The sequence below is a fragment of the Thioalkalivibrio sp. ARh3 genome, assembly GCF_000377265.1.
GTDB lineage: Bacteria > Pseudomonadota > Gammaproteobacteria > Ectothiorhodospirales > Ectothiorhodospiraceae > Thioalkalivibrio > Thioalkalivibrio thiocyanoxidans.
Window position 1 is genome coordinate 230,686 of the sequence record NZ_KB897948.1, and the last position, 112,819, is coordinate 343,504.

Here is a 112,819-nt window from a genome sequence, read left to right on the forward strand (position 1 = left end):
TCGCTCGCCAACCGCGCGGAGTTCGAACGGCGGCTCAGCCAGCTGGTGGCCACGGCACAGCAGGAAGACCGCGAACATGCCCTGCTCTACATGGACCTGGACCAGTTCAAGCTGGTCAACGACACCTGCGGACACGGTGCTGGCGACGACCTGCTGTGTCAGCTGACCGCTCAGCTGCACAGCCAGTTGCGCGAGAGCGACACACTGGCACGCCTGGGGGGCGACGAATTTGGCGTACTACTGCCGAACTGCCCCCTCTCGCAGGCGGAACGCATCGCGGAGACCCTGCGTGCCACGGTCGACAACTACCGCTTCGAGTGGCAGGGACGGATCTTCCGCGTGGGCCTCAGTATCGGCGTGGTCCCGGTCTTCGGCCGCGTGAAGGATACGGTGCAATACATGAGCGAGGCCGACGCCGCCTGCTACCTGGCCAAGGAACAGGGTCGCAACCGGATCCACGTCTCGCGGGCCGGTGACGCCGAACTGTCGCAGTGCCAGGGAGAGATGAACTGTGTCCAGCGCATTACCCATGCCCTGCAGCACAACCGCTTCTGGCTGCACGGGCAACGAATTGTCCCGGTTTCCAGCGATGGGGCCACCCATATCGAGGTCCTCCTGCGCATGGTCGAAGACGACGGCACAGTGGTCCTGCCTGCCACGTTCATCCCCCCCGCGGAGCGCTACGGGCAGATGCCCGCGATCGATCGCTGGGTGGTCAAACGGGTGTTGCAGCACGCGGCCACGGACACCGATACCGAGGGCCATTTCGCCGTCAATCTTTCCGGCCAGTCCCTTTGCGACCGAGGCATGCTGGACTACATCGTGGACCAGCTTCAGCAAAGCGGTGTCGAGCCCAGCCGGATCTGCTTCGAGATCACCGAGACGGCCGCCATCGCCAACCTGAGCCAGGCCAGCCGCTTTATCCGTGTACTGCGCGGCATGGGCTGCCGCTTCTCGCTGGACGACTTCGGGACAGGAATGGCCTCATTCGGCTACCTGAAGACACTGAAGGTCGACTACCTGAAGATCGACGGCAGCTTCGTCCGGGACATGGGGGATGACCGCGTCAGCCGTGCCATGGTCGAGAGCATCCACCACATTGGACGTGTGATCGGGGTCGAGACCATCGCGGAATGCGTCTCGCACGAGAGCCTGCTGGATTCCCTGCGACTGGTGGGCGTGGACTACGCCCAGGGGTTCGGCCTGCATCTTCCGGAACCCCTCGAACCATGCCCCGCAAAGCCCGAGGCGCCCGAGGAAAACCGCCGGCGTTCCGAATCGGTCGCGAGCCAGGAACTGTGACAGCCCCATTCCGCCGGGGCCGAACCCCCGGCGGAATGGCCGGCTTGCCTCAGTAGCCCATGTTCGGGTGGACGTCCGGCGGGGCCTCCTGGGTCAGCAGCGACCAGGTCAGGTGGGCCATGACCTCGGGTGCCACGACCGTATGACGATTACCCCCGTGCTGCATCCCCTCGCGCAGCCGCTGGCGCACCTCGCTCCGCCCGGTCAGGTCATAGACGACATCCACCTGGTCACCACGGGCCAGGATCTCCTCGACCGATTCCAGCGGAATTCCCCGCTCCTGCGCCAATTTGCGGCCATCGGTCTCGCCGCGCTCCGATACCGCGCAGATATTCATCCCCGGTGTCTGGCTATCCAGCAACAGCTCGAGGAAACGCCCCCCCACGCGGCCCAGACCGACAATCGCGATTTGAATCGCCATCACTCCCTCCTTGGTTTTCGTTATGTCCAGCATGCATCGTCGTGCACGCCCACCGGAGTATAGGGGATATTCCGCCATGCGCATGCTCGGGAGACATGGCGAAGGTCGGGCCTTTTGGGCCCATGTGCCAAGCCCCCTACACTCGGCGCATTCACCGCAATGGAGGCCCCCATGAGCCAGCTGCACCTTCCGATCCGCGTCGACCGCCGCGAACAGGGCAAGATCATTCAGCGCCTGGAGCGTCTGGAGGGCGTGGAGCTGGAATTCACGGATCTCGACGTCGGCGACTATGAACTACCCAACGGGGTCGTCGTGGAGCGCAAATCCGCGACCGATATGGTCCTGAGTGTCGTGGACCAGACGCTCTGGGAGAACGCAGCCAAACTGAAGGCCCAGCATGACAAGGTGATCTACGTGGTCGAGGGGGACCTGTACGAGCCACGCTTTCATCAGCAGGCACTGGATATCCACCGCGCCCTGACGCACCTGACGATTGCACTGGGGATCAGCGTACTGCCCTCCAATGACGAGGACACCAGTGGCATGCTGATCTACCTGCTGGGCCTGAATGCCCAGGTGGACCCCGACCCGGCCGCCCGGGCAGCCAAGCCAGACAAGCGCCGGGCGGCGGCGGAGTTTATTGTCAGTGGCCTGCCGGGTGTGGAGCCCGACCAGGCCCGCGATCTGCTGCGCCAGTTCGGCAGCGTGCGCGACGTGATCAATGCGGATGCACAGGCTCTGGCCGAGGTTGAAGGCATGGATGCGGAGCGCGCACAGCGGATCGAGTCGGTAGTGGCCTACGGCAGCCGCAAGACCTGAGGCGACACTGCCTAATGTGTCCCGGCCCTCGCCTGACGTTACAATGCCCGCATAAAGCCCATGCGCGAGCCACGGGGCCGCGCGGCGGTGCCCGCCAGATCACGGGAACGCGGGGCCGCAATTTACTGATTTCAGGGAGAAACCCATGACGTTTGTCGTTCTCGAGAACTGCATCAAGTGCAAGTACACCGATTGCGTCGAGGTCTGCCCGGTCGACTGCTTCCACGAAGGCCCCAACTTCCTTGCGATCGACCCTGACGAGTGCATCGACTGCACGCTGTGCGAACCGGAGTGCCCGGCCGAGGCCATTGTGCCGGAGGACGATGTCCCGGAAGACCAGCTCCAGTTCATCGAGCTGAATGCCGAGCTCTCGCGCACCTGGCCGGTGATCACCGCGCGCAAGGACCCGCCCGACGACGCCGAGGAGTGGGACGGCGTCGACGGCAAACTGCAGTATCTGGAACGCTAGTCACCCGCCGGGGCCGCCAGGCGGCCCCGCATTCCCCTGCCAGGCCCTCCGTGCCGGCGCCCCCTCCCCGCTTCCGCTTCCTTCGCTCATCACCCCGACGACGCCCAACACGTCTCGCTGACAACAACCGTGCGTGACAGCACGTTGTGCACTGGTTGTCTCCGTGATGATTCACCAAGCCCACGCGTTATTCTCTCGTTATTTCATCGCCTTAGGGCCAACCCCAACCATCGGAGGCGGACGCGCTGTATCACGGTTGACACAGTTGCGGCCCCACGGCCAGGCGCAACCTATCGTAAGTTGCTGATCCATCGATGAAACGGGTTTATGGCCCGACTCCTGCTAGTGGATTGCTCGTAGCGCGGCGCCTCGTGCACCTGGGCTACGACAACCGTTCATTGCTAGCTAGCCACAATGGAGACGTGACCATGAACTTCAAAAAGACCCTGATTGCTTCCGCTATCGCCCTGGCCTTCGGCCTGAGCTCGGGCCTGGCCCTGGCCAACCCGACCAATACCGCCGATGGCGAAGTCGGTGATCAAACCGCCACCGCCACCTCCTCGGCCGACGGTGGTGGAGCCTCGGCGAACGAATATTCCCAGGCGTCCGCGATCAATGACTCCGACCTGTCGAACAGCTCGGACAACAGCACCGCGATCTCGGACTCGGGCAATGACAGCTCCGACAACAGCACCGCGATCTCCGACTCCGGCAACACCACGGTCTCGGATTCGGGCAACGACAATTCGGACAACAGCCTGAATGTCTCGGATTCGGGCAATGACAGCTCCGATAACAGCACGAATGTCTCCGACTCCGGGAATGACAGCTCCGACAACAGCCTGAACATCTCCGACTCGGGCAACGACAACTCCGACAACAGCATGGCCCACGCGGACGACAACAGTGCAGCCGCCAACAACGGTTCCACTGCCTCGGTAACCCGCGATCAAAGTGACAACTCCGACAACAGCACGGCTGTCATGGATTCCGGCAACAGCACCGCAACGGACAGCTTCAACACGACGCTGCAGGTGAACGCCGTGGTCAGCCAGAACGAGCTGTCGGGGACCGTGACCGGGAACTACGTAGACATCGCGCACCATGCCTCGCAGACGAGTTCCAACTCGATTGGCTCGGATTCCTTCGTGGCTCCGGCGGGGATTACCCAGGTGTCGCAGAACAGCGGCGCGAACAGCCTGACCCAGCAGCAGGTCTCGGTGCAGGCGCACCTGAACCTGGGCAACTAACCGACACGCGCTGTCGGAACGACATGCGGCGGGGACCATCCCCGCCGCATTCTCCCTGCCATGCTAGAGGGTCCGGTCATGTGTAATCCGTCAGTCCATTGGGGCGGCATCGGTTCGGCTGCCTTGTTGTCCGTCGGCATGCTGCTGGTTACGGCCATCGCCCAGGCCGACGCCCAGCCTGCCAGTGATGCAGTGATATTCGGCGCGGGCGCCGAGGCGTACGAAGTGGTCGACATGGCCACCCTGGACGCACAGCGGGCGCGCCAGGGCGTAACCAGCATCCAGCTCGGTCAGATCCACTCGCGCATCGACCTTGCGAACAACCACGTCGTCAATTCCACCACCGGCAAGAACCAGGTGGCCGCCGGGGCCTTCGACAACGCCCGCGGGATTTCCTCGGTCATCCAGAACAGCGGCAACAATGTCGCCATCCAGGAATCCATGGTCGTGAACATCACGATCAATCCCTGAGGGAGCATCGATGACGATCCGCCATTGTCTTCTTGCACCAGTCGTCGCTACCGCGCTGGTGCTGGCCCCGGCCTTGTCCGCGTGGGGCAGCGGTGCACAGTTTCCCGGCGTGATCGGCTCAATGAACGTACCGGTCGAAAGCCTCAAGGATCTGCGCTTTCGCTCGATCGTGCAGCAGCAATACGACTTCAGCTGCGGCTCGGCCGCCCTGGCCACCCTGCTGACCTACCACTACGACCGCCCCACCACCGAGGTCGAGACCTTCGACAGCATGTTCCGTCGTGGTGATCAGGAGCTGATCCGCGAACAGGGCTTCTCCATGCTCGACATGAAACACTACCTGGAGGCCGAACAGGGCCTGCCCGCCGACGGCTTTCGCATCGGACTCGATGACCTCGAAAACCTGGGGGTACCGGCGATCGCGATGATCGAAACCCGCGGCTATCGCCACTTCGTAGTGATCAAGGGAATGGAAGACGGCCAAGTGCTGGTGGGGGACCCCGCGCTCGGGGTCAATAGCTACAGCCGAAACGAATTCCAGCGGGTCTGGATCAACGACATCCTGTTCATCGTCCGCGAGGACGTGGACCTCGCCCGGCATCGCTTCAATGCCTCGGAGACCTGGGCCGCTGTTACCCGCGCGCCTATCGAGGCGGGCGTCGTGGGCAGCGACCTGGCCAGTTTCACCTTGCACCTGCCCCGCGCCGGCCAGTGGTGAGCAATACGATGAATCGATTTCGATACAGCGCCCTGCTCGCGATCCTGTCGAGCGCCCTGTCGCCTGCCGCCAGCTACGCCCTCGACCCCCTGCCCCAGCCCGGCGATTATCGCGTAGTACCCGATGAAGTACTGGAAGCCCAGCGCGGTGGCTTCTTCGGGCGCGACGGGCTGGAGATCGCGATCGGCCTGGAACAGATCACCTCGCTCAATGGCGAGGTCATCCACCACTCAACCCTGCGCCCCCTGAGCGACCTCGCCATCACAACCGGATGGTCCGCCGGCGACCTGCGCTCGGTCGTGATCCAGACGGGCGGTGCCATGCCTGCAGAGCACTGGACCTCCGGGATGGGCTGGGTCACCACGATCCAGAACGAGCTCGACAATCAGGACATTCAACACCAGACCATCCTGCAACTGGAGTTGGGCCACCTGGAGATGCCGCGCGGCGACCTCAGCCGGGCGCTGGAACAGCACCTGCTCGAACGGGGCGGGGCCTTCTAGAAAGGCCCCACCCCTGGTGACCTCAGAAGCGGATGGGCACGCGCACGGTGGCCTGGACATCCGGGGCCGCCTCGGTCGCACCCACACCGAGCGAGAAGTTCACGCTGGTGCGATCCGTCAGGCGATGCGAAATGCCCCACAGCACCGTCCCCACCTGGCGCCGCCCAAACACGGGCTCGAGCCCGCTGTCGTTTTCCACGCGGGTCCGGAACACCGTGCTGTGATCGTAGCCAAAGCTCATCGAGGTGCGGTCATTTAGGCTGATGGCCATCCCCAGACTCGCCCCGATTGCATCCCCGGGATTGACCTTGCCAAACCCGTCGCCGACATCGCGCTCGATGTTCCAGAGATAGCTCACATTGGCAAAGATGACCGCCGGGTCCGTCGGATAGATCATCGTGATACTCGGCTGGATACTCCAGAACCCGGAGCCCGTCGGCTGCTCCAGAAAGATCTCGCCCAGACGATTGCCCTCGTCGTCCACGATCTCGCGGCGGTCCACATCGAACGGGCCTTTTCCGGTCCGGCTCTTGGCCTTGAGGTTGCCGATAAAGAAAGGCCTTCCCCGATCCGCCATGTTGAATTGGTAGGACAGTCCGAATTCGATGTCGCCCAGGCCGTCGCCGGTAGAGCCCGTCACCCGTTCCAGCGCGGTCGCCTCGAGGATGTCCCGCCGGCGTACCTGCTGCTCGCGGTAGACATACGGGATCTTCATCCCCACCTCCAGCCGCTCGGTCAGGCCGTAGCGAAAGCTCACGGCCGCGGTCAGCGTATCGCGTTCGGTCTCGCTGACATCAATCAACCCGATGGCCAGGGCCGGGACGATGGTGAAACCCTCGATCGACACGTCCAGCGAACTGCTGTGGACATACGACAAGGAGGGTTCCACCACCCACTGCCCCTGCGGCGTGAGCACGCCACGCTCCTCGAACACTGTGACTTCGGGACCCGTGTCGACCGGGGCATCTCCGACCTGTTCCCTCTCCTCCTGGGCCAGGGCGACCCCGGCCAAACCACAGCAAAGCGGCACAATCCCCAACACGCCCCATCTGATCCGTCGCTTGTCCACCATCATTCTCCATGGCCCCCAGGGGCCGACCCGTTACTCAAGGGCCAAACACTGCGCCGCTGCAACCTTCAGGGCTCGTCGGAACGCAACCCGTGTTTGTTCAGCAGGCGGTAGAGCGTCATCCGGCCCACCCCTAACTGGCGCGCGGCCCGCGAGACGTTGTTGTCGCACTGGCTGAGCGCCTTGATGACCAATTCGCGCTCGGCGTTCCAGCGCGCTTCGGCCAGCGTTTGTGGCTTCTCGGCACTGGCCGGCACGATCAGTCCAAGGTCCTCCGGTCGAATCAGTCGCCCTTCGGCCATCGTGACCGCGCGTTGCACACGATTGACCAGTTCGCGCACATTGCCGGGCCATTTGTAGTCGTACATGGCCCGCCATGCGGCCTGCGTAAAACCGCGCAAGCGCGGGTTCTGGCTGCGAAACTGTTCGAAGTAGAAGCGTGCGAGTTCTTTCAGATCCGTACCCCGCTCGCGCAATGGCGGCACATCGATCTGGATCACGTTCAGGCGGTAATAGAGGTCCTCGCGAAAGCGCCCGCTCTCGACTGCCTCGTCCAGCGCGATGTGGGTCGCGGCGAGTACACGCACATCCAGTTTGATGGGTTGCAACCCACCCAGCCGCACCAGTGTTCCTTCCTGCAGGAAGCGCAGCAGGTTGACCTGAAGGTCCAGTCCCAAATCCCCGATTTCGTCCAGCAGCAGGGTCCCGCCGTGGGCCAGCTCGAACTGCCCGATCTTGCGCCGGCCCGCCCCGGTGAACGCCCCCGCTTCGTGGCCGAACAGTTCCGACTGGATCAGTTGCGCGGGCAAGGCCCCGCAGTTCACGGCGACGAACGGCCCATTGGCGCGACGCGAGTGGCGGTGTACCGCCAGTGCCGCAAGCTCCTTGCCCGTGCCGCTTTCGCCCTGAAAGAGCACCGGCGCCTCGGAGCCTGCCACCCGCTGGATCTGACGCCCCAGCGCCTGCATCACTGGGCTGTGCCCGATAATCGGAATGGCGTCATCCAGGCTGGCGCCGGGCTCCTGCCACGCGGGCCGCGCCTCCAGCGCCGCCATACCGCACGCCCGACCCAGGGTAATCTCCAGACGTGCCCGGTCCAGCGGCAGGCTATGAAAGTCATAACAGCACTCGCGGACCAGTTCGCGCACGTCGCCGCGCGGCAACGCCTCCGGGGCGATCAGCGCAATCCACTTAACGTGCTGGTGGTTGTGGACAAATTCGACAACCCAGGACGGCACCGGAAAGCCCAGGTCCAGCAGGCCGACCCCGATCCCCCTCGGCACCTTTTCGCCCGGACCGACGGGTCCGCGTATCTGCCTGAACGTCCAGGCGTCAGAGAGCTGCGGCAGCGACTCTCGCGCACGCCCGCCTGCATCCAGCCATGCAACCTCGCGCACCATTGCGGTCGCACAAGCGCGTTGCACTGCATAACGCGATCCGTCTGAATCCCCCTGGGGCGAGAAACCTCCGCCATCCACCGAACGCAAAAAGGATCCGTTCAACCTTCGCGATCCGGCCATGCTCATCCCTATTGTTTAACGCTACCGATACGCCAATCACGATCTCTCGTTACACGACGAAGGCAACCCGCACCGTGTACGCCAAATATTAGGGCAAAAGCACGACAACAACCTTAAAACAAGAGAGGGAGATTACCCACCCAATGGAATTACAATTTTATTTCATGCATAGCATTAAAACTCCCAAAAGCAAAAGCTCCTAAAGAAAAAGAAAAGGCCGCTTGAAGCGGCCTTTTCTGTGATGCATGTAACAATATCCTCGGACCTCTCAAGCCGCCTCCGGGCTTCGCCCCAGAACCGGGCAGGCGCTTCTGAAGGTGATCATCACCACAGCCACGTCTCGGGATGCTCGATCGCCCGGTCTTCATTATTCGCCAGCAACCCCTTGATGCAACGAACCAAAAGCCAGACGATCATGAAGAGCAGGACCAGGAAGCCAATTCCGATCGGGGTCAGAATCGCGCCAACGATGACCCCGAGAAGCCCGATCCAGAACGTACGAATCTGGTAGGTAAAATGGGTATCGCTGACCGCATCGCCATCGTTCCGCTTGATGTACGCAATGATCAAACCAGCAATCGCGGTGAGCGCAGTAAGAAAACTGACGAGATAAAGAACGTACACCACGGTCACCATGGTGCGCTCCTTGCGCGGACCCGGCACCGGACGACTCACTTCGCTGGGTTCCATTTCCGGTCTGCTTGTCTCGGTCACCTCGCACCTCCTGTCGGCATGGTTCGGCTCATCACGGGCCTGCTTAGCGAGACTAGCACTTTTGATACTTTCCGAGGCAGAGATGCTGTGGCCTCAGACGGGACCCGCCCAGACGATCAGCGCAATGCCGAGCAGGGCAAACGCAAAGCCGGCCAGCTGCACACGTGACATGCGCTCGGCCTGAAAAAGGCGGGCCATCAACGCGGTCGGCGCGGGCGACAACGCTCCGGCCACCGCGATGATCGACAACAGGCCCATGCGTACGGCGACGACAAAGGCCAGTGTCGCAGCCGCCTGAAACAGTCCCGCCAGCGCCAGGAGCACGAAGGTGGATCGGCTCATGCCGCGCTCGGGCCGCAGCACCAGCATGACCAGCGCCAGGGTCAGCGCCCCAACCGCGGACGTAGCGACAACAGGCCACAACGGCGAGCCAGCCTGGGCCTGGCCGAGAAACACAAACACCAGGCCAAAACAGACCCCCGCGGTCACGGCGTTGAGCAGACCCTTGACCGGGTGCTCCCCCCGCGCGAGTGCAATCAACCCGCGCACGGGCTGATCCAGCCGCCGCGGGCTCGCCTTGCGCGCCCCGCCCGAGATCAGGCCGATGGCCACAACGATGGCCGCAATACCGACCAGGGCCAGCACCCCCGGCCGCTCACCGAGCGCCAGACCCACCCCCAGCGGCACGAGGGCGGAGATCACCCCGGTAATCGCCGCCACCAGGCCCATCGAGCCATCGGCCAGCCCGCGATAATAGGCAAGGAGCCCCAGCGCCAGTGCCAGTCCGGAGGCACCACCCCAGATCAGCGCCTGCGGGCCCGGGAGCCCGGCGAACGGAACGGCAATCAGCAGCAGCGCGCCCGTGGCCAGGAACTGCGAATAGCAGGCGACCACGAGCGCGGGGATCCGGCGCGAGGCCAGACCACCAAAAAAATCTCCGGCGCCAAATCCAAGCGCCGTCAGGAGCCCGAGAAAAAAGGCCATCAGCGGCGCCGCCGCAAACCCGGCGCCCGCCGCTTCAGGGGCTTATTCACCTGCCTGTTCGAGCAGCTCCTTCAGCCGATCCTCGCTCGCGGCGGCGTGGATACCCGTGACGGTTCCCTCGCCGTCCAGCAGGATCACGGTGACCTCTTCCGGAGTGTGCGGCATGAAGCCCGCGTCCTGTTCGGACTGGGTCACCGCCGTCGGGTATTCACGCGCCTGCATGCGCGGCAGCACGACGTTCTCCATCACGTGCGGCGGCATCTGGTGGATATCCGCGATGTAGATCACGCCGATCGCGTTGCGCTCTTCCTCGGTCATCTCGCCCAGCACGGCGTTGGCGATATCCGCCGGGGCCATCTCCACGGTCTTGAGGATGACGCGCGCATCGCCCGGGATCTGCAGCGGATTGCCATGCTGGTCGTTCAGCGTGCGCTCGGGAAAGGCCTCGCCCTCGACGACTTCGTCGGCCGGGGCGTCGGCGCCCCCGTCGCAGGCCGCAAGGAACAGGGTGGAGATGGCAAATAGAGCGGCAAGCAGGAGTACGGGCAGTCGAGTCATGGGGATTCCTCCGGGGCTGTGAATCAGGGCGCGCCGTGAACGGCCAGGCGCTCACGGCAGACGCCGCCGATGGTAACGCATCCATTGCCCCAGTAGACTGCGGGACGAATTTCCCGGGTCCTCTCGATGCTTCAGCCACTGATCAAACTGCTGCGTCCGCACCAGTACATCAAGAACGGGTTCGTCCTGCTGGGCGTCGTGTTCGCCCACGAGTGGGAACCGGCGATGCTGCTGGCAGCCGGGGTCGCCTTTGTCGCCTTCTGTGCGATCGCGAGTGCCGTGTATGTGCTGAACGACATCGTCGATGTCGGGGCCGACCGCCAGCACCCGGTCAAGCGCCACCGCCCCATCGCCAGCGGGGCGATCCCGGTCACGACTGCCTGGGCGATCTTCGCCACGCTGGTGGTGATCGCCCTCGTGCTGGCGGCCATGGTCAGTACCGGCGTGACCGCCCTGGTGCTCGCCTACCTGGTGCTCAACGTCGCCTACTCCTGGTCGCTGAAGCACATCGTGATCCTGGATGTGTTCAGCATCTCGGCGGGCTTCATGCTGCGCATCCTGGCCGGCACACTCGGCCTCGGGATCGAACCCTCGCAGTGGCTGTTGCTGTGTGGCCTGATGCTCACGCTGTTTCTCGGCTTCGCCAAGCGTCGCGCCGAACTGGCGGATACCGCCATCGAGCGCTCCCCGGAGCGCGAGGGCCCGCGCCGCGTACTGAATGACTACAGTGTCGGCCTGCTGGACCAGTTCATCGCGATCAGTGCGGCCTGCACGGTCCTGGCGTACGGGCTCTACACGGTCAGTGCACAGACGATCGACCTGCACGGCACGGATGGACTGATCTACACCCTGCCGTTCGTGATCTACGGCATCTTCCGCTACCTGTTTCTGCTGCACGCCCGTGGTGGCGGCAACGACACCTCGCGCGACCTGGTCACCGACCCGCACCTGCTCGCAACGGTTGCGGTCTGGCTGGGCGTCACCATCGCCGTACTCGCATGAGTGCGGTCCTGCTGTCCGGCTGGCGCATGCGGGCCGTGATGCTATCCGTCATCGCGGCCGTTGTGCTGTATCTCGGGGTTGCGCTGTGGGCGGGGGCCGCCGAGGTCTGGCATGCCCTCGCGCTGGTGGGGATTGGGGGCCTGCTGCTGGCGCTGTCGCTGTCATTGGTGAACTACTCGCTGCGTTTCACACGCTGGCAGCTCTATCTGCGCCGGCTGGGTCACCACGTGCCCCTGCGCAGGAGCGCCCACATCTACCTGGCGGGCTTTGCCCTGACCACCACACCCGGAAAGGCCGGCGAGGCCCTGCGCGGCGTACTGCTGAAGCGACGCCATGTTCCCTATCCCGACAGCTTCGCGGCCTTCGTCAGCGAGCGCCTGTCCGATCTGATCGCGGTCGTGCTGCTGTCGATGCTGGGCTTCACCCTGGTCGCCCAGGGTGGCTGGCTGATCCTCGCCGGGGCCAGTGCCGTGGCGCTCGCGCTGGTCATCCTGTCGTGGCGCCGACCACTCGCACGACTGCAGACGTGGACGGACCGGCCCGGCCAGCGCCTGTGGCGGACCTTTCATCACCTGGCGACCATCCTGCTGCAGGCCCGGCGCTGCCACCGCCCCACCCTGCTGGCCGGGGCGACCATTCTGAGCGTGGTCGCCTGGAGCGCGGAGGCGCTCGCCTTCTGGTGGATCCTCAACGCGATGGGTTTCGAGGCCAGCTTTGCCTTCGCCGCATTCGTGTTCGCGCTGGCGATGCTGGCTGGCGCGCTGAGCTTCCTGCCCGGCGGGCTCGGCGGCACCGAGGCCGTGATGGTCGGCCTGTTGCTGCTGCATGACATGCCTGCGGCCGATGCGGTCGCCGCCACCATGCTGATCCGCTTCACCACCCTGTGGTTCGCGGTCATCCTGGGCCTGATCGCCCTCGGCACCAACCCCGAGGCCCGCGGCCGCGAACACCCGGCAGAGCATCATGCGTAACCGATCTCCTGTAGGAGGCCAGCCCTCTGGCCGATCACCCATGACGAATCGGCCAGAGGGCTGGCCTCCTACAGTGCCGCGCAATCACGGGTATCTTGAGGACGCGCCATGACCACGAGCTGGAACCGCATCCCGCGTGTCGCGCACGCCGCCGAGGTCTCCCTGACCCGGCGCGGCCAGCCCCTGCCCGAGGCTTCGCACCCGCTGCTGGCCCACGGCCTCGGCCGCAGCTACGGCGACGTCTGCCTGAATCCCGGCGGGAGCCTGCTGCATACCCGCGACCTCGACCGCTTCATCGCCTTCGATCCCGATACGGGCCGCATCACCGCCGAGGCCGGCCTGACCCTGGACGACTTGCTACGCTTCGCGGTCCCGCGCGGCTGGTTCGTGCCGGTGGTGCCCGGCACGCGCTTTGTCACGCTCGGGGGCGCTGTGGCCAACGACGTGCACGGCAAGAACCACCACCATGCCGGCAGCTTTGGCGAGCATGTCCGCGCGCTGACCCTGCGCCGCTCGGACGGCGAATGCCTCGAAGTGACCCCCGACGGCACTGCCGACTGGTTCGCCGCGACCGTCGGCGGGCTCGGGCTGACCGGGCTGATCGAGACGGTCACGCTGCAGCTGATGCCCGTGCGCAGCGCCTGGATGCGCGCCTGGTCGCAGCGCTTCGACAGCCTGGACGAGTTCTGGGAGCTGGACGCCCGGGCCGAGCGCGAATGGCCTTACACCGTCGCCTGGATCGACTGCCTGAACCCGGGCCCGCGCGGCGAGATCGGGCGCGGCATCTACAGCGGGGCGCGCCACGCCACCACCGCACCACCACGCGACCGATACCGGGAGCCCCGCCGTGCGATCCCCGTCGATCCGCCGGTGTCGGTGGTGAACCGGGTGACCCTGCGGCTGTTCAACCAGCTTTACTACCGCCAGCCCGTGCACCCGACCGCACGCGTCGTCCATCACCTGCCCTGGCTCTTCCCGCTGGACGCGATCCGCCACTGGAACCGTATCTACGGGTACAAGGGCTTTTACCAGTACCAGTGCGTGCTGCCCCCGCATGCGCAAAAGGACGGCATGCAGGCGTTGCTCGATGCCGTGGCCGCCAGCGGCCAGGGCTCGTTCCTCGCCGTGCTCAAGCGCTTCGGGGACCGCGCGGGGCCGGGGATGCTGTCGTTCCCCCGACCCGGCGCGACCCTGGCGCTGGATTTCCCCGATCGCGGCAACGAGACCGAGCACCTGTTCCGGCGCCTGGACCGCATCGTGCAGGAGGCCGGCGGCGCGCTGTACCCGGCCAAGGACGCGCGCATGCCACCCGAGTTGTTCCGCGGCGGCTTTCCCCGCTGGGAGGAGTTCGCTAGCTTTGTCGACCCCGAATTCTCCTCCGGCTTCTGGCGCAGGGTAACCAAATGAACCGTTTGCAATCCGTCGTGATCCTCGGCGCCACCTCGGCGATCGCCACCGCCGTCGCGCGCGAACTCGCCGAACACGGGGCCCGACTGTTTCTGGTCGCGCGCGACGGCGAGCGCCTGGAGCCCCTGCTGCAGGATCTGCGGGTACGCGGCGACGATGCCTCCGCCACACGCATCCTCGGCACGACGGCCGACCTGGCGGACATCGACACCCACGCGGATGTGTGGGCGCAGGCCCAGGAGGCGCTGGGCAGCAACATCGACGCCGTGCTGCTGGCCTGGGGCACGCTGCCGGATCAGGACGCCTGCAACGCGTCGGTCGCCACCACGCTGGAGGCGATCCATGTGAACGGCACCAGCGCCATCGCCTTCCTGGCCCGCATAGCACCCGACTTCGAGCAGCGCGGCCGTGGCGTGATCGCCGCCATCGGCTCGGTCGCCGGCGACCGTGGGCGCCAGAGCAACTACGTCTACGGGACCGCCAAGGGCATGCTGGCTACCTATCTCCAGGGGCTGCGCAACCAGCTGTTCTTCAGCGGCGTGGATGTGGTCACGATCAAGCCGGGTTTCGTGCGCACCCCGATGACCGAGGGCTTCAACCGCGCCGGTGCGCTGTGGGCGGAGCCCGAGACCGTCGCCCGCGGGATCGTCAAGGCCATGCGCCGCGGCCGCGATGTCGCCTACCTGCCGTGGATCTGGTGGGGCATCATGACCGTGATCCGCCTGATCCCCGAATACCTGTTCAAGCGCCTGAAGCTGTAATGACGGCGCCGCAACGCATCGTGCTGTTCGACTTCGACGGGACCCTGACCCGACGCGACAGCCTGTTCCCGTTCTTGCGCTTCGCTCTGGGTACGCCGCGCTTTCTCGCGACCCTGCCCGGGTGCCTGCCGACACTGGCGGGCTTCGCACGCGGGCGTATCGCCAACCAGGTCGCCAAGGAGGCCGTGCTCCAGCGGATGATCGGCGGCGCGTCGCTCGAAGATCTGCAGGCCCGGGGCCGTGCCTTCGCCGATCGCGTGCTGGACCGCCTGCAGCGGCCGGCCGGCATGGAACGCCTGCGCCACCACCAGGCGGCCGGCGACACCTGCGTGCTGGTCTCGGCCTCGCTGGATCTGTGGCTGCGCCCCTGGGCCGAGCGCCACGGCCTGGCTGACGTGATCTGCTCGCGCCTGGCGGTCGACGATCACGGCCGCGTCAGCGGGCACCTCGACGGCACCAACTGCCAGGGCCCGGCCAAACCCGCCGCGATCGCCAGCTGGCTGGGCCGCTTCGACCCGGACACGCCCCTTGACCTCTACGCCGCCTACGGCGACAGCGCAGGGGACGAACCCATGCTGCAGATGGTCACCACGGGTTATCGGCTGCGCGGCGGCCGCTTCGAGCCGGTCCAGGCGGGCACGGCCTCGGCATGAGTGCCGATCGCCTGCCTCCCGGCGCGCCCTGGCTCGTGCGCCACTACGGCGCGGTGCTGCTAACCGCCCTGGCCGCCAAGATCCTGATCGCCTGGACCCTGCCGATCACGGGCGACGAGGCGTACTTCCTGATCTGGGGACAGAACCCCGATCTCGGCTACTACGACCACCCCCCGATGGTCGGCTGGTGGCTGAGCCTGGTGCTCGCGATCTCGGACCACCCGCTCGCGATCCGGGCACTGGGGATCGCCGTATCCATGGCCCCGGCCCTGCTGATCCTTGCACTGTGGCACCGGCAGGACCCGGTCCGGGCGCGGCTGGTCTCGCTGATCGCCCTGTTCATGCCGCTGCTGTTCATCGCGGTGCTGACCGCCACGGACACCCCGCTGCTCCTGTTCGGCCTGCTGGCCACCGGTCTGACCTGGCACGCGCTGCGCACCGGGCGTCCCGGCTGGTTCCTGCTGGCCGGGATCGCGCTGGGGCTGGCCTTCCTGTCGAAGTACTTCGCGGTGCTTCTCGGGATCGCGCTGGGGCTGCACATCCTGCTGTTCGCGCCGCGCCACTGGCGCGGACTGCTGCTGATCATCCTCGGCGTCGTGCCGGCGGTGGCCCTGCACCTGTACTGGAACTGGGACAACTGCTGGTACAACGTGATGTTCAACATCGTGAACCGGCATGGCGGCGACGGGATCGACCCCGCCAACCTGCTCGCCTACGCGGTGATGCTGGTCTATGTGTTCACCCCCTGGCTGCTGTGGTTCATCGCCCGCGAGTTCCGCGAACTGGGTCCCGGCATCCGTGAACATCGCTTCGGGGTTTTCCTGAGCGCCGGGCTGATCCCGCTCGCGGTGTTCGCCCTGCTGGCCCCGTTCAAGAGCATCGGCCTGCACTGGCTGGCGGTGTTCGTGCCCTTCCTGCTGCTGCCCGCCCTGTTCCTGAGCACCCGCGCGCTGAACATCAGCGCCTGGCTCTCGGCCATCCTGGCCGGCCTGCACGCGGCCGTACTCCTGACCATCGCACTGATGCCCGTGGAATGGCTGAAGGATCACGAACACTACCCCGATGCAGTGTTCTATCTGGCACCGCACTCGGTGGCCGACGCCGTGGGGGACTACGGTCCGGAATGGCACTTGTTCACACGCAGCTACTCCCGCTCGGCGGTGCTCGCCTACTACACAGGGCGCGACGTCGGTGTGTTCGGCCAGGGTTCCCACTACGGCCGCCAGGACGACTTGCTCACCGATTTCCGTGATCTGGACGGCGCCGACCTGCTCTACATCCCGAGCCGCGGCGATCTCGACCCGGAACAGATGGAGCCCTTCTTCGACGCGGTCCATGTGCAGGAGGTGACCATCCGTGGCGTCGACTGGTCTCTCGCGGAAGGCCGCGGATTTGACTACCGCGCATATCGCGACGAAGTCCTCGATCCGGTGCTCGAGCGCTACTACGACTTCCCGGACTGGCTGCCCGAGGGCCGCTGCGCGTTCACCGAGCGCTACTCAAGGCGGTAGCAAACCCACACGTTGACCATGGGTTCGGCAGCCCGGATACTGTCCATTGTCACCGATCCAGGGCACCCAGGGAGGGGGAAGCGATGATCATCTCCGAGGCTGCGATCGCCACCCGCCGGCCCCCGCCGAACGCGAGCCCTCGCTGGCGCGGGTTGCTCGCCGCCATCGCCGTACTGTTGCCATTGCTGCTGGCGGGCTGCGCCGGTTCGGAGGAGCCGCCCCTGCGAGTGGCCACCATCCCGTGGATCGGCTACCAGCCCCTCCACCTGGCAGCCGACCGGGGTGAATTTCGCACCGAGGACATCCGCCTGGCCCGGTTCGCCTCCAATGTCGAATCCCTGCGTGCGATCCGCAACGGCAATGTCGATGTCGCCGCCCTGACCCTGGACGAGGCCCTGCTGCTGCGGGCCGACGGCCACGACATCCGGGTCATCCTGCTGCTCGATTACTCCCACGGGGGCGACACCATCCTGGCCCAGCCGGGCATCACCCGCATCACCGATCTGAAAGACCGGCGGGTCGGGGTGGAGAACGACGCCGCCACCGCCTACCTGCTCGCGCGTGGACTGGAATACGGCGGCCTGGATCGAGAGGCGATCCAAATCGTCCGTGTCGATGCGGGACGTCATGCAGAAGCCTTCCGGGACCAGGAGATCGATGCCCTGGCCACCTTCGAACCCATCCGCACCCGACTGCTGAAGGACGGTGCGGAGGAGCTGTTCGACAGCACCAAAATCCCGGGCGAGATCGTCGATGTACTGGTGGCCCGTCGCGCGGCGCTGGACGAGCACCCCGGGCACCTCCGAAAACTGGTCAACGGGTGGTTCAGTGCCTTGAACCATCTCGATGCCGAGCCGGGCCCGGCACGCACACGCATGGCCGCGAACAGCGACCTGAGCGAGGACGAACTCGAAACCGCGCTGTCCGGGGTTCGTTTCCCTTCGCGGACAGAGAACTGCGAGGCCCTCGCCCGCAGCGGCGAATCCCTGCGCAGCACGACCCAGCGTCTGGCCGACCTGATGCTGGGACAGGGGTTGCTGGAGCGGCAGGTCGATCTGGACCGGCTGTTCGATGACCGGGTCCTGCAGGCGTCGGGTTGCCCGGAAACGGCAGGCGGCTGATGCGGCAGGGGATTTATCGCTTTCCGATCAACACGACGCTGCCGGTCTTCCTGCTTGTGGCGGCGCTCATCCTGGGCACGGTTTACACCGTCACTCTGATCCAGAATCAGCAGCAAACCATCCTGGAAAACGCCGAACGCGAGCTGGGCACCGAGGTCAGCCGCCTGCAGCGCATCGTCCAGCACCATCTGGCAGACAACGGCACAACCTCGCTCCAGGAAGAAATCGCGGCACTCAATGTCGATATCCGAGTGCGCATGGCCGGCGTGATCGATGAACACGAACGCCACGTCGCCGCACTGGATCGCGCAGAACGCGGGCGATCCCTCGACAGCACCCTGGCCGGCGAGCCACTGGTGGCGCTGGCCGGTCCTCTGCGCGACACACTGGACGATGCCCGCCACCGGCGCGCAGCACAGGTGCGCTATGTCGAGACCGAGAACACACTGATCGCCGCTGCTCCGCTGCAATTCAGCGGCCCGGCGGTCGAACTGGGCCGGAGCCCGGCCGGGGCGGTCATCCTCGCCTGGGATCTGTCCTATCCATTCCGGCAAGCCCGCGCCGCGGCCCTGAACTCGGCGCTGGCGCTGGCGCCGTTGATCGCTGCGGCCTTCGCGGGACTGTGGTGGCTGCTTTATCGGATGCTGGGGCAACGTCTGAGCCGGCTGACCCGGACAGCCGAGCAGATCGCCGGGGGCGAACACCACCAGCGTACAGGACTGACCGGGCGCGACGAGATCGGTCGCCTGGCGCGGGCCTTCAACCGCATGGCGGACAGCCTTGTGGAGGAGCAGGAACACCTGCGGGACAGCGAACAACGCCTCTCCCTGGCCCAGGAGTTTTCCGGGATCGGCACCTGGGAGTGGCACATCGACAGCGGTGCAGTGATCTGGACCCGCCCGACGTTCCGGCTGTTCGATCTGCCGGAGGACGATACGGAGGTCACTTTCGAGCGCTACCTGGAACGGGTCCATCCCGATGACCGTCCACGGGTACAGGCCGCGGTAGAGCAGACGCTCGAGTACGGCACGGCCTACAGTATCGAGCACCGGGTGGTAACCGGGAATGGCGACCAGCGCTGGCTGCTCGGCCGTGGTGACGTGCTCCGCGATGACATGGGCAACCCCCGTCGCATGTACGGGATCGTGCAGGACATCACCAGCACCAAGCGGGCCGAGGAGGCGCTGTTCCGCGAGAAGGAGTACGCCCAGGTCACCCTGGCCTCCATCGGTGACGGCGTCATCACTACCGATACCCGGGGCCGAGTGACCTTCCTCAACCCGGTGGCGGAGTATCTCACCGGCTGGAGCACTCGGGACGCCACAGGCGAGCCCCTGACCCGCGTGTTCGACATCCTCAACGAGATCACCCGCAAGCCGGCGATCAATCCGGTCGAGCGCTGCCTGCAAGAGGGCCGGATCGTCGGGCTGGCCAACCACACCGTGCTACTGCGAACGGACGGGCAGGAATTCGCGATCGAGGACTCGGCCGCCCCAATCCGGGACCGCGACGGCCAGATCGTGGGCGTGGTGCTGGTATTCCACGACGTCACCCAGGCGCGCGAACTGGCTAACCAGCTGAGCTGGCAAGCCACCCATGACGCCCTCACCGGGCTCCCCAACCGTCACGCCTTCGAACAGCGCCTGGAACAACTCGCCCGGTATCCAGAGAGCCAGAAGGGGCACGAGCAGCACACCCTGCTGTACATCGACCTGGACCAGTTCAAGGTCGTGAACGATATCGCCGGCCATCTGGCGGGGGACCAGATGATTCGCCAGGTCGGCGAGCTCATGCTGGACCAGATTCGCGAGTCCGACCTGCTGGCCCGTCTCGGGGGAGACGAGTTCGGCATCATCCTGACCTACTGCGACATCGCCCACGCCGAACGGGTGGCCAACGCCATCCACACGGTACTGGACGAGCTTCGCTTTGCCTGGGAAGACCGCGTGTTCCGCATCAGCGCCTCGATCGGCATCATCGAATTCCACCCCGGCCGACACAGCCTGGACCAGCTGCTGGCGGATGCCGACATCGCCGTATACGCGGCCAAGAACGCCGGCCGGCGGCGCTCGCACATCTTTCGCCCGGAAGACCAGGAACTGCAACAGCACCGTCGCGAAATGGACTGGGCCACACAGATCTCGGATGCGGTCGAACAGGGACGCCTGGTGCTGTTTGCCCAGAAGATTCATCCACTGGCGGAGCCCGACTCCGCCGAGCGACCACCCGGCCTCGCCTTCGAGGTCCTGGTGCGGCTGCGCCACGAGGATGGACAACTGATCCCGCCCGGGGTCTTCCTGCCGGCAGCGGAACGCTTCGACCTGATCACCATCGTCGATCGCTGGATTATCACCCGAACATTCTCCATGGTCGCCGACTACCTCCGCGAACACGGCCCCCACACCATCAGTCACTGCGCGGTCAATTTGTCCGGCGCGACGCTGAGCGACGAGAGCCTGCTCCCGTTCATCAAGAACCAACTCAGCCTGAACCAGTTGCCCGGCGAGATCTTTTGCTTCGAGGTCACCGAGACCGCGGCGATCTCGAACCTGCAGGCGGCGATGCGGTTCATCCGCGACCTGCGCACCATGGGCTGCCGCTTCGCGCTGGATGACTTCGGCTCGGGGCTGTCATCGTTCGCCTATCTCAAGACGCTCCCGGTGGACTATCTGAAGATCGACGGCAGCTTTGTGCGCAATATCAGCACCGATCCTGTGAACCATGCGCTGGTCAGCAATATCAACGACATCGGCCACCTGCTGGAGAAGCAGACCATCGCCGAGTTCGCCGAGGATGAACTGACCATCGCCCGCCTGCGGGAACTGCGGGTGGACTTCGCACAGGGATATGGCCTGCACCGTCCGCAGCCACTAGACGAACTGCTTTCCCAGACGCCACCCCCGTGACTCCATCCGAGTGACGCGGTTTTCGGACCAGCCTGCCCGCAAAATTTGTTCGCCTCAGGGAACGCCGGACGGGCGGCGCGGTCTCGAGAGGTCACAACGATGGTTGCCCGCGGGGGTGCCATTGGCCATTCTGTACGATTGACCACACGTTCCGGAGCACACTGAATGTATATCCGCCCCCTCCTCTCGGCCCTGGTCCCGGCCCTGCTTTTCGCCCTGCCCGGCCTGGCGCTGGCCCAGCAGGCCGACCCCCAAATGGAAGAGCAGATGCAGCAGCAGGAGCCGGAGACCACGACCTACCAGGACTGGGAGGTCGCCTGCATCGAGACCCAGGGCGGCGAGCGCTGCCGCATGCAGCAGACGCTGCAGATCCAGGACGAGCAGGCGCAGGGCGCCTACCTGCAGGCCTCGCTGTTCCGCGATGGCGACAGCTACATCATCGAGATCCTGCTGCCGCTGGGTGTGGACCTGCGCCCCGGCATTCTGATGCAGGTCGACGAGGACGGCGAGGAGATCGAGGCCCCCTACATCGCCTGCGTGGAGCAGGGTTGCGTGGCCGGGCACGAACTGACCGACAGCCAGTTCAACGCGATGCAGGGTGGTCGGGCACTGACGGTCGGCTTCTGGCCGCTGCATGGCGAGCAGCCGCTGGCCTTCGATGTCTCGTTGATGGGCTTCACCGACGCCAGCGAACACCTCTGAGCCGGCCCTTGGCTGAACCATGCGGGCCGTTACAATGGTCCGTGTGGCAACGCACAGGGACGCATCCGGTCGGGCCGGCTTGAGCCGGGCCCGCACACGCTGGCGGCGGGCAGCCTGGACTGCCCTGGCCGCCGCTGTGCTGTGGTGGATACTGGCCGGCCTGGATGCCCTGCTGGAACCCCTGGCGCTCCTCGCGGTTCTCCTGGCAGGCGCCGCCAGCCTCGTTCTTCCGACCAGCCGTCCGCTCTCGGTGCGGCCCCTGGCCATCCCGGGCCTGATCACCTACTTCCTGCGGGCCTCGTTTCTGGGCGGTATCGACATCGCCCGGCGTGCCCTCGATCCGAAACTGCCGATCGCTCCCGACTTCATCGAATATCGCGCGGATCTCCCGCACGGCCCGCCGCTGACGCTGTTCATGGCGGTGCTCAGTCTACTGCCGGGGACCCTCAGCGTACGCCTCGAGGGCCGATTGCTGACCGTGCATGTCCTGGATCGCCACAGCCACCCCGAAATAGCCCTGCGCGAGCTCGAGAAACGCATCCACGCCGCCTTCGAAGACCCGCGCCGGCAATCATCAGAGGAGACGCCATGACCACCTTCTACCTGGTTGCCGCGATCTTTCTGCTGGCAACGATCCTGCTCGGCCTGATCCGTGTGCTGCGTGGCCCCGGCTCTGGCGATCGCATGCTGGCCGCGCAGTTGTTCGGCACCACCGGTGTCACCATTTTGCTGCTCCTTTCGATGACACTCGAGACCCCGGCGCTGGTCGACGTGGCCCTGGTATTTGCGTTGCTGGCGGTCGTAGCCGCAGTCGCATTCGTCCGCCAGCATGGTCTCCCGGAACCCTCGGGGACGCCCATCCACCAGCGTCACGGTCAGAAAAAGGACCCGGACGATGATCGCTAACACCCTGACCGTGATCCTGATCCTCGCCGGGCTGGTGTTCTTCGCGGCCGGGACGGCCGGGCTGCTGCGCTTCCCGGATGTCTACTCCCGCCTGCACGCCCTGACCAAGGCGGACAACGTCGGCCTGGGTCTGGTGATCCTCGGCCTGATGCTCCAGGCGGGGGGTCCGGCGGACATCCTCAAGCTGTTCCTGATCTGGGTGCTGGTCCTGGCGGCCGGCACCACCGCTGCGCACATGGTCGCGCAGCGCACCTGGACCCACGGGGAATTCGAGTCCGATCGATGAGCGACCTGCTCCTCGTCGTCTTCGACCTGGTCCTCCTGGTCGGGCTCCTCGGGGTGGCCTGGCGCTGCCTGGCAAGTACCGACCTGTTCCGCGCGGTGGTGCTGTTCATCACCTTCGGGCTTTTACTGGCGCTGGCCTGGGTCCGCCTGGAGGCTCCCGACATCGCCCTGGCCGAGGCTGCGATTGGTGCCGGTATCACCGGTGCCCTGCTGCTGGTCACGCTGGAGCGGCTGCGCAGCATCGTGGTCGAGCGTCGCCGCGGGCAACCCGACGAGCCACCCGATCCCGCCGGCGCCGATGCCCTGCTCCATGCCCTGCATGATCCCCCGCCCGCCCGACGGACCTTTATCCCGGCGCTGACCTTTGCCCTGGTGGTGGGCGGGCTCATGGTCACCGCGCTGTGGCACCAGCCGGACGCCGTGGGGCTTGAACCGGTGGTGGATGAACACATGGATGTCTCGGGAGTCGATCACCCGATCACCGCCGTACTGCTGAACTTCCGCGCCTACGACACCTTCCTGGAGCTGGTGATCGTGCTGATCGCGCTGCTCGGGGCCTGGTCACTGGGACGCTACGACCGCCTGCCGGCGCGCCCGGCACCCGGCCCGATCCTGCCCGGGACCCTCCGGCTCCTGGTGCCGGTCGCGATTGTCACGGGCGTGTATATCCTCTGGGCGGGCAGCCATGCGCCGGGCGGTGCATTTCAGGCCGGGGCGATCCTCGGTGCTGCCGGCATACTTCTGGTCCTTGCGCGCCCGCGTGACCTCCCCATGGCCCCCAGCTCACCGCTACGACTGGGGCTGGCCGCAGGCGTCACCTTGTTCCTCGCGATCGGTATCGTCGGGCTGTTGATCGGGCCGGGGCTGCTTGGCTATCCGCCCGCATGGGCCTATCCCCTGATCATCGTGATCGAGGTTGCGGCCACGCTGTCCATCGCACTCACCCTGGTGGCACTGTTCATCGCCGGACGCCCTGCTGGAGACGATCGCTGATGGAGTGGCTCGCCCAGCAACTGGCGCCGGGGCTGATCTATCCCACAGCCGGCGCAATCCTCTTTGCGCTGGGGTTGTACGGGCTGATCCGCCGCCACCACCTGGTACTGCGCATCCTTGCGCTGAACATCATGGGCTCCGGGGTCTTCATGGTGCTGCTCGGCATTGCCGCGCGTGGCGAGGGTCCACCGGATCCGGTGGCGCAGGCCCTGACGCTGACCGGCATCGTGGTCGCGGTCAGCGCGACCGCCTTCGCCCTGGCGCTGGTCGTGCGCCTGACACGCATCACGGGGCAGGCGGTGATGCTCCCCGGCCCACCGGACGATCACGCGCCGGTGGACGACATCTCGCGCGAGGAGCATGCCCCCTCCGCGGAATACGACCGGGGGCATCGCGAATGAACGAAGCGGCCCCTGCGATGCTCCCGCTGGCGATCAGCGGCCTGGTGGCCCTGTCCCTGGCGCTGGCCATCCTGGCCACCGTCTGGCCGCGCCAGGCACACCGGATCGGGGGCTACGGCGCAGTGGTCGTCACCGCCTCCGTGCTGGCACTGAGCGCCCTGTTCCTGGCCGCGGGGCCCGAACCCGAGTCCGCCGCCACGCGCGTGGCACTGGGCGGCTGGGAGGCCCCGCTGGGGCTGATGCTGCACCTCGATGGCCTGTCGATGACGCTGCTGGTTCTCACCGCCGTGGTCGGGCTGGCCACCAGCCTGTACAGCCTGGGCTACGTGCACGACCCGATCGAACGCCGCCAGTTCTGGCCTCTCTGGCTGTGGCTGTGGGCCGGGCTGAACATGCTGTTGCTGTCCGGTGATGCGTTCAACCTGTACATCACGCTGGAGGTGGTGTCGCTCTCGGCCGTGGCGCTGGTGGCATTCACTGGTACCGCAGCCGCCGTCTCCGGGGCGATGCGCTATCTGCTGGTCAACATCCTCGGCTCGCTCAGCTTTTTGATGGGGGTCGTACTGCTGTTCGGAGAACACGGCGTGCTCGATCTGGTGTTGCTGGAGGCCCGCACCGAGATCGGCCCCACCGAGCGCATGGCGGCGGTACTGATGACCGCCGGGCTGATGGTGAAGGCAGCCCTGTTCCCGCTGCATGTCTGGCTCGCCCCGGCACACGGCTCCGCCCCGGCACCCGTCAGCGCGGTGCTCTCCGGTCTGGTGGTCACCGGCTCGTTCTACCTGATCCTGCGCCTGTGGATGGGGCCCTTTGCCCCGCTGGCCACACCGGCGTTCGGCATCCTGGTGGGTCTGCTCGGCGTGGCCGCGCTGGTCTGGGGCTCGGCCCAGGCCCTGCGCGCGGGGCGGCTGAAATCCATCGTCGCCTACTCGACGGTGGCCCAGTTCGGCTATCTGCTGATCGCCTTCCCGCTGATGCTGGTGGACCCCGAGGCGTGGAAGGTGGTGGTGTTCTTCGCCGTCGTCCACGCCCTGGCCAAGGCCTCCGTCTTTCTTGCCGCCGGCACGCTGCAGCACGCGGCCGGTCATGATCGCGTGGCCGAGATGGGCGCGATCCTGCGCGCGCGCGGGCGCACGGTATTTGCGCTCGGGCTGGCTGGGGTAAGCCTGATGGGCCTGCCCTTTACCGGCGGCTTCATCGCCAAGTACCTGCTGCTGGAGGCGGGCCTCGGCACAATCCTGGCGGGCAGCCTGATCGGCGTGCTCTGGGTAGTCGCAATTGCCGGGGGCGGGCTGCTCGCTGCCGGCTACGTGCTGCGCATGGTGGCCCCGGCCTTTCACCACGGGCCCCAGGACGCCGGCGAGGCGGTCTCGCCCTGGATGGACTGGGTGCCCCTGGGGCTGGCCGTCGTCGCGGCCGCCGCCGGGTTCGCCGGCACCCTGACCCTGCACACCCTGACACTGACGCCGGGGGCGCCATGAGCGACGGCGGCTGGCTGCTCCTCGCCATCCTGATGAGTTCGCTGGGCCCGGGCCTGGCGATCTTCTTCCTGCCCGAACGGCGCTACGGGCTGCGGACCCTGCTGAACCTCGGCGGCTCCGGCACCAAGCTGTTGCTGGTCGGCTGGCTGCTGCTGGGCGTCCTGCGCGGCGACGAATACCACTTCAGCGTGCCCCTGCTGCCGGGGATCGACTTCGTGCTTGCGGCGGATGCCCTGTCGCTGCTGTTCGCCACGCTGTCGGCCGTGCTGTGGTTCGTGACCACGGTCTACGCGATCGGCTATCTGGAGGGATCGCCTCGGCGCAGCCGATTTTTTGGGTTCTTTTCCCTTTGCATCAGCGCCACCGTCGGGATCGCGCTGTCGGGCAACCTGATCACCCTGCTGATCTTCTACGAGCTGCTGACGCTGGCCACCTGGCCGCTGGTGGTGCACCGCGGCACGCCCGCCGCCCTGCGCGCCGGACGGCTGTATCTGGCCTACACGCTGACCAGCGGGTTGGTGCTGTTCACCGCGATTGTCTGGCTGACCCTGCTGGCCGGGGCCGAGTCCTTCGTGCCAGGCGGCTACCTCGGCGACCTCGCGACCACGCACGAGACTGCGCTCAAGGTGCTGTTCGTGATGCTGATGATCGGGTTCGGGGTGAAGGCGGCTTTGGTGCCCCTGCACTCCTGGCTGCCGATCGCGATGGTCGCACCCGCGCCGGTGAGCGCCCTGCTGCACGCGGTCGCGGTGGTCAAGGCCGGGGCCTTCGGGATCGTGCGAGTGGTGAATGACGTCTACGGCGCCGAGGTCGCGATGGAACTCGGGCTCGCCGCGGGGCTGGTGGTGGTCGCCGCGATCACCATCCTGTACGGCTCGATCCAGGCCCTGCGCACGGACGACCTGAAACAGCGGCTGGCTTTCTCCACCGTCAGCCAGGTCTCGTACATCGTGCTGGGGATCGCGCTGGCCGGGCCGCTGGGGGTCATCGGCGGGCTGGTGCACCTGGTCCATCAGGGGATCACCAAGATCACGCTGTTCTTCTGTGCCGGCAACTTCGCCGAGACCCTCGGCATCCACAAGATCAGCGAGCTCGACGGCGTGGGCCGGCGCATGCCGCTGACCATGCTGGCCTTCACCCTGGGCGCCCTGGGCATGATCGGGCTGCCGCCGCTCGCGGGCTTCGTGACCAAATGGCATCTGGGTCTGGGGGCGCTGGAGGCCCAGTTCCACTGGGTACTGGCGGTGCTGGTCGCCAGCGGCCTGCTCAATGCCGCGTATTTCCTGCCGCCCGTGATCCGCGGCTGGCTGGGCGAGCGACGCACGCCCTGGCACGAGCATCTGGTCGAGCATAGCGGCCCCACGCGCTTCGAGACCCACTGGATGCTGCTGTTCCCGACGTTGTTCGTCGCAGCGCTGAGCCTGCTCGGCGGTCTCCTGGCCGGGATGAGCCTGAGCCCGCTCGACTGGGTGACCCTGATCGTGGAACGCGACTACTCGATCCCGGGGTTCGCACCATGAACGCCGTCCTGTGGCTCGCGATTCCCCTGATCCCGCTGCTGCTGGCGATACTGATCGGGTTGCGGCCGCACCGGACCCGCTTCAACCGCTGGGTCCCCTGGGCGGCGTTCCCCGGGCTTGTGCTTGCGGCGTTTGGCGGCGAACTCGAGCCTGCCGCGCTGGACTGGCTGATGCTGAACACCCTGCTGGGGCTCGATCCCCTGGGACGCGCCTTCCTCGCGCTGACGGCGGGGCTATGGCTGGCCGCGGGACTTTTTGCGCTGGGTGACCGCCAGGACGATCCCCTGCGCCATCGCTTCTACGCATTCTGGCTGCTGGCACTCTCCGGGAATCTGGGCCTGGTCCTCGCGCAGGACGCCCTGAGCTTTTACCTGTTTTTCTCGCTGATGAGCCTGGCGGCCTATGGCCTGGTGGTGCACTTCAATACCGCGGAGGCCTGGCGGGCCGGGCGCATCTATCTGATCCTGGCGGTGGTCGGCGAGATCCTGCTGTTCGCGGGCTTTGCCATGGCCATCCACGAGGCCGGTGGCGATACGCGGCTGGTCGCGATCGCCGAGGCACGCCCCGAGGGCTGGGGGCTAGCATTGCTGGTGCTCGGTTTCGGCATCAAGGCGGGCATGCTTCCCCTGCATTTCTGGCTGCCACTGGCCCACCCGGCCGCACCGGTCGCGGCCAGCGCCGTGCTGTCGGGGGCGATGATCAAGGCGGGCCTGCTGGGCTGGCTGCGCGTATTGCCGCTGGACGAGACCGGCCACGCGGTTCTGGGCGAGACGCTGGTACTGCTGGGCCTGTCGGCGGCCTTCCTCGCCGCGCTCGCCGGGGTCCTGCAGTCGCGTCCCAAGACCATCCTCGCGTACTCCAGCATCAGCCAGATGGGGCTGATGACGGCAGGGGTCGGACTGGCACTCGTCCTGCCCGATCTGCGCGCCTGGCTGCTGATGGCCGTCACCCTCTACGCCGTGCACCACGGCTTTGCCAAGGGTGCGCTGTTCCTGGCCGCCGGGATGACCACACAGCGCCCGGCGACCGGCGCGGGCCGTCTGGCCTTTTTCCTGTTCGCGGTGTTGCCAGCACTGGCCCTGGCCGGGATGCCGATGACCAGCGGCGCACTGGCCAAGAACACCCTGAAAGACCCGCTGTACGACGCGGACCTGGCCGGCTGGATGGCTCATACGGAATTCGCCCTGACACTGGCGGCCGCCGGCACGACCCTCCTGATGCTGCGTTTTCTCTGGCGCTGGCACCAGGTGCAGCAAGACGCGGAGACACCCTCGCGCGCGGACTCCCGCCGCTGGTGGGCCTGGGGCGGCCTGGCGGGCATGTCGCTGGTCTTCCCCCTGCTGGGGGTGGCGGTCGCCCCACCGGAGCAGGTCCCGACCTGGGTCGTGCTGACGGGCCTGAGCCTTGTCTGGCCGATCGGCGTAGGTCTGGTCCTGGGGCTGCTGGCCTGGCGATCGCTCCGCGGTCGCGATCGGCCATGGCTCCAGGAGGGCGATCTCGTCGTGCCGCTGGAGTGGCTCGCGCACGCCGCCCAGCGCCTGTGGAACAGCCGCCCCGCACGGATCGGCGACGGGCGCCACCCGGCGCGCCTGCGCTGGATGCGGTACCGGCTGCGTGAACGCCTGGAGCTGGCCGAGCACGTACTCACGCGCTGGGAGACGATTGGCCTGCTGTTCGCCGCCGCGATGCTGGGACTCTACCTGACCCTCTGGGCCGGTTAAGGAAGCACACAAAAAAGGCCGGCCCGAAAGGGCCGGCCTGATGGCCTCCGGTTGCCCGATCAGTGCTGATCGAGGAAGTCGGCGGTGAAGTCCACCACGTCATCGGCGAAGAAATCGCGGAAGAAGTGATCCGCACCATCGACCGTTTTCACGGTGATGTGCTCCTTGTCCTCGACCGCATCCATCCGCTCGGGCAGATCCGCCACCACGTCATCCTCGGACCCGATCACCACGAGCGTCGGGGTCTGGATGCCGTCGATCACGCTGGGCGTATCGTGAACGGGGGCGGGATCGTAATAACTCAGGAACACATGCGGTGCGACGTCCAGCTCGCCACATTGCAGAAAGCGCACACCTTCCAGCATGGAGCCGTCACCACGATCGTGCTTCTCCTGGGCGCGGGCCAGTACTTCACCCAGTGGTTCGTCGGCCTGCTCTTCGTAGTCCGCGGAGGCCTTCTCGGCGTCGAAGGTGGACGGGGCGACCACGACCATCGCCCGGATGTCGTCCGGGTCGTGTTCGGTCAGATAACGCGCCACCTGGTTACCGCCGCGCGAGTGCCCGAACAGGGTGACCGGGCCATAGCCCTCACCCTCCAGCCATTCCTGCCAGAGGGCGAGCTCCTTCAGGTGCTCGTCCACACCATGGTGAATCGGCGCATCACACTGGAACATGCCCTCGCGCCCGTCGATCCCGTAGCTGAGGTTGATGGACAGCGTATTGTGGCCCCGGTCGGCCAGTCGATCCTGGGCCGCCTGCATGATCTCCATGCGGCCATGGGCCAGCGTGCCGTGCAGCATCAGCACCACACCGTCCTCGGGCGAGGCACCGGCCCCCTCCTGGAAATGACCGATCAGGGTCAGGTCGTCATGTTCCAGCGTGACCTTCTCGGCCGCGAACGCCGGGGCGGAGACCAGGGCAGCGGCCGCACAGGCCGCAGTGATCCATGAATACCGCATCGCAATCTCCTTGGGTCGGGTTTGGAGTCATTCTAGTAATCCCGCGAATGACTAGACCATCGCAGAACAGGAATAATTCCCGATACGAACTCTGCTTATGGCATACGCCGCTGCGCCCGACCCAATCAGCGCTTGCCGGGACCAAGAGACAACACGAAGTGCCACGGACATTTCCCGCACCGGTCACCGCCTGTAACCTGAAGGACCAATCCCCGCTCCGGACGCCCCTGACCACACCATGAGTGCCGAACAGCCCCTGACCCCGGATTCCACTGCGCTCGATGCGCTGGCGGCCGCCATCGAGGTCCTGCAGCGGGAGCTGCCCGCGGATCGCCTGATCCTGGAGGCGCACGAGCGCCGCACCTACGAATGTGACGGGCTGTCCGCCTATCGCCAGACACCCGGCGCGGTTGCGCTGCCACAGACGCGAGAGGAACTGCTCACCTGCCTGCGGGTGTGCCGCGAGCACCAGGTTCCCATCATCCCCCGCGGGGCAGGCACGGGGCTCTCGGGCGGGGCCCTGCCCAGTGCCATCGGGTTGCTGCTGTCCCTCGCACGTTTCAATTGCATCCTGGAGATCGACGCCGACAATCGCTGCGCGGTCGTGCAGCCCGGCGTCCGCAACCTCGCCATTTCCGAGGCCGCGGCCCCCCAGGGCCTCTACTATGCCCCGGACCCCTCCTCCCAGATCGCCTGTTCGATTGGCGGCAATGTCGCCGAGAACGCCGGCGGCGTGCACTGCCTGAAATACGGCCTCACGGTACACAACGTACTGGGGCTGGAGATGGTTACGCTGGATGGCGAGATCATCCGCCTGGGGGGCAAGACCCTGGACACCGCGGGCCCCGACCTGCTGGCGTTGATGATCGGCTCCGAGGGGATGCTCGGGATCGTCACCGAGGTCACGGTGCGCCTGCTGCCCCGTGCGGAACGCACCCAGGTCCTGCTGGCGAGCTTCGACGAGGTCGAGGCCGCCGGGCGCGCGGTAGCCGGGATCATCGCGGCCGGACTGATCCCGGCCGGCCTGGAGATGATGGACAACGCCGCGATCCGCGCAGCCGAGGACTTCGTCCATGCCGGCTACCCGGTGGATGCCGCCGCGATCCTGCTGTGCGAGCTCGACGGCACCAATGCCGAGGTCTCCGAGGACATCATGGTGGTGCGCCGCAAGCTGCTCGAACTGGGTGCCACCGAGGTGCGCACCGCGCGCGACGCACAGGAGCAGGCCCTGTTCTGGGCCGGGCGCAAGGCCGCGTTTCCGGCCGCAGGCCGGATCTCGCCGGACTACTACTGCATGGACGGGACCATCCCCCGTCACCAGCTCGGAACCGTGCTCGAGCGCATCAATGCGCTGTCGCGCGAGCACGGACTGGGCGTATGCAACGTCTTCCATGCCGGCGACGGCAACCTGCACCCCCTGATCCTCTACGACGCCAACCAGCCCGGCCAGCTGGAAACGGCCGAGGCCTTCGGGCAGCAGATCCTGGAGCTGTGCGTGGAGGTCGGCGGGACCGTGACTGGCGAACACGGCGTAGGGGTCGAGAAGCTCGACGGGATGTGCGTGCAATTCGCCCCCGTCGAGCTCGAGCAGTTCCACCGGCTGCGACAGGCCTTCGACCCGCTCGGCCTGCTCAATCCCGGCAAGGCCGTGCCGACACTGGCTCGCTGCGCCGAGTTCGGGCGCCAGCACGTGCATGGCGGCCAATTACCGCATCCTGACCTGCCGCGCCTTTGAGTAACCACAGACCAATACTTCCCGGAACGCCTTTCCACAATTGGGAAGAAGAACAAAGATCGCGTGGCATCGAAACACTACCCTTGGGTTAGCCATCCAGCTTTCCCATGCGTTGCCCATGATGCGCTCCCAGGACTGGCGACGACAACACCGAGGACCCGTTCAACCAGGGCGTGGACAACACCCTGCGCCTGCTGCGCCAGATCGCCCCGCTCGACACCTGGATGCTGACACGGGTGGAAGGGAACGACCAGATCGTGGTGCGCGCGGACGACCACGGCTACGGCATCGAGGCCGGCACGGTATTCGACTGGAGCGGCTCGTTCTGTATCCGCATGCTGGAAGGCCGCGCGCCCCGCATCACACCGGATGCCGCAAGCGAACCGGCCTACGCCGAGGCACTAAAAGCCCTCGCGGCGGCCGGTGACGAGACACCGATCAGCAGCTATATCGGCTATCCGGTGCGCGACATGGATCACCAGTTGTACGGCGTACTGTGCGCCATTCACCCGGAAAAAATGGATATCTCGCCCGCCGAGCAGGACGAACCGATCCAGGCGGCGGTAGGCGCGCTCGAGGCCCTGCTACTAATGCGCCACCAGATCGACTCGCTCGAACGCGAACGCGAAGCCCTTGTTCTCGAGGCACACACCGATACCCTGACCGGCGCCTACAACCGTCGCGGCTGGACCCTCGCGCTCGCGGCCGAGGAAGACCGCTGTGCCCGCCACGGCCTCCCGGCCGGTGTCGTCATGATCGACCTGAACGGGCTAAAGACCCTCAACGACACCGAAGGGCACGAGGCCGGCGACCGCCTGATCGCCACAGCCGGGCGCACCCTGCGCGAGACCGTGCGGGAAGTCGACACGGTGGCCCGCCTCGGCGGCGACGAGTTCGCGGTCCTGTTCCCCGAGACGCCGATCGACTACCTGCCCGATCTGACCCAGCGCCTGCGCACGGCACTCGAGCGGGCCGGCGTGTCCGCCTCCCTCGGCGCCTCCGCACGCGAGGTCCAGGGCGACCTGCCCAGCGCCCTGACCCGCGCCGATCAGGCCATGTACGCCGACAAGCGCGGTCAGCGCTCCCCTTAGGTTAGGGAAGCGATCCAGGGAAACAGCTCGCGGAATCCAGCTTGCCGCCGAGGGACACGCTGCCCGGCGGGTGTCGATCGTTTACCATGCCCGTTTTAGCCGCTCGTTCGGACAACCTAGCGAACCCCGAGGCCCCTACATGAGCAAGACCGTCACTCTGACCGACAACACCACCGGCAAGAGCATCGAGCTGCCGATCCAGGAAGGCGCCCACGGCCCCAACTGCATCGACATCCGTGCGCTGTACAAGGAGCTCGGCTACTTCACCTATGACCCGGGGTTCATGTCCACGGCCAGTTGCCGCTCGGATGTGACCTTCATCGACGGGGACGAAGGCACCCTGCTCTACCGTGGTTACCCGATCGAACAGCTGGCGGAAGAGAGCACCTATCTCGAGGTCTGCTACCTGCTGCTGAACGGCGAGCTGCCCTCCTCCGACGACCTGCACGACTTCTCGCGCATCATCAAGGAACACTCGATGCTGCACGAGGCGGTGCGCCGCTTCTTCGACGGCTTCCGTCACGATGCACACCCGATGGCGATCATGGTCGGCGTGGTGGGCGCGCTGTCGGCCTTCTATCACGACAACGTCGACGTGCATAACCCGGAACATCGGCGCATCGCCGCGCACCGGCTGATCTCCAAGATGCCGACCATCGCCGCCTGGTCGTACAAGTACGCCCACGGCCAGCCGTTCATGTATCCGGACAACAACCTGTCCTACACCGCCAATTTCCTGTCGATGATGTTCGGCGTGCCCAGCGAGCCCTACCAGCCGAACCCGGTGTTCGTGCGCGCGCTGGACCTGATCCTGATCCTGCATGCGGATCACGAACAGAACGCCTCGACCTCCACCGTGCGCCTGTCCGGCTCCTCCGAGGCCAACCCGTTTGCCGCGATCTCGGCCGGCATCGCCTCGCTGTGGGGCCCGCTGCACGGGGGCGCGAACGAGAAGGTCGTGCGCATGCTCGAGGAGATCGTGAACTCCGACAAGAGCGTGCAGGACTTCGTCGCCCGGGCGAAGGACAAGAACGACCCGTTCCGCCTGATGGGCTTCGGCCACCGCGTGTACAAGAACTACGACCCGCGGGCCAAGATCATCCGCAAGATGTGCCACGAGCTGCTGGCCGAGATGGGCGACATGGGCGCCGACAACCAGCCGCTGTTCGACGTCGCGATGGAACTGGAGCGGATTGCGATGGAGGACGACTACTTCATCGAGCGCAAGCTCTATCCGAACGTCGATTTCTATTCCGGCATCATCCTGCGCGCGATGGGCATCCCGCTGAACATGTTCACCGTGATCTTTGCGCTCGCCCGCACGGTGGGCTGGATCTCGCACTGGAACGAAATGATGCAGGACCCGGAATCGCGCATTGGCCGCCCGCGCCAGCTCTACACCGGCCACCCCTCGCGCGAATACATCGCGATCGAGGAACGCTAGAAACGTTCTAGGGAAACACTGATCAATGTACACGCTCGCGCTCGAGTCGCTTTTGCGTGCGAACAAGGCGCGGTGACTGCCGTGCAGTCATTCTGCACAAGGGAGCCGCAACGCCGTTCCCGCGCCCGTTTTTGATCAACAACGGGCGGCCGAGCCCCTTCGGGGTTGGAACCCCAGGTTCCCCGATCCTGCGTTGCGCCGCTTGCGGGTAGAACCACTACCCACTGCACGACGCGCCTTGTCTCGGAAAACCTGGGGTACCAACGCGAGCGTGTACATTAATCAGTGTTTCCCTTGGCGCTCCCCTTCCCTTGCCGTGCGACTGCGCCAGTGCTATCTACTGGTTAGATGACGGACACAAGGGAGGGACCGTCCATGAATCTCGATCGCTTTTTCCTGGTCTTCGCCGGGATCGTCGTGCTGATCAGTGCCCTGCTGGCCTGGGCCGCCAGTGGGTGGTGGCTCTTGCTGACGGTGTTTATCGGCGTCCATCTGATCCAGTCTGCCTTTACCGGTTTCTGCCCCCTGGCCATGGTGCTCAAGAGCCTGGGCATGAAGCCGGGCGAGATCTTCCACTGAACCGACCAGTTCCGACACGTGCACGGGCCCATTGATCGATGGGCCCTTGTATTTCTGTGTCCGCGGGCCCATATTAGATTTGTCTAATAGATAAACCGGGAGGAACCCCATGAGCATCGATCGCATTGTCCTTGCCTTCGCCGGCACCGTCGTCATCCTCAGTGCCATCCTGGCCTGGGTGTTCAGCCCCTGGTGGCTGCTGCTGACCCTGTTTGTCGGCTTCAACCTGCTGCAGTCCGCGTTCACCGGCTTCTGCCCGCTGGCCATGATCCTGAAGGCCATGGGCGTCAAGCCCGGCGAGGCCTTCAGCTAGGCCGGCCATACGGCAAGGCCCGGGCATCATGCCCGGGCCTTATTGCTTTCAGGGCCTGCAAAACGCCCCGCCCTGGAGCACAATGGAGGGGCACCCAAACCCGCCTCCCACGATGCTCTCGCTGATCCCGCGTCTGTTCCAGCGCGCCCCCGAACCCGACACCGAGGCCCGCCAGTGGGTCCGCGCCGTGACCCTGTGGGCGCGACGCCAACCCGCCTGGGCGCGCCCGCTCGGTCAGGCCCACCTGGTCCTGCCGATTCGCGAGCATTTCCCCGGGCAGGCGGATACCCGCCACGGGATGGCGCAGATCGTGTTCGACGCCGTGTGCAGCCATGCCGGCTTTGCCGACGGCCCGTTTCGGCTCGCGCAGCCGGATGACCTGCTGGATGACCCGGTGCCGATGGGCTCCTGGGGCCATGCGCCCCGCCCCGAATCCATTCCGATCCCCTACGACCCCCGGCTGGTCGGCGAGAACGAGGCCCTGATCGGCCACTTCGCCCGCGAGATCGCGCTGAGACTGCTCCCCACCGCCGCGGAACCCGCCCCCTCTCAGGCAGGCAACGAGGGGCATGTGGCCGAACTGCTGGCCACACAGATGGGATTCGGGGTGATGCTCGCCAACACGGCCTTCCACGTACGGGTCGGTGGCTGCGGCTCCTGCAGCGCCCCGAGCGCGGAACGCCAGGCCTCGCTCGGGCGCGACGATCTCGTCTATGCGCTGGCCCTGTTCTGCTATCACCAGGGCATTGCCCCGGGCCGGGCCCGAACCTTCCTCAACAAGCCGCTGCGCCCGGTGTTTCGTCAGGCCACGCGCAGCCTCGCACGACAAGCCAGCTCCCCGGCCTAAGTGGACTATCCGTTACGCCGCCAGGCCCACGGGACCACGAGCAGGATCTCCAGGGGTCCTTTGCGGAACAGCCGGCGCCAGCCCACCGCAAACAGCATGAAAAGCCCCGTGAAGACCACCGCCACCACCAGTGCGAGTCCAACGTCCTGCTTGAAGACCACTCCCTCGCGCCACAGGGCGATCACGACCAGGTGCAGCACGTAGAAGGTCAGTGCCAGCTGCCCGGTCGCGACCAGCGGCCACAGCGCACGCCCGAGACGATCCGCCGCGACCAGACACACGGCGAGCACAGCAACCGCCACACCGGTGGCGTTCAGCAGCCATAGCGGTCGCTGGCTGTGCGCCTTCATGTCGGCAAGATCGGCCCAGCGCAGCCCCCCGCCCGGCTCGCCCCACCAGGCAAAGAGCGTGACATGCAGCGCCCAGGCCACCCCGGCGACGAGGACCCCGACCAGCAGCATCCGCAGCCGCAGCTGATCGCTGCGCAGGTCGCAGCGGCCCAGCCACAGGCCGACCACAAAGGGCACGATCCAGGTAACCAGCGGATAGGGCCCCGAGAACAGCAGGGCGTGCAGCATCACGCCAGGGGGATTGTCGGGCCCGATACCCACCCGCTGAAAGGTCTCGGGGTCCAGCATCTGACCGTACAGGTACAGCGGTGGCCCCAGTACCAGGGCGAACAGGCCCACCAGCAGGAGCACCGTCGTGTGCAACCGCACCAGCCCGATCGAGAGCACGAAGAACAGGGCGTAGGTCTGCAGGATCACATTCAGCTCGTCCTGCATCGCCTGCAGCGCCAGACCCAGCGGGAAAAGCAGCAGGGCACGCCACAGGAGCTGGCCGGACAGACCCTCGGCCGCCACACGCCGCGAAGCCGCCAGGAACGAGATGCCGACACCGGCCACCAGCATGAACAACACGGAGGCCCGCCCGTGTGGGAGGGCATACCACTGCCCCGCAACGGAATCGAGGCGCGTGGGGCCCACATGCACCATCAGCATGCCGATCATGGCCAGTGCACGGGCCACATCGACCCCTTCCAGCCTTCGCTGGCCCTCCCTGGCCCTACTGTTCCGCACCCGCCTTCCTCCGTGCGCTATCGATACTCGTGCTCACTACACGACGGTGCCCGATCCGCGCAAAAAGGTCACCCATCGCGGGAAGGTTTCGCCCGCCGGATTTGTCCCGCTCACATTGCGGAATGCTCGATCAATGACTAGAAAAAAGGACGAGACCACAGAGAAGGAGTGATCCCCATGCGCATGACCAAGCTCACCCCGTTGTTTCTGGCCGGTGCCCTGGCCTTTGCTGCCAATCCGGCACACAGTAGCGAAGGCACCTTTTCGATCCCGACGCTCATCCCCGAGCTGGCGGTGGAGGCGGTCGAGGCCGCGATGGAAGCCTGCCGCGACAAGGACACGCAGGTCGCCGTCGCTGTAGTGGACCGGTTCGGTGTCACCCAGGCCGTCAAGCGCGACCGCTTCGCCGGGGCCCATACGGTCGATACCGCCGTCTCCAAGGCATGGACAGCGGTCAGCTTCCGCACCGATACCCTGGAACTGCGCGACTCGACGATGCCGGACGAAACCAGCTACGGCATCCAGCATCTGCCCAACGTGAGCATCCTCGGCGGTGGCGTGGTGATCACCGATAACGGGCGGATCGTCGGCGGCATCGGCGTCTCCGGCGGACCCAGTGGAGACATCGACCACGAATGCGCCAATGCGGGCATCGACGCGATCGCGGACGAGCTCTTGTAACCAGCCCAGCGAAAAAGGCCCTTCCCGCCAGGAAGGGCCTTCTACCCACCGAGCATCACGGACCCGGTCGATCGCTCTATCGGGCCTCCATCCGGTAAAGCCCGCCGTCGGACTCGTCCGTCAGCACATAGATATGCCCGTTCGGGCCCTCGCGCACATCGCGGATACGCCCGATCTTGCCGTGCAGCAGTTCCTCCATGTGCACCACCTCGTCATCCTCGATCACGATGCGCAGGATGCGCTCGGCACGCAGGCCACCGGCCAGCAGATTGCCCTCCCAGGCCTCGAAGCGATCCGCCGTGACCAGTGCCAGCCCCGAGGGCGCCAGCGTCGGCAGGAACTCGTAGATCGGCGGAATCACGTCGTCCGATCGGCGTGCCTCGCCAAACGGACGCTCGGTGGGATATTCACGCCCGAGCGTTACATCCGGCCAGCCGTAATTGCCGCCGGCCTCCATGCGATTGAGCTCGTCCCCGCCGCGCGGGCCATGATCGGTCAGCCAGATCGTGTCGTCGGCGGGGTCGACCACCAGCCCCTGCGAGTTGCGCAGACCGTAGGCATAGATGTGCGGCTGGGCATCATCACGATCCGCAAACGGGTTGTCCGCCGGCGCCTCGCCATCCTCGGTCAGGCGCAACAGTTTTCCGGTATGGGTGGACAGATCCTGGACTCGTTCTTCCTGGCGGCGATCACCGATCGTCATCAGCAGCGTGCCGTCGGAGAGCCAGCCCAGACGCGAACCGAAGTGGCCATGATTACCGCCCCCGCGATCCTGCTCGAACAGCTTCTCGAACTCGTGCAGTTCGCCATCTTCCAGCAGGCCACGGCCCATCGCGGTGTAGGACTGGTCTTCATCACCTGACGAGTAGGTCAGGTAGACCCACCCGTTGTCCCGGAAATCCGGGTGCAGTGATACATCCAGCAGCCCGCCCTGATCCCGGGCCACCACCTCCGGCACGCCCGCCACCTCGCGCACCTCACCGTCCCTGCGGATGTGCTTCAGCGCACCGGTACGCTCGGTGACCAGGTAACCACCACCGGGCAGGAACGCCACCGACCACGGGTGTTCCAGATCGCCCGCGACTCGCACCAGGTCGAACTGCTCGTATTCGGTGCTGATGCCGGACTCGACCGTCTCGCCGGCCTGCGCACCGCCGGCCAGCAACGCCGTGGCGGCCGCAGTACCGATCAGGCTGCGCCAGACAGGACCGTAATTCGCCATGACAACCTCCCGTTCTTTCCATGAAACCACAACCATGCGACCGGAAGGGTTTCCCGGTGTTCCCGCGATCGGCCCATCCAGCATGCCAATCGCGGCCGGACTGGGGCGGCTTCAGGCCTCCGGGCGCAGGTGCGGGAACAGCAGCACGTCGCGGATCGAGGCGCTGTCGGTCAGCAGCATCACCAGGCGGTCGATGCCGATGCCCTCGCCGGCGGTGGGCGGCAGGCCGTATTCCAGGGCGCGGATGTAGTCGGCGTCATAGTGCATCGCCTCGTCGTCGCCGGCGTCCTTCTCCGCGACCTGGGCCTGGAAGCGTTCGGCCTGGTCCTCGGGGTCATTCAGCTCGGAGAAGCCGTTGGCGATCTCGCGTCCGCCGACGAACAGCTCGAAGCGGTCGGTCACGAACGGGTCGTCGTCGCTGCGCCGCGCCAGTGGCGAGACCTCGGTCGGATAGGCGGTGATGAACGTCGGGTGGCGCAGCCGGTTCTCGGCGGTGTACTCGAAGATCTCCGTCCACAGCTTGCCGAGGCCGAAGCTCTTCTTGACCGGGATCTCCAGGCGCTCGCAATGCGTACGGACCTTCTGGATATCGGCCAGGTCCTCGCTGCTGATCTCCGGGTTGTGCTCGAGGATCGCCTCGCGCACCGTCATGCGCGTGAACGGCTGGCCGAAATCGTAGGTCTCGCCCTGGTACGCGATGGTGGTCGTGCCCAGCACGTTCTCGCACAGCCCCCGCAGCAGCGTCTCGGTACGGTCCATCAGCGCGTGATAGTCGACGAACGCCTCGTAGAACTCGAGCATGGTGAACTCGGGGTTGTGCCGGGTGGACAGCCCCTCGTTGCGGAAATTGCGGTTGATCTCGAAGACCTTCTCGAAGCCGCCGACCACCAGGCGCTTCAGATACAGCTCCGGCGCAACGCGCAGGTACAGCGGCATGTCCAGCGCATTGTGGTGGGTGGCGAACGGCCGCGCGGTCGCGCCGCCCGGGATCACCTGCATCATCGGGGTCTCCACCTCGATGAAATCCTCGCGCTCGAAGTATTCGCGTATGTAGCGCACGATCCGGGTGCGGGTGCGGAACAGCTCGCGGCTGTCCAGGCTGGTGATCAGGTCCACGTAGCGCTGGCGGTAGCGCTGTTCCTGATCGGTCAGGCCGTGGAACTTCTCCGGCAGCGGGCGCAGGCTCTTGGTCAGCAGGCGCAGATCGTCCAGCTGGACCGTCAACTCGCCGGTCTTCGTCTTGAACAGCGTGCCCTGCCCGCCGACGATGTCGCCCAGATCCCAGTGCTTGAAGGCCGCGTAAACGCCCTCCGGCAGGCTGTCGCGCTGGGCGAACAGCTGGATGTCTCCCGACTGGTCGCGCAGGCGGACAAAGCTCGCCTTGCCCATCACGCGCTTGCCGATCATGCGCCCGGCAACGGTCACGCGAATCCCCTGCCCCTCCAGCGCCTGGCCTTCGGTGTCGTCATGCGCGGCGTGCAGATCGGCCGCCAGGGCATCACGGCGGAAGTCGTTGGGGAAGGCCGGGCCGGCCTCGCGCAGCTCGTTCAGCTTGGCGCGACGCTGGGCGATCAGCTTGTTCTCGTCGGTGGTTTCGGTCATCGGGAATCCCGGTAAAAGAAAGCGTTACAGCCCACTCTTAAGGCTGGCTTCGATGAACTGGTCCAGGTCGCCGTCGAGCACGGCCTGGGTGTTGCCGACCTCCACGCCGGTGCGCAGGTCCTTGATCCGCGACTGGTCGAGCACGTAGGAGCGGATCTGACTGCCCCAGCCGATATCGGACTTGGCGTCCTCGGCCGCCTGCTTCTCGGCGTTGCGCTTCTGGATCTCCATCTCGTAGAGCTTGGCCTTCAGCTGCTTCATCGCCGTATCGCGGTTCTTGTGCTGCGAACGGTCGTTCTGGCAGGCCACGACGATGCCGGAGGGCTCGTGGGTAATACGGATCGCGGATTCGGTCCGGTTGACGTGCTGCCCGCCCGCCCCGGACGCGCGGTAGGTGTCCACGCGCAGATCGGCCGGGTTGATCTCGATCTCGAAGCTGTCGTCCACCTCCGGCGAGGCGAACACCGAGGCGAACGAGGTATGCCGGCGATTGCCCGAGTCGAACGGCGACTTGCGCACCAGGCGGTGCACGCCGGTCTCGGTGCGCAGCCAGCCAAAGGCGTATTCGCCCTCGATACGCACGGTCGCGCTCTTGATACCGGCGACATCGCCCTCGGAGAGCTCGATGATCTCGGTCTTGAAGCCGTGGTTCTCGGCCCAGCGCAGGTACATGCGCAACAGGATGTTGGCCCAGTCCTGGGCCTCGGTGCCGCCGGAGCCGGCCTGGATGTCGAGATAGGCGTTGGCCTCGTCCATCTCGCCGGAGAACATGCGCCGGAACTCCAGCGCCTCGACCCGCGCGGTCAGGGCCGCGACGTCGGCCTCCACCGCCGATGCCGTCTCGGCATCGTCATCGGCCTCGGCCATCTCCAGCAGGTCGCGGCTGTCGGCCAGCTGCGTGCCGATCTCGCGGATGTTGATGACGATATTCTCGAGCTGGGCGCGTTCCTTCCCCAGCGCCTGCGCCCGGTCCGGGTCGTTCCAGATATCCGGGTTTTCCAGCTCGCGCTGGACCTCTTCTAGGCGTTCTTCCTTGACAGCGAAGTCAAAGATACCCCCTAAGGCCTTCCAGGCGGCCTTTCAGGTCATCAATCTGGGTATACAGCGGATTCAGTTCCATGATGCGTCGATTTCCGGTGTCCGGGTGGGCAGAAAAGCCGCGCAGTATAACACCCCTGGCCAGACGTCTGGCGCGCTCGGACCAACCCGACAGGCAGCGTCAGAGGGGCCGCGCGCGCCGCCAGAAGGCCAGACTGTCGCGACGTTCCAGCACCCGGGGCGCCTCGGAGCGCGCCTGCGGATCGTGAAATTCCAGCGCCTCCAGGTGCCCCCTTCGCAGCAGGGGCAGCAGGGGCCGCACGACATCATCGGCCAGCGACTGCATGACCTCCGCATGGCGCTCGAGGTCGCGCGCGCCTGCCAGGGCATCCAGTACCACGACGGTATCGCGCGCCATCTCCGCGGCAGATGCCGGGTCGGGGGACCAGTCGAGCGCCGTCCAGTCCGCCAGAAAATGCGCGACGGGCCCGCCGCCGCAGACCGCACGCACCGCAGTGCCCCCCTCCGGCCGTCCCGGCGACCAGAGCCACAACCCGTGCACAGGGTCGCGCCCGGACTGCTCTCGCGCCTGATTGACCGGATGCTGGAACCAGCTCATCTGCAGGGCATTGTTGAGGACCTGCAGGCGGCGCGCGACATCGCTGTCCATCGCGCCCCGACTCATGGAGCGCCCCCATCCCGTCGAGGGCGGCTGACCCGAGCCATCACCCTCGCCCTCCATCTCCAGGATCCACAGGCCACCCGAAGACAGCCGCAGCGTGGCGCCCGCCGCGTCCAGATCCGGGCGAGCGGCCTCCCACAACGCCTCGCGTTCCTCCTCGTGGACCTCGAAGACCGGATCCGCGACCAGATCCTTCATGCCCGGGGTCAGCCGCACGGGCCACGCCAGCCATAGACGCGGCCCCGAGACCGGCTGCACGAAACCCAGCCGCCGCGCGAGCTGAGTCTCCCAGCCCTCCCGGAAGCCCGCCGACGCAGGCGCCAGCGGCCGCGCCCGACCCAGCCAGCGGGACAGGTGCCGGATGGCCTGGGGATCCTCGCCGGTCTTCGGCAAGGCGGCTTCGGCACGGCGGAAAAGCCCGGGCAGCAGGAGCGTCACCCTCGCCATCTCAGGCCGCCCTCATCCGGGGCTTGAAGCCTCCCAAGAGACACATTCCGATTCCCCCCCTTAATCGACCGCAACCATGCTACCACCGAGGCAATGGTCACCCGAGGAACAGCAAACGCCCCGTTGTGGTCTACCGTATTAAGCAGCCCAAACCTTTGGACGCGCCATGGACGATTACAGCCGTTCCCCAACCATCCCGCAGTCGATCACCGCTTTCCGCTGCTGGACCATCCCCATTATGGGGCTTGCGTTGCTGGCCCTGGCGGGTGCTGCAGGGGCACAAGGTGCGGCTGGCCCTGCCGAGGCGCCGGACAACGGGCCCGACAACGGCTTCGAGGTGGATGACTATCCGGAGGGTTCGCAGATCGACTGGCAATCCTGGGACAGCGATCTGTTCGAGGAGTCGAAGGAGCGCGAACGGCCGATCTTCTTCTACTTTCACGGGCAGTGGTGCACCTGGTGCCGCGACTTCCAGGACGAGTCACTGGAGAACCCCAACGTGGTCGACACCATCGACCAGCACTACATCCCGGTCCTGGTCGACCTCGACGAACGCGCCGATCTGTTCCGTCGCTACGGGGGCCGAGGCTTGCCCTTCGTGGTGATCGTCAACCACGAGGACGAGATGCTGACCCGCTTTACCGGGCATGTGAATCCGCGCGACCTTCAGGGCATCCTGGAGGCCCGGCGGGACATGTTCTCGGTCACCGGCCGCGAAATCACCCCGGACGATGCCGACATCAATGACCTCGACAGCTTCCGCGAGATGCTCGGCGAGGTCTACGACGGATCTGCCCATCGGCTGAGCGGCAGCGCGGCCTTCGGCACGCTGAGCAAGCGCCCGCAGCCCTGGACCTACCGCTTCCTCCTCGACGAAGAGGACTGGGAAGAGCGTATGCCCGCGATGCTTGATCAGGTCGCCTCGGACCTCTACGACGGGGTGGAAGGCGGGTTCTTCTTCTTCCACGACTGGGACCAGCGGGATCCGGTTCTGGCGCTCGAAACGTCCAAGCGACTGGATCAGAACGCCGCGTTCCTCTGGATGTATGCCGATGCCTATGAACGCTTTGGAGAGGAGCAGCACGCCGAATTCGCTCGAGGCATCCGTGACTACCTGCGCGAGCAACTGTGGGACGACAGTCAGTCCCGCTTCGGCAACAGCCAGTACGCGGATCGCGACTACTACCAGCTCGAACCGGAAGAACGGCTCGAGACCGATCCCCCGCGCGTGGACCGCAACACCTATGCGGACACCTCGGGCCAGGCGATCGCCGCCCTGGCCAACATGGCGCGGGTCATGGAGGACGAGGACACGCTGGAATGGGCACGCGAGGCCATGCAGGCGCTCGATCGCTATATGGGTACCGAGGCCGGTTTCCTGCACGGCATCACCGCCGACGGCCGCCCGGCGATGGAGGGCTACCTGCCCTCCCAGATCTGGCCGGAGATCGCCCGTCTGGAGCTGGCCCGGGCGATCGAGGCGCTGGAGGGCGAGAAGCCCGACCTGCCCGACCCGGTAGCCACCCTGGACCGCCTGGAACCATTCTTTGACGAGGAACTGGGTGCGCATGCCGAACGGATTGGCACCGAGCTGGAGCCCTGGTCCGAGACCCGTAGCCAGGCCGCCCTGGCCTGGTGGCTGCACCTCCTGCCGGAGGAAGCGGTGGAAGAATCCCACGTCGACCCGGAGAAGGTCCGCGCCCGCCTGCACATCGAGCCCGGCGCCGATCCCGACGACGTGGCCATCGGCTTCCAGGCCCTGCGCGCCGGCATCCCGGGACTGGACGACTGACTCAGTCGTCCCCGTCCAGGGGACGGACCCGGACCTGTCCATCCTCGAGCAGCTGTGTCCCCCGCTCCGCCGGGGGCACATCCGCATAGGGGTCGCCGTCCCAGTGCCCCTGCTGCCAGCTCCAGCCAAACAGGACCAGATTCGCCAGCAACAGCACCACCACGAGCCAGCGCATCACGAGCCGCCCTCCGCGCGCGCGATCTGCCACAGCCCCTCAAGTACCAGGTTCTCGCGCCGGGTAACGAACTCGGTGAGCTGCCCGGCGAGCCAGGGGCCATCCCCACCATGGAGCCAGCAGACGGTGTCATTGCCCAAGTGGGTACGGGCCTCGACGATCAGGCGATCGACCGCGCCGGACAGGCCCAGCATCAGGCCGCGTTCCAGGCCCGGTTCGCTGCCAAGCCCCGGCGCCGGGTCGAGGGTGGCGGGCCAGCCCCCCGGATCACGCGGGGCGACGCGGTCGGCCAGTCGCGCCTGCAGCGATTCCCAGCCCAGCTGCCGTCCCGGCAGCAGGTACCCGCCCCGGTGCCGACCCTCGGCATCCAGCAGGTCGACCGTAATCGCGGTCCCTGCATCGACCAGCACGCAGGGTCCCCGCCCTTCCGCCCGGGCCGCCACCAGTGCGCAGAAGCGATCCACACCCAGCTGGCCCTCGGCATAGTCACTGCGCACGCCATAACGCCCGTCACCCTGCGTACCCACCCAGTGGATGGGTACCGCCCCCATCCCCGCTTCCAGCGCCGCCTGGCGCTCCGGGCTGCCGACCCGGGCGGCCCAGACCGCGAGACCGATGTCTTTCAGCGCTTGCGCGCAATCCTCGATCACAAGGCTCGCACCCTCGTCCAGCACATGACCGGCCCTGTCGCGAAGCTGCCACTTGATTCGGGTACTGCCGATGTCGATCAGTGCGCAGTCAGGCATGCCCGGGCCTCCGGATGGATACTTCCCCCGCGTCGAGATGATGGAGAACGCCCGTTTCGTCCTCGACGCGCAGACGCCCCGAATCCAGACAAACGCCCCGGGCAACGCCCGACAGGCCCGTATCCGGCACCTGGATCCGGGATCCGGCCAGCGCATCGAGGCGGTCGAGGTCGTCCCCCAGCGCCGCCAGCCCCTGCGCCATCAGCAGCGAATGCAGGCGCATCTGCCAGGCCGCCACCTCGGCCGCCAGCTCCAGCCAGCCGGGGCCCTGACCGCCGCACAGGGTGGCCAGGTCGGTTACCTCGCGATCCAGGCCGAGCGCCCCGGAACCGCATCGATTGAGGCCAATCCCCACCACCAGGCGTCCGGGCCGATCCGACCGGGGGAGCCGCTGTTCGACCAGGATCCCGCCCAGCTTCGCCGCGCCCACCACCACGTCGTTCGGCCACTTGAGACCCGGCCCTTGCACACCCAGCGCCTCCAGCGCGCGGATGACCCCAATGCCCACCCCGACCGGGTAGGCCGCAGGCACGCGCTGGCCGGCGGCAACTGGCCATGAGAGCGAGAGGGCCAGACCTGCATCCGAGGGCGTCACCCAGGCCCGGCCTCGCCGCCCACGCCCTGCCAGTTGCTCGCGTGCCAGGCAGACCCTGGGCCCGGCGTCTTGCGCCGCGGAGTCGAGCAGCCGCGCATTGGTGGAATCCACCCGCTCCAGTACCTCCACCTGCGGCGGTTCCAGCGCGGCTCCCGCCAGGGCCCCGCGCAGCAGCCCTTCCAGTTGCGCGGTTTCCGGCGCCATAATGGGATCGGTCGTCTGGGGAGCGTTCATGCGGGCGTGGGCGGCAAGGGGGATTCGGTTGCGCAATCGTACACATGGTAAGCGTTTCGCGGGCGCGCTGCCGGCGTTGCTACTGGCCGCCGGCATCCTCGCCCTGCCCGCCCAGGCCGAGCTGTACACCTATTACGACGCCTCGGGTGCCCGTGTGATCACGGACCAGCGCCCCGAAGGCATCGAGTACGAGACCGTGCCCTCGCCCCAGCGCCCCGGCACCGCCGCCACGCCTGGCAGGTCATCCTCGGGCGGTGGCTGGTCGCCCAGCGAGATCTTCGTGTTCGAGGGCCCCGACGGCCAGCGCCTGGTCACCAACCAGCGGAGCCAGGACGCCAACATGAACCTGATCGCCACCTACGGCCGCCCGACAGCCCGGGCGCGCTGCGGCGAGCGGGCCCGCCAGGCCCTGGCCAGCGGCGGTGGCGAGTTCGCCGACCTGATCCGCGACGCCGCAGGCCACAACGGTGTCGACCCGGCCCTGGTACAGTCGGTGATTCACGTCGAGTCCTGCTTCGACCCCGAGGCCGTCTCGCGGGTGGGCGCGCACGGCCTGATGCAGCTGATGCCGGCCACCGCCGCCGACCTGGGCGTGACCGACCGCTTCGACCCGGCCCAGAACATCCATGGCGGCACGCGCTACCTGGCCGAGATGCTGCAGCGCTTCGACGGGGATCTGGACCTGGCCCTGGCCGCCTACAATGCCGGCCCGGGGGCGGTGGAGCGCCACGGCGGCGTACCGCCCTTCCCCGAGACGCGGACCTACATCCAGCGGGTACGGGCCCAGTACGGCTCGGGTAACGGGATTCGCTAGAAAGACGCCCTGCGCAGCGCGCGGGCGGTGGAGAATCAGCGCCGCTCGCGACCGCAGTTCCAGCACTGGGTGAACTGCGGCTCGATCCGCTCGCCGCAGCGCGAGCACTTCCATTCCTTCCCGTCGTGGTCGGGCTCGCCTTCCAGATACTCCACGATCAGCTCGCGGGCCTGCTCGGCCTGGGCCTCGTGCACCACCATCACCCGCCCCCAGCACTCGGTCGGCGGGATCTCGCCCGCGGCGCCATAGAGCCCGGCCTGGGCCACATAGGCGGGGATGCCAGCCTCCTGCAGGAGGTTCTCGATGAACCCGGCCATCACCGGGTCGGCTGCGGTGTAAACAGTACGCATGTCCCGACCCTAGCAGTCAGTACGTCCTATTGCACCGTGCCCTGGTTGGCCGCCTGAAAGTATTCCATCGCCTTCTGGATGGCGTAGAACGGGGCCTCGTCCAGGGCCTCGCGGGTGTGCGGCTCGTGGATGTCCGCGTGGTACTTGCGCATCGCGAGCACATGGATCGGCAGCTCGCGCGCAAACATCGGATTGTCAAAGTTGAAGAACTGCCCCAGGCCCAGCACGAGGTTCTTGCGCTCCTCGGCCTCCAGCGCCTCCGGACTGACCGCCACATCGGGCAGCTGGCCGGCCTGTCCGGTCACGGTCACGACGATCTCGCGATCGCCGCCGGCAGGAGCCGGGCGTTCATCGTCAGGGCCCACCAACTTCAGGTCCTCCGACAGGTCCAGGTAGCCCTTCGCCAGGATATGGCCGTGCGGCTGGAACACCTTGCTGGACATGTTCACCGCCCACAGCTCCAGGGTTTCCTTCAGCTCCTGCGCCGTCTGCGTCTCCCCAAGGGCGAACAACTGCTGGGCGAAGAGGATGTCCCATACCCAGACCTGGCCGTATTCCGGCAGCTCCTCGTCCCCGCCCGCGGTCACGGACACGCGCTGAATGTCGGGCTCGTCCGCGGTGCGGGCATGCAAGGTGATCGTGAAACTGGCCAAGGCGTTCTCTCCTGCCGACGATGGACCAAGCCATCGCGTAAATGCATCAATGTCCCAGTATAACGAACACCCCATACGGCACCCGGTTCTTCCACGCGGGCCGGGGGCTTGCCGCCCACGGCTGTTGCTCTCGCTAGCTGTAGAGTCGGCGTCGCTCAACCAGGAGTACAACCATGAGCAACGGATTCCTCGAACTCGAGAATCTGAACCAACGCTTCCCGCAGCCCGACTCCAGCGACCTCATGAGGGTGTTCGAAGGGGTGGACCTGGAGATCCAGCAAGGCGAATTAGTCTGCCTGATCGGCCACTCCGGCTGCGGCCAGTCCAGCATCCTGAACGCGCTCGCTGGCCTGACCTCGCCCTCCTACGGCAACGTGATGTTCGCGGTCCGAACCCACTGACCCTACTGGAGCAGGCAGAAGCGCCTTGAGCCTGCCGAGAAGTACCTGAAGATGGTCGGGGTCGACCACGCTATGAACCGCACACCGCCGCAACTCAGGGGCCCGGCGGACGGGCGCTTTCGGCCATCATCTGCATCCGAACAAGGCCTATGCGAAAAGTCCCTGACCATAGTAGGCTCTTGTCATGTCACGGCCTCGGTCCCTTTTCCTGCTGCTTGCGCTTCTGTTCGGAGCCGCGCCGGTGTTCGTCGCGGCAAGCGAGGAGCCCCCCACTTACACCATCGGGGTGCTGGCTTTCGAGGATCACGATGCCACTGCGGCGCGCTGGCAGCCCACGGCCGACTATCTGACCGAGACGATCTCCGAGGCCCAATTCCGCCTCCATGTGCTCGACTATCCCGACCTGAATCGGGCCGTCACCGAGGGCGAACTGGACTTCGTTCTGACCAACACCGGGCACTATGTTCGTCTGGAGGCCGAACTGGGCGTGACCCGGCTCGCGACCCTGATCGAACACGCATATGGGCAGCCGGTGCGCGAGTTTGGCGGCGTCCTGCTGGTGCCCGCCGAACGCGAGGACCTGCAGACCCTGTCCGACCTGCGCGGCCAGCGGCTGCTCGCGGTGGACCAGGACTCGCTGGGGGGCTGGCAGGCCGGCCATTACGAGCTCCATCGCGCCGGCATCGACCCGTTCGAGGATCTGGAATCGGTAACCTTCACCGGAATGCCGCACCGCCGGGTGATCGATGCCCTGCTCGCCGGCGAGGCGGATGCCGGGATGGTACGCACCGGCCTGCTGGAGTCACTGCTGGAAGCCCGCGAAATCCCGCACGGTGCACTGCGAGTGCTGCAGCCGCGTGAGACCGCCGACTTCCCACTGGCGCACAGTACGCGCCTGTATCCCGAATGGCCGTTCTCGCGTCTGGACGGCACACCGGACGCAATCGCCGAAGCGGTCTCCATCGCCCTGATGAGCCTGCCGATGGATCACCCCGCGGCACAGGAGGGGGGCTACCACGGCTGGTCGGCGCCACTATCCTATGCCCCGGTCCATCACCTGTTCGAAACCCTTGGACTGCCCCCTTACGACTCGGCCTTCGTGCTGGACTTGTCGGCCTTGTGGGATACCCACCCGGAGATCCCGCTGGCATTCCTGTCGGCACTCCTGCTGCTGACAGCAGCTGCCATCATGTACTACCGACGGATCAACACCCGCCTGACCGCGGAGGTCGAACAACGGCGCGAGGTCGAAACACGCCTGCGTGCCCACGAGGCACGACTGGCCTACCAGGCCGAACATGACCCTCTGACGGGCCTGCCCAACCGTGTGCTGCTGCAGCAGCGGCTGGATGCGGCCATGGCTGCGGCCCGTCAAAGCAGTGGGCGTGTCGCCGTGCTGTTCATGGATCTCGACCGCTTCAAGAACATCAATGACAGCCTCGGCCATGCAGTCGGAGACGAGCTGCTGCAGATCCTGGGGGATCGCCTGAAGGAGCGCTTCCAGGCCCAAACGGTCGCGCGTATCGGGGGTGACGAATTCATCGTTGTGCTGGACGACGTACGGGATCGACCGGGCATCGAGTCGCGGGCCCGCGAGCTGCTGGAGCTGGTCGCGGAGTCGTTTGCGATCGGTGGCTGGCGCGATCTCCAGGTCGGGGCCAGCATCGGGATCTCGCTGTTCCCCGACCACGCGGAGGCTCCCGGCGAATTGATAACCCAGGCCGATGCAGCGATGTACGAGGCAAAGGATGCCGGCCGCAACACCTTCCGCTTCTACAGCTACTCGATGACCGAGGCCGCGAACCGGCGTCTGGAGATCGAGAACCGCCTGCGGCGGGCCCTGGCCCAAAACGAGCTCGAGGTCTTCTATCAGCCACAGGTTCAGATGGCCACCGGCCGCATCACCGGCGTCGAGGCCCTGGTGCGCTGGCGCGATCCGGAACAGGGCCTGATTACCCCCGATGTATTCATCCCGGTGGCGGAGGAGACCGGCCTGATCGGCGCCGTCGGCGACTTTGTACTCGCACAGGCCTGCCGGCAGGTCATCGAGTGGGATCGGGCGGGATACCCGGCACTGGACGTCTCGGTAAACCTTTCCGGGCATCAGATCACCGAGCCCCATCTGCCCCGCCGGATTCGCCAGGTCCTGCGCGATGCGGGGCTCGAACCGCGCCGTCTGACACTCGAGATCACCGAGAGCACGCTGATGCGCCAGGCCGAGAGGACTCGGGGCACACTCCAGCACCTCAAGTCACTTGGGGTGTCGCTGGCGATCGACGACTTCGGCACGGGCTATTCGTCGCTCGCCTACCTGAAGGAATTCGCGATCGACATCCTGAAGATCGACCGAACCTTCGTGCGCGACCTGCCGGAGAATCACAACGACGCCGAACTGGCCACGGCGATCATCAGCATGGCTCACAATCTTGGCCTGGACGTGCTGGCGGAAGGCGTCGAGACCGAGGCTCAGCGCAGCTTTCTGGCTTCGCAGGGCTGCGATGCCTGGCAGGGCTACTTGAGCAGCCCCCCAATGCCTCCCGAACTGCTGGGCGAACTGGTCCAGCCCGACAGTCCGTCGGTGGGCCGCCGAGCCGGCAGCTGAAACAAAAAAGGCCTGCGTTTGCAGGCCTTTTCCGGGAATGTGGTGGAGCGGAGGAGGATCGAACTCCCGACCTTCGCATTGCGAACGCGACGCTCTCCCAGCTGAGCTACCGCCCCATTCAAGGCGCGCATTCTAGCAAGTCCGCGCGGGCACGGGAAGACCGGCGAGGGTCTTCGCCTGCCATTCCGCCGCCTTGCTCGATGCAGAGAGGCGTCCTGCCGCCGAAGCCATGACACGGACCCGTTGACGGACGCACCCGGCTAGAAAACGCGAACCCGGCCAAGTTTTTCATTCGTTTCTCGGGGCATGGGTGGTATTTTCGTGGTGCGCATCACGTCAGACCCGATTAGACTTGATCTAGTGTTAACGCATGTTAGAAGTACGTCGGAAATCCGTCGTAGCCGCCGCATCCTCAGGGAGGCGCCCGTGTCGCATGGCCTGCCGAAACACACTTGTTCTCCAATTGCAGGTTGACCCCGCATGAGCCTGTCTGTCCGCATCCTGGGCGCTAGCGGTGGCATCGGACCCAACCGCCGCACGACATCGATCCTGATCGACGAGGATATCCTGATCGATGCCGGCAGTGGGGTCGGCGACCTGACTCTGGGTGAACTCGAACAAGTCCGTCACATATTTCTGACCCATTCGCACCTCGACCACATCGGCTTTCTGCCGATGCTCGCGGACATGGTGTACTCGCCGGATGCTCCCCCGATCCAGGTTCATGCGCTGCCTGCCACACTGAAGGCCCTTCGCGACCATGTGTTCAACTGGGTGATCTGGCCCGACTTCACCTGTCTCCCGTCACCCGAGCGGCCCCTGCTGCAGTTTCAGGCGATTCAGCCGGGGCAGCAGGTGATGATCGGATCACGCGAGATTCATATCCTGCCTGCGCTGCATACGGTGCCCGCCGTGGGGTACGGCGTGATGCACAACGACGGCATGGGCTTCGCGTTCACCGGGGACACCTCGTCTTCCGGGGCCCTGTGGGAGGCCTTGAACACCCTGCCCTACCTGGACTTGCTGATGATCGAGTCCGGGCTGCCGGACGAAATGGACGGCATGGCCGATCTGGCCAAGCATTACACCCCGCATCGTCTTGCGGACGACCTGGAGGCGCTCCATCACCAGCCACGGATCGCCATCACACACCTGAAACCCGGCCATGAATCCGCCATCCGCCGGCAGCTCCAGCAGTCGCGGCATGCGAGCCGGATGGTGCTGCTGGAAGGCAGCGAGCGGTTCGAACTGCATGCCCAGAACCGGGCCCTCAAGGTCGGATAGGCTCTCAGCCGCAACGCCCGGCCTGCATCCGGCCATTCCCGTTCCCTCACCGTCACACGGCTGTAACATCCCTGTTATCTAATGCAGGGCATCCTGAACTCGGGAATGGGTCATGGCTGTAAAGATACTGCTGGTCGAGGATGACACCGCAATCCGCGAAATGCTCCAGCTGCCGCTGCACAAGGCCGGGTACGCGGTGCGCGAGGCGGGCGACGTGCGCACTGCCAAGGCCCTGCTGCTGGAAGATTCCCCCGATCTGATCCTGCTCGACTGGATGCTGCCGGACACCAGCGGCCTCGATTGGGCGCGCACGCTAAAGGCCAGCCCGCTCACCAAGGACATCCCGATCATCATGCTGACCGCCCGCGGCGAAGAAGAAGACCGCGTGCGCGGGCTGGATGTGGGTGCCGACGACTACGTGACCAAACCGTTCTCGCCGCGCGAACTGGTTGCCCGTATAAAGGCCGTGCTACGGCGTACCGCACCGATCACCAGCGAAGAACCGGTGGAGGTCGAGGGTCTGCGCCTGGACCCGGTCTCGCACCGCGTCAGCGGCAATGGCGAGCCCTTGGCGATGGGCCCGACCGAATACAATCTCCTGCACTTCTTCATGACCCACCAGGACCGCGTATTTACCCGCGGCCAGTTGCTCGATCAGGTCTGGGGCACCAATGTGTATGTCGAGGAACGCACCGTGGACGTGCATATCCGGCGCCTGCGCAAGTCACTGGCGCTGACCGGGCACGACCACCTCGTGCAAACCGTACGCGGATCGGGGTACCGTTTCTCGCAGACACCCTGACCGCGGCCGACGCCGCGACCTTCAATCACCCACTCGGTCGTCCGATGCAATCACGCAACCCCTGGCCCGGTGTCATCGCGGGAACCCTGCTGGTCGGTGTCCCGATCGCACTGCTCGGCTGGAGCATGGGGCAGTTCTGGGCCACGATTGCGTTCCTGTTGGGGGCGGCGCTGTTCTGGAACCTCTCGCACCTGTTGCTGCTGGAACGCTGGCTGCGACAGGGCGGGCGCAGCGAACCACCCGATGTGCGCGGGCTTTGGGGGCTGGCCTTCGACCATCTCTACCGCCGCCGCCGGCGCCACGAACACCGGGTGCACCGGCTGCGCCAGTATCTCGAGCGCTATCGCGACTCGGCACGGGCGATGCCCGATGCGGTCGTGGTCCTGAATGACGATCTGCGCATCGAATGGCTGAACGAGATGGCCACCCAGCTGCTGGGCCTGAACTGGCCGGAGGACGAGGGCCAGCGTATCACCCACCTGCTGCGCAACCCGGCATTCATCACATTCATGGAGCGCGCGCGCACCACGCCGGGCAGCGTGACCACGCCCTCCCCGATGTACGACGACCAGCAGCTGGAGTTCCGCCTGGTGCCCTATGGCGATGCGCAATATCTACTGCTGGCACGGGACACCACCCACCTGCACCGGCTGGAAGTGATGCGGCGCGACTTCATTGCGAATGTTTCGCACGAGCTGCGCACGCCGCTGACCGTACTTTACGGCGTTGTCGAGACGCTGGAGGACGAGCTGGCCGACCAGCCGGACAAGGCGCGCTCGGTCGAGCTGCTGCGCGAACAGTCCGAACGCATGAAGCTGCTGGTCGACGACCTGCTGACCCTCTCCCGCCTGGAGACCGGCAGCCCGCAGGGCCCGCCACAATGGGTCGACGTCGGGGCCATGCTGGATACGCTGAAAGGCGAAGCGGAACTCCTCTCCGGCGAACAGCGCCATCGTATCGAGATCCACGCACAGACCGGGCTCGAGCTGCGCGGTGCGGAGAACGAGCTGCGCTCGGCGTTCGCCAATCTGTTGTTCAATGCGGTCAAGTACACCCCGCCAGGCACCCGCATCGAGGTCCGCTGGCAATCCGACGCGGACGGGGTACGCCTCAGCGTGATCGACGAGGGACCGGGGATCGCCCGTCACCACCTGCACCGCCTGACCGAACGCTTCTATCGGGTGGATGCCGGACGCGACCAGCGCCGCGGCGGGACCGGGCTCGGACTGGCCATCGTCAAGCACGTGCTCGCCCGCCACGGCGGACACTTGGAGATCGACAGCCAGGTCGGTCGCGGCACGCGCTTCACCTGCCTGTTCCCCCTCTCGATCACCCGCACTAAGCCCACCGAGTTTGCCAAAAACTGACGCCCTGCGATGTCACACGGTTGTCATGTCTCCGTCACAGGAGCGTCAACGCGGCTCCGCATAATCCCCCTCCAAGGTCGCTTGAAGCGTCCTTGCAAGAATTCCATTCAAGGGGAGATTCCCATGTTGTTGAAGCGCAGCATTCTGGCCCTGGCCACCGCCACCGCAATGGCCGTTACGCCGTTTACCGCCTCCGCCGAAGTCGATGCCGACATCCCGGCCTACGAGGCGGTCTCCGGTATCTCCGGCAACCTGTCGAGCATCGGCTCTGACACCTTGAACAACCTGATGACGCTGTGGGCCGAGGAGTTCCAGAACTTCTACCCGAACATCAACGTCCAGATCCAGGGCGCCGGCACCTCGACCGCGCCGCCGGCCCTGACCGAAGGCACCGCCGACTTCGGACCGATGTCGCGCATGCCGCGTGACAGCGAACACGCCGAGTTCGAACAGCGCCATGGCTACGAAATGACGGCTGTTCCGGTCGCGATCGACACCATCGCCGTGTACGTGAACCGCGACAACCCGATCGAGGGTCTGACGATCGAGCAGACCGACGCGATCTTCTCCTCCACCCGCCGCTGCGGTGGCGCCGAGGACATCACGCGCTGGGGCCAGCTCGGCCTGGACGGCGCCTGGGCGAATCGCGACATCACGCTGTACAGCCGTAATGCCGTCTCCGGCACCTATGGCTTCTTCCGACAGCACGCCCTGTGCGACGGTGACTTCAAGGATGCGGTCAACGAACAGCCCGGTTCCGCCTCGGTGGTCCAGGGTGTCTCCGAGTCACTGAACGGCATTGGCTACTCCGGCATCGGCTACATGACCTCCGGTGTGCGCGCCGTCCCGCTGGGCGAGAACGAGGGCGAGTACTACGAGCCGAACGCCGAAAACGCCTCCACCGGCGACTACCCGCTGGCCCGCTTCCTGTACGTAATGGTGAACAAGCACCCGGAAGACGGCCTGACCCCGCGCGCGGCCGAGTTCCTGCGCATGGTGCTGTCGAAGGAAGGCCAGGAAGTCGTGGTGCGTGACGGCTTCATCCCGCTGCCGGCGGCCGTGGCCGAACGCGAGCGCAAGAACCTCGGCCTGGAATAATCCAGGTGGCGGGCCGGCCATCTACGGATGGCCCGAACCGGGTCCCTCGCGGGGCCCGGTTTTCTTGTGTCCGCCTCATGCAGTCCGCCTGCTCGACCCGCAATACAGCGTTCAACGGTCCGTCACATGGCTGTCACGTTTCTGTCACGAAGCGGCCGTAGCATGCCGGCCAGTTCCACCCTACACCTGCCGCATCAGGGGACCTTGAATGTCCAGCCTCACCGCCACCACGACGCTCGGCCGCTTCCAGCGCTGGCGCCGCGCGAAGGACCGCACCGTCCGCTACACCATCGGTTTTTTCGGTGTGGCCGTGATCGGTGCCCTGACCCTGATGTTCGTGTATCTCGCCAGCGAGACACTGCCCATGTTCCAGGGGGCGACCCTGGAGCCGCGCACGGAATACGCGGCTCCCGGCGGCGCCGACACACAAACGATCCATCTGGCAGTGAACCGTCATCGCGAGATGGCGATACGACTTACCGAGGATCGACGCGCCCTCTTCTTCCGCCCCTACAGCGGCGAGATCGTGAAAGAACAGTCACTGCCGATCCCCGAGGATGCGCAGGTCACCAGCTTCAGCGCCGCCGAGCCACGCACGCGCCTGGTGGCCGCGGGCCTGGACAACGGCCAGGTACTCGCCATCGAGTACGAGTACAACGAGCGTTTCAGCCCTGACGGACGCCTGTACGACCCGGGCCTGGTATATCCGCTGGGCGACGAGGATTCTGCGCTGCTGGACGTGGACGACGACGGCCGCGCGATCTCGGTGGTCGGCATACAGCGCGGCTCCAGCGGCATACGCGTCGCCGCTGCGACGGAAGATGGCAATCTCAAGCTGGTGCGGTTCGAGAAACGCACCTCGATGATGACAGGCGAGACCGAGGTCCGACGCTCCGCCTACGATCTACCCTCGCTGCCCGACGGCGCCACGCCGACCCGCATCCTGCTGGACATCACCGGCCGCCACATGCTGGTTGGCGACGATCAGGGACAGCTCCACTTCTTCGACATCAACAACCCCGCCCGCGCCAGCCTGGTCGACAGCAAGCGTGTGATCGGCGGCGACGCGGCCGAGGTGACCTCGCTGGAATACCTGCTGGGCACGGTATCCATCATCGTCGGTGGGTCCGACGGGACGGTCACGCAGTACATGCTGGTGCGCGACGACGACAACGTAAACCGCATCACCCGCGTCCGCGATTTCCCGTCGCATGCCGGTCCGATCCGCAACATCCAGCCGGAATACATCCGCAAGGGATTCCTGACCGCCGACGACCGCGGCGAGGTCAAGATCCACTATTCCACCTCGCAGCGCACCCTGATCGAGCGCCAGATCACCGACCAGCCGCTACACCGGGTCTATGTCGACCCGCGCAACCGCCTGCTGATCGGCATCGACGACCATGAGACCTGGCACCTGCAGGAGCTGTCCAACCCGCACCCGGAGGTCTCCTTCCACGTGCTGTGGCAGAAGGTCTGGTACGAGGGCCGTTCCGGAACGGACTACGTCTGGCAGTCGTCCTCGGCGACCGACGAGTTCGAGCCGAAATTCTCGCTGGTACCGCTAACCATCGGCACCATCAAGGCCGCCTTCTACGCGATGCTGTTCGCCACCCCACTGGCCATTATGGGGGCGATCTACAGCGCGTATTTCATGTCGCGGCGCATGCGCAGCCTCACCAAGCCCTCGATCGAACTGATGGAGGCGCTCCCGACGGTCATCCTCGGCTTCCTGGCCGGGCTGTGGCTGGCCCCGTTCATCGAGGCCAACCTGCCGGCGATCGCCAGCATCCTGATCCTGATGCCGCTGGGCATGCTGGTCGCCGCGTTCCTGTGGACCCGCGTGCTGCCCGAGAATCTGCGCAATCTCGTGCCCGCCGGCTGGGAGGCCGCGATCCTGATCCCGGTGATCCTGGCGATCGGCTGGTTCTCGGTCTCCATGAGCCCGCTGATCGAGGTCTGGATGTTCGGTGGCGATGCCCGCCAGTGGCTGACCGACCAGGGCATCACCTACGACCAGCGCAACGCGCTCGTAATCGGCATCGCAATGGGCTTCGCCGTAATCCCGACCATCTACTCGATCTCCGAGGACGCGGTCTTCAATGTGCCCAAGCACCTGACCCAGGGCTCGCTGGCCCTGGGCGCCACCCCCTGGCAAACGGTGGTGCGCGTGGTGCTACTGACCGCCAGCCCCGGGATCTTCTCCGCAGTGATGATCGGCTTCGGCCGCGCAGTGGGCGAGACCATGATCGTGCTGATGGCGACGGGCAACTCGCCGGTGGTCAACTTCAACATCTTCGAGGGCATGCGCACGCTCTCCGCGAACATCGCGGTGGAGATGCCGGAGGCCGCGGTCGGCAGCAGTCACTTCCGCATTCTGTTCCTGGCGGCCCTGGTCCTGTTCGCGCTGACCTTTGCGGTGAACACGGTCGCCGAGATCGTGCGCCAGCGCCTGCGCCAGAAATACAGCTCCCTTTGAGGCATACCCGATGAATCGTTGGTTCAAATCCGGCACCCCGTGGATCTGGCTGAATGCCGGAGCGGTCGCTGCCTCGCTGGTGATGGTGTTCGGCCTGATCCTGATGATCGCCGTGAACGGTCTGTCGTTCTTCTGGCCCTCCGAGGTCATCGAGTTCGAATACCAGACCGAGCAGGACGCCGAACCGCGGCGCATCATGGGCGAGCTGCAGCGATCCGAGACGATGACCGCCCAGGCCATGCGCGATGCCGGCTTCGACGTCCCCGAAGGCCAGGACATCGTGGTCCGCCACCTGATCAAGCGCGGCAACCGCGACCTCGACAGCCGCGACTTCCAGTGGTACCTGAACGACTTCATGTCCGAGTGGGAGCGCCCGCGCGATGTAGCGGTGCTCGAGCGCCTGCAATGGGGCGACTTCTACGGCTACATCCGCGAATACCAGGAGGACGGCGAGACGGTCGCCGAGGGTCGCGAGGCGCGCACCGCGTTCGAGGAACGCATGCCGAAGACCCGGGAACTGGTCCAGCAGATCCAGCACATCGAGCGCATCGAGATCGGCCGAGTCAATTTCGAGCTCGAGCGCCTGCGCATCGCCCAGCGTGGTGTCGAGCGGGCCACCGACCTGTCGCCCGAGGAGCGCGACCAGCGCCGGGAGGAACTGGATGCCGAGCGCGCGGAGCTGGACGCCCGCTACGCCGAACTGGAGGCCGAGCGCAACGCCCTGCGTGACGAACTGGCCCGCTTTGCGATCGTGCTGGAGACCGCCGACGGGCAACACGCGACGATCCCGCTGTCGCGCATCGTGAACGCCTGGTGGCCGAACGACATGAGCGTGCCGGCCAAGCTGCGCCACTATGTCGTCGCCTTCTGGGATTTCATGACCGGCTACCCGCGCGAGGCCAACACCGAGGGCGGCATCCTGCCCGCGATCTTCGGCACCGTGCTGATGGTCATCCTGATGTCCATCGTCGTAACCCCGTTCGGCGTGCTCGCCGCGATCTACCTGCGCGAATACGCGAAGCAGGGCCCGCTGGTGCGCACCATCCGTATCTCGGTCAACAACCTCGCCGGGGTGCCGTCGATCGTGTTCGGGGTGTTCGGCCTGGGGTTCTTCGTCTACCTGATCGGCGGCAACATCGACCAGATCTTCTTCCGCGATGCCCTGCCCTCGCCGACCTTCGGCTCGCCCGCGATCATCTGGGCCTCGCTGACGCTCGCACTGCTGACCCTGCCGGTGGTGATCGTCTCCACCGAAGAAGGCCTGACCCGGATCGGCGCCAGCATCCGTCACGGCTCGCTCGCGCTGGGCGCGACCAAGGCCGAGACCCTGTGGCGGCTGATCGTGCCGCTGTCGGCCCCGGCGATGATGACCGGTCTGATCCTCGCAGTCGCCCGCGCCGCCGGCGAAGTGGCCCCGCTGATGCTGGTGGGCGTGGTCAAGCTGGCCCCGACCCTGCCGCTGGACGGCAACTTCCCCTATCTGCACCTGGACCGCGCGTTCATGCACCTGGGCTTCCACATCTTCGACGTCGGCTTCCAGAGCCCGAACGTCGAGGCCGGACGCCCGCTGGTCTACGCGACCGCCCTGGTGCTGGTGATGCTGATCATCGTGCTCAACCTGACCGCGATCTCGATCCGCAACTACCTGCGCGAGAAGTACCGCGCCGACAGCGATTGAGTGGCCCGATGCACAACGCCTCCCGCAAACACCGTCATTGCGAGGCCCCGAAGGGGCCGCGGCAACCTCCCGCCGCAACCCCGACGCCTGCCCGGGGTCGCGCCGGGGCCGACCACGGAGATCGCCACGCGCCTGCGGCGCTCGCGATGACGGTGCTTTTCCGCACCATCGCGAGGACGGGATGCGTCGAACCCTGTTCCCCATGGAGTACCCGAGATGAGTGACACCGCTACCCACGCCGTCAACGTGACGCAAGGCGACCGACCCGACCGCGGCCTGCGGCTCTCCAGCGAGGAGATCTGCCTGACCGCCGAGGACCTGAAGCTGTTCTACGGCGAGGACCAGGCCCTGAAGGGCATCGACATCCAGATCCCGAAAAACCGGATCACCGCGTTCATTGGCCCCTCCGGCTGCGGGAAGTCCACTTTCCTGCGCTGCTTCAACCGCATGAACGACCTGATCGATGCCGCCCGCATCGAGGGGACGATCCGGCTCGACGGCGACGACATCTACGAAAAGGCCGTGGACGTGCCGGAGCTGCGCCGCCGCGTCGGCATGGTGTTCCAGAAGCCCAACCCGTTCCCGAAGTCCATCTACGAGAACGTCGCCTACGGCCTGCGCCTGCAGGGCGTGAAGAATCGCCGACGCCTGGACGAGGTGGTGGAAAAGTCGCTCAAGCGTGCCGCGCTGTGGGACGAGGTGAAGGATCGCCTGCACGAGAACGCCTTTGGCCTGTCCGGCGGCCAGCAGCAGCGCCTGGTGATCGCGCGCGCCATCGCGATCGACCCCGAGGTCCTGCTGCTGGACGAGCCCTGCTCCGCGCTGGACCCGCTGGCCACGCTGAAGATCGAGGAGTTGATGATCGAGCTGAAGAAGGACTACACGCTGGTCATCGTCACCCACAACATGCAGCAGGCCGCGCGCGTGTCCGACTACACCGCCTTCATGTATATGGGCGAACTGATCGAATACGCCGACACCGACACCCTGTTCACCTCGCCTGCCAAGAAGCAGACCGAGGACTACATCACCGGCCGCTTCGGTTAGGCCATTTCGGATCAGGAGTCCGGATCATGGACAAGAGCTTTTTCAAGCAGCACATCTCCCAGCAGTTCAATGCCGAGCTGGAGGACATCATCAAGAAGGTGATGACCATGGGCGGCCTGGTCGAGCAGCAGCTCGGCGATGCGGTGACCGCGATGGTCGAGGGTGACACCGCGCTGGCGGAAACCGTGATGACCTCCGACTACAAGGTCAACGCGCTCGAGGTCGAGATCGACGAGGAATGCACCCACATCCTCGCCCGTCGCCAGCCCACGGCCTCCGACCTGCGCCTGGTGATCGCGGTGATCAAGACCATCACCGACCTGGAACGCATGGGCGACGAGGCCGAGCGTGTGGGCCGCATGGGTCTGCAACTGCTGGACTCCGACCGCCGCGAGGCACCGATGGACGAGATCGCGAAGATGGGCCAGCTCGTGCGTGAGATGACGCGCGGCGTGCTCGATGCGTTCGCGCGCATGGACACCGAGCAGGCGGTGCGGGTCGCACAGCAGGACATCCAGATCGACAGCCTCTACGAGGCCATCACGCACAAGCTGATGAAACAGATGACCGCCTCCCCCGATGCGGTGCCACGTCTGATGGACATCGTCTGGGCGACCCGATCGCTGGAGCGGATCGGCGACCGCGCGCGGAACATCTGCGAGTACGTGGTGTATTTCGCGAAGGGCAAGAACGTCCGGCACACCAGCTACGACCAGATGGCGGCCGAGGCCACGGGGGATCGCCACTAACAAGAGTTCCGGCATCCCGGAACGGCGCGCGAGTGGACAACGACCCGGCAATCGGGCCCAAAATAGGGTCAAGCACACCCATGCCCTGGCCCCTGATACCCAATGCCGCGTTTCATCCCGATGTTGTTGGCCCTGACCGGCCTGATCCTGCTGACGGCGTTCGGCAGTCTGGCCGGTGCGGATGAACCGGAAGAAGCCTCGCCCTCTGCCGAGGTCGAGGCGTTACTCGAGCAGGACGATCTCCCCGATGGGGTCGCGTTCGAGATCGTCGAGAACGACCGCGCGGCGCTGAGTGCCCTGTTGCCCGAGATTCACGCGAATATCCGGGTGCTGCGCGAGCGCGCGCCGGAACTCCCGATCGCGGTCGTCACTCACGGGGCCGAGCAGTTCACCCTGACCCGCGCCGAGGCCGCGGCGCATGGCTCGCTCCACGCCGAAATCGAATCGCTCGTGATGGACGACGGCGTCAACGTCGTGGTCTGCGGCACGTTCGCGGGGTGGCGCGATCTCGAAGCCGATGCCTTCCCCGAGCATGTCGAGGTAGCCACGGCCGCACCGGACCGGCTGGATGACCTGGAGGCGTCAGGCTACACCGTGATCCGTCTGCGCCCGTCGCTGCTGGACGCCCCTGCCGAAGACCCCTGGGAGTTCGACTTCGGCCAGCCCTGAGACGCGCACGCCCGATGCGGGCTCTGTCACCCGCCAGGCGGCTTGTGGCATCCTTTTGCGCATGCGATTTCTGATCCGATGGTTTTTCCGCGGCGTACGCCTGATCCTCACCCCGTTCATGCTGATTGGCGAGCGCCTTTCGCGCCCGCGCGGCATCGAGCGCGACCCTGCCGACCAGGCCCGCGTTGATGAACAGACGCGCCACCTCGCGCTTTACCATTTCCCGGCCTGCCCGTTCTGCATCCGGGCACGCCGCACGATGCAGCGGCTGTCACTGAATATCGAACTGCGCAACGCCCAGGCAGCCGGTCCTCACCGCGAGGAGCTGCAGACCGAGGGCGGCAAGCTGCAGGTGCCCTGCCTGCGGATCGAGGAACCGGACGGTGAAGTGCGCTGGCTGTACGAGTCGGACGCGATCGGCGAATACCTGCGCGAGCGCTTCGACCCGAACCGCCAGGACGGGAGCTCCGGGGACGCCGCGGTATCCGGGGACTCCCGCACCTGACGGTGACGTCCGAAAAACGGGCCAGCGCCTAAAGGCCTGCCGCCACACAGCGGTATAAGATGGGGGTTCCCGTACCCAAGGAATCCGCTGGATGGCCGCCCTGAATCGCCCTCGAAGACTGCTTCGCATTTTTATTCTGCCAGCGACTGCCCTGCTGCTGGGCTCACTGGTGGGAGGCGCCGCCGCCCAGACGCTCGACCCCCTGTTCGATGCCCATCTGCACTATCGCGACCGACAGATGGAACAGTTCCCGCCGGAGTCCGTCGCACGCACGCTGGAGGAGAACTCGATCCAGTCCGCGATCGTGATGGCCCCGCGCTCGCAATTGATCGAGGCGCTGGAGCCAAAGGCCAATACGCGCATCGTCCCGTTTCTCGAGATCTCCCAGCGCCTGGGACGCAAGATGGACTGGATGTACGAGGACGGCCTGCGGGAACAGGTCGAGACCATACTCGACCGAAGCCGCGTCCAGTGGCGCGGGATCGGGGAATTGCACATCCAGGCCGACGACCGTTTTGCGCGCGGCTTCGAGGACCTGCTGGACCTGGCGGTCGAGCGCGATCTATGGATCGTGATCCATGGCGACCCGGCCGTGATCGACCATGCCTACGCCATCCAGCCCGAGGTACGCATCCTCTGGGCGCACGCCGGTTCCTATGCCTACCCCCCTCTCATTCGTGATTACCTGGAACGGCACCCGCACATGGTCATGGATGTCTCCATGCGCAATCCGCGCATCAACCCGGGCGGCATCATCGACCACGACTGGTTCGAACTGTTCCTCGACTATCCGGATCGTTTCCTGATCGGCAACGACACCTTCAGCCTGGCCCGCTGGGAACACTTCACGGTGCTGAAGGACAGCACCCGGGCCTGGCTCGAGCAGCTACCCGCGAACGTTCAGCGCATGATCGCCCGGGAGAACGGCGAGCGCCTGTTTCCGCCCACCGAGAGCCAGTAAGCCGGCCACAAAAAAGCCCGGGACCGTCTCCGGACCCGGGCTTGGCATCAACTGGCTCGGGGCTTACACCTTGAACTGCCCCACCCGCTGCTGCTGCTCGGAGGCCAGCTTGGACAGCTCCTCCGAGGCATTGCGGATCTGTTCCGATCCAGCCGCGGTCTGATCCAGCACCTCGGTCACGTTGGCGACGTTGCGGTTGATCTCCTCGGCCACCGTCGACTGCTCCTCGGCGGCACTGGCGATCTGCGTGTTCATGTCGCTGATGCGCGTGACCGACTGGGTGATCGCGGTCAGCGATTCGCCCGCCAGGTTGACCTGCTCCACGCTCTGGTGCGCCTTGGAACGGCCGTCTTCCATCGCCTGCACCGCCTCGCGGGTGCCGCTTTGCACACGCTCGATCATCTGCTGGATCTCGTGGGTGGAGTCCTGCGTGCGGCTGGCCAGGGTCCGGACCTCGTCGGCGACCACTGCGAAACCGCGGCCCTGTTCGCCCGCACGCGCCGCCTCGATAGCCGCGTTCAGCGCCAGCAGGTTGGTCTGGTCGGCGATATCGCCGATCACTTCCAGGACCTTGTTGATCTCCTCGGCATCCTGAGACAGGCGGCTCACCACCTCGGCAGCACCATCGACCTGCTGCGACAGGGTGTTGATCGCGGCCACGGTCCGCTGCACGACCTGCTGGCCCTCGCTGGCGTCCTGGTCGGTGTTCTGCGCCGCGGCGGCGGCATCCGCCGCATTTCGGGCCACTTCCTGCACCGTGGCCGTCATCTCGTTCATCGCCGTCGCCACCTGGTCGATTTCGGACTTCTGGCGGCGGACCTGCTCGTTGGTCTCCTCGCTGGTCGCGGACAGCTCGTTCGCCGCGGCGGCGACCTGGTCGCCCCCGGCCGCGACACTCGCCACCAGACCGCGAATCTGTTCGACGAAGTTGTTGAACGCCTCCGCCAGTTCTCCAAGCTCGTTGCGCCCGGAGACCTCCAGCTTGCGGGTCAGGTCACCGCCGCCACCCGCGATATCGTTCAGGCGGACCACCGTGCGATTCAACGGACGCACGATGCTGCGGGTCAGCAACCAGGCCAGGAGCGCGCCGAGGGCCACAGCAACGACTCCGACCGCGACCACGGTCCCAGTCGCGTTGCGCGCCATGGCCACATAGGCACTGCGGTCCACCATGACCTCGAGCACGCCGACCACATCACCGGAGAAGTCCGTCACGGGGCGGCCGACTACGGCCATCGGGGTGCCTTCATAGGTCACGTTGCGCACAAGTTCCTCGCCCTCCATGACCTCGCGCATCTCGGCATCGCTGAAGGTGGAGTCACCGCTGATGGTGCCGCCGAAACGGCTGAACGAACGACCATCACGCAGGTAGAGGGCGACCGGCGAATCCGTTTCGTCGGTGAATTCCTCAAAGAAGCTGTCGCCAAACGACAGCCCGAATTCCACGGAGCCGACGTGTTCACCATTGTGTTCGATCGGCACAACCCCGCGGATCCCGAGACCCGCCACGCCTTCTTCCAGCCCCGAGATCGCGGTGCGCTTGTCGTTCGTGTCGACCACGGTCTGCCGGAAGTCCGACAGGTCATCCCCGTAATTGTCGGGGGAGTGAACGCGCAGGAACGAGGTCGCCGGCGGGGTGTGGAACTGATACTGAGCCACGCCATAGTGCTCGCTGAGCGAGTCGAAACTGGGCACGACCATCTCGGCCAGACGCTCGCGATCCCCCGCCCCCATGGCCTCCTGCACGTCAGGGATCTTCGCCACGGTCTCCGCCATCGCGGTCGCACGAGCGGACTCCTGGTCCAGCCGCCCGACGAGCTGCGCGGCCAGATCGCTCAGCTCGCGCTGTTCGGCGCGATCGGCCATGGTGCCAAGACTGTTCATCACGACGACGAGTGTCAGGATCACGGCCAGCAGTACCACCGCGATGATCCCGACCATCAACCGGACACCGATTCGGATGTTGTCGAACATAATTGACGATTCTCCCCCAGGTTAAGGCTTTGCAGACGCGCGGCATCCTTGCTGCGGCAATTCACAGACAGTAGCGGCCGCGAAGCTTAAAGCTTGAGGGAGATCACAGAAAGCCAAGCGCCCGAGCGGGGCACCCTACCCGCGCATCAGGACGAACTCGGCGAAGGCATAGACAGCAAGCGTGATCAGGACAATCGCCACCAGCGACAGCAGCGCTCCTCCACGCACCATGTCCAGCACCCGCAGGCGGTTGCTGGCGAACACGATCGCATTGGGCGGGGTGGCAACTGGCAGCATGAAGGCCACGGAAGCGGCAAAAGCGACGGGTATCGCGAGGAGCACGACCGGGATGTCCATGCGCATGGCCAGCGCGACCACCAGCGGCAACAGCGTCGCGGCAGTCGCCGTATTGCTCGTGACATGCGACAACAGCATGGTTATCACCACGACCCCGGAGATAATCAGGACCAGCGGCCACGCCTGAGCGGCGGCTAGCCCCTCTGCGGCCAGTTCCGCCAGACCGCTCGCCTCGATGGCCGAGCCCAGGCTGAGCCCACCCCCGACCAGCAGCAGGACCCCCCAGGGGAGCTCGCGCGTGTTGTCCCAGGCCAGGAGCCGGCGCTGATCCGCCGCACCCGAGGGCAGCAGGAACAACAACCCGGCCCCCAGGATCGCAATGCCGGCATCGGTCAGGTGGACCGGCAGGACGCCCTCCAGGAACGGCCGCGACAGCCACGCCAGCGCCACCAGCAGGAAGACCCCCGCGACCCGGTACTCGGCTCGGGACCATGCCCCGATCTCGGCACGCTGCCGGTCCATCATCGCCTGCAACCCTTGCAGGCGCACGCGATGTACCGGGAAGACCCAGCGCGTCAGCAGCCACCAGGCCAGCAGCAGCAACAGGGTGGCGAGGGGCAGGCCCAGCATCATCCACTGCATGAAGCCGATCTCGATGCCATGCCGGTCGCCCAGATAGGCTGCAGTCAGTGCATTCGGCGGAGAGCCAATAATCGTCGCCATGCCCCCGATATTGGCGGCAAAGGCGATCCCCAGCAGTAGTGCGAGCGCGGGCCGGCGCGACTCGGGGCCGCCCCGGCCTCCCGCGATCTGCGTATCCCGATCCATCAGCGCCAGAACGGACAGGGCAATCGGCAGCATCAGCGCGGCGGTCGCCGTATTGCTGACCCACATCGACAAGCCCGCGGTGGCCAGCATGAAGGCCCCCACGAGGAGATGCAGGCGGTCCCCCGCCCGGCTGACGATCGCGAGCGCAATGCGCTGGTGGAGCCCCCAGCGCTGCACCGCCAGCGCGATCGCAAAGCCCCCCATGAACAGGAAGATGATGGGATTGGCATAGGGTGCGGTCGCCGCGTCCATGGGCACCACGCCCAGCAGTGGCAACAGGGCAATCGGCAGCAGCGCCGTAACGGGCAGGGGCAGGGCCTCGCTGATCCACCAGGTGGCCATGAACAGGGTCAGGCCCAGCACCCACCAGGCCTCGCGCCCGATGCCCTCCGGAGGCGGAAACAGCAGGAACGCCAGCATCAGGAGCGGGCCTAGGAACAACCCCACGCGCCCGCGCCAGCGGTAGGCACTGCGAGAGGCGTTCGTACCAGACTCCGGGGGATCGGCACTGGATTGTCGATCCGCATCGTGCGCGGGCATACCCTTGCTCCTTCACGATTCCATCGAACGAAAACCAAGCCGCGCCATCGGACATTGCATCCCCCGGACAACGTGACTATCGTTGACGGGTTCACTGGCTCGGCCATCGATGGTCGGCCAGCCGCAGTCTCGCATGTTTTCTTACAAGGAGTCTTTCATGGCCTACGAACTGCCCGATCTGCCCTATGCCAAGAACGCGCTGGAGCCGCACATCTCCGCCGAGACGCTGGAATACCACCACGACAAGCACCACGCGACCTACGTAACGAAGCTGAACGGCCTCCTGCCGGGCTCCGAATTCGAAAATGCCTCGCTCGAAGAGATCATCAAAAAGGCACCGGCCGGCGGCATCTTCAACAACGGTGCCCAGGTCTGGAACCATACGTTCTACTTCAACTGCATGGGTCCGAATGGTGGCGGGGAACCCACCGGCAAGCTTGCGGACGCGATCAACAGTGCCTTTGGCTCGTTTGATGCCTTCAAGGAGAAGTTCAACGAGGCCGCGGTCGGCAATTTCGGCTCCGGCTGGACCTGGCTCGTGCAGAATGATGATGGCTCGGTCGAAATCGTGAACACCTCCAATGCAGGCAACCCGATGCGTGATGGCAAGACCCCGCTGCTGACCTGCGATGTCTGGGAGCATGCCTACTACATCGACTACCGCAACGCGCGTCCCAAGTACCTGGAAAATTTCTGGACCGTCGTCAACTGGGATTTCGTCGCCCAGCAGATGAAATAAGTCGCTCAAACGCGATCGGTGCCGCCCCAATGCGGCGCCTCGGGCAGAAGCCGGCGACTCGGGCGCCGGCTTCTGCATTTAGGGGAAACACTGATCCGTGCATCCCCAGGGAGAAGCTTGCAAATGATTGACGTCCTGCAGAATACCTACAATCGGCTTCCTGTCGCCTTCGAACGGGGGGAAGGCGTCTGGCTCTGGGATACCGAGGGGAAACGCTACCTTGATGCCCTGTCCGGCATCGCGGTCTGCGGCCTTGGGCACGCCCACCCGAAAGTGGCGCATGCGATCTGCGATCAGGCTCAGACGCTGGTACATACCTCGAACCTGTTCCGCATCCCCTTGCAGGAACAGCTGGCCCGCCGTCTGTGCGCACTCGCACAGATGGACCAGGCCTTTTTCTGCAACTCCGGCGCCGAGGCCAACGAGGCGGCGATCAAGCTGGCCCGACTGCATGCCCGCCGCCGCGGCATCGAGAACCCCAAGGTCATCGTGATGCACGGCAGCTTCCACGGACGCACGCTCGCGACGCTGTCGGCCACCGGCAACGAGAAGATCCATGCCGGCTTCGAGCCCCTGGTCGAGGGGTTCGTGCACGTACCCCATGGTGACGCCGAGGCCGTCGAGGCCCTGGGCAGCGACCCGGACGTGGTCGCGATCCTGGTCGAGCCCATCACCGGTGAAGGCGGCATCCACGTACCCCCACCCGGATATCTGAAGCGCCTGCGCGAACTGGCCGATCAGCACGACTGGCTGCTGATGCTGGACGAGATCCAGGCGGGGATTGGGCGCACCGGCCACTGGTTTGCCTTCCAGCACGAGGGCATCACGCCGGACGTAGTGTCGCTCGCCAAGGGACTGGGCAACGGCATCCCGATCGGGGCCAACCTGGTGGCCGGGCGTGCCCGCGAGCTGTTTACCCCGGGCACCCACGGCACCACCTTCGGCGGCAATCCGCTGGTCTGCCGTGCGGCCCTGGCCGTACTGGACGTGATGCAGGACGAGGGGCTGTGCGAGGAGGCCGGGCGGCAGGGCGAGATCCTGCGCCGGCGCCTGGCCGACCGCCTCGAGGGCAAGCCCGGGGTCGTCGCCGTACGTGGCCGCGGTCTGATGATTGGCGTCGAGCTGGATCGCCCGGCCGGGGCACTGGTTCAGGCCGCCCTCGACGCAGGGCTGATCCTCAACGTGACCGCACAGCGGGTGATCCGGCTGCTGCCGCCGTTGATCGTGGACGACGCCCAGGTCGACCAGATCGCCAGCACCGTGGCCGATCTGGTCGACACCCTGCTCGCGTCCGAACAATCCCGGGAGGCCCAGGCATGAAGCCCCGCCATTACCTGTCGTTCCGCGACCTGTCCGCAGACGAGACGCGCACCCTGCTCGAAAGGGCCGTCGAACTGAAGCGCCAGACCCACGCGGGCGAGCACCACGACGACATTCTGCGTGGCAAGACGCTGGGGATGATCTTCGAGAAGTCCTCGACCCGCACACGCGTCTCGTTCGAGGTCGGCATGCAGCAGCTGGGCGGCAATGCCCTGTTCCTGTCCCCGCGCGACACGCAGCTGGGCCGCGGCGAGCCGATCGAGGACACGGCCCGCGTACTCTCGCGCATGGTGGACTGCGTGATGATCCGCACCTACGAACACGAGAAGATCGAGCTGTTCGCCCAGAACTCCTCGGTCCCCGTGATCAATGGCCTGACCGACCGGGAACACCCCGCCCAGCTGCTGGCCGACCTGCAGACCTATCTGGAACACCGGGGCGATATCCGGGGCAAGCGTGTCGCCTGGATTGGCGATGGCAACAACATGTGCCACAGCTACATGTATGCCGCGCACCTGCTGGACTTTCAGCTGGTAGCGGCCTGTCCCGAGGGCTACGACCCGGAAGAGGACGTCGTGGAGGCCACGCGCGACCACTTCGAACTCACCCGCGATGCGCGCGCGGCGGCCGAGGGTGCCGACCTCGTGGTCACCGACGTCTGGGCGAGCATGGGGCAGGAACAGGAAAAGAGTGCGCGCCGCCGCGCCTTTGCCGGGTTCTTCGTGGACGCCGACCTGATGCGTCTGGCCAACGACGACGCCCTGTTCATGCACTGTCTGCCCGCGCACCGCGAGGAAGAGGTCTCCACCGAGGTCCTCGAAGGCCCGCAAAGCGTGGTCTGGGACGAGGCGGAGAACCGCCTGCATGCGCAGAAGGCCCTGATGGAATTCCTGCTGACCCGCGGCACCTGATCCAGAGCCGGACCGGTCACGGAACTGACATAATGTCCGCAAAGACTCCGGCTCCCCACTCTGGCCGGAGTCGTTCGTGCCGGATGCCGACGTGACCGATACCGATCTCTTCCTCAACCGCGAGCTTTCACTGCTGGAGTTCAACCGGCGCGTGCTGGAACTGGCGCGCGACCCGGGTTTCCCGCTACTGGAGCGGTTGCGCTACCTGAGCATCTCCTCCACCAACCTCGACGAGTTCTTCGAGGTTCGCGTGGGGTCGCTGCGTCAGCAGATCGACCTGAACGTCCAGACACCCGGACCGGACGGCCTTTCCGCGGCGGAACAGCTGCGCCAGATCGCCCCCCGTGCTCACGCCCTGGTCGATGATCAGTACCGCACGCTCAACGACGAACTGATCCCGGCACTGGCGGAGGAAGGCATCCATTTCGTGCGGCGCTCGCACTGGAGCGACGAACAAAGAGCCTGGGTACGCCAGTTCTTCCACGAGCAGCTACAGCCGGTCCTGAGCCCGATCGGGCTCGATCCCGCACACCCGTTCCCGCGCATCCTGAACAAGAGCCTGAACTTCATCGTCACGCTCAAGGGCAAGGACGCATTCGGACGGGAGTCCGGGCGCGCGGTGGTGCAGGCGCCGCGTTCACTCCCGCGTCTGGTACCCCTGCCACGCGAGGTGGCCAGCGGCGATTCCGATTTCGTGCTGCTGTCGTCCATCCTGCACGCCCACGTCGGCGAGCTGTTCAAGGGCATGAAGGTCACCGGCTGCTACCAGTTCCGGCTGACGCGCAACTCCGACCTGTTCGTGCAGGAGGAGGAGATCGACGACCTCCTGAACGCACTGGAGGGCGAACTGCCGAGCCGCAACTACGGCGCCGCTGTCCGCCTGGAGGTCGCGGACAACTGCCCGGGGGAAGTGGCGCAGTTCCTGCTGCAGGAGTTCCGTCTGGAGGCGGACGACCTCTACCAGGTCACCGGCCTGGTTAACCTCAACCGCATGATGGCGGTGTACGACCTGGTCGACCGGCCCGATCTCAAGTTTCCTCCGTTCATCCCCGCCCTGCCGCGCACGGACGCCAGCGGCGAAAGCATCTTCGCGTCCATCCGCGAGCAGGACCTGCTGCTGCACCACCCCTACCAGTCGTTCATGCCGGTGGTGGATTTGCTGCGCCAGGCCGCCAGCGACCCGCGCGTGCTGGCAATCAAGCAGACGCTTTATCGCACGGGGACCCAATCGCCGCTGGTGGAGACCCTGATCGAGGCCGCGCAGTCGGGCAAGGAAGTGACCGTCGTGATCGAGCTGCGCGCCCGCTTTGACGAGGCGGACAATATCGAACTGGCCAACCGCATGCAGGATGCGGGCGTGCATGTAACCTATGGCGTGGTCGGCTACAAGACCCACGCAAAGCTCGCCCTGGTGGTGCGCCGTAACGGCGACAGGCTCGTGCGCTACGCCCACCTGGGCACGGGCAACTACCACTCGGGCACCGCCAAGGCCTATACGGACTACGGCCTGCTGACGGCGGATCCGGTCCTCACCGAGGACGTGCATCGCGTGTTTCAGCAGCTCACGGGCCTGGGCAAGGTGGAGCGCCTGCGCGAGCTGATCCAGGCACCCTTCCGCCTGCACGACGCGATGTGCGAGAAGATCGAGCGCGAGGCCGATAACGCGCGCGAAGGCCGTCCGGCGCGGATCGTCGCGCGCATGAACTCGCTGAACGAGGCCGGCATCATCCAGGCGCTTTATCGCGCCTCCCAGGCCGGCGTGAAAATTCAACTGATCGTGCGCGGCATCTGCAGCCTGCGCCCGGGCGTGCCGGAGATCTCCGAGAACATCGAGGTGCGCTCGGTCCTCGGCCGCTTTCTGGAGCACTCGCGGGTGTTCTATTTCGAGAACGGGGGCGAGCCCGAGGTGTATCTGTCCAGCGCGGACTGGATGCCCCGCAACTTCTTTCGCCGGGTCGAGGTCGCCTTTCCGATCCGCGATCCCGCGATGCGCGACCGCGTCGCCGAGGAGTCGCTGTTCAACTACCTGCGGGATACCACCAGCGCGTGGGCCCTGCAGGCCGACGGAAGCTACCGGCGGGTTGAACCACCGGCGGACGAGCCTCCCCATTCCGCGCAGCAGCAGTTGCTCAAGACGCTCGCTAGCTGAAGACCAGCTCCAGGTCGTGGCGCGCCCACTGCCCGGCCTCCTCCTCCAGATCCGCCCGCGTCAGCGGGTGCGCATCCAGCCAACCCGCGGCAAAGCCCAGCACCAGCCCGCGCTCGCGCGCCTCGATCCGCTCCAGCGGCGGGGGCTCCGGTGCGCGCGAGCGATGCAGCAGCACCGCCAGCCGCAACAGACTGGCCAGCCGCAGCAGCGGCTCGACTCGGGCCTGTCGTACGTCACTGAGCAGCTTCGGTTTGAAGGCCCGCCGGTGCAGGCGCACCAGCAGCGCCAGTTCGTGCTGCTCGGGCTGCGAGAAACCCGGCAGATCGGCCCAGTTGAGGATGTATTCACCATGCTTGTGGTACTTGCTGTGCGCGAGCGCCAGCCCCACCTCGTGCAGCTCGGCCGCCCAGTCCAGTCGCTCGCCGTCGGCCTCGTCCAGGCCCCAGCGGGCCCGGACCGCGCCCAGCAGGCGCGCGGCCATCGCCTGTACCCGCGCCGCCTGGGCCTCGTCCACGGCGAAGCGTCGTCGGAGGTTGTGAATCGTCAGGCCACGTACATCCTCGTGCCGGAAACGGCCCAGCAGATCGTGGATCACCCCCTCCCGCAACGCACCATCGGAGGGATACAGCCGCTCGATCCCCAGCGCCTCGAACGCCCCGATCAGCACCGCCAGCCCGCCGGCGATCACCGGCACCCGGTCGTCGGCCAGCCCCGGCAGCTCCAGTTTGTTCAGGCGCCGAGCCTCGACCATGCGTTCGCGCAGGGTACGCAGCGCCTCCAGCGTCATGCCCGGTGCCTCGTCGATACCCGTCTCGCGGACGATACGATCCAGCGCCAGAATGGTCCCCGAAGCCCCCAGTGCCTGATCCCACCCGGCCTCGCGGTAGGTGGCGGCGATCGGCTGCAGCTCCTGGCCGGCATGCAGCTCGGCGGCGGCAAACGCCCGGGGCGTCAGGCGGCCGTCGGCGAAGTGCCTGCGGGTGAAGGTCACACAGCCCATTTCCAGGCTCTCGGCGAGCATGGGCTGGAAGCGCTCGCCAATGATGAATTCGGTGCTGCCGCCGCCGATGTCCATCACCAGTCGCCGCCCTGCGTCATCGGCGACCGTATGAGCCACCCCCAGATAGATCAGCCGCGCCTCCTCGCGCCCGGCGATGATCTCCACCGGATGCCCCAGGGCCTGCTCCGCGGCGGCCAGAAAACGGTGACTGTCAGCCATCTGGCGCAGGGTATTGGTGCCCACGACACGCACACTGCCCTGGCGTAGCTGGCGCAGCCGCTGGCCGAAACGCTCCAGGCAGTCCAGCGCCCGGCGTTCGACCGTCGCATCCAGGCGACCGCGGGCATCCAGACCGCTGGCCAGTCGTACCGTTTCCTTCAAGCGGTCCATCTTCAGGACCTCACCGCCGTGACGTCGGGCCACGATCATGTGGAAACTGTTGGACCCCAGATCGACCGCCGCGACGGTCTCGCCCTGCCCCTCCATGCCCATCTACCCGTGCTCTCCCGCGAGATCCTCCAGCACCCGGCGGGGCAACAGCCAGAGCAATTCCATCGGACCGGGCAGACCGCCTCCCAGGGCGCAGACCGAACCCTTGCCCATATGCACCCCGGCAGCCCCCGACGGACAGCCCATCAGGCGCCCCGCCAGCGAGGACAGGTCCGGCTCATGGCCGACCACCACCAGACTGCCGTCGGCCGGCAGGCGGGCCGCCAGGGCCTCCAGTTCCACACCGGCCACCTGTCCGGGTGCCAGCCATTTCTTCTGGCGTACCGGGACGCCCAGTGCCTCGGCGATGGGCGCCGCCGTCTGACGGGCGCGCAGGTAGGGGCTGGTCAGCAGTTCCAGATGGCCGGGAAGCAAGTGGGTCAGCGCGGCCGCCATGCGCCGGGCGCTCACCTGGCCGGCCTCGCTCAGCGGCCGGTCCCGGTCGGCCCCGTCCCACTCCCCCGCGTCGCCCGCCTGGGCATGGCGGACCAGTACGAGACGCGGACTCCGGCTCACGCCTGCGCGCTCCCCGGCGCCAGCAGGAACAGGCTGTACGCCTCCTCCGGGGCTGACCACTCCGCCACCTGCGACAATCCGGCACCGGCCAACAGTTGTTGGACCATCGGGCGGGTAAACTTGCGCGAAATCTCGGTGCGAATGGCCTCGCCGTCGGCGAACTGCAGGGTCGTCGCGGGTTCGGAGACCTGGACGGTCTGATCACCCTCGGCGACCAGGTGCATCTCGATACGGGAGTGAGCCTCGACGAACGGCGCGCGATGGTAGAAACCGTCGGGATCGAAGTCGGCCCCCAGCTCGCGATTGAGGACGGACAGCAGGTTCAGGTTGAACGCCGCCGTCACACCGGCCGCGTCGTTGTAGGCCGCCTCCATCACGGGAGTGGCCTTGACCCGGTCCAGCCCGAGCAGGAGCCGATCCTCCGGCCCCATGGCGACGCGAATCTGCGACAGCAAGTCGATCGCCTCGGTGTCCTCGAAATTCCCCAGGCTGCCGCCGAGAAAGGTGAACAGGCGCGGGGCACTCGGGCCGGGGTCCAGCGTGGACAGGGCCGAAAGTGCGGCGAGATAGTCACCACACAGGGCCTCGATCACGAGCGTGGGGAATCGTTTCAGCAGGCGCTCGGCCGCCTCGTCGAGGATCTCGCCACAGACATCGTTGGCGACGTAATACGGGTCGTCGACCCGCTCGTTCAGCGCCGCGAGCAGGTACTCGGTCTTGCGCGAGGTCCCGCTGCCAAGCTCGATCAGCGTGTGGGCACCCGAGGTCTCGACGATCTCGCTCGCTCGGGACTCCAGCAGGGCCGATTCCAGGCGAGTGGGGTAATACTCCGGTGTGTCGCAAATGGCATCGAACAGCTGCGAGCCACGGGCATCGTAGAAGTACTTTGGAGGTAGCCAGCGCGGTGCCTCCAGCATGCCCTCACGAAAGTCCGCTACCAGCTCCGCATGGGGGTCGCGCACCTGCACCACATGGCGGGTATAGCGCTCCGGGAGCGGCATGGCGGGACTCTCGGGCTTCATTGGCACCATCCGTGCTTCGGGGTTCCCGGCACGCTACCATGAAACTCCCGACCTCCCAACCGCGAGTCCGCGCCAATGTGTCGCCATCTAGCCTATCTCGGCCCGCCACTGGCACTCAGGCGGGTACTGCTGGACCCGCCGCACAATCTGATCGAGCAGGCAATTGCCCCGCAGGAGCTGGTCTACGCCCGGGTCAATGCGGATGGGTTCGGGTTCGGCTGGTTCAGTGAGGACGGCACCGCGCGTTGCTATCGCCGCGCCGATCCCCTGTGGCAGGACCCGAACCTGCAAACGCTCGCGGATACGCTCGAAGAGCCTCTCTGGATCTCCGCCATTCGCAGCGCAACCCCCGGGTTCGGGGGCGACACGGTCAATGCCCAGCCTTTCTGCATGGACGGTTTGCTCTACAGTCACAATGGGCTCATTGGCGGCTTCAGGCCCCGGATCCGCCGCCAGGTCGAGAACCTGCTGACGCCCGAGATCGAGGCGGGTATCCAGGGCACCACGGATTCCGAATACCTGTTCGCCCTGATCCGCCAGTTCCTCGCGGACGACGAGAACGCCACGCTGGAAGGCGCCCTGGGCGAGGCCTTCTCAACGCTCGAGACCTGGCTGGGCGAGGACATGGCCCTGTTGAACGTACTGCTGTCCGACGGTCGCCGACTGGTCGCCAGCCGCCATGCGATCAACAGCCCCTGTCCCAGCCTCTACTACACTTCCGATGATGACGATTTTCCCGAGGACTCGGTCGTCGTCGCCTCGGAGCCGCTGACAGACCGCGAGCGGTGGCGCCCCGTTCCTTCGGGACATATCCTGATCCTGGACCCTGACGAACCCCCGGAACTCCTCGCGCTTTAGTCGCTCCACTCGGTATGAGCACCCCGGACTTCAAGCCGCCGGCCAGGCCCGTCTCCTCCCCCGGCCTGCTGGATGCCCTCGCCCGCCAGCACGAGCGCCTGAATCAGGCGCTGGAGGCCGTGCCGGCCTGCATGTGGCGCAACCAGTACCATCCAGACCTCAGCCCGATCGGCTGGCACTACGCCCACTGCTGCTTCATCGAGGCCGTCTGGCTGCGCGAACGCATCCTGGGGCTCGCGCCGCCCCGCCCGAGGGACTGGCACGACCTCTATTTCCCGGAAATCAGCCCCAAATGGCGCCGGGGCGGACGCCTGCCCGCCCCCGATCGACTCATCCGATGGGGACGTGAACGCCAGTCCCGGCATCGCGATTGGCTCGTCCGCCACGCTGACATCCTCGACCACCCGCTGATGGCCGGCGAATACCTGACCGGGTTCCTCGCCCAGCACCACGCGATGCACCTGGAGTCCCTGGCCCAGGTGCGCTGGTTTGCCGGTCTTCAGGGGCCCGACCCTGCCCACTCGGAACCCCGCCGACAGGACCCCGAGCCCCCCTCGCAGACCTGGCTCGAATGGGATGTCGTGCAGACCATGGTCGGCAGCGACGACGTACTGGCGTTCGACAACGAACAGGGCGTTCACGGGAAGGAACTCACCCCCTTTGCCATCCGGCGCGATCCCGTCACCAACGGGGAATGGCAGGCCTTCATACAGGAGGACGGCTATCGGCGTCCCGAACTATGGAGCCGCGAGGGGTGGGACTGGCGCAGCGCACACGACATCCAGGCCCCGCTCGGGTGGCGGGAGTCCGGGACCGACATTGACCTGCAGGTTCTGCCGGAAGGCACGGTTCAGCGCAACGCCGATGCCCCGGTGGTGGGCATCTCCCGCTTCGAGGCCGAGGCCTTCGCACACTGGGCCGGCGCCCGGCTGCCCCACGAACACGAATGGGAACATGCCCAGCGCGAGGGAGCGCTGCGAGGCACCGGCCGGGTCTGGGAATGGTGCGAAAACCCGTTCGCACCCTATCCCGGATTCCGGCCGTTCCCCTATGACGAATACTCGGCCCCGTGGTTCGACGGCCGGCATTACGTCCTGCGCGGCGGCAGCGACTGGAGCGACCCGCTGCTGAAACGCCCGAGCATGCGCAATTTCTTCACCCCGGAGAAACGCCATGTCTTTGCCGGCGTGCGCCTCGCACGTACGATGGAACCCTGACCCCCAGAGGATATCCTCCCATGAGCCGCACGCTGCCCCTCAGGCCCCTTTTCGCATGCCTCTGGCTGGGCACCATGCTGCTGCTCCCGGCCCTCGCCACCGCCGATGGCAGCACCACGCTGACGCTCTCCGGCCATGCCGAGCGGGAGGTGGAGAATGACCGCATGACGGTCCAGATGCAGGCCCAGGCCCGTGCCCCGGACGCGCGCGACGCCGCGGCCACGGTGAATCGCCGCATGGAACAGGCCCTGGCCCGAGCGGAGGGGTATGACGACGTCGAGGCCTCGACCCGAAGCTACACAACACAAGCTATCCACGATCGGGACGAACCCGGTCAAATCAGGGCCTGGCAGGTCCAGCAGACCCTGGAACTAACCAGCAGTGGCTTCGAGGATCTCACCGAACTGGTGGGCGCCCTGCAGGGAGACGAGCTGACCGTGGGCCAGATCCGCTTCTCGCTCAGCCGCGAGAAACAACAGGAGCACCGTGAGGCGTTGCTCGAGGCTGCCATGGAGGACTGGAAGGAACAGGCACGCGCGATCGCACGCTCACTGGGGGCGACCCACCTGCGCCCGGTGGAAGTCGAACTCGTCGACAGCGGCTATGACCGCCCACAGCCGATGATGGCCATGCGTGCGATGGACGAATCCGCCAGCCAGCCCGCACTGGAGGCCGGGACCTCCACGGTGTCCGTCACCGTGCGCGCCAAGGTGGAAGCGCTGGGGGGCGAGACGCTGCGCGTCGACCCGTAAGCGGTCTGCACCTGCTCACTACCGCGCGAGATGCAGGGCCAGTTCCCCTTCGCGCACATCAATGCTCTCGATCCCCGCGCGCAGGTGCTGGAAGGGCTCCAGCGCCAGCAGGTCTTCATCTTTCAGGCCACCCAGCCAGGCGTCGGGCAGCGGGATGCCGGCGACGGACACACCGACGAGTCGGGCCCGCAGTTCTTCGGCCTCGGTCTCGAAACGCACGCCGGAACGCACGTTCAGCACACGCCCGCCCATCAGCGGCACATCTGCCGGCACATCGATGCGCACCCGCGTGCTCACCTGCCCCGGTGTCAGGCGGACCGCCACCCGACCGGCCAGGTCCGGATCACGCGCGATCAGGGCATTCAGTTCGCGCTCGCTGAACTGGACGATCCGGGCCTCGTCAGTCTCTTCATAGAGTTCGGGGATCAGTGGCTCGGCTTCCGCCTCGAGGTCGATGATCGGTTCGCCGGGGGCCTGATCGGGGCGTGGCGCGTCGGGTGCGGAGATCGCCTGCAGCTTGGCCTCGAGCTCCACCTGCTCCTGCTCGCTCAGGGTCACGGGTTCCGGTTCGCCGGACTGCAGCATCACCACGCCCCAGAAGGCCGCCCAGATGACCGCCAGCACCAGCAGGACGATCAGATAGCGCGGGGGACGCCCGGTGGAGCGGTACTGGATGGGTGCGGAGGGTTCCTGGGATTTGGCCATTGCTGGGTCCCGTCCTTGGCGGACGCATCATGGGGATCGCCATATGGTCGCACAGACGCCCACGCCCGTGCGCAGCCGCGCTCGCTAGATGAAGTCGAACAGCGAGAGGCGATTGACCTGCGTATAGGTCTGCTGGGCCGCCTGCAGCGCCACCTGCTGCTGGTTGAAGCGGCTGATCGCCTCGGCATAGTCGAGATCACGGATCTGCGACACCGCGCTTTCCAGATCCAGCAGGCGATCCTCGTTCAGGTCTTTTTGCTGATCGAAGGTCTTCAGCCGCCCACCCAACTCGGCGCGGATATCACTAAAGTTGCCAAGCGCTGCGTCCAGGTCCGCCAGGGCGGTGTTGGTAGCCGATGCCAGGTCCGCACGCGCCGTGGAACCGCCTCCACTGTTTTCCAGCGCATTGATGATGCGATCCAGGCTTTCGAAGACGTTCACGTTTTCCGCGGGCCGGGATTCGATCGTGTCACCCTCGGCGGGGGTACCGGAGATCACCACGGTACGTCCGGCGAATTCGATCGCGGCACCGGGGACATACGGCTGATCTTCCAAGCCCGCGAACACGTCACCTTGGCCATCCCGGATGGTGTAGGTGATCTCTCCATCATCTTCACTAAAGACAATCTCGAAGGTGTCGTCGCGATTGTCGTTGAAGGCCGAACGGTCGGTAACTTCGGCCTTTTCCAACACCATGGTGCCGTTGTTCGTGGCCACCGAAGCCCCGACACGCCCGTCATTCTCGGGGATCTCCATGAACACCCGAGCCCCGTCCTCGCCCAGACGAACCTTGCGCGTGGCAGATACCGCCACCTCGCGGACACTGCCCTCGCCGGACGCTCCGGAATAGCTCACCTCCCCATCCGCATCCTGATGGAACGGCTGATCCTGCGACTTGGTGCCAGCAAACAGGTACTCGCCGTTGGGGTCGCGGGTGTTCGCGATCTCGAACAGCCCGTCGCGGATCTGGCGCAGCTCGCCCGCCAGGTACTTGCGTGTCTCCTCGGTCTGGCTGTCGTTATTGCCGGTGACCACCAGCTCGCGCGCACGTTGCAGGGCATCGGTGCCCTGCTGCAGCAATGATTCCTGCTGCTGCATGCGCGGCTGGGTGTTCTCCATGTTGCGCTGGAACTGCTTGGTCGCCTTGATGATGCGCTCGAACTGGTTGATCTGGGTCGCGCCGCTGGGGTCATCCGAAGGGGACAGGATGCGCTTGCCCGAACCCAGCTGCAGCGAGGTTTGGTTGAGTTCGCCCTGGCCCGCCTGGATCTGGTTGATCCCGCTCTGGAAGATCTGGGTCGTGGAGATACGCATCGGGGTTCCCTCGAATTTCCAGCTGTTTAACGGCGGAACGCGCCCAGCAGGCTGTCGAACAGCGAGTTGCTGACCTGGATCACCTGGGCGGCGGCCTGATAGGCCTGCTGGTAGCGGATCAGGTCGGCGGCCTCTTCATCCAGATTCACGCCCGAGACCGACTCGCGCTGGGCCTTGGCCTGCTCCAGCTGGGCATTCGCGGAATCCAGCGCCACATTGGCCTGTCGCGTACGCGTGCCGACGTTCGCGATCAGGCTGTTGTAGGCATCGCCAAAGCCGGGTACACGACGTTCGCCGTCTTCCGTCTGAACCGTGCGTGTCTCGGACAGATCGGCCATCTCGAGCATGTTGCGGTTGTCACCCGGCCGATCCTGCCCCCCTTCAACGGTAAACGTGTCCCCGTACTCCGGGGTCCCGCTCAAGGTGATCGACCAGCCATCGTCCGTCTCGATCGTTACCGTGTCCCCATTATCAATTGTTGTGCTGGCAATTGGGTTACCTTCACCGTCTTCCACCACGTACCCATCACCTTCGTCGAACCTCACAGTAGCGCCGTTCTCCAGCACATCCGGATCATAATCCTCGGAGGTGATCCGGAAGCCCTCGACGACAGCATCACCCGTGTTGTCCTCGGCCGCCGCTACGTCATGGATTGCCGCAGCCGCGGCGATCCCGCGCGGGTCATCCAGGACGACTTCGAGGTCGCGGGCACCGTTTCGGGTCGGCTGGATCAGCCAGTTGTCGCCGGGCTCGGCATTGTCCAGGTCACTGACATCCACAACGAGTCCGTCCGCCTCCAGCAGCGTGTCCCCCGGATCCAGCGAATCGACGACCTCGTTGTTGGACAGGCGAACCAGTTCGAATACGTCTTCGTCATTGACACGCAAGCGGTAGTCGGAGGTAGTCAACTCGTCGACGTTGCCAAAATCGACCGAGGGGGTCTCACCGGTGCTGTTCCCGGAACGGCCCCACACGGAGGGTTCACCAATCCCGAAGATGTCGCCACCGATCTGACCGTCCAGATCGAGGCCCTGGGCGTTCTGCTCGTTGAAGGCCTGTCCCAACTGGGTGGCGATCTGGCCCAGGGAATTCTGCGCGGTGTCGATTACGGACTCGCGCATCTCCAGGAGGCCCCCGAGTTCTCCGCCCTGCAGGAAACGGGTGATGTTCGCTACTCCACTGCCGGACTGGATCCCCACCTCCATCTTGGCCGGGTCGCCGGAGATGGAATCGGCCACCAGCGACTGGCTGTTCCCGCCCAGCACGAGCGCCTGCCCATTCCCGATAAAGACGTTCAGCGCCCCGTCGTCCTGCTCGACGGTGGTCAGGTCGACCTTCTCCGCCAGTTCGTTCAGCACGCGATCGCGCTGGTCCAGCAGGTCGTTCGGCGTGCCCTGGGTGCTCTTGGCGACGATCTCGCGGTTGAGCCCGGCCAGCGACTCAGCGAGCTGGTTGATCTCCTTGACGTTGGTCTCGATCTGCCCGTTCACGATGCGGCGCTGTTCTTCCAGACGCCCGTCGATGGCCTTGAAGCGCTCCGCCAGCGATTCGGCCTCGGTCAGGAATACCGTGCGCGCGGCATTGGAAGTCGGGTCGTTGGCCACATCGGAGGCGGCATCGAAGAAATCCTGCAGCACCGGCGCGAGGCCACTGGCGTCGTCCGCCAGCAGGTTGTCGATCCGCTTGGCCAGGTCCGCCTTCGCCTGGGCATTGGACTGCTCGGAGATACTGGTGCGCAACTGGGTGTTGACGAAGTCGTCCGAGATTCGGCGAATGGAGTCCACACCAACGCCCTGGCCCTGGTAGGAGCCACCCAGGAACTGCGGGCTCAGGTTGCCCAGCTCGGTGCGCTGACGGCTGTAGCCCTCGGTCGCGGAGTTGGCGATGTTGTTGCTGGTCGTGCCGATCGCGCGCTGAAACGCCAGCAGTGCGGAGGTCCCAATACCCGAGACGCTCATACCCCGCCCCTCCCGGTCAGGCCTGCCCAGCTGGATTTACGTGTTCGCGACATGGTCTACCCCTCGTTTCGGGTAACGGCCGGCTCGGCCAATGCTTGAGTCGGCTCCGGATTCACGTAGCCCGACAATTGGTCACGTACCCGCAGCACCTTGTCCGCGTAGGCGGGGTCAGTCGCGTAGCCGGCATCCTGCAGCTCGCGGATGTACTGGACATCGTCGCCGGCCTGCAGGGCCCGGTGGTAGCGCGGGTTGTTGCGGATGAAGTCGACATAGTCGGCGAAGGAATCCGCCGGGTCGGCGTACGCGCGGAAGCGTGCCTGCTCGCGCTGGGCCACACCGTCGCGGTACTCCAGGGTACCCACGGCCACCTGATCACCCTCCCAGCGGGAGTCGGCCTTGATGCCGAACAGGTTGAAGCTTGGCTGGCCGTTGTCGCGCGAGGGGACGTGACGCCCCCAGCCCGTCTCCAGCGCACTCTGCGCCAGCAGAATGCCGGGGTCCACGCCCAGGTCCTCGGCTGCCTCGCGTGCCAGGGGCTCCAGTGTCGCGACAAACTCGGACGGATCGCGCGGCGGCCAGTCGATCGCCAGTGGGCTTGCCTCGCCGCCCAGCCGCCGGAATTCCCCGGGTCCGGCCTCGGCATCACCCCTTGCAGGACGCATGGGCGCGACCGGCTCGAGGTCGCGCTGCTCGTCGGACAGCGGCTGGAAGCCGAGATCGCCGCGGCGTTGCGGCAGATCCAGGGCCGCCAGGCGCTCGGGATCGCGCAGGCCCTGGCCGTCCTGGGGCTGGCTCTGCTGCGACAGCTGCTGCATCAGCACCTCGCGCAGCCCGATCCCGTCGCCCTGGCTCATTGCCTTGGCGAATTCCTGATCCTGCATCTCCAGGTACATCTTGCTCTGTTCGTTGTCGAACAGCCCGTCACCCAGCGAGGCCTCGCGCATCTGCTTGAGCATCTGCCCGATCAGCATCGCCTCGAATTCACGCGCGACCGCCTCCAGCGCCTCGTCCCCGCCCCCCTGGGCGGCGCGCCCGAGGTCACGCAGGCCGCTCGGGTCGCTGGCCATGGCCGAGCGCGCCTGCATCGAGAGGTCGTGGCCGGAGGAAATCATCAGATGACCACCAGCTCCGCGCGCAGGGCACCCGCCTCGCGCAAGGCCTCGAGGATCGCGACCAGGTCGCCGGGGGCCGCCCCCACGTTGTTCACGGCGCGCACGATCTCGTCCAGCGAAGTCCCGGGGTCGAACAGGAACATCGTGCTGTCTTCCTGTTCGATCGCGATATCGGTTTGTGGCTGCACCACGGTTTCGCCCTCGGCGAACGGCAGTGGCTGGACGACCTGCGGGGCCTCGGTAATGGTCACCGTCAGGCTGCCATGGGAAACGGCCGCCGGCGTCACCTGCACACTCGATCCGATCACTACGGTCCCGGTACGAGAGTTCACGATGACCCGCGCCGGGGGCGCGCCACGCTCGATGGGCAGATTCTCCAGTTCCGCGACAAAACCCACGCGCTGATCCGGATTCTGGGGGGCGCGCACCCGCACCGAAGACCCGTCCATGGCCTGCGCCACACCAGGGCCGAACGTATCGTTAACCGTCTCCACGAGACGATTGGCGGTGGTGAAATCCGGCCGGTTGAGGTTGAGCGTCACGTATTCGCCCTGGGCAAACGCGGTGGGCACCTCGCGCTCGACTGTCGCGCCGTTCGGGATGCGCCCGACACTGGGCACGTTCACGGTGATGCGCGAGCCATCCTGCCCCTCGGCACCGAAGCCGCCCACGACCAGGTTGCCCTGCGCGATGCTGTAGGTCTCCCCGTCGGCGCCCTTGAGCGGCGTCATCAGCAGGGTCCCGCCCCTCAGGCTCGTTGCATTCCCCATCGAGGAGACGGTCACGTCAATCCGCTGACCGGGCTTGGAGAACGGGGGCAGTTCGGCCGTGACCATCACAGCCGCGACATTGCGCAGCTGCGGGTTGCCAGCCTCGGGGGTCAGCCCCAGCTGGCCGAGCATGTTGTTCAGGCTCTGGATGGTGAACGGGGTCTGCGTGGTCTGGTCGCCCGTACCGTCCAGACCCACGACCAGACCGTAGCCCACCAGCTGGTTCTCGCGCACGCCGAACACGCTGGCCACGTCCTTGACCCGCTCGGTGTAGGTGCGTTCCTGCATCGCGGCCTGCTGCTGGATGGCCGTCTGGGCCTGGGCCCCGGCGATCCCGCCCAGCAGCAGCCCGATGGCGGCCATCAGACCGGGGAGCACACGCCCTGCGACGCGGCGCATGCTGCGCTGATGCGACTTGTACCCTGTTCGTTGCATCTCGGCTCTCCCGCTCAGAACGGCCACCAGGGGCTATTGAAGAAGCGGGTGATCCACCCGGGCGTATTGCTGTCGGCCAGTACCCCCGTGCCGCCGTAGTAGACCCGTGCATTGGCCACCTGCGTCGACAGGACGGTGTTGTTGGTCGTCACGTCCACCGGGCGCACGATGCCGCGAAAGCGCACGTACTCCTCGCCCTGGTTGATGCCCAGCCACTTCTCGCCCTGTACCACGAGATTGCCGTTCGGCAGCACCTCGGCCACGGTCACGGTGATCTCGCCATCGAGCTGATTGCTCTGCGAGGAATCGCCGGAGCCGTCAAAGTCACGGGTGCTGGTATTGCTGGCCCCGAACAGCGGGCGGCCTCGGTGGGTCGCCTCGCCACCGAAAGCCTGCAGGTTGCCGAGGTCCAGGTTCGAGTCCTTCTGCGTGGAGGTGGAGGCGGATTTCTGGGCCTGGGTGCTCTCGGCCAGGATCACGGTCAGGATGTCGCCCACCTGACGTGCCTTGTAGTCCTCGAACAGGCCCTGCTGATGCGCGACCTGGTAGATGCCGCCATTGTTCTGGGCCTGCGGCACCGGCTGCGGGGGCATCACGGGGTTGTAGTCCGGGTTGTCGCCGGGCATGGTCGGCTGGGTGGCGGCGCAGGCGGACAGCACCGCCACGGCCGCCAGGCCCAGGATCGGTCGCATCAGGATCTCAAGGCGGTTCATCGCGCTACCCGATCGTCTGGTTGATGAACTGCAGCGACTGGTCGGCCGCGGAGATCGCCTTGGAGTTGACCTCGTAGGCGCGCTGGGTCTCGATCATGTTCACCAGCTCCTCGGCGATATTCACGTTCGAGGTCTCCAGCGAGCCTTGCACCAGGGTGCCGGTGCCGTTCAGACCGGGCTGGGCCTGCTGGGCGACACCGGAGGCCGCGGTCTCCTGGAACAGGTTCTCGCCGATCGCCTGCAGTCCCGCCGGGTTCACAAAGTCCGCCAGCTGGATGTTCCCCAGCTCCACCGGTTCGGCCTGCCCCGGGATCTGCGCGGTCACGGTCCCGTCCTTGCCGATCGCCAGCGACTGGGTATCTTCCGGCACGAACAGGCCGGGCTGCAGCGGATAGCCGTTGGACATCACCACCTCGCCATCGGCATTCAGCTGGAAGCTCCCGTCACGCGTGTAGCCGATATCGCCGTTGGGCATCATGACCTGGAAGAAGCCCCGTCCCTCGATCGCGACATCCAGCGAGTTGTCGGTCTGCTGCAGGTTGCCCTGGGTGAACATCTTCTCGGTGGACACGGCGCGCACGCCGGTACCAACCTGCAGACCCGAAGGCAGTTGCTGATCCTGGGTGGCCTGCGCGCCCGGCTGGCGCACGGTCTGGTAGATCAGGTCCTCGAACACCGCGCGGTCCTTCTTGAAGCCGGTGGTGTTCACGTTGGCCAGGTTGTTCGAGACCGTCGACATGCGCGTGTGCTGCGCGTCGAGGCCGGTCTTGGCAATCCACAGTGCCTGGTTCATGGTGTTCTCCTGTCAGTCCTGCAATGGGGGCCGCGTCAGCCGAGGCCCAGCAGCCGGTTGCTGCTTTGTTCCAGCGTGTTGGCGCTGTCCATCATCTTGACCTGCATCTCGAAGTGGCGGGACAGCTCGATCATCCGCGTCAGCGCCTCGACGGTGTTCACGTTGCTGCCTTCGAGCATGCCCGAGACCACCCGTACCTCGGCATCCACTGGCGCCTCGCCGCCATCGGCCATGCGGAACAGGCCGTCATCGCCGCGCTCCAGCTCGTTCACGTCCGGATTCACCAGGCGGATGCGTTCGATCGCGGCCAGGGCCTCCGGACCCACGCCCTGTGGGCGGACGCTGATCGTGCCGTCGGTGCCGATCTCGATCTTCTCCGCCGGCGGCACCGCGATCGGGCCGCCATCCCCAAGAACCTGATGCCCCTGCGCCGTGCGCAACAGGCCAAAGGCATCCACATGCAGGGAACCCGCACGGGTGTAGCCTTCCTCGCCGTCCGGTCCCTGCACGGCGATGAAGCCCTCGTCCTCGATCGCGATATCCAGTTCGCGCCCGGTGCTCTGCATCTGTCCCTTGGAGAAGTCCGTGCCGTCGGTGCCAAGCTGTGCATAGTCGCGCGAGTCGAATACCGGACCACGCACGGGGACGGTGTTCGCGTTGGCCAGCGCCTGGCGAAAGCCGTCGGTATTGGCGTTCGCCAGGTTGTGGTTGTTGACCGCCTGCGCGTGCATGGTCTCCTTCGCGCCGGACATCGCGATGTAGAGAAATCGATCCATGCCTGTGCCCTCGTGTCCCTGTCCCTGACCTAACGGATGTTGATGATGGTCTGGGTGACCTGATCGGCCGTGGAGATCGTCTGCGCGTTCGCCTGGAAGTTGCGCTGAGCGGTGATCAGGTTTACGAGCTCCTGGGCGATATCGACGTTCGAGGCCTCCAGGGCACCGGCCTGGATCTCGCCCAGGTTGCCACTGCCCGGCGCACCCAACGTCCGATCACCGGCGGCGAACGTCTCCGCCCAGAGGTTGTTGCCCAGCTGCTCGAGCCCCTGGGGATTGCGGAAATTGGCCATCGCGACCTGCCCCAGCACCGAGGACTGGCCGTTGGTGAAGCGCGCGAACACCGCACCACTGGAGTCGATGTCCACCCCCGTCAGGTTGCCCGAGGCAAAGCCGTTCTGGCCCAGGTCGTTGACCGCAAAATCCCCCCCGTACTGCGTCGTACCGCTAAAATCGATCTCGAATACAAGTTCTTCGGCACCATTACCCAGGTCGTCACTCGGTACGACTACCTCCGCCAGTTCGGGATCGACGCTCTGCAGGCCTCCACTGCCGTCGAACTCCAGAGCGAACGATCCATATTCCGTCCCATCCACAGCTACGTGGGCTGTCCACTCGCCCTGTTCCTCGCCCTTGACGAAGTAAAGGCTCGCATCACGTGAAGTCCCTAGAGAGTCGTAGATCGTCAGGGACGTCGAGTAGTTATAGCTATCCGGCTCATCAACGCTGAAGTCTTCCTCCGGGGGGGGCTCGGCGCCCGACTGCAGGTTGAGCAAGGCCTCGATCTCACTGGTGGCCTGCGGAGCCGAAGCCCCCGTCTGTAACCGAATATCGTCTGAATCCGAGCCGAAATCCGTGTCGGTACTGCCGGGATCCTGTGCGGAAAAGCCCTGCAGTCTCTGCCCCTGGTTGTTCACCAGATAGCCATCACGGTCGACCTGGAACTCACCAGCACGGGTGTAGTAATTGCCGCCCTGATCGCTGACCATAAAAAAGCCCTCGCCATCGATCGCGAGGTCCAGGCCGTTCTCGGTGAACTCCATGCGTCCCTGCGAGAACTGCTGGGATACATCCAGCAACCGCGAGCCGCCGCCGGTCGCGGTCTGACTGACGCCACCAAAACTCTGGGCGAAGACATCACCAAACTCCGCGCGCGAGCGCTTGAAGCCCGTAGTGCCGGCATTCGAGACGTTGTTGCCGGTGGTCTGCAGGTCGGCCTGTGCCGAGTTCAGTCCGCTCAATCCGATATTGAAGGGCATACTGGTCTACCTCCGTTAGAGTCCGTCAGCTGCTGATGCGCCGGACATCCGAGAAATTGATCTCGCCAAGGCCACGGACCATCAGGCCCAGGCTGGAATCGTCACCTACCGAAACGCTCTCGACGCGGGCGTCGAGGAACACATCCACTGCTTCATTGCCGGAACCGCTCTGGGCCGACGCCCGGAATTCATATACGCCCGGGGCCGCCGGCGTCCCGTCATCGCGCAGGCCATCCCAGGTGAACTCCTGCAACCCCTCGCTGGCCGAGCCCAGGTTCATGCTGCGGATACGCTCGCCCGTCGGGCTGTACACCTCGACCTGCAACTGGCCGGTCGACTGTTCCAGATCCACCGCGCCACGCACCGCGCCATCCGCCCCGAGTTCGCCGAATTCCGTCGGGACCAACACGTCCTTCCCGACCAGGGAGGCTGCCTGCAGGGTCTGGCTCTGCCCCATGGACTGCGCCAGTTGCTCGAACGACTTGGACAGCTCCTCGATCCCGGTCACCGTCGAGAACTGCGCCATCTGGCCGATGAATTCGCCGTTCTCCATCGGTTCGAACGGATCCTGGTTCTGCAGCTGGGTCGTCATCAGCTTGAGGAAGTCGGACTGCCCCAGGCGGTCATCGGCCCCCTCGTCCTTCTGGGGACGAGACAGCCCCAGGCGGTCCAGCATGTCGGGTGAAATCTGTGTCATGTACGAACTCCGCTTTAGCCCTGGCCGATCTGCAGCGTGCGCTGCAGCAGCTGGCGCGAGGTCTCCATTACCTCGACGTTCGCTTCATAGTTGCGCGAGGCCGACATCATGTTGGCCATCTCCTCGACGACGCTGATCGCGGGCCGGAAGATGTAGCCATCTTCGTTGGCCTGCGGGTGGTTCGGTTCGTAGTGCGGCTGCGGCGGCGCCTGCGATTCGTCAATGCCCGCCACCCGCACGCCGTTGGAGGCACCATTCGGGTCGGCCTGATTCATCACCGTCTGGAACAGCACCTGCTTCGACCGGTAGGCCTCGTCGGGGCTGCTCGCCACGGTATTGGCATTGGCGAGATTCGACGCGACGGTGTTCAGTCGCACCGACTGCGCGCTCAGCGCCGAGGCCGAGGTGTTGAACAGCTTGAACAGATCACTCACGAAATCACTCTCCCGTAGCCATCAACGACGGCCCTACTAGCGCTCGCCCCGCAGGGCATCACGGATGCCGGAAACCCGGCGGTTCAGGAACTCGAGGCTGCTCTGGTACTGCAGGGAGTTTTCGGCAAAGGCCGCGCGCTCGAGTTGCGGGTCCACGGTGTTGCCATCCAGCGACGGCTGCGACGGCACGCGATAAAGCGTCTCCATCGATCCGTTGGCACTACCCGCACCGCCGGAGCCGATGTGGCCCTGATGCGTGCTCGCCATCGGCATGTTGCCGCCCTCGCCGGCAGCCGCCTGCAGCACCGAGCGAAAGTCGATATCGCGCGCCTTGTAGTTCGGCGTATCGGAATTCGCGATATTCGAGGCCAGCAGCTCCATCCGCTTCGCACGGACGTTCACCGCCTCCGGCAGGATGCCCATCGCCTTGTCGAGAGAAAGACTCATCCGTCGTACCCCGTCCGCCTGTGGCGCACTTCAGGTTCCTCGGGACGAAACCGCTTCGCCCCGCACGACAGGGACGAAGCAATTGGTGTGCCACTATGGGCTGATGGATGTCTGGAGAGGGGTGCCGCGGTCGTGGGGGACGACCGGGTGGCGCAGCGCCAAAGGCGCGTCAGCCCTTCAGGCGAAGGACCGAGCCGTACTCGGTGCGCACCGTTTCGAAGGCCTGGGTGTAGGGGCCCGCGGTCTCGGAAGCGCCAAGAAACAGATAGCCACCGGGATTCATCTGGCGGGCGATTCCGTCAAGAACCTGGCGCTTGGTCTCGGCGGAGAAGTAGATCAACACGTTGCGGCAGAACACGATGTCGAACTTTCCCAGGGCCGCGTAGCTGTCGATCAGGTTGAGTTTCTGGAAACGGCAGCGGCGCTGGATCTCCGGACGTACGCGGTGCCCATCGGCCACGGTCTCGAAAAAGCGGGCGCGGCGCGCTTCGCTCAGGCCGCGCACGATGCTCAGCCCGTCGTAGACCGCGCGCCGGGCATCGTCCAGGATCTTCTCCGACAGGTCCGTACCCACGATCGACACCGGCACCACCCGCCTGGGCCTCGACTCTTCCCACTCGGACACCACCATGGAGATGCTGTAGGCCTCCTGCCCGCTGGAGCAGCCGGCCGACCAGACCTTGATCCCCGCGCCCTTCTCCGCGCGCTCCGGGAGCAGCACATGACGCAGGATCTCGAACGGGAAACCATCGCGGAACCAGGAGGTTTCGTTCGTCGTCATCGCGTCGATCACCCGCGTGCGCAGGCGCGGGTTTGGGGCCTGGCGCATCGCGTGCAGGAGCTCCGGGACGCTCTTGTAGCCGAACTCGTCCAGCAGCCGCGAAAGACGGCTCGACACGAGATACTGACGGCTGTCGCCCAGCACCAAGCCACAGCACTCGGAGAGGAAACGCGAGAACTCCTCGTAGTCGCGCGAATCGATCACGAAGTCATCCCTGAAGCTCGGAGATACGGACGAACAGGCACGTTGATGACGAATCCTTGACAGCGGGGCCCAAGAATCCAACCGGGGCACGACCGCCCCCTGCTGGACGGGTGCAGTATACGTGCAACCGCGCGCCCGCTGACAGCATCACACCAGGTAATGGAGGCGGCGCGCGATGGCCGCCGGCGCTCACACGGCCGGCAATCCCCTTCCGCCCCCATGCCACAACGCTTGAATCTGCCGATTGACACAGGCCGCGGGGACACCGGTTTCAATCCTTGCGGGTCTGCTCAAGCACGGCTTCGGCCAGCTCATCGGGATTGAACTTGGACAGGAACGCATCCGCCCCTGCCCGCTTGACCATATCGGTATTGAACTCCCCGCTCAGAGAGGAGTGGAGCAACACCCTCAGGTCCTTCAGCCGGTCGTTCGTCCGAATCCGGGCCGTCAGGGTATAGCCATCCATCCGCGGCATCTCGATGTCCGAGATGACCATCTCCACCACATCGCCCACATTGCCGGCCTCGGCCTGCTCTTCAAGATAGTCCAGTGCCTCGCGACCATCCTTGAAGACCAGGTATTCCCAGCCAAGACCCTTGATGGCACCCTCGATCTGCTTGCGGGCGACCAGCGAGTCATCGACGATCACGATCTTGCGCTTCCCGATCCGCTCGCGCTCTTCGTCGGCCTCCGCGCGCACCGCGTCGGACACGTTAATGGGCAACGGATTGACGATCGACAGCACCCGTTCGACATCGATGATCTCGACCAGCTTGTCGTCGATCTCGGTCACGGCGACCAGGAAGGACTCGCGCCCGGTCCCCCGTGGTGGCGACTTTACGTCTTCCCAGTTGACGTTGACGATCCGGTCCACGGCCGAGACCCAGAAGCCCTGCACCGACCGGTTGAATTCGGTCACCACCACCTTGTGGTCGTCCGTTTCGCCCACGGCCGTGCGCAGCCCCATCGCGCGTGCAAGGTCAATGATGGGGACCGTCCCGCCTCGCAGGGTGGCCACACCCCGCACGACGCTCAGTGAACCGGGAATCTGCCGCAACGGTGGTGAAGGGATGACCTCGCGCACCTTGAACACGTTGATCCCGAAGGTCTGCGAGCTCCCCAGATGAAACAGGAGCAGCTCCATACGGTTCTGCCCCACCAGCTGGGTCCGTTGATTCACATCGTCAATGAATTGACTCATTGCCCTGCACTCCCCCTTCGCCCGGCGACTCGCCACCTCGACCCGCCGGACCCAGTGTGCACCCCCAGGACCGGCGCTGTCATGCCACAAACCGCCGCTGTATGCCGATTGCATGCGTTATTGACCCGGTAACGGCCACGCCCCGCCACTCTTGAGGATGCAACACTAACCGTCTGGCATGTTTTCTGCTTGTGTCTGCCCGAAAACCTCTCGATTATCGACGAGCCGGCGCGCACGCAGACCATGAATGAGCCATTTCTCCAACCCGTTGTTCGCTCCCGGTGGCTCGCGGCCGCGGCAGGGATCTTTCTGGCCCTGGGATCCATCCCCGCTCAGGCGGAGATCGAGGCGGTGGAGAACATCCGTCTGGCGGCCGAACGTTTCATCCATGACGAGCTCGACATCACACCGGGGGACGAAGCGGTGGAGGTCCAGATCGGTCGTCTGGACAATCGCCTGCGTCTCGCGCGCTGCAGCAAGGCCCTGGAGACGCAGTTCCCGCCCGGCGGACGTCGCGACGGCAATACAGCGGTCCAGGTGCAGTGCGAAGCACCCGTGAGCTGGTCGATCTATGTGCCGGTTACCGTCGAGCGCTATGCCGAAGTCCTGGTCGCGAACCGCAACCTGCGACGCCAGCACACGATCCTGCCGGGCGACCTGCGCACCAAGCGCATACAGACCTCGCGGCACGCCGGCAGCTATTTCGAGGACAAGGGTGAACTGGTGGGGCTTCAGACCCGACGCAACATCCGCCCGGGACAGATCCTCGGCCAGCAACACGTGACCCAGCGCGAGGTGGTCAGCCGCGGCCAGCGCGTCACCATACTGGCCGAGAACGGTTCGGTGGCGATCCGCATGCAGGGCGAGGCGCTGGAGAATGGCGTCCTCGGCGACCGCATCCGCGTGAAGAACAGCTCGTCGGGGCGCATCGTGGAAGGAGAGGTCCTGGAGTCCGGACATGTCCGCGTGGCCCTGTAGAATGGCGGAACATCGCCATGGATCGCCGCCACGAACTGTGAAGCGATTCGAAAATTCATACCTCAAGGGGCTACAGTTTCAGCCGGTGCTGCCGTAAACCTCTGCAGTAGAATTGCAAAAACAGGAAACCGAACCATGGATATCAAAGGCCCGAACAACCCCGGCCTGCGCCCGGACGGCAACACCTCGAGCGTAAAGGGCCGAGACGAGACCTCCCGGCCCGACGCAGGCGCCCAGGGCAACTCCTCGGCGCCGATACGCCAGGACGACTCCGTCACCCTGACCGGTGCGGCGCAGGCGATGAACGCCGCCTCCGGGGCCGCCAGCAACGCCCCGTTCGACGAGGCGCGGGTCGCCGAGTTGCGCGAAGCCATCTCCAACGGCGAGTACCCGGTGGACAACGAACAGCTGGCCGATCGCATGATCGAGCTGGAAAGCCTGTTGCGCTAATCGAGACCCGACAATGTCGCCCGAACAGCGCCACGCCTTTCTCCGCTCGCTGGAGGCCTCGATCCGACTGAGCCATCAGATGGAGGACATCCTGCTGCAGGAGACCCGCGCCGTGGAATCGCGCGCCCCCGAGACCCTGCGCGAGGTCGTGGCCCAGAAGCAGACGCTCCTGCAGGAGCTGGAGACCGAGAGCCGGCGACAGCGCGAAACCATCGAGGCCGCCGGTGAAACCTACACGCCCGAGGGACTCGCGCGGCTGTTCAGCCGGCTCGAGAGCGGCGCCGAGCTGGAGGACCACTGGCAGGCGCTGCGCCGTTCGGTGGAGCGCTGCAATACCCTCAACCAGGGCAACGCCCGACTCATCGATCGCGACCGGCGGCGCGTGGAGATGTCCATTCAGATCCTGCGCGGCGAGGAACCCGGACCGGCCCCCACCTATGACCCCTACGGCCGCACCCAGTCCGGCAGTCGCACTGGCCGGCGCATCACCCGCGCATGACCCGCGCGCATCCTCCGCGCGCCCCTTTCACTCCTCTCCCGCGCAAACGCGGGGCTGGCATTCCGGACAGCCGGGCAGTACCGTGCGGCTTGGCCCAATAACGACCACAACGCCACGCATGGACGAGACCGACTACACTGTCGACCGGCCGGAACGGATTGCCGGCATCCTCAAGGACCTGGACCACAAACTCACCCTCGTCAACGTCCGTCTCGACGACGACGGCCCGCTGTACAACTCCGCCCTGATCCGGCTTGATTCCGAGGGCCGCGAACTCTTCCTCGACGAACTCACGCCCGTTGAGGCCAATCGCCACGTCGAGATGGGCACCCGGATGCGGGTCTTCGCCAGCCTGCGCGGGGTCGCCGTGCGCTTTTCCACCGTCGTCTCGCGCACCGAGCGCGAGGACGCCGGGGTGCTCTACGTCTGCCCCTACCCCGAGACCCTGCAATATCTCCAGCGACGCGAGACCTTTCGCGTACATATCCCGATTAGTCAGCGCCCGCGCGTGGAATTGCAGTACGGCGAATGGGAAGAGCCCGGTATCGGCGATCTCGCCGACCTCTCGGCCGAGGGCATGTGCGTGGAGGTCCCACAGGAGTGGGTTGAGGCCCTCGAGATCGGGACCCCGATGCGCTTCGAGAACCTGCTGCTGCCGGATGTAGGGGAGCGCCTCGGCGGCGACCTGCGCCTGGCGAACCGCCGCCGCAGCCCGCGCGACGGGCATGTGTATGCAGGCTTTCAGATCACCGGGATGAACCAGTGGCTGGAACGGCAGCTCAACATTGCCCTGCTCCACTACCAGCGCGAGGCGCGACGACGGTCGATGGAGTAACAGCCCGGCCCCTCCATCTCAGCCCGGACACAAAAAAGGCCGCTCGATGCGGCCTTTTTATTTACCTGAAGAATAACCTTCAAGTGCTTGAATTTGGTCGGGACGGCAGGATTTGAACCTGCGACCCTCTGCACCCCATGCAGATGCGCTACCAGACTGCGCTACGCCCCGAAGCCGCGAATCATATCCGATTCCCCGCGCCCACGAAAGGCATCAGGCCCGTAGCACGCGCAGAACCGATTCCAGTTCCGAGATCGTATCCTGGATAATCTGGCGCGCCTGCTGGTGATCGCCCTTCGCCTCGTCGCCCGAGAGCTTCTGTCGTGCACCATTGATCGTATAGCCCTCTTCGTACAGCAGAGCCCGAATCTGGCGAATGAGGATCACGTCCTGGCGCTGGTAGTAGCGCCGATTGCCCCGCCGCTTGACCGGCTCGAGCATCGGGAATTCCTGTTCCCAGTAGCGCAGCACATGGGGCTTCACCTGACACAGCTCGGCCACCTCGCCAATGGTGAAGTAGCGTTTGCCCGGGATCGCGGGCAGTTCCTGGTGGTTACTCGCTTCCAGCATAGCTTTCGACCCTCTCGCGCAGCTTCTGGCCCGGGCGGAAGGTGACCACGCGGCGCGCGGAGACCGGGATCTCCTCGCCGGTCTTCGGATTGCGACCGGGGCGCTGGTTCTTGTCGCGGAGGATGAAGTTGCCGAAGCCCGAGAGCTTCACACCCTCGCCTTCTTCCAGCGACTGGCGCATCTCCTCGAAGAACATCTCGACGAATTCCTTGGCCTCACGCTTGTTGAGACCCAGTTCTTCGTTCAGCGTGGCGGCGAGATCCGCCTTCGTCACTGCTGCCATGGAATCACTGCCTCAGGGTTGCCTGGAAGCGAGCGTGGAGATGCTCGACGACCTTGTCGGTGACGCTTGCCACGTCCTGTTCGCCTAGGGTGCGATCAAAAGCCCGCAAAATCAAGCCCAAAGCGAGGCTCTTCTCGTCCGGATTCAACCCCTTGCCTCGGTAGACATCGAACATTCGGACATCCTGCACCAGATCCAGCTCCAGTTCCTCGATAGCACTCAGCACATCGCCGGCCGGAACGGTCTCCTTTACCACAAGGGCCAGATCCCGACGGATCGAGGGATACGGTGACAACGGCGCGAACTGCGCAACCGGTGCGCGCAGGATCGCCCGGGCATCGAGATCGAACAGATATACCGGCTCCACATCGAACTGCTTGCACAGGGCCGGGTGCAGACGCCCCACCCAGCCGATCGGGCGATCACCCTTCAGAATCCGGGCGGACTGCCCGTCGTGGAGCGCCGGATGCTTCTGGGCACGAAAGCCCAGCGGTGCATCCACGGAGGCACAAAGCGCCTCGACCACCCCCTTGGCATCGAAGAAATCGACCCGGCGCGACGGGGCCTCCCAGTGCTCCGGCTGCGCCCGACCACCCAGCAGGCCCGCGAGGCGCGGCTCCTGGCGCAGACCAGAGGCATCCGGCACGAAACGCAGGCCATGCTCGAACAGGCGCAGGTCCGGCTGCTGGCGCGCCTGGTTATAGGCCGCGGTGGCAACCAGGCCGGGCCACAGGCCGGGGCGCATCACCGCCAGATCACTGGAGATCGGGTTCGCCAGCCCCAGCGGCTCCACCGTGGGATAGAAGGCCCGCGACGCCTCGGCACCAATAAAGCTGAAGCTGATGACCTCGTGAAAGCCCTGTTGTGCCAACTGGTCGCGCAGCCCGCGCAGGGCCGATGGGCGCTCGGCCGGCGCCACCGGGGACGGCAGGCGCTGCGGCAGACGGTCGAAGCCATGCACCCGGGCCAGTTCCTCGATCAGATCCTCCTCGCGCTCCAAATCGAAGCGCGCACGGGGGGCCCGGACCTGCCAGCCATCGTCTGTGGACTCGACCTGGCAAGCCAGCGCGGCCAGGATACGCTCGACCTCTTCATCCTCGAACGTCACACCGAGCAGCCGCTCGATACGCGGCCGACGCAGCTGGATGGGCTGTTCGAAATGAGAGGACGGCAACTCGCCGGCACGCTCCACCGGCCCGCACTGTCCGCCACAGATCTCCAGCAGCAGACGCGTGGCGCGCTCCATGGCCTGCTCGACCAGGGTCGGATCCACGCCACGTTCAAAGCGATGCGAGGCATCGGTATGCAGGCCATGGGCCCGCGCCCGCCCGGCCAGTGCCAGCGGGGCAAAGTGGGCGCACTCGAGAACCACCCGCGTCGTGTCATCGTCCACGGCGCTGTCGGCGCCGCCCATGATCCCGGCCAGCGCCACCGGAGCGGTCGCCGAGGCAATCACCAGGTCCTGCTCGCCCAGTTCGACGGTCTGGTCCCCGCCCAACAGGGTCAGCGACTCGCCGGATCGCGCCCAGCGCACCTCGATGGTGTCGCCCAGACGGCCTGCGTCGAACGCATGCAGGGGCTGCCCGAGTTCGAGCATCACATAGTTGGTGACGTCCACGATCGCGCTGAGCGGGCGCACGCCTGCCCGTCGCAGGCGTTCGGTCATCCACAGCGGCGTGGGCGCACGCGCATCCAGTCCGTCCAGCACCCGCGCCGCGTACAGCGGGCAGGCCTCGGCGTCTTCGACCCGTATCGCCATGCCTGCGTCGAGCTCCGCCCCGGTCTGCTCGGCCACGTTCTCGTTCAACGGCCGGTCCAGCAGCGCCGAGCATTCGCGGGCAATCCCCCGCATCCCGAGACAGTCGGCCCGGTTCGGCGTGAGATCGACTTCCAGGATGTAATCATCCAGGCCCAGCGCCGTGCGCAGATCCGCGCCGATCTCGAGATCCGCGGGGAGTGCGAGCAGGCCCTCGGCATCCTCCGCAAGCCCCAGTTCGCGCGCCGAGCACAGCATGCCCGCGGAGGCGACACCGCGCAGCTTCGACTTCTTGATCCTGAAGTTGTCGGGCAGCACCGCACCGACCACCGCAACCGGCGCCACCATGCCTTCGTGCACATTGGGCGCGCCGCAGACGATCGTCAGCGGTTCGGCCTCCCCCGCCTCGACCTGGCAGACGCGCAGGCGATCGGCATCCGGATGCGGCTCCACCTTCGCCACCCGGCCCACGCGTACGCCACTGAACGCGGGTGCCGCCGCCTCGATCGCGTCCAGCTCCAGCCCCGCCATGGTCAGGCGATGGCCCAGCTCTTCGGGGGTCTCGTCGATCTGCAGCCAGTCCCGCAGCCACTGAATACTGATGCGCATTAGCCGGTCCGTCCGAATTGGCGAATGAATCGGATGTCGTTGTCGAAGAACAGGCGCAGGTCATTCACGCCGTGGCGCAGCATCGCCATGCGCTCGACCCCGAGGCCGAAGGCAAAGCCGGTGTACTGCTCCGGGTCGATGCCCACATGGCCCAGCACGTTCGGGTGCACCATCCCGCAGCCCATCACCTCCAGCCAGCCGGTATGACTGCACACCCGGCAGCCGTCACCGCCGCAGTGCACGCACTGGATATCGACCTCGGCCGAGGGCTCGGTAAACGGGAAGTACGACGGACGAAAGCGCGTGGCCAGGTCGTCGCGGTCGAAGAAGCTCTGCAGGAACGCGCTCAAGACACCGCGCAGGTCCGCGAAGGTGATGTCCTCGTCCACACAAAGCCCCTCCACCTGGTGAAACATCGGGCTGTGCGTCAGATCCGAGTCGCAGCGGTAGACCCGCCCCGGCGCGATCACGCGTAGCGGCGGCTTCTGCTGTTCCATGGTGCGGATCTGCACTGGCGAGGTATGGGTGCGCAGGACGCGGTGGGCGTCGAAGTAGAACGTGTCGTGCATCGCCCGCGCCGGGTGATGCTCGGGGATGTTCAGGGCCTCGAAGTTGTGGAAGTCGTCCTCGACTTCGGGGCCCTCGGCCACGCGGAATCCCAGCCCGGCGAAGAACGCCTCGATGCGCTCCAGCGTATGGGTAATCGGGTGCAGCGAACCCTCCGGCAGACGACGGCCCGGCAGGGTCACGTCCACCTGCTCGCTGGCCAGTTGCTCGGCTAGGGCGCTGTCGGCCAGGGCCTGCTTGCGGGCCTCGATCAGGCCGGCGACCTCGGTCTTGGCCTCGTTGACCTTCTGGCCGGCGGCCGGGCGTTCGTCCGCCGGCAGCTTGCCAAGCTCCTTCAGCTGGGCGGTAATCGAGCCTTTCTTGCCCAGGTACTGCACCCGGACATCATCCAGCGCCTTCAGGTCAGTGGCCGCCTCAATGCGGTCGCGGGCCTCGGCGACGAGCTGTTGCAGTTGCTCCACGTGCATTCCCCGAAAGTGATGGGCGACGGTTGCCCGCCGTCCCGGTGTTCCCTGTCCCCGAAACAAAAAAGGGAGGGCGTCGACCCTCCCCTTTCCGGGACCCGCCAGGCAGCGCCCGGCGGGTAATCCTGCAGGACCTCGTCAGGCCGGCAGTGCGGCCTTGGCCTTTTCCGCGATCTTGCCGAAGGCGGTCAGGTCGTGCACGGCCAGATCGGCCAGGCTCTTGCGGTCGATCTCGATCTCGGCCTTCTTCAGACCCGCCATCAGGCGGCTGTAGGAGAGATCGAACTGACGGGCCGCCGCATTGATACGGACGATCCACAGCGACCGGAACTGGCGCTTCTTCTGGCGACGGTCACGGTAGGCATACTGGCCGGCCTTGATGACGGCCTGATTCGCAACGCGGAAGACGTTCTTCCGGGCGCCATAGTAGCCCTTGGCCTGTTTGAGGACCTTCTTGTGACGGGCGTGAGCGGTTACACCGCGCTTGACTCGTGGCATGTCTTTCTTCCTCGGTCAGATCAACGGTACGGCAGCATTTTGCGCACGGCGGCGACATCCGCCTCGTGCACCATGGCCGGACTGCGCAGTTGACGCTTACGCTTGGTGGATTTCTTGGTCAGGATGTGGCTGCGGTGCGACTGGAACCGCTTGTACTTCCCGGACCCGGTACGGGTGAAGCGCTTGGCCGCACCCCGATTGGTCTTGATCTTCGGCATTACGTTCTCCGGCATTTTGGGCCGTACCCGATTCGGGCCGGCCGTTTGTGAAAAGGCGATACGGGTATGCGGAGACCCGACCGCCCTTGTTGTCTGACCGGCCTACTTCTTCTTGCCGGTCAGCACCATGATCATCTGGCGTCCTTCCATCTTCGGTCGCTGCTCGACGACCGCGATATCGGACATGTCCTGCTCAATCTTGTCGAGCAGTTCGCCACCCAGCTCCTGGTGGCGCATCTCGCGCCCGCGGAAGCGGATCGTGACCTTGCCCTTGTCGCCGGCCTCGATGAAGCGGCGCAGGTTGCGAAGCTTGACGTTGTAGTCGCCCTCGTCCGTACCCGGACGAAACTTCACTTCCTTGATCTGGATCTGCTTCTGCTTCTTCTTGGCTTCCTGCGCCTTCTTTGCCTGCTCGAACTTGAACTTGCCGTAGTCCATGATCCGGCACACAGGCGGATCGGCATTCGGCGAGATTTCGACCAGATCGAGTCCGGATTCCTGGGCCAGTTCCAGGGCCTCGGGGGTTCCGAAAATGCCCCGGTTCTCGCCTTCGGCGTCGATCAACCGAATCTTGGGTACGTTGATCTGATCGTTCAGGCGGACGGTCTTGGCTGCGCTAATAGCCTTTTCTCCAATTCAAGTCAGTGTTGCCGGTTCGCGACTTCTTCCCGAAGCCGCGTGGCGAAATCCTCCAGGCTCATCGAGCCGAGGTCTTCGCCGCTGCGCGTACGGACCGCGACCTGGCCGTTTTCCATCTCGCGGTCGCCCAGCACCAGCAGGTACGGCACGCGCTTGAGCGTGTGCTCGCGAATCTTAAAGCCGATCTTCTCGTTTCTCAAGTCCGCCTCGACGCGGAAACCCTTGTCGCGCAGCGCTTTGGTCACCTCTTCGGCGTAGGCATCCTGACGCTCGGTGATGGTCAGCACCTCGGCCTGCACGGGGGCCAGCCAGGTCGGGAAGTGCCCGGCGTAGTGCTCGATCAGCACGCCGAAGAAGCGCTCCACCGAGCCGAGCAGCGCGCGGTGGATCATGATCGGGCGCCGGCGTTCGTTGTCCTCGGCCACGTATTCCATGTCGAAGCGCTCGGGCAGATTGAAGTCCAGCTGCACCGTGGAGCACTGCCATTCGCGGCCGATCGCGTCGTGGATTTTGATGTCGATCTTCGGCCCGTAGAAGGCGCCGCCGCCCTCGTCTACCGAATACTCCAGCCCCTTCTTCTCGATCGCCGAGCGCAGCGAGGCGGTCGCGTGCTCCCAGATCGCATCGGAACCGACCGCGTCCTCGGGCTTGGTCGAGAGGTTCACGTCGAACTTCTCGAACCCGAAGGTCTGCAGCACCTCGAGCGTCAGGTCGATGACCGCCATCACCTCGGCCTCGATCTGGTCCTCGCGGCAGAAGATGTGGGCGTCGTCCTGGGTAAAGCCGCGCACACGCATCAGCCCGTGCAGCGCGCCGGACATCTCGCGACGGTACACCGTGCCCATCTCCGCCCAGCGCAGCGGCAGATCGCGGTAGGAATGCAGCCGGTCCTTGTACATCAGCACGTGGAACGGGCAGTTCATCGGCTTGAGCTGGAAGGCCTGGTGCTCGTCCTCCATCGGCTCGTACATGGACTCGGCGTAGAAGTCCGCGTGGCCGGAGGTCTTCCACAGCTCCAGGTTCGCGATGTGCGGCGACACGACGAAGTCGTAACCCGCCTTCTCGTGCATGTCGTACCAGTACTTTTCGATCTCGCGGCGGATGCGCGCGCCCTTCGGGTGCCAGAACACCAGGCCGCCACCGGCCTCGTCCTGGATCGAGAACAGGTCCAGCTCCTGGCCGATCTTGCGGTGGTCGCGGCGCTCGGCCTCCTTCAGGCGTTCCAGGTATTCCTTCAGCTGGTCCTTGTTCGGCCAGGCGGTGCCATAGATGCGCTGCAGCATCTCGTTGTCGGAATTGCCACGCCAGTAGGCACCGGCCACCTTGGTCAGCTTGAAGGCCTTCAGCTTGCCGGTGGACGGGATATGCGGGCCGCGGCAGAGATCGACGAAGTCGCCCTGCTTGTACAGCGAGATGTTCTCGCCCTGGGGGATCGACGCGATGATCTCGGCCTTGTACGCCTCGCCCATGTCGCGGAAGTACTTCACCGCCTCGTCGCGGTCCATCAGCGAGCGCTCCACCGGCAGGTCCTGCTTGGCCAGCTCCTTCATGCGCTTCTCGATCTTCTCCAGATCCTCCGGCGTGAAGCCGCGGTCATAGGCAAAGTCGTAGTAGAAGCCGTTCTCGATGGTCGGGCCGATGGTGACCTGCGCGTCGGGAAAGAGCTGCTTGACCGCCTGCGCCATCAGGTGCGCGGTCGAATGCCGGATGATCTCCACCCCCTCCGGGTCGCGGTCGGTCACGATCGCGAGTTCGGCGTCGTCGTCGATCTCGTGGCGGGCATCCACCAGCTGGCCGTTCACCTTGCCGGCCAAGGTCGCCTTGGCGAGGCCTGGACCAATGTCCTTGGCGACATCCAGCACGGTGACCGGGTGATCGAACTCGCGGCGGCTGCCGTCGGGGAGGGTTACTGCGGGCATTGCGAGGCTCCTTCGCCGACCCATACGCGGGGTCGAACGTCGCGTATCAGAAATTGAGGATTGCCGGAACGACAACGGCGCGAAGCGTATCACACGCCCCGCGCCGTCGGCAGGTTTCCCGGCCTGCAGCCGGGATTCCAGAGTGGACCCTTACATGTTCTCTTCGATGAACAGGTAGGTCCGATTCACGTTCGGACGGTGCCAGTCGTCGTAGTGGCGCAGATGCTCGAACTCTTCAAGGTCCGCCAGCCGCTCCACCACCTCGTCCAGCGACTCCCAGTCCTCGATCCCGGCCTTCACCTCGCGCACCAGCAGCGTGAGGTAGTCGCCGGTATCCTGGCGCGCCTCGGCCATGTCGGTGGCCCGCCCATGGCCTGGCACCACGATCTCGGGATCGATCGATTCCAGATGCCGGAAGGCCTCCAGCTTCTCCACCGGATTGCTCCAGGGATGGATGCCCAGCATGCGCTCGGTGTAGACGATGTCGCCGGTGAACACGACATCCTCGCCCGGCAGGTGGACCATGATATCGCCCGGGAAATGGGCATCCCCGGCATAGATCAGCTCGAAGTCCACTCCGCCGACCGTCAGGGTGTGTTCGTCGGCGTCAATCGGATCCGGGGCCGGGACTGGCTCGGTCCCTTCCATGGCCCCTTCTCCCACGGCATTCGCCAGGGACTCGATCTGCCCCTCGCCGCGTTCGGCCTGCGTGGCCGCAGTGCGCTGCAGCGCGACCAGTTCCGCACCCTGCTCGTGGAAGTAGCCATTGCCCAGCCAGCGGTGATCCTGGGAACCCACCGAGATCACATGCGTGATCGGCTGATCCGTGACCTCCGCGATGGCCTCGGCCATGCGCTCGGCGACTTTATAGCTCGGCCCCGAGTCGATCAGCACGACGCCCTCGTCAGTGACGACGAAGCCCGTATTGTTGGTGAAGCCCAGATTCTCCGGCGTGCGGTTCTCCAGCGAGCCGTAGAAATACCAGACACGATCCGTCAGCTGGATCGGCTCCAGCACCTTCTCGATAGGCCGGTCACGCGGCTCTTCGTTCTCTTCCTCGGCCTGCGCAATCAGGGCCAGGCCCATCAGCACAACGGCCAGCACTGGCAAGGCGGCCCAGCGCCCCTTCAATCGCCTGTCCATTCAACCATCCTCAATCAACAGTTATCGACTTGTCGGCTGTAAAGCCTGCGCATGCGTCGCGGGTACTTTGGCCCTCGAACGACCGTTCGGACCGTTATTGACTGGACCCAGTATATCCGTTGGCCCACCTACTTCAGGCAGGGCTCACGTCAGCCCCTTCGCTGCTCGTCCCCCGCCGAACCACGCAACGCGCGCACGACCCACCGCGCCGCCAGCGGGAACAGACCCACGGCCACCAGTGAGGCAATCAGGCCGGGCGAGAAAATCCCTTCGGGCCCATCCAGACGGCTGATCTGAGTACCGGCATTGGCAAAGACGATCGTGGCCGGGAGCATCCCCAGTTGCGAGACCCAGTAATAGGTCCACGTCCGGATGCGCATCAGCCCCATGCCCGCGTTGATCACAAAGAAGGGGAAAGCCGGCGTCAGGCGCAACGCAAACAGGTAATAGGCCCCCTCGCGGTCGAAACCACGATTGATGGGTTCCAGCCGGTCCGCGAATCGGCGCTGCAGGGGCTCGCGCGCGATCGTGCGTGCCAGAAGGAACGTCAGCGTCGCGCCCAGCGTGGAGGCAAAGGACGACAGCACGCTGCCCCAGAACACGCCGAAGATGGCCCCGCCCGCCAGCGTCATGACGACGATACCGGGCAGCGACAGCGCCGCCACGATTACATACACGAAGAAGAACACCACCGCCGCCAACAGCGGCCGCGCCTCACGGTGGCCCTCCAGATCCCCCTGGGCCGCCTGCAGACGCTCGAACTCCAGGAAACGGCCGAGGTCGAGCGCGAAAAACACGATCAATGCGACCACCGCAAGGATCGCCACCACCCAGTACGTTCGATTCACCTGCCCTCTCCCGATGCGCATTCGTCAAAACGCTGGACCCGGACGCTGCCCGCGTGCGTACATGGGCCGTATGAATACACAGCCACATCCGTACGATGCTCTCAAACCCACCGTAATTCTTGACGCGGTGGAAACCACCGGCCTGCGCTGCGATGGCCGCCTGCTCGCGCTGAACAGCTACGAAAACCGGGTGTATCAGATTGGCATTGAGGATGCGACGCCGGTAATCGCCAAGTTCTACCGACCCGGGCGCTGGAGCGACCAGGCGATCCTCGAGGAACATGCGTTCAGCCAGGAACTGGCCGCGCGGGAGGTCCCCGTGGTCGCGCCACTGGTCGGAGACGACGGGGCGACCCTGCACCATCACCAGGGCTTTCGCTTCGCGGTATATCCCCGCTGCGGCGGGCGCACACCGGACCTGGAGCAGTCCGATACGCTCCAGCGCATCGGACGGTTCATTGCGCGGATTCACGAGGTGGGCCGTAGCGCGCCGTTCCACGAACGCGTCACGCTGGAACCCGGGACACTGGGGGAACAGGCACGGCAGGACGTGCTCGCCTCCGGCTACCTGCCCCCCGAGCTGCAGTCAGTCTATCGCGACCTCAGCGCAGACCTGATCCAGCGTATGCAGCGAAATACCGAGGCCGTGGGCCCCATCCCGCAGTTGCGGCTGCATGGCGACACCCACCCGGGCAACATCCTGTGGACCGAGGACGGTCCCCACTTCGTCGACCTCGACGACGCCTGCAACGGACCCGCGATGCAGGATCTGTGGATGTTCCTCTCCGGAGAGCCGCCCGAGATGGCGGCGCAGCTGCAGAACCTGCTGGAGGGCTACGAGACGTTCATGCGCTTCGACCGCCGCGAACTGGGCCTGATCAGCACCCTTCGCACCCTGCGTATCCTGCGCCACGCCGCCTGGCTGGCCCGCCGGGCCGACGATCCCGCGTTCATCGACGGATTCCCCGTGTTCTACACCCCGCGCTACTGGGAGGAACACATCCTGACCCTGCGGGAGCAGGCCGCCGCGCTGGACGAGCCCGCTCTGGCGCTTGTCCATCCGGAGGCACCGTACTAGGAAACACTAATCAAGCGGTCGAGCCCCTGCGATCGCCCCCAGGTCCCGATAGTGTTCCAACAGTTGCTGCCCGCTATCCAGCAACTCGGGACCGGGCGCGAGGCCGAAATCCTCCGCTACCAGACGAAGCTGCTGGTCACCCGCTGCCGGCTCCTCGCAGACCCGCCACAGCAGCCGTGCTCCGAGCGGGTTCAGCTCGGCAAAGCGTACGCGCTCGTCCTCGCCACGATAGGCCAACAGGTAGGTGGGCACATCACCCGGCTGCTGGGGGCAGTGGTCCGGCCCTATCCGATGCACCGGGAACTCGTAAGCCAGCAGTCGCGCGGCGGACGAAAACACCGGGACCCCCGTGAGCAGATCGCCCTGCGGATCCACGTCGCCCGAGGGCTGTGCATCGCTGTAGACGAGCTCCGTTTCGACCCGTTCGTAGTGCGCCAGCTCGGCCAGAAACGGCCAGTCGTCGGGTTGCGGCACACGCTCCTCGGCCAGGTACTGCACGAACTCCCCCGCGAGCTGCGGAAAATAGGGCGTGTGACAGCCATGGTCGCGATAGAAATCGCGCACCAGCGCTGCCCATGCCTCCTCCCCGAGGATGCGCCGGATCACCGGGAACCCGCGCCCGAGCAGATTGCGGACGTTATTAATGAACAGGCGCCGGTAGATCGCCAGTCGGCGGTCCTCGATACCCTCCGGAGGCGGGTGGCGCTCCGGGTCGCGCAGGTGCCGGGCGAGGTGCTCTTGCAGCTCCTGGAAATCGGGCTCAGCCATGGGCCTGCAGGGATGCGCGCTTCCCGGCCGCGTTGACCTGAAGTGCGCGGATGCGGTCCGTTTCCTCCAGCAAGACCTCCAGCGCCGGGAAATTGAAATCCCGCTCCAGCAGGGTCGGCACCGGGCCAATCCGTTCGTAGGTCGCCTCCAGCAGGTCCCATACGTCTCCGCAGACCGGCTGGCCGTGGGTATCCACGCGCAGGTCCGGTGCCTCGTCTTCGTGGCCGGCAATGTGGATGTAGCGCACCCGCTCCAGCGGCAGACCGTCGAGAAACCCGACCGGGTCATAGCCGTGGTTGATGCTGTTCACGTAGATGTTGTTCACATCCAGCAACAGGTCGCAGTCAGCCTCGCTCAGTACCGCCCGAATGAATTCCAGTTCGCTCATGCGGCCCCCCACCGGGGTGTAATAGGAGACGTTCTCCAGTGCCATGCGCCGGCCGATCGCCTCCTGTACGTGCAGGACCCGACGGGCCACATGCCGCACGGCCTCCTCCGTGAACGGGATCGGCATCAGGTCGTAGAGATGCCCCTTTTCGTCCCCGCAGGCCGAAAGGTGTTCGGTGTAATCCTCGATGTCGTGCGTATCAAGGAAGCGGCGCAGATCGGACAGAAACGCCGTATCCAGGGGGCGTGGTCCCCCAATGTCCAGGGAAAGGCCGTGACAGACGAACGGGTGCGCCTCGGTGTACTCGCGGAAGGTGCGACCCAGCCGCCCGCCCAGATGCATCCAGTTCTCCGGCGCGACCTCGAAAAACCCGAGCCGCTCCAGCGACTCGGGTGCCGCGGCCAGCGGCTCGAGTAGTGCCCGCCGCAGGCCGAGCCCGGCCCCGCGTACGCGGGCCGGGCGTACGGGCTGGATGGCTTCAACCGCCACAGGTCCCCTCGCCGCAGGCTCCTTCGGAGTCCTTTTCTTCTCCGTCACCGTTGGCGCCGCAGGAACCCTCGGAGTCCTTGTCCTGGTCATCTCCTTCGCCACTGGCGCCGCAGGTGGCTTCCCCGCAACTGCCCTGTGCCAGCATGTGGGGAGCTGAAGATCCCTGCTGATAGCCTTGGTTCAGATCCACCGCAGCAAAGGCCGGGCTGGAACCCATGGCCAGGCCGATCGCGGCGGTACCCACCGCGCCGGCCAGCGTCTTTTTCGAGAACAGTTCTTGTTTCATGATGCAACTCCTTCGTCGCTTGACGTTATGGGCAAAATGCCCGTCCTGCCAATGGCTACTGTATACGTAGCCTCATTGGCTATCCCCTGTCCATCATCCTCCTGCGGATGTAGAAATCGATGCTCAGGTAGCGGCCGGCGCCCCAGAAGAAGATCACCAGCAGCATGATGAAGTACGTCGCGGCCATCTCGATTCCGCTGTTCACGATCGCGAAGCTCCCGTGCTCGGTCAGCCAGTCCCAGTTGCCGTGCTCCCGCAGGATGGAACGCGCGCGGCTCAGCCGTTCCTGGGCCGCTTCCACTCCCGAGCAGTTGAACAGGCACATCATCGGGTCGGAGATGCGCTGCCATCCGTTCTCCAGATGGGCCGTGACCGCCGCGACGATCATCGTGATCATCAGGGGAATGGAGAACCAGCGCGCGGCAATACCCAGCAGCAGGGCGATCGCACCCAGGACCTCGGCGTAGGCGGCCAGCAGCACCATCAGGTACGGAAACGGCATCCCCAGCCCCCAGTCCGGGTTGCCAAACCACATCACCACGCTTTCCTTCGGCAGGAAGCCGTCGAGCTTGTTGGTGCCGGCCATCCAGAACACCGGCGCGAGATACAGGCGAATCAGCAGCGGCGCCAGAAAATCCGCCCCGCGCGTCATGTCCAGCCACCGCTGGAATCGGATGCCCGCCCGCAACGCCATAGCGTTCATCGCCTCGTCCTCGATTCTTCCGTTGAACTGACTTAAAGCCTAGCCAGCCCTTCGGACAATCGTGAGAACCGTCGCGCCGGCATTTATGTCCGATCGTCCGGGGCGGAGCCAAGACGCCTGCGATGCCGTACATTGATCTGTGTTTCCTCGACAGGAGCGAACCCCTCATGGACATGAGCCGGATCATGCCGCGCGAGGACACGCTGTCGTCCGTCCTCTCGGCCTACAACCTGCGCGCACGGATCGACACCAACCCCCGTCTGTGCGGCCAGTGGCAGCTCAGCACCACCGGTTCCGGGCATGCGAGCTTTCACCTGATCAGCGAAGGGGGCTGTTACCTGCACATGGAGGACTGCGAGCCACTGTGGCTGGATGCAGGCGACATGCTGCTCCTGCCCCACGACGACTGGCACCTGCTGGCGAGCGAGCCTTCATTCGAGGACCGGGACAATCACCTGAATCTGCTGGACCCGTCCGAGCCCGAACCCGGCTCGACACAGCTGTTATGCGGTCACTTCGAATTCGATTCCGGGCGCCGGAATCCGATCCTGGCGGCCCTGCCCGACCGCGTAATCGTGCGCCACGCCGAGAGCGGCGAGCGGCTGGCGCGGCTGGCCGATCTGATGCGCCTGGAACTGTCAGAGCAGTCCGCCGGCTATCGGCCGGTACTCGATCGTCTGGCGGATACCCTGTTCGTAATGACGGTGCGCCACTACGTCTGCCATTACCAGGAGCATCCAGAGCAGTGTCTGATCGCGGCCCTCGCGGACGACCGTATCCGCCGCGCCCTCGACGCGCTGCATGCACGACCCGAGGAGGCCTGGACGGTCGAGGGCCTGGCGCAGGAGGCCGCGATGTCGCGAACGAGTTTCGCCGCCCGTTTCACCGAACTGGTCGGGCAGGCTCCCATCGACTACCTGACCCAGTGGCGCATGGTCCTGGCCGAACGGCTGCTGCGCGATCCGAGGGCATCGGTGGCCAGCGTGATGGAACAGGTCGGCTATGGCTCGGAGCCGGCCTTTCGCAAGGCCTTCAAGCGCGTCCACGGGTACGGCCCCGGGCGTATCCGGCGCCTGTTCTCGCGCCTGACTCGCTCGCACTGAAACACCGCGGTACCGGGTTTTCAGCGACCCGCAGGCGCCTCCCAGTGCTCGTCCTGCATCACGTCATCCAGTGGCGTGGAGGCCAGGTGGTTGGTGTAGTTCGAGAGGGTCTTCAGCGCGACCGCGAGGATCACATCCAGGATCGCCGCCTCGTCGAACCCCGCCCGGCGAAACCCCTCGAGTTCGGCATCGGGGACCGCGCCCCGATGCTCGAGTACCGCCACCACGAACCGGCGCAGGGCCTCGAGCCGCTGGTCGGGCACAGGTTGATCCTCCCGCAGCGCGTCGACGACTGCATCGGGCAGACCCGCCATCCGTCCCGTCATGGAGTGCGCGGCCATGCAGTAATGGCATTCGTGGAACCGACTGATCGTGAGTAGCGCAACGCTCTGTTCCTCGGGAGACAGGCTGCTCTGGCCCAGTCGCTCGGTCAGGTCCAGGTAGGCCGAGGCCGCCGCCGGGCTACTGGCCATCACGCGAATCAGATTCGGCACCAGCCCCAGCACCTTCCCGGATCGCTCGAAGGCCTCCGGCGCGCTGTCGGGTGTTCTCAGGGGAAATTCCATCGTCATATACCTCCAGGGAACCACGGATCAATGGTTCTCTCGCTCTTCGTCGTGGGCCGGCCTGGCCGGCAGCAGGGTTTCCAGTGCCGGCAACAGATGCAGGACCGTGTCCGCGTCCTGCCGCGCCTTGGCCAGCAGCAGCACGCCTTCGACCTGCGCCAGCCACTGTTCCGACAGACGGGCACTATCCGACGCCTGCGGGAGTTCACCGCTTTGCACGGCGGCCTCGATCGCTCGCTGGAAATGGCCGCGCAGGGCCTCCAGGTGCGCGGCCACGGCCTCTCGAACCAACGAATTCCAGTTCGCCAGCTCCAGCGCCAGGTTCCCGAACGGGCAGCCGGGGAGCTCCCCGACCTCCCCCTGGGCACGGATCTCGAACTGATACAGACGATCGACAAACCGCCCAAGGCGATCGCGCAAAGGCAGGTCGCATTCCAGTGACGGACGCAGTACCTCGCGTTCGAGCTCGCGATAAAGCGTCTCGAGCATCTCCAGCACCAGGGCATCCTTGCCGGGAAAAAAGTGATAAAGACTCCCCTTCTTCACGCCGGCGTGCGCACAGATCTCGGCCACGCCGACGGCGCCGTAGCTGCGGCCAAGGACCAGCGAGCGTGCAGCGGCGATCAGGGCATCGCGTGTCCGGCTTCGGTTGAGTGCATCGGCCATGCATTGAATGGTAGTTGACCGGTCGGTAAAGTGGAAAGCATCGGATACCTAGCGAGGCCACCATGTCCATCCCGGTTATCAACGCGCAGGCGGTCACGATTCCGGTTCGCTACGAGGACAGCTGGCAGGATGGCTTCGGCGCCCGCGGCTGGAAGCTGGACGTCCCCGGACGGGGAGCTGACGTGATTGCCGCGACCCCCTATTGCGGGGATCGCATTCCGACCTCGGTGTTTGTCCATGACGTCGTGGACCACCTACTGTGCGGCTTCAGTCTGTCCGGTTACGTCGACGAAGCCGCAGCCCTGATCCAGCTCGCCCTGCGAACGCACTCCGACCCTGTCCCGGACTTCCAGCAGATGGTCGACGAAGATCTGATCCCGGGGCTTGGCCAGCACGATGACTGGGTCGAGCTCCTGCCGGCCTCGCTAAACGCCTCACCCGAGGGTTCCGTGGAATCCAGGGACTCCCGCCTACTCCTGAAAGGGCTTCGCGAAAGCCTGGGTGACGGGGCCCTGCGCGCCCTGCTGACAGCCGGGTTCGTCCGCGAAGGCTGGAAACGCACATATGATGCCCGGGACCACTGGGAGGGGCTTGGCCTGCGTTATCCGGACCGCGGCGCAACCGCCCTGGCACTGCAGGAGCTATTCGAGTGGATGGACGCCACGGTGCGCGAACAACAGTGGATGCACGCGACTGGACAATTCCTGATCCATCGCGAGCACGTGACCTTCCGGTTTTCCCGGCCTGAGGAGGCAGGGCATCAGTCGGTAAATGTCACTTCCGGTCGTTGAGGCCAAACCACCAAACCGAAGACACTCGACCAGACCTTACGCCTGCAGGTCAAAGTGCGATCCGAGGTTCTCGTTGGAGTTGGACTGCACCGAGCCGTCGGGCATGAAGGTCTGGCCCATGTCCGCTTCGTCGTCCGGGTCGGCGTCCATCTGGGGGGCATCGTCGGCCTGCGGGGCCCCGTTGACCTGGCCGCCGGCCAGCGGCATCGCCGTGGCCTGTGTCGGCGGGGTCGCGTTGACGCCCTGGGGCGAGAATGCCGCCTCGTGTGCCGAGGGGGCCTGTGTGGTGGACACCGGCTGGGCGACATGCGGTGAGGTCGAGACGCCCGCGCCCTGCCCGTTGAGCTGACCATTCGCCTGCGCTTGCGTGGCGGCCTGTGCCTGCTGGGCCTGAGCTTGCTGGGCGGGCTGTGCGTAGGCCGCCTGTCCGGCCTGTGCCGCCTGGTTGCCAGCCTGCCCGGCGTTGTTCGGGTGTTGCGCCGAATGGGTCGGTCGCGCCAGGGCCGCCTGGTTCATTCCGATGCCATCGATCATGGGATGCTCCCGGTTTGCATTGCACCCGGCACCAAAGCAGCAACTATGCCAGAACACCCGACCCGGGCGCGAAGCGCGCCATGAGGCATTTCTCGGTCACCTGCCCTGTGCGGCTACAGGATCCGGGTGGCAAACGCGATCCGCCCGCCAGCAAGCGCGTTCCGGTCAGCCTGGGGCTATTCGCAACCGATGTCCTCGTGCCAGAGGTCCGGGTGGCGTTCAATAAAGGCGGCCATCAGCTCCCGGCAGGCGGCGTCCTGCAGCACATCGACCTGCACGCCGTGCGAGCGCAACCAGTCCTCCTCTCCCGCGAAGCTGGAGTTCTCGCCGATCACCACGCGCGGGATGCCGTACAGCACGATCGCCCCGCTGCACATCGCGCAGGGTGACAGCGTCGTGTAAAGCGTGCACTCGCGGTAGACGCTTGCAGGCAGGCGTCCGGCGTTTTCCAGGGCGGCCATCTCGGCATGCAGTATGGCGCTGCCGTTTTGCACTCGGCGGTTGTGCCCGCGCCCGACGATGCGTCCGGCGTGTTCGATCACGGAGCCGATCGGGATGCCACCCTCATCCCAGCCAGTTCGCGCCTCGTCCAGTGCGGCTTCCAGAAACGGATTCATGACATTCGTCCAGGGTTGTTCCCAGTGCATTGTGTACACTGAACGATGTCGGTTCCACACCGGCGCCACCCAACCCCCTCCCCGTTATCCCTGCAAGGGGTTCTATACAAGAGGACTACCATGCGCCGCCGCGTCATCGGCATCCCCGTCGGTATCCTGCTGGGCATCGCCCTCGCCTTTGTGCTGGCGAATGTCGCCCTGTTCAACCTGCTGCCGAAACCCGACCGGGTGAAGGTCCCGGTGGCCATCGACTACGGCACCTCGGACAGTGCGTTTCGCCGCGGCATGGGGCTCACGCTGCAGCAGCCGATTGTCTCCGGCAACAGGCTGGAGCTGCTGCGCGACGGCGAGGCCATCTATGACGCCAAGATCGAGGCCATCGAAGGTGCTGAACGTTCAATTACCTTTGAGGTATACGAGTTCTGGGGCTACCAGGCCGCCCGCTTTGCGGAGGCCTTTGCCCGCGCCGCCGAGCGTGGGGTGA

114 protein-coding genes, 2 tRNA genes and 1 pseudogene (2 of these 117 running past the window's edge) are annotated in these 112,819 nt (G+C 65.8%); 61 read left to right on the forward strand and 56 right to left on the reverse strand.

The genetic code is table 11. The features are described 5' to 3' along the window. Positions 1-1,302, forward strand: the 3' portion of a protein-coding gene (locus tag C995_RS0105880; RefSeq protein WP_018864037.1) for an EAL domain-containing protein. It extends 1,056 nt beyond the left edge of the window; only the last 1,302 of its 2,358 coding nucleotides appear in the window; its start codon lies off the left edge, out of view; it ends in the stop codon at positions 1,300-1,302. Positions 1,303-1,351: 49 nt separating this feature from the next. On the opposite strand, the gene C995_RS0105885 is transcribed toward C995_RS0105880, so the two are convergent. Then, a complete protein-coding gene (locus C995_RS0105885; protein ID WP_018864038.1) occupies positions 1,352-1,723 on the reverse strand; it encodes a hypothetical protein in 372 nt (123 codons plus the stop codon). A gap of 171 nt (positions 1,724-1,894) precedes the next feature. On the opposite strand from C995_RS0105885, the gene C995_RS0105890 reads away from it, so the two are divergent. The 6 genes from C995_RS0105890 (at position 1,895) to C995_RS0105915 (ending at position 5,953) form a co-directional block, all read left to right on the forward strand. Beyond that, positions 1,895-2,542 (forward strand): ERCC4 domain-containing protein, encoded by a 648-nt coding sequence (locus tag C995_RS0105890; protein WP_018864039.1) that lies wholly within the window; start codon positions 1,895-1,897, stop codon positions 2,540-2,542. Positions 2,543-2,687: 145 nt separating this feature from the next. After that, a complete protein-coding gene (gene fdxA, locus C995_RS0105895; RefSeq protein WP_018864040.1) occupies positions 2,688-3,011 on the forward strand; it encodes a ferredoxin FdxA in 324 nt (107 codons plus the stop codon). Positions 3,012-3,439: 428 nt separating this feature from the next. After that, positions 3,440-4,261 carry a hypothetical protein gene (locus C995_RS0105900; protein WP_018864041.1) on the forward strand — a complete coding sequence of 274 codons (822 nt, stop codon included), beginning with the start codon at positions 3,440-3,442 and terminating at the stop codon, positions 4,259-4,261. A 138-nt stretch (positions 4,262-4,399) separates the two neighbouring features. Then, positions 4,400-4,732, forward strand: a complete 333-nt coding sequence (locus C995_RS0105905) for a hypothetical protein (protein ID WP_018864042.1) — start codon at positions 4,400-4,402, stop codon at positions 4,730-4,732. A gap of 10 nt (positions 4,733-4,742) precedes the next feature. Continuing rightward, entirely contained in the window at positions 4,743-5,450 is a 708-nt protein-coding gene (locus tag C995_RS0105910; RefSeq protein ID WP_026278973.1) for a C39 family peptidase, read from the forward strand. 8 nt (positions 5,451-5,458) lie between these two features. Continuing rightward, positions 5,459-5,953: a hypothetical protein gene (locus C995_RS0105915; RefSeq protein WP_018864044.1), complete on the forward strand. Its 495-nt coding sequence runs from the start codon at positions 5,459-5,461 to the stop codon at positions 5,951-5,953. Positions 5,954-5,975: 22 nt separating this feature from the next. Here C995_RS0105915 and C995_RS0105920 read toward each other — a convergent pair whose 3' ends face one another. From C995_RS0105920 to C995_RS0105940, 5 genes are all read right to left on the reverse strand, one after another. Then, entirely contained in the window at positions 5,976-7,025 is a 1,050-nt protein-coding gene (locus C995_RS0105920) for a transporter (RefSeq protein ID WP_051075145.1), read from the reverse strand. 65 nt (positions 7,026-7,090) lie between these two features. Further along, on the reverse strand, positions 7,091-8,524 hold the full coding sequence (locus C995_RS0105925; RefSeq protein WP_026278975.1) for a sigma-54 dependent transcriptional regulator: 1,434 nt from the start codon (positions 8,522-8,524) through the stop codon (positions 7,091-7,093). Between the two features lie 342 nt (positions 8,525-8,866). Further along, positions 8,867-9,256 carry a DUF4870 domain-containing protein gene (locus C995_RS0105930; RefSeq protein ID WP_026278976.1) on the reverse strand — a complete coding sequence of 130 codons (390 nt, stop codon included), beginning with the start codon at positions 9,254-9,256 and terminating at the stop codon, positions 8,867-8,869. Between the two features lie 93 nt (positions 9,257-9,349). Next, positions 9,350-10,240: a DMT family transporter gene (locus tag C995_RS0105935; protein WP_018864048.1), complete on the reverse strand. Its 891-nt coding sequence runs from the start codon at positions 10,238-10,240 to the stop codon at positions 9,350-9,352. A gap of 42 nt (positions 10,241-10,282) precedes the next feature. Then, on the reverse strand, positions 10,283-10,798 hold the full coding sequence (locus C995_RS0105940; protein ID WP_018864049.1) for a hypothetical protein: 516 nt from the start codon (positions 10,796-10,798) through the stop codon (positions 10,283-10,285). Between the two features lie 126 nt (positions 10,799-10,924). On the opposite strand from C995_RS0105940, the gene C995_RS0105945 reads away from it, so the two are divergent. The 17 genes from C995_RS0105945 to C995_RS0106025 all read left to right on the forward strand — a co-directional run bounded on the left by C995_RS0105945 (position 10,925) and on the right by C995_RS0106025 (position 29,139). Further along, entirely contained in the window at positions 10,925-11,800 is an 876-nt protein-coding gene (locus C995_RS0105945; protein WP_018864050.1) for a decaprenyl-phosphate phosphoribosyltransferase, read from the forward strand. Then, positions 11,797-12,771: a lysylphosphatidylglycerol synthase transmembrane domain-containing protein gene (locus C995_RS0105950; RefSeq protein ID WP_018864051.1), complete on the forward strand. Its 975-nt coding sequence runs from the start codon at positions 11,797-11,799 to the stop codon at positions 12,769-12,771. The genes C995_RS0105945 and C995_RS0105950 overlap by 4 nt, the downstream gene beginning before the upstream one ends. Before the next feature lie 108 nt (positions 12,772-12,879). Continuing rightward, a complete protein-coding gene (locus C995_RS0105955; RefSeq protein WP_018864052.1) occupies positions 12,880-14,178 on the forward strand; it encodes an FAD-binding oxidoreductase in 1,299 nt (432 codons plus the stop codon). Further along, positions 14,175-14,939, forward strand: a complete 765-nt coding sequence (locus C995_RS0105960) for an SDR family oxidoreductase (protein WP_018864053.1) — start codon at positions 14,175-14,177, stop codon at positions 14,937-14,939. The genes C995_RS0105955 and C995_RS0105960 overlap by 4 nt, the downstream gene beginning before the upstream one ends. Continuing rightward, the gene (locus C995_RS0105965) at positions 14,939-15,592 is read left to right on the forward strand and encodes an HAD family hydrolase (protein WP_018864054.1); all 654 of its coding nucleotides are present in this window, start codon (positions 14,939-14,941) and stop codon (positions 15,590-15,592) included. Before C995_RS0105960 ends, C995_RS0105965 begins: the two co-directional genes overlap by 1 nt. Then, complete coding sequence (locus tag C995_RS0105970; RefSeq protein ID WP_018864055.1) at positions 15,589-17,103, forward strand: glycosyltransferase family 39 protein; 1,515 nt, start codon at positions 15,589-15,591, stop codon at positions 17,101-17,103. The genes C995_RS0105965 and C995_RS0105970 overlap by 4 nt, the downstream gene beginning before the upstream one ends. 83 nt (positions 17,104-17,186) lie before the next feature. Then, positions 17,187-18,224 carry an ABC transporter substrate-binding protein gene (locus C995_RS0105975; RefSeq protein ID WP_018864056.1) on the forward strand — a complete coding sequence of 346 codons (1,038 nt, stop codon included), beginning with the start codon at positions 17,187-17,189 and terminating at the stop codon, positions 18,222-18,224. Beyond that, positions 18,224-21,130 (forward strand): EAL domain-containing protein, encoded by a 2,907-nt coding sequence (locus C995_RS0105980; protein WP_018864057.1) that lies wholly within the window; start codon positions 18,224-18,226, stop codon positions 21,128-21,130. The genes C995_RS0105975 and C995_RS0105980 overlap by 1 nt, the downstream gene beginning before the upstream one ends. A 165-nt stretch (positions 21,131-21,295) precedes the next feature. Next, the gene (locus tag C995_RS0105985; protein ID WP_018864058.1) at positions 21,296-21,832 is read left to right on the forward strand and encodes an invasion associated locus B family protein; all 537 of its coding nucleotides are present in this window, start codon (positions 21,296-21,298) and stop codon (positions 21,830-21,832) included. Between the two features lie 34 nt (positions 21,833-21,866). Next, complete coding sequence (locus C995_RS0105990; protein WP_026278978.1) at positions 21,867-22,424, forward strand: Na+/H+ antiporter subunit E; 558 nt, start codon at positions 21,867-21,869, stop codon at positions 22,422-22,424. Further along, a complete protein-coding gene (locus C995_RS0105995) occupies positions 22,421-22,738 on the forward strand; it encodes a monovalent cation/H+ antiporter complex subunit F (RefSeq protein ID WP_018864060.1) in 318 nt (105 codons plus the stop codon). Before C995_RS0105990 ends, C995_RS0105995 begins: the two co-directional genes overlap by 4 nt. Next, positions 22,728-23,024 carry a monovalent cation/H(+) antiporter subunit G gene (locus tag C995_RS0106000; protein ID WP_012982413.1) on the forward strand — a complete coding sequence of 99 codons (297 nt, stop codon included), beginning with the start codon at positions 22,728-22,730 and terminating at the stop codon, positions 23,022-23,024. The genes C995_RS0105995 and C995_RS0106000 overlap by 11 nt, the downstream gene beginning before the upstream one ends. After that, complete coding sequence (locus C995_RS0106005; protein WP_018864061.1) at positions 23,021-24,016, forward strand: hydrogenase subunit MbhD domain-containing protein; 996 nt, start codon at positions 23,021-23,023, stop codon at positions 24,014-24,016. The genes C995_RS0106000 and C995_RS0106005 overlap by 4 nt, the downstream gene beginning before the upstream one ends. Next, on the forward strand, positions 24,016-24,417 hold the full coding sequence (locus tag C995_RS0106010; protein WP_018864062.1) for a Na+/H+ antiporter subunit C: 402 nt from the start codon (positions 24,016-24,018) through the stop codon (positions 24,415-24,417). Before C995_RS0106005 ends, C995_RS0106010 begins: the two co-directional genes overlap by 1 nt. Beyond that, a complete protein-coding gene (locus tag C995_RS0106015) occupies positions 24,414-25,898 on the forward strand; it encodes a complex I subunit 5 family protein (protein ID WP_018864063.1) in 1,485 nt (494 codons plus the stop codon). The genes C995_RS0106010 and C995_RS0106015 overlap by 4 nt, the downstream gene beginning before the upstream one ends. Continuing rightward, positions 25,895-27,418: a complex I subunit 5 family protein gene (locus C995_RS0106020; protein WP_018864064.1), complete on the forward strand. Its 1,524-nt coding sequence runs from the start codon at positions 25,895-25,897 to the stop codon at positions 27,416-27,418. Before C995_RS0106015 ends, C995_RS0106020 begins: the two co-directional genes overlap by 4 nt. Next, positions 27,415-29,139 (forward strand): complex I subunit 5 family protein, encoded by a 1,725-nt coding sequence (locus C995_RS0106025; RefSeq protein ID WP_018864065.1) that lies wholly within the window; start codon positions 27,415-27,417, stop codon positions 29,137-29,139. Before C995_RS0106020 ends, C995_RS0106025 begins: the two co-directional genes overlap by 4 nt. Positions 29,140-29,198: 59 nt before the next feature. On the opposite strand, the gene C995_RS0106030 is transcribed toward C995_RS0106025, so the two are convergent. Beyond that, entirely contained in the window at positions 29,199-30,098 is a 900-nt protein-coding gene (locus C995_RS0106030; RefSeq protein ID WP_018864066.1) for an alpha/beta hydrolase, read from the reverse strand. Positions 30,099-30,336: 238 nt separating this feature from the next. Here C995_RS0106030 and C995_RS0106035 point away from each other — a divergent pair, with 238 nt between their 5' ends. The 6 genes from C995_RS0106035 (at position 30,337) to C995_RS0106060 (ending at position 36,107) form a co-directional block, all read left to right on the forward strand. Further along, entirely contained in the window at positions 30,337-31,833 is a 1,497-nt protein-coding gene (locus C995_RS0106035) for an FAD-linked oxidase C-terminal domain-containing protein (protein ID WP_018864067.1), read from the forward strand. 173 nt (positions 31,834-32,006) lie between these two features. Beyond that, positions 32,007-32,924: a sensor domain-containing diguanylate cyclase gene (locus C995_RS13570; protein ID WP_018864068.1), complete on the forward strand. Its 918-nt coding sequence runs from the start codon at positions 32,007-32,009 to the stop codon at positions 32,922-32,924. A gap of 139 nt (positions 32,925-33,063) precedes the next feature. Next, positions 33,064-34,368 (forward strand): citrate synthase, encoded by a 1,305-nt coding sequence (locus C995_RS0106045; protein WP_012982404.1) that lies wholly within the window; start codon positions 33,064-33,066, stop codon positions 34,366-34,368. Between the two features lie 375 nt (positions 34,369-34,743). Further along, a complete protein-coding gene (locus C995_RS0106050; RefSeq protein ID WP_018864069.1) occupies positions 34,744-34,947 on the forward strand; it encodes a DUF2892 domain-containing protein in 204 nt (67 codons plus the stop codon). Positions 34,948-35,056: 109 nt separating this feature from the next. Continuing rightward, positions 35,057-35,260, forward strand: a complete 204-nt coding sequence (locus tag C995_RS0106055; RefSeq protein WP_018864070.1) for a DUF2892 domain-containing protein — start codon at positions 35,057-35,059, stop codon at positions 35,258-35,260. Positions 35,261-35,372: 112 nt separating this feature from the next. Continuing rightward, positions 35,373-36,107, forward strand: a complete 735-nt coding sequence (locus tag C995_RS0106060) for a hypothetical protein (RefSeq protein ID WP_018864071.1) — start codon at positions 35,373-35,375, stop codon at positions 36,105-36,107. A 5-nt stretch (positions 36,108-36,112) separates the two neighbouring features. Here C995_RS0106060 and C995_RS0106065 read toward each other — a convergent pair whose 3' ends face one another. After that, the gene (locus tag C995_RS0106065; protein ID WP_026278979.1) at positions 36,113-37,150 is read right to left on the reverse strand and encodes an acyltransferase family protein; all 1,038 of its coding nucleotides are present in this window, start codon (positions 37,148-37,150) and stop codon (positions 36,113-36,115) included. Positions 37,151-37,363: 213 nt separating this feature from the next. On the opposite strand from C995_RS0106065, the gene C995_RS0106070 reads away from it, so the two are divergent. Continuing rightward, the gene (locus C995_RS0106070) at positions 37,364-37,867 is read left to right on the forward strand and encodes a heme-binding protein (protein WP_018864073.1); all 504 of its coding nucleotides are present in this window, start codon (positions 37,364-37,366) and stop codon (positions 37,865-37,867) included. Positions 37,868-37,943: 76 nt separating this feature from the next. Here C995_RS0106070 and C995_RS0106075 read toward each other — a convergent pair whose 3' ends face one another. From C995_RS0106075 to C995_RS0106090, 4 genes are all read right to left on the reverse strand, one after another. Then, the gene (locus C995_RS0106075) at positions 37,944-39,089 is read right to left on the reverse strand and encodes a PQQ-dependent sugar dehydrogenase (RefSeq protein WP_018864074.1); all 1,146 of its coding nucleotides are present in this window, start codon (positions 39,087-39,089) and stop codon (positions 37,944-37,946) included. Positions 39,090-39,200: 111 nt separating this feature from the next. Beyond that, positions 39,201-40,691 (reverse strand): lysine--tRNA ligase, encoded by a 1,491-nt coding sequence (lysS, locus tag C995_RS0106080; protein ID WP_018864075.1) that lies wholly within the window; start codon positions 40,689-40,691, stop codon positions 39,201-39,203. A gap of 24 nt (positions 40,692-40,715) precedes the next feature. Continuing rightward, positions 40,716-41,811 (reverse strand): peptide chain release factor 2 gene (gene prfB / locus C995_RS0106085; RefSeq protein ID WP_231362414.1). Its coding sequence is split into 2 segments (ribosomal slippage): positions 40,716-41,738 and positions 41,740-41,811, totalling 1,095 coding nucleotides; the frame shifts between segments, so codons are not numbered across the junction. A gap of 99 nt (positions 41,812-41,910) precedes the next feature. After that, a complete protein-coding gene (locus tag C995_RS0106090; protein WP_038080765.1) occupies positions 41,911-42,858 on the reverse strand; it encodes a hypothetical protein in 948 nt (315 codons plus the stop codon). Between the two features lie 166 nt (positions 42,859-43,024). On the opposite strand from C995_RS0106090, the gene C995_RS0106095 reads away from it, so the two are divergent. Further along, positions 43,025-44,650, forward strand: coding sequence for a DUF255 domain-containing protein (locus C995_RS0106095; RefSeq protein WP_018864078.1), 1,626 nt, complete (start codon positions 43,025-43,027; stop codon positions 44,648-44,650). A 1-nt stretch (position 44,651) separates the two neighbouring features. On the opposite strand, the gene C995_RS14220 is transcribed toward C995_RS0106095, so the two are convergent. From C995_RS14220 to C995_RS0106110, 3 genes are read right to left on the reverse strand one after another with little or no spacing between them, the layout of a single operon-like run. Further along, entirely contained in the window at positions 44,652-44,828 is a 177-nt protein-coding gene (locus C995_RS14220; protein WP_156015484.1) for a hypothetical protein, read from the reverse strand. Then, complete coding sequence (locus tag C995_RS0106105; RefSeq protein WP_018864080.1) at positions 44,825-45,571, reverse strand: type III pantothenate kinase; 747 nt, start codon at positions 45,569-45,571, stop codon at positions 44,825-44,827. Before C995_RS0106105 ends, C995_RS14220 begins: the two co-directional genes overlap by 4 nt. Further along, positions 45,564-46,370 carry a biotin--[acetyl-CoA-carboxylase] ligase gene (locus C995_RS0106110; protein WP_018864081.1) on the reverse strand — a complete coding sequence of 269 codons (807 nt, stop codon included), beginning with the start codon at positions 46,368-46,370 and terminating at the stop codon, positions 45,564-45,566. Before C995_RS0106110 ends, C995_RS0106105 begins: the two co-directional genes overlap by 8 nt. A gap of 58 nt (positions 46,371-46,428) precedes the next feature. Between C995_RS0106110 and C995_RS0106115 the strand changes: the two genes are divergently transcribed. Continuing rightward, entirely contained in the window at positions 46,429-47,214 is a 786-nt protein-coding gene (locus C995_RS0106115; protein ID WP_018864082.1) for a lytic transglycosylase domain-containing protein, read from the forward strand. Positions 47,215-47,249: 35 nt separating this feature from the next. Here the strand turns inward: C995_RS0106115 and C995_RS0106120 are convergent, their stop codons facing one another. Continuing rightward, complete coding sequence (locus tag C995_RS0106120; protein WP_018864083.1) at positions 47,250-47,564, reverse strand: DUF2007 domain-containing protein; 315 nt, start codon at positions 47,562-47,564, stop codon at positions 47,250-47,252. A gap of 26 nt (positions 47,565-47,590) precedes the next feature. Then, entirely contained in the window at positions 47,591-48,217 is a 627-nt protein-coding gene (locus C995_RS0106125; protein ID WP_018864084.1) for a hypothetical protein, read from the reverse strand. A 173-nt stretch (positions 48,218-48,390) separates the two neighbouring features. Between C995_RS0106125 and C995_RS0106130 the strand changes: the two are divergent. Together C995_RS0106130 and C995_RS0106135 are read left to right on the forward strand one after the other, a co-directional pair. After that, positions 48,391-48,720, forward strand: a pseudogene (locus C995_RS0106130) (ATP-binding cassette domain-containing protein); the annotation flags it as partial. A gap of 82 nt (positions 48,721-48,802) precedes the next feature. After that, positions 48,803-51,220, forward strand: coding sequence for an EAL domain-containing protein (locus tag C995_RS0106135; protein WP_026278980.1), 2,418 nt, complete (start codon positions 48,803-48,805; stop codon positions 51,218-51,220). A gap of 40 nt (positions 51,221-51,260) precedes the next feature. Here the strand turns inward: C995_RS0106135 and C995_RS0106140 are convergent. Beyond that, a tRNA-Ala gene (locus C995_RS0106140) sits at positions 51,261-51,336 on the reverse strand. A gap of 364 nt (positions 51,337-51,700) precedes the next feature. On the opposite strand from C995_RS0106140, the gene C995_RS0106145 reads away from it, so the two are divergent. The 11 genes from C995_RS0106145 to C995_RS0106195 all read left to right on the forward strand — a co-directional run bounded on the left by C995_RS0106145 (position 51,701) and on the right by C995_RS0106195 (position 63,859). Continuing rightward, positions 51,701-52,504, forward strand: coding sequence for an MBL fold metallo-hydrolase (locus tag C995_RS0106145; protein ID WP_018864087.1), 804 nt, complete (start codon positions 51,701-51,703; stop codon positions 52,502-52,504). Between the two features lie 112 nt (positions 52,505-52,616). Next, positions 52,617-53,306 carry a phosphate regulon transcriptional regulator PhoB gene (gene phoB, locus C995_RS0106150; protein ID WP_018864088.1) on the forward strand — a complete coding sequence of 230 codons (690 nt, stop codon included), beginning with the start codon at positions 52,617-52,619 and terminating at the stop codon, positions 53,304-53,306. Between the two features lie 44 nt (positions 53,307-53,350). Then, positions 53,351-54,673, forward strand: a complete 1,323-nt coding sequence (gene phoR, locus C995_RS0106155) for a phosphate regulon sensor histidine kinase PhoR (protein WP_018864089.1) — start codon at positions 53,351-53,353, stop codon at positions 54,671-54,673. A gap of 123 nt (positions 54,674-54,796) precedes the next feature. Then, on the forward strand, positions 54,797-55,771 hold the full coding sequence (locus C995_RS0106160) for a PstS family phosphate ABC transporter substrate-binding protein (RefSeq protein WP_018864090.1): 975 nt from the start codon (positions 54,797-54,799) through the stop codon (positions 55,769-55,771). A gap of 208 nt (positions 55,772-55,979) precedes the next feature. Beyond that, on the forward strand, positions 55,980-58,250 hold the full coding sequence (locus C995_RS0106165; RefSeq protein WP_018864091.1) for an ABC transporter permease subunit: 2,271 nt from the start codon (positions 55,980-55,982) through the stop codon (positions 58,248-58,250). Between the two features lie 10 nt (positions 58,251-58,260). Beyond that, positions 58,261-59,928: a phosphate ABC transporter permease PstA gene (gene pstA / locus C995_RS0106170; RefSeq protein ID WP_018864092.1), complete on the forward strand. Its 1,668-nt coding sequence runs from the start codon at positions 58,261-58,263 to the stop codon at positions 59,926-59,928. 216 nt (positions 59,929-60,144) lie between these two features. Beyond that, positions 60,145-60,975: a phosphate ABC transporter ATP-binding protein PstB gene (gene pstB / locus C995_RS0106175; protein ID WP_018139120.1), complete on the forward strand. Its 831-nt coding sequence runs from the start codon at positions 60,145-60,147 to the stop codon at positions 60,973-60,975. Between the two features lie 26 nt (positions 60,976-61,001). Then, on the forward strand, positions 61,002-61,724 hold the full coding sequence (phoU, locus tag C995_RS0106180) for a phosphate signaling complex protein PhoU (RefSeq protein WP_018864093.1): 723 nt from the start codon (positions 61,002-61,004) through the stop codon (positions 61,722-61,724). Positions 61,725-61,826: 102 nt separating this feature from the next. Next, complete coding sequence (locus tag C995_RS0106185) at positions 61,827-62,393, forward strand: DsrE family protein (RefSeq protein ID WP_018864094.1); 567 nt, start codon at positions 61,827-61,829, stop codon at positions 62,391-62,393. A 61-nt stretch (positions 62,394-62,454) separates the two neighbouring features. Further along, the gene (locus C995_RS0106190) at positions 62,455-62,898 is read left to right on the forward strand and encodes a glutathione S-transferase N-terminal domain-containing protein (protein ID WP_018864095.1); all 444 of its coding nucleotides are present in this window, start codon (positions 62,455-62,457) and stop codon (positions 62,896-62,898) included. Positions 62,899-62,989: 91 nt separating this feature from the next. After that, on the forward strand, positions 62,990-63,859 hold the full coding sequence (locus C995_RS0106195; protein ID WP_018864096.1) for an amidohydrolase family protein: 870 nt from the start codon (positions 62,990-62,992) through the stop codon (positions 63,857-63,859). 63 nt (positions 63,860-63,922) lie between these two features. On the opposite strand, the gene C995_RS0106200 is transcribed toward C995_RS0106195, so the two are convergent. After that, positions 63,923-65,833 (reverse strand): methyl-accepting chemotaxis protein, encoded by a 1,911-nt coding sequence (locus tag C995_RS0106200; protein WP_018864097.1) that lies wholly within the window; start codon positions 65,831-65,833, stop codon positions 63,923-63,925. Between the two features lie 135 nt (positions 65,834-65,968). Continuing rightward, the gene (locus C995_RS0106205) at positions 65,969-67,498 is read right to left on the reverse strand and encodes a DASS family sodium-coupled anion symporter (RefSeq protein WP_018864098.1); all 1,530 of its coding nucleotides are present in this window, start codon (positions 67,496-67,498) and stop codon (positions 65,969-65,971) included. A gap of 157 nt (positions 67,499-67,655) precedes the next feature. Between C995_RS0106205 and C995_RS0106210 the strand changes: the two genes are divergently transcribed. From C995_RS0106210 to ppk1, 4 genes are all read left to right on the forward strand, one after another. Next, positions 67,656-68,237: a superoxide dismutase gene (locus C995_RS0106210; RefSeq protein WP_018864099.1), complete on the forward strand. Its 582-nt coding sequence runs from the start codon at positions 67,656-67,658 to the stop codon at positions 68,235-68,237. Positions 68,238-68,360: 123 nt separating this feature from the next. Further along, the gene (locus C995_RS0106215; RefSeq protein WP_018864100.1) at positions 68,361-69,557 is read left to right on the forward strand and encodes an acetylornithine transaminase; all 1,197 of its coding nucleotides are present in this window, start codon (positions 68,361-68,363) and stop codon (positions 69,555-69,557) included. After that, a complete protein-coding gene (gene argF, locus C995_RS0106220; RefSeq protein ID WP_018864101.1) occupies positions 69,554-70,468 on the forward strand; it encodes an ornithine carbamoyltransferase in 915 nt (304 codons plus the stop codon). Before C995_RS0106215 ends, argF begins: the two co-directional genes overlap by 4 nt. Positions 70,469-70,544: 76 nt before the next feature. Continuing rightward, entirely contained in the window at positions 70,545-72,617 is a 2,073-nt protein-coding gene (ppk1, locus tag C995_RS0106225) for a polyphosphate kinase 1 (protein WP_018864102.1), read from the forward strand. Here ppk1 and C995_RS0106230 read toward each other — a convergent pair. Genes C995_RS0106230 through egtD form a run of 3 tightly spaced genes read right to left on the reverse strand, consistent with a single transcriptional unit; the run spans position 72,610 to position 75,644 of the window. After that, positions 72,610-74,109 carry an exopolyphosphatase gene (locus C995_RS0106230; protein ID WP_018864103.1) on the reverse strand — a complete coding sequence of 500 codons (1,500 nt, stop codon included), beginning with the start codon at positions 74,107-74,109 and terminating at the stop codon, positions 72,610-72,612. The two genes, ppk1 and C995_RS0106230, sit on opposite strands and share 8 nt — an antisense overlap. Beyond that, positions 74,110-74,622 carry a histidine phosphatase family protein gene (locus C995_RS0106235; RefSeq protein WP_018864104.1) on the reverse strand — a complete coding sequence of 171 codons (513 nt, stop codon included), beginning with the start codon at positions 74,620-74,622 and terminating at the stop codon, positions 74,110-74,112. Beyond that, complete coding sequence (egtD, locus tag C995_RS0106240; RefSeq protein WP_018864105.1) at positions 74,619-75,644, reverse strand: L-histidine N(alpha)-methyltransferase; 1,026 nt, start codon at positions 75,642-75,644, stop codon at positions 74,619-74,621. The genes C995_RS0106235 and egtD overlap by 4 nt, the downstream gene beginning before the upstream one ends. Positions 75,645-75,719: 75 nt before the next feature. On the opposite strand from egtD, the gene egtC reads away from it, so the two are divergent. From egtC to C995_RS0106255, 3 genes are all read left to right on the forward strand, one after another. Then, positions 75,720-76,502, forward strand: a complete 783-nt coding sequence (gene egtC, locus C995_RS0106245) for an ergothioneine biosynthesis protein EgtC (RefSeq protein WP_018864106.1) — start codon at positions 75,720-75,722, stop codon at positions 76,500-76,502. A gap of 65 nt (positions 76,503-76,567) precedes the next feature. Continuing rightward, positions 76,568-77,719 (forward strand): SUMF1/EgtB/PvdO family nonheme iron enzyme, encoded by a 1,152-nt coding sequence (locus tag C995_RS0106250; protein ID WP_026278981.1) that lies wholly within the window; start codon positions 76,568-76,570, stop codon positions 77,717-77,719. 20 nt (positions 77,720-77,739) lie between these two features. Then, complete coding sequence (locus tag C995_RS0106255; RefSeq protein ID WP_018864108.1) at positions 77,740-78,471, forward strand: SIMPL domain-containing protein; 732 nt, start codon at positions 77,740-77,742, stop codon at positions 78,469-78,471. An 18-nt stretch (positions 78,472-78,489) separates the two neighbouring features. Here the strand turns inward: C995_RS0106255 and C995_RS0106260 are convergent, their stop codons facing one another. The 14 genes from C995_RS0106260 to C995_RS0106325 all read right to left on the reverse strand — a co-directional run bounded on the left by C995_RS0106260 (position 78,490) and on the right by C995_RS0106325 (position 92,070). Then, the gene (locus C995_RS0106260; protein WP_018864109.1) at positions 78,490-79,176 is read right to left on the reverse strand and encodes a hypothetical protein; all 687 of its coding nucleotides are present in this window, start codon (positions 79,174-79,176) and stop codon (positions 78,490-78,492) included. Between the two features lie 84 nt (positions 79,177-79,260). Beyond that, positions 79,261-80,490, reverse strand: coding sequence for a flagellar hook-associated protein FlgL (gene flgL, locus C995_RS0106265; RefSeq protein WP_018864110.1), 1,230 nt, complete (start codon positions 80,488-80,490; stop codon positions 79,261-79,263). A 26-nt stretch (positions 80,491-80,516) separates the two neighbouring features. Beyond that, complete coding sequence (flgK, locus tag C995_RS0106270) at positions 80,517-82,448, reverse strand: flagellar hook-associated protein FlgK (protein WP_018864111.1); 1,932 nt, start codon at positions 82,446-82,448, stop codon at positions 80,517-80,519. Positions 82,449-82,504: 56 nt separating this feature from the next. Beyond that, positions 82,505-83,560, reverse strand: a complete 1,056-nt coding sequence (gene flgJ, locus C995_RS0106275; RefSeq protein ID WP_018864112.1) for a flagellar assembly peptidoglycan hydrolase FlgJ — start codon at positions 83,558-83,560, stop codon at positions 82,505-82,507. Further along, complete coding sequence (locus tag C995_RS0106280) at positions 83,560-84,729, reverse strand: flagellar basal body P-ring protein FlgI (RefSeq protein WP_018864113.1); 1,170 nt, start codon at positions 84,727-84,729, stop codon at positions 83,560-83,562. Before C995_RS0106280 ends, flgJ begins: the two co-directional genes overlap by 1 nt. Before the next feature lie 50 nt (positions 84,730-84,779). Next, the gene (flgH, locus tag C995_RS0106285; RefSeq protein ID WP_018864114.1) at positions 84,780-85,478 is read right to left on the reverse strand and encodes a flagellar basal body L-ring protein FlgH; all 699 of its coding nucleotides are present in this window, start codon (positions 85,476-85,478) and stop codon (positions 84,780-84,782) included. Positions 85,479-85,482: 4 nt separating this feature from the next. Beyond that, entirely contained in the window at positions 85,483-86,271 is a 789-nt protein-coding gene (gene flgG, locus C995_RS0106290) for a flagellar basal-body rod protein FlgG (protein WP_018864115.1), read from the reverse strand. A gap of 35 nt (positions 86,272-86,306) precedes the next feature. Further along, positions 86,307-87,047, reverse strand: coding sequence for a flagellar basal-body rod protein FlgF (flgF, locus tag C995_RS0106295; protein ID WP_018864116.1), 741 nt, complete (start codon positions 87,045-87,047; stop codon positions 86,307-86,309). A gap of 29 nt (positions 87,048-87,076) precedes the next feature. After that, on the reverse strand, positions 87,077-88,306 hold the full coding sequence (flgE, locus tag C995_RS0106300; RefSeq protein ID WP_018864117.1) for a flagellar hook protein FlgE: 1,230 nt from the start codon (positions 88,304-88,306) through the stop codon (positions 87,077-87,079). A 25-nt stretch (positions 88,307-88,331) separates the two neighbouring features. Next, positions 88,332-89,003, reverse strand: coding sequence for a flagellar hook assembly protein FlgD (locus C995_RS0106305; RefSeq protein WP_018864118.1), 672 nt, complete (start codon positions 89,001-89,003; stop codon positions 88,332-88,334). A 14-nt stretch (positions 89,004-89,017) separates the two neighbouring features. Beyond that, the gene (gene flgC, locus C995_RS0106310) at positions 89,018-89,437 is read right to left on the reverse strand and encodes a flagellar basal body rod protein FlgC (RefSeq protein ID WP_018864119.1); all 420 of its coding nucleotides are present in this window, start codon (positions 89,435-89,437) and stop codon (positions 89,018-89,020) included. A gap of 36 nt (positions 89,438-89,473) precedes the next feature. Beyond that, complete coding sequence (gene flgB / locus C995_RS0106315; RefSeq protein WP_038070408.1) at positions 89,474-89,884, reverse strand: flagellar basal body rod protein FlgB; 411 nt, start codon at positions 89,882-89,884, stop codon at positions 89,474-89,476. A 169-nt stretch (positions 89,885-90,053) separates the two neighbouring features. After that, the gene (locus C995_RS0106320; protein ID WP_018864121.1) at positions 90,054-90,869 is read right to left on the reverse strand and encodes a protein-glutamate O-methyltransferase CheR; all 816 of its coding nucleotides are present in this window, start codon (positions 90,867-90,869) and stop codon (positions 90,054-90,056) included. Positions 90,870-91,140: 271 nt separating this feature from the next. Then, positions 91,141-92,070 carry a chemotaxis protein gene (locus C995_RS0106325; protein WP_018864122.1) on the reverse strand — a complete coding sequence of 310 codons (930 nt, stop codon included), beginning with the start codon at positions 92,068-92,070 and terminating at the stop codon, positions 91,141-91,143. 243 nt (positions 92,071-92,313) lie between these two features. On the opposite strand from C995_RS0106325, the gene flgA reads away from it, so the two are divergent. From flgA to C995_RS0106345, 4 genes are all read left to right on the forward strand, one after another. Next, entirely contained in the window at positions 92,314-93,048 is a 735-nt protein-coding gene (gene flgA, locus C995_RS0106330; protein WP_026278982.1) for a flagellar basal body P-ring formation chaperone FlgA, read from the forward strand. 135 nt (positions 93,049-93,183) lie between these two features. Further along, the gene (flgM, locus tag C995_RS0106335) at positions 93,184-93,498 is read left to right on the forward strand and encodes a flagellar biosynthesis anti-sigma factor FlgM (RefSeq protein WP_018864124.1); all 315 of its coding nucleotides are present in this window, start codon (positions 93,184-93,186) and stop codon (positions 93,496-93,498) included. Between the two features lie 13 nt (positions 93,499-93,511). After that, entirely contained in the window at positions 93,512-93,997 is a 486-nt protein-coding gene (locus tag C995_RS0106340; protein ID WP_018864125.1) for a flagella synthesis protein FlgN, read from the forward strand. Positions 93,998-94,115: 118 nt separating this feature from the next. After that, on the forward strand, positions 94,116-94,832 hold the full coding sequence (locus C995_RS0106345; RefSeq protein WP_018864126.1) for a flagellar brake protein: 717 nt from the start codon (positions 94,116-94,118) through the stop codon (positions 94,830-94,832). A gap of 94 nt (positions 94,833-94,926) precedes the next feature. Here C995_RS0106345 and C995_RS0106350 read toward each other — a convergent pair. The 11 genes from C995_RS0106350 to C995_RS0106400 all read right to left on the reverse strand — a co-directional run bounded on the left by C995_RS0106350 (position 94,927) and on the right by C995_RS0106400 (position 104,328). Beyond that, a tRNA-Pro gene (locus C995_RS0106350) sits at positions 94,927-95,003 on the reverse strand. A 42-nt stretch (positions 95,004-95,045) separates the two neighbouring features. After that, the gene (locus C995_RS0106355) at positions 95,046-95,402 is read right to left on the reverse strand and encodes a MerR family transcriptional regulator (protein ID WP_018864127.1); all 357 of its coding nucleotides are present in this window, start codon (positions 95,400-95,402) and stop codon (positions 95,046-95,048) included. Next, complete coding sequence (locus tag C995_RS0106360) at positions 95,386-95,685, reverse strand: integration host factor subunit alpha (RefSeq protein ID WP_018139153.1); 300 nt, start codon at positions 95,683-95,685, stop codon at positions 95,386-95,388. The genes C995_RS0106355 and C995_RS0106360 overlap by 17 nt, the downstream gene beginning before the upstream one ends. Before the next feature lie 4 nt (positions 95,686-95,689). Beyond that, positions 95,690-98,050, reverse strand: coding sequence for a phenylalanine--tRNA ligase subunit beta (gene pheT, locus C995_RS0106365; RefSeq protein ID WP_018864128.1), 2,361 nt, complete (start codon positions 98,048-98,050; stop codon positions 95,690-95,692). Next, positions 98,050-99,078, reverse strand: a complete 1,029-nt coding sequence (gene pheS / locus C995_RS0106370) for a phenylalanine--tRNA ligase subunit alpha (RefSeq protein WP_026278983.1) — start codon at positions 99,076-99,078, stop codon at positions 98,050-98,052. The genes pheT and pheS overlap by 1 nt, the downstream gene beginning before the upstream one ends. A gap of 141 nt (positions 99,079-99,219) precedes the next feature. Next, positions 99,220-99,579 carry a 50S ribosomal protein L20 gene (gene rplT / locus C995_RS0106375; RefSeq protein ID WP_017925358.1) on the reverse strand — a complete coding sequence of 120 codons (360 nt, stop codon included), beginning with the start codon at positions 99,577-99,579 and terminating at the stop codon, positions 99,220-99,222. 20 nt (positions 99,580-99,599) lie between these two features. Next, positions 99,600-99,797: a 50S ribosomal protein L35 gene (gene rpmI, locus C995_RS0106380; RefSeq protein ID WP_018864130.1), complete on the reverse strand. Its 198-nt coding sequence runs from the start codon at positions 99,795-99,797 to the stop codon at positions 99,600-99,602. Between the two features lie 102 nt (positions 99,798-99,899). Then, complete coding sequence (infC, locus tag C995_RS0106385; RefSeq protein ID WP_081618874.1) at positions 99,900-100,433, reverse strand: translation initiation factor IF-3; 534 nt, start codon at positions 100,431-100,433, stop codon at positions 99,900-99,902. 5 nt (positions 100,434-100,438) lie between these two features. Then, positions 100,439-102,355 (reverse strand): threonine--tRNA ligase, encoded by a 1,917-nt coding sequence (gene thrS, locus C995_RS0106390; protein WP_018864132.1) that lies wholly within the window; start codon positions 102,353-102,355, stop codon positions 100,439-100,441. Between the two features lie 150 nt (positions 102,356-102,505). Beyond that, a complete protein-coding gene (locus tag C995_RS0106395) occupies positions 102,506-103,498 on the reverse strand; it encodes an MBL fold metallo-hydrolase (protein WP_018864133.1) in 993 nt (330 codons plus the stop codon). A gap of 149 nt (positions 103,499-103,647) precedes the next feature. Continuing rightward, positions 103,648-104,328 (reverse strand): TVP38/TMEM64 family protein, encoded by a 681-nt coding sequence (locus tag C995_RS0106400; protein WP_026278986.1) that lies wholly within the window; start codon positions 104,326-104,328, stop codon positions 103,648-103,650. A gap of 88 nt (positions 104,329-104,416) precedes the next feature. On the opposite strand from C995_RS0106400, the gene C995_RS0106405 reads away from it, so the two are divergent. After that, the gene (locus C995_RS0106405) at positions 104,417-105,424 is read left to right on the forward strand and encodes a serine/threonine protein kinase (protein ID WP_026278987.1); all 1,008 of its coding nucleotides are present in this window, start codon (positions 104,417-104,419) and stop codon (positions 105,422-105,424) included. Between the two features lie 6 nt (positions 105,425-105,430). Here the strand turns inward: C995_RS0106405 and C995_RS0106410 are convergent, their stop codons facing one another. The 4 genes from C995_RS0106410 to C995_RS0106425 form a co-directional block, all read right to left on the reverse strand. Beyond that, positions 105,431-106,192, reverse strand: coding sequence for a DUF2063 domain-containing protein (locus C995_RS0106410; protein ID WP_018864136.1), 762 nt, complete (start codon positions 106,190-106,192; stop codon positions 105,431-105,433). Further along, positions 106,185-107,069: a DUF692 domain-containing protein gene (locus C995_RS0106415; RefSeq protein ID WP_018864137.1), complete on the reverse strand. Its 885-nt coding sequence runs from the start codon at positions 107,067-107,069 to the stop codon at positions 106,185-106,187. Before C995_RS0106415 ends, C995_RS0106410 begins: the two co-directional genes overlap by 8 nt. Next, positions 107,059-107,355 (reverse strand): hypothetical protein, encoded by a 297-nt coding sequence (locus C995_RS0106420; protein WP_018864138.1) that lies wholly within the window; start codon positions 107,353-107,355, stop codon positions 107,059-107,061. Before C995_RS0106420 ends, C995_RS0106415 begins: the two co-directional genes overlap by 11 nt. A 79-nt stretch (positions 107,356-107,434) precedes the next feature. Further along, entirely contained in the window at positions 107,435-108,049 is a 615-nt protein-coding gene (locus C995_RS0106425; RefSeq protein WP_018864139.1) for a DoxX family protein, read from the reverse strand. 176 nt (positions 108,050-108,225) lie between these two features. Between C995_RS0106425 and C995_RS0106430 the strand changes: the two genes are divergently transcribed. Next, a complete protein-coding gene (locus C995_RS0106430) occupies positions 108,226-109,161 on the forward strand; it encodes an AraC family transcriptional regulator (RefSeq protein ID WP_018864140.1) in 936 nt (311 codons plus the stop codon). Between the two features lie 20 nt (positions 109,162-109,181). On the opposite strand, the gene C995_RS0106435 is transcribed toward C995_RS0106430, so the two are convergent. Beyond that, positions 109,182-109,733 carry a carboxymuconolactone decarboxylase family protein gene (locus C995_RS0106435; protein ID WP_018864141.1) on the reverse strand — a complete coding sequence of 184 codons (552 nt, stop codon included), beginning with the start codon at positions 109,731-109,733 and terminating at the stop codon, positions 109,182-109,184. Between the two features lie 21 nt (positions 109,734-109,754). Next, positions 109,755-110,393, reverse strand: coding sequence for a TetR/AcrR family transcriptional regulator (locus tag C995_RS0106440; RefSeq protein WP_018864142.1), 639 nt, complete (start codon positions 110,391-110,393; stop codon positions 109,755-109,757). A gap of 62 nt (positions 110,394-110,455) precedes the next feature. Between C995_RS0106440 and C995_RS0106445 the strand changes: the two genes are divergently transcribed. Continuing rightward, on the forward strand, positions 110,456-111,184 hold the full coding sequence (locus C995_RS0106445) for a hypothetical protein (protein WP_018864143.1): 729 nt from the start codon (positions 110,456-110,458) through the stop codon (positions 111,182-111,184). 36 nt (positions 111,185-111,220) lie between these two features. Here C995_RS0106445 and C995_RS0106450 read toward each other — a convergent pair whose 3' ends face one another. Together C995_RS0106450 and C995_RS0106455 are read right to left on the reverse strand one after the other, a co-directional pair. Beyond that, the gene (locus C995_RS0106450) at positions 111,221-111,718 is read right to left on the reverse strand and encodes a hypothetical protein (RefSeq protein ID WP_018864144.1); all 498 of its coding nucleotides are present in this window, start codon (positions 111,716-111,718) and stop codon (positions 111,221-111,223) included. Positions 111,719-111,894: 176 nt separating this feature from the next. Then, positions 111,895-112,335, reverse strand: coding sequence for a nucleoside deaminase (locus C995_RS0106455; protein ID WP_018864145.1), 441 nt, complete (start codon positions 112,333-112,335; stop codon positions 111,895-111,897). Positions 112,336-112,455: 120 nt separating this feature from the next. Between C995_RS0106455 and C995_RS0106460 the strand changes: the two genes are divergently transcribed. Then, positions 112,456-112,819: the 5' portion of a phosphatidylserine/phosphatidylglycerophosphate/cardiolipin synthase family protein gene (locus C995_RS0106460; RefSeq protein ID WP_018864146.1), read on the forward strand. Its footprint extends 920 nt past the window's final position; 364 of the gene's 1,284 nt are visible here — the first part of the coding sequence; it begins with the start codon at positions 112,456-112,458; the stop codon falls past the right edge of the window.

Coding starts and splice junctions, on each gene's coding strand:
- C995_RS0105885 (WP_018864038.1), bottom strand. CDS start 1,723: ATGGCGATTCAAATCGCGATTGTCGGTCTGGGCCGCGTGGGGGGGCGT.
- C995_RS0105890 (WP_018864039.1), top strand. CDS start 1,895: ATGAGCCAGCTGCACCTTCCGATCCGCGTCGACCGCCGCGAACAGGGC.
- fdxA (WP_018864040.1), top strand. CDS start 2,688: ATGACGTTTGTCGTTCTCGAGAACTGCATCAAGTGCAAGTACACCGAT.
- C995_RS0105900 (WP_018864041.1), top strand. CDS start 3,440: ATGAACTTCAAAAAGACCCTGATTGCTTCCGCTATCGCCCTGGCCTTC.
- C995_RS0105905 (WP_018864042.1), top strand. CDS start 4,400: ATGCTGCTGGTTACGGCCATCGCCCAGGCCGACGCCCAGCCTGCCAGT.
- C995_RS0105910 (WP_026278973.1), top strand. CDS start 4,743: ATGACGATCCGCCATTGTCTTCTTGCACCAGTCGTCGCTACCGCGCTG.
- C995_RS0105915 (WP_018864044.1), top strand. CDS start 5,459: ATGAATCGATTTCGATACAGCGCCCTGCTCGCGATCCTGTCGAGCGCC.
- C995_RS0105920 (WP_051075145.1), bottom strand. CDS start 7,025: ATGGTGGACAAGCGACGGATCAGATGGGGCGTGTTGGGGATTGTGCCG.
- C995_RS0105935 (WP_018864048.1), bottom strand. CDS start 10,240: ATGGCCTTTTTTCTCGGGCTCCTGACGGCGCTTGGATTTGGCGCCGGA.
- C995_RS0105940 (WP_018864049.1), bottom strand. CDS start 10,798: ATGACTCGACTGCCCGTACTCCTGCTTGCCGCTCTATTTGCCATCTCC.
- C995_RS0105945 (WP_018864050.1), top strand. CDS start 10,925: ATGCTTCAGCCACTGATCAAACTGCTGCGTCCGCACCAGTACATCAAG.
- C995_RS0105950 (WP_018864051.1), top strand. CDS start 11,797: ATGAGTGCGGTCCTGCTGTCCGGCTGGCGCATGCGGGCCGTGATGCTA.
- C995_RS0105955 (WP_018864052.1), top strand. CDS start 12,880: ATGACCACGAGCTGGAACCGCATCCCGCGTGTCGCGCACGCCGCCGAG.
- C995_RS0105960 (WP_018864053.1), top strand. CDS start 14,175: ATGAACCGTTTGCAATCCGTCGTGATCCTCGGCGCCACCTCGGCGATC.
- C995_RS0105965 (WP_018864054.1), top strand. CDS start 14,939: ATGACGGCGCCGCAACGCATCGTGCTGTTCGACTTCGACGGGACCCTG.
- C995_RS0105970 (WP_018864055.1), top strand. CDS start 15,589: ATGAGTGCCGATCGCCTGCCTCCCGGCGCGCCCTGGCTCGTGCGCCAC.
- C995_RS0105975 (WP_018864056.1), top strand. CDS start 17,187: ATGATCATCTCCGAGGCTGCGATCGCCACCCGCCGGCCCCCGCCGAAC.
- C995_RS0105980 (WP_018864057.1), top strand. CDS start 18,224: ATGCGGCAGGGGATTTATCGCTTTCCGATCAACACGACGCTGCCGGTC.
- C995_RS0105985 (WP_018864058.1), top strand. CDS start 21,296: ATGTATATCCGCCCCCTCCTCTCGGCCCTGGTCCCGGCCCTGCTTTTC.
- C995_RS0105990 (WP_026278978.1), top strand. CDS start 21,867: ATGGTCCGTGTGGCAACGCACAGGGACGCATCCGGTCGGGCCGGCTTG.
- C995_RS0105995 (WP_018864060.1), top strand. CDS start 22,421: ATGACCACCTTCTACCTGGTTGCCGCGATCTTTCTGCTGGCAACGATC.
- C995_RS0106000 (WP_012982413.1), top strand. CDS start 22,728: ATGATCGCTAACACCCTGACCGTGATCCTGATCCTCGCCGGGCTGGTG.
- C995_RS0106005 (WP_018864061.1), top strand. CDS start 23,021: ATGAGCGACCTGCTCCTCGTCGTCTTCGACCTGGTCCTCCTGGTCGGG.
- C995_RS0106010 (WP_018864062.1), top strand. CDS start 24,016: ATGGAGTGGCTCGCCCAGCAACTGGCGCCGGGGCTGATCTATCCCACA.
- C995_RS0106015 (WP_018864063.1), top strand. CDS start 24,414: ATGAACGAAGCGGCCCCTGCGATGCTCCCGCTGGCGATCAGCGGCCTG.
- C995_RS0106020 (WP_018864064.1), top strand. CDS start 25,895: ATGAGCGACGGCGGCTGGCTGCTCCTCGCCATCCTGATGAGTTCGCTG.
- C995_RS0106025 (WP_018864065.1), top strand. CDS start 27,415: ATGAACGCCGTCCTGTGGCTCGCGATTCCCCTGATCCCGCTGCTGCTG.
- C995_RS0106030 (WP_018864066.1), bottom strand. CDS start 30,098: ATGCGGTATTCATGGATCACTGCGGCCTGTGCGGCCGCTGCCCTGGTC.
- C995_RS0106035 (WP_018864067.1), top strand. CDS start 30,337: ATGAGTGCCGAACAGCCCCTGACCCCGGATTCCACTGCGCTCGATGCG.
- C995_RS0106045 (WP_012982404.1), top strand. CDS start 33,064: ATGAGCAAGACCGTCACTCTGACCGACAACACCACCGGCAAGAGCATC.
- C995_RS0106050 (WP_018864069.1), top strand. CDS start 34,744: ATGAATCTCGATCGCTTTTTCCTGGTCTTCGCCGGGATCGTCGTGCTG.
- C995_RS0106055 (WP_018864070.1), top strand. CDS start 35,057: ATGAGCATCGATCGCATTGTCCTTGCCTTCGCCGGCACCGTCGTCATC.
- C995_RS0106060 (WP_018864071.1), top strand. CDS start 35,373: ATGCTCTCGCTGATCCCGCGTCTGTTCCAGCGCGCCCCCGAACCCGAC.
- C995_RS0106070 (WP_018864073.1), top strand. CDS start 37,364: ATGCGCATGACCAAGCTCACCCCGTTGTTTCTGGCCGGTGCCCTGGCC.
- C995_RS0106075 (WP_018864074.1), bottom strand. CDS start 39,089: ATGGCGAATTACGGTCCTGTCTGGCGCAGCCTGATCGGTACTGCGGCC.
- lysS (WP_018864075.1), bottom strand. CDS start 40,691: ATGACCGAAACCACCGACGAGAACAAGCTGATCGCCCAGCGTCGCGCC.
- C995_RS0106090 (WP_038080765.1), bottom strand. CDS start 42,858: ATGGCGAGGGTGACGCTCCTGCTGCCCGGGCTTTTCCGCCGTGCCGAA.
- C995_RS0106095 (WP_018864078.1), top strand. CDS start 43,025: ATGGACGATTACAGCCGTTCCCCAACCATCCCGCAGTCGATCACCGCT.
- C995_RS0106105 (WP_018864080.1), bottom strand. CDS start 45,571: ATGCCTGACTGCGCACTGATCGACATCGGCAGTACCCGAATCAAGTGG.
- C995_RS0106110 (WP_018864081.1), bottom strand. CDS start 46,370: ATGGCGCCGGAAACCGCGCAACTGGAAGGGCTGCTGCGCGGGGCCCTG.
- C995_RS0106120 (WP_018864083.1), bottom strand. CDS start 47,564: ATGCGTACTGTTTACACCGCAGCCGACCCGGTGATGGCCGGGTTCATC.
- C995_RS0106135 (WP_026278980.1), top strand. CDS start 48,803: ATGTCACGGCCTCGGTCCCTTTTCCTGCTGCTTGCGCTTCTGTTCGGA.
- C995_RS0106145 (WP_018864087.1), top strand. CDS start 51,701: ATGAGCCTGTCTGTCCGCATCCTGGGCGCTAGCGGTGGCATCGGACCC.
- phoB (WP_018864088.1), top strand. CDS start 52,617: ATGGCTGTAAAGATACTGCTGGTCGAGGATGACACCGCAATCCGCGAA.
- phoR (WP_018864089.1), top strand. CDS start 53,351: ATGCAATCACGCAACCCCTGGCCCGGTGTCATCGCGGGAACCCTGCTG.
- C995_RS0106160 (WP_018864090.1), top strand. CDS start 54,797: ATGTTGTTGAAGCGCAGCATTCTGGCCCTGGCCACCGCCACCGCAATG.
- C995_RS0106165 (WP_018864091.1), top strand. CDS start 55,980: ATGTCCAGCCTCACCGCCACCACGACGCTCGGCCGCTTCCAGCGCTGG.
- pstA (WP_018864092.1), top strand. CDS start 58,261: ATGAATCGTTGGTTCAAATCCGGCACCCCGTGGATCTGGCTGAATGCC.
- pstB (WP_018139120.1), top strand. CDS start 60,145: ATGAGTGACACCGCTACCCACGCCGTCAACGTGACGCAAGGCGACCGA.
- phoU (WP_018864093.1), top strand. CDS start 61,002: ATGGACAAGAGCTTTTTCAAGCAGCACATCTCCCAGCAGTTCAATGCC.
- C995_RS0106185 (WP_018864094.1), top strand. CDS start 61,827: ATGCCGCGTTTCATCCCGATGTTGTTGGCCCTGACCGGCCTGATCCTG.
- C995_RS0106190 (WP_018864095.1), top strand. CDS start 62,455: ATGCGATTTCTGATCCGATGGTTTTTCCGCGGCGTACGCCTGATCCTC.
- C995_RS0106195 (WP_018864096.1), top strand. CDS start 62,990: ATGGCCGCCCTGAATCGCCCTCGAAGACTGCTTCGCATTTTTATTCTG.
- C995_RS0106200 (WP_018864097.1), bottom strand. CDS start 65,833: ATGTTCGACAACATCCGAATCGGTGTCCGGTTGATGGTCGGGATCATC.
- C995_RS0106205 (WP_018864098.1), bottom strand. CDS start 67,498: ATGCCCGCGCACGATGCGGATCGACAATCCAGTGCCGATCCCCCGGAG.
- C995_RS0106210 (WP_018864099.1), top strand. CDS start 67,656: ATGGCCTACGAACTGCCCGATCTGCCCTATGCCAAGAACGCGCTGGAG.
- C995_RS0106215 (WP_018864100.1), top strand. CDS start 68,361: ATGATTGACGTCCTGCAGAATACCTACAATCGGCTTCCTGTCGCCTTC.
- argF (WP_018864101.1), top strand. CDS start 69,554: ATGAAGCCCCGCCATTACCTGTCGTTCCGCGACCTGTCCGCAGACGAG.
- C995_RS0106230 (WP_018864103.1), bottom strand. CDS start 74,109: ATGGGCATGGAGGGGCAGGGCGAGACCGTCGCGGCGGTCGATCTGGGG.
- egtD (WP_018864105.1), bottom strand. CDS start 75,644: ATGAAGCCCGAGAGTCCCGCCATGCCGCTCCCGGAGCGCTATACCCGC.
- egtC (WP_018864106.1), top strand. CDS start 75,720: ATGTGTCGCCATCTAGCCTATCTCGGCCCGCCACTGGCACTCAGGCGG.
- C995_RS0106255 (WP_018864108.1), top strand. CDS start 77,740: ATGAGCCGCACGCTGCCCCTCAGGCCCCTTTTCGCATGCCTCTGGCTG.
- C995_RS0106260 (WP_018864109.1), bottom strand. CDS start 79,176: ATGGCCAAATCCCAGGAACCCTCCGCACCCATCCAGTACCGCTCCACC.
- flgL (WP_018864110.1), bottom strand. CDS start 80,490: ATGCGTATCTCCACGACCCAGATCTTCCAGAGCGGGATCAACCAGATC.
- flgK (WP_018864111.1), bottom strand. CDS start 82,448: ATGAGCGTCTCGGGTATTGGGACCTCCGCACTGCTGGCGTTTCAGCGC.
- flgJ (WP_018864112.1), bottom strand. CDS start 83,560: ATGATTTCCTCCGGCCACGACCTCTCGATGCAGGCGCGCTCGGCCATG.
- C995_RS0106280 (WP_018864113.1), bottom strand. CDS start 84,729: ATGCGCCGCGTCGCAGGGCGTGTGCTCCCCGGTCTGATGGCCGCCATC.
- flgH (WP_018864114.1), bottom strand. CDS start 85,478: ATGAACCGCCTTGAGATCCTGATGCGACCGATCCTGGGCCTGGCGGCC.
- flgG (WP_018864115.1), bottom strand. CDS start 86,271: ATGAACCAGGCACTGTGGATTGCCAAGACCGGCCTCGACGCGCAGCAC.
- flgF (WP_018864116.1), bottom strand. CDS start 87,047: ATGGATCGATTTCTCTACATCGCGATGTCCGGCGCGAAGGAGACCATG.
- flgE (WP_018864117.1), bottom strand. CDS start 88,306: ATGCCCTTCAATATCGGATTGAGCGGACTGAACTCGGCACAGGCCGAC.
- C995_RS0106305 (WP_018864118.1), bottom strand. CDS start 89,003: ATGACACAGATTTCACCCGACATGCTGGACCGCCTGGGGCTGTCTCGT.
- flgB (WP_038070408.1), bottom strand. CDS start 89,884: ATGAGTCTTTCTCTCGACAAGGCGATGGGCATCCTGCCGGAGGCGGTG.
- C995_RS0106325 (WP_018864122.1), bottom strand. CDS start 92,070: ATGAGTCAATTCATTGACGATGTGAATCAACGGACCCAGCTGGTGGGG.
- flgA (WP_026278982.1), top strand. CDS start 92,314: ATGAATGAGCCATTTCTCCAACCCGTTGTTCGCTCCCGGTGGCTCGCG.
- flgM (WP_018864124.1), top strand. CDS start 93,184: ATGGATATCAAAGGCCCGAACAACCCCGGCCTGCGCCCGGACGGCAAC.
- C995_RS0106340 (WP_018864125.1), top strand. CDS start 93,512: ATGTCGCCCGAACAGCGCCACGCCTTTCTCCGCTCGCTGGAGGCCTCG.
- C995_RS0106345 (WP_018864126.1), top strand. CDS start 94,116: ATGGACGAGACCGACTACACTGTCGACCGGCCGGAACGGATTGCCGGC.
- C995_RS0106355 (WP_018864127.1), bottom strand. CDS start 95,402: ATGCTGGAAGCGAGTAACCACCAGGAACTGCCCGCGATCCCGGGCAAA.
- C995_RS0106360 (WP_018139153.1), bottom strand. CDS start 95,685: ATGGCAGCAGTGACGAAGGCGGATCTCGCCGCCACGCTGAACGAAGAA.
- pheT (WP_018864128.1), bottom strand. CDS start 98,050: ATGCGCATCAGTATTCAGTGGCTGCGGGACTGGCTGCAGATCGACGAG.
- rplT (WP_017925358.1), bottom strand. CDS start 99,579: ATGCCACGAGTCAAGCGCGGTGTAACCGCTCACGCCCGTCACAAGAAG.
- rpmI (WP_018864130.1), bottom strand. CDS start 99,797: ATGCCGAAGATCAAGACCAATCGGGGTGCGGCCAAGCGCTTCACCCGT.
- thrS (WP_018864132.1), bottom strand. CDS start 102,355: ATGCCCGCAGTAACCCTCCCCGACGGCAGCCGCCGCGAGTTCGATCAC.
- C995_RS0106395 (WP_018864133.1), bottom strand. CDS start 103,498: ATGGACAGGCGATTGAAGGGGCGCTGGGCCGCCTTGCCAGTGCTGGCC.
- C995_RS0106405 (WP_026278987.1), top strand. CDS start 104,417: ATGAATACACAGCCACATCCGTACGATGCTCTCAAACCCACCGTAATT.
- C995_RS0106410 (WP_018864136.1), bottom strand. CDS start 106,192: ATGGCTGAGCCCGATTTCCAGGAGCTGCAAGAGCACCTCGCCCGGCAC.
- C995_RS0106420 (WP_018864138.1), bottom strand. CDS start 107,355: ATGAAACAAGAACTGTTCTCGAAAAAGACGCTGGCCGGCGCGGTGGGT.
- C995_RS0106425 (WP_018864139.1), bottom strand. CDS start 108,049: ATGGCGTTGCGGGCGGGCATCCGATTCCAGCGGTGGCTGGACATGACG.
- C995_RS0106430 (WP_018864140.1), top strand. CDS start 108,226: ATGGACATGAGCCGGATCATGCCGCGCGAGGACACGCTGTCGTCCGTC.
- C995_RS0106435 (WP_018864141.1), bottom strand. CDS start 109,733: ATGACGATGGAATTTCCCCTGAGAACACCCGACAGCGCGCCGGAGGCC.
- C995_RS0106440 (WP_018864142.1), bottom strand. CDS start 110,393: ATGGCCGATGCACTCAACCGAAGCCGGACACGCGATGCCCTGATCGCC.
- C995_RS0106445 (WP_018864143.1), top strand. CDS start 110,456: ATGTCCATCCCGGTTATCAACGCGCAGGCGGTCACGATTCCGGTTCGC.
- C995_RS0106450 (WP_018864144.1), bottom strand. CDS start 111,718: ATGATCGATGGCATCGGAATGAACCAGGCGGCCCTGGCGCGACCGACC.
- C995_RS0106455 (WP_018864145.1), bottom strand. CDS start 112,335: ATGAATCCGTTTCTGGAAGCCGCACTGGACGAGGCGCGAACTGGCTGG.